Annotated in this window: 104 protein-coding genes, 1 pseudogene and 1 riboswitch (2 of these 106 cut by a window edge); of the genes and pseudogenes, 42 read left to right on the plus strand and 63 right to left on the minus strand. The window is 68.5% G+C overall.

Annotation, left to right across the window (positions count from 1 at the left end):
* The 5 genes in view from DI276_RS24995 to DI276_RS25015 are tightly spaced (at most 12 nt apart) and all read right to left on the minus strand, a layout consistent with a single transcriptional unit that may run on beyond the window.
* Nucleotides 1-1113 carry the 5' portion of an AbfB domain-containing protein gene (locus DI276_RS24995; RefSeq protein WP_112267369.1) on the minus strand. 1596 nt of this gene lie to the left of the window's left edge, so the window shows 1113 of its 2709 coding nt (coding positions 1-1113); the start codon lies at nucleotides 1111-1113; its stop codon lies off the left edge, out of view.
* Between the two features lie 12 nt (nucleotides 1114-1125).
* Entirely contained in the window at nucleotides 1126-2076 is a 951-nt protein-coding gene (locus tag DI276_RS25000; protein ID WP_408610575.1) for an ABC transporter permease, read from the minus strand.
* Nucleotides 2076-3008 (minus strand): ABC transporter permease, encoded by a 933-nt coding sequence (locus DI276_RS25005; RefSeq protein WP_112267373.1) that lies wholly within the window; start codon nucleotides 3006-3008, stop codon nucleotides 2076-2078. Before DI276_RS25005 ends, DI276_RS25000 begins: the two co-directional genes overlap by 1 nt.
* A complete protein-coding gene (locus tag DI276_RS25010) occupies nucleotides 2989-4479 on the minus strand; it encodes a sugar ABC transporter ATP-binding protein (protein WP_112267375.1) in 1491 nt (496 codons plus the stop codon). The genes DI276_RS25005 and DI276_RS25010 overlap by 20 nt, the downstream gene beginning before the upstream one ends.
* Nucleotides 4469-5506 (minus strand): ABC transporter substrate-binding protein, encoded by a 1038-nt coding sequence (locus DI276_RS25015; protein ID WP_112267377.1) that lies wholly within the window; start codon nucleotides 5504-5506, stop codon nucleotides 4469-4471. The genes DI276_RS25010 and DI276_RS25015 overlap by 11 nt, the downstream gene beginning before the upstream one ends.
* 127 nt (nucleotides 5507-5633) lie before the next feature.
* Between DI276_RS25015 and DI276_RS25020 the strand changes: the two genes are divergently transcribed.
* Both DI276_RS25020 and DI276_RS25025 read left to right on the plus strand, forming a co-directional pair.
* A complete protein-coding gene (locus DI276_RS25020) occupies nucleotides 5634-6626 on the plus strand; it encodes a LacI family DNA-binding transcriptional regulator (protein WP_112267379.1) in 993 nt (330 codons plus the stop codon).
* Nucleotides 6623-7174 carry a hypothetical protein gene (locus DI276_RS25025; protein ID WP_112267381.1) on the plus strand — a complete coding sequence of 184 codons (552 nt, stop codon included), beginning with the start codon at nucleotides 6623-6625 and terminating at the stop codon, nucleotides 7172-7174. The genes DI276_RS25020 and DI276_RS25025 overlap by 4 nt, the downstream gene beginning before the upstream one ends.
* Before the next feature lie 4 nt (nucleotides 7175-7178).
* Here the strand turns inward: DI276_RS25025 and DI276_RS25030 are convergent, their stop codons facing one another.
* From DI276_RS25030 to DI276_RS25045, 4 genes are all read right to left on the minus strand, one after another.
* On the minus strand, nucleotides 7179-7676 hold the full coding sequence (locus DI276_RS25030) for an O-acetyl-ADP-ribose deacetylase (protein ID WP_408610572.1): 498 nt from the start codon (nucleotides 7674-7676) through the stop codon (nucleotides 7179-7181).
* A gap of 13 nt (nucleotides 7677-7689) precedes the next feature.
* Nucleotides 7690-8958, minus strand: coding sequence for a prolyl oligopeptidase family serine peptidase (locus tag DI276_RS25035; protein ID WP_112267385.1), 1269 nt, complete (start codon nucleotides 8956-8958; stop codon nucleotides 7690-7692).
* An 11-nt stretch (nucleotides 8959-8969) separates the two neighbouring features.
* A complete protein-coding gene (locus DI276_RS25040) occupies nucleotides 8970-9338 on the minus strand; it encodes an STAS domain-containing protein (protein WP_112267387.1) in 369 nt (122 codons plus the stop codon).
* A gap of 97 nt (nucleotides 9339-9435) precedes the next feature.
* Nucleotides 9436-10341 carry a helix-turn-helix transcriptional regulator gene (locus DI276_RS25045; RefSeq protein ID WP_198680865.1) on the minus strand — a complete coding sequence of 302 codons (906 nt, stop codon included), beginning with the start codon at nucleotides 10339-10341 and terminating at the stop codon, nucleotides 9436-9438.
* A 156-nt stretch (nucleotides 10342-10497) separates the two neighbouring features.
* Here DI276_RS25045 and DI276_RS25050 point away from each other — a divergent pair, with 156 nt between their 5' ends.
* On the plus strand, nucleotides 10498-11808 hold the full coding sequence (locus DI276_RS25050) for an McrB family protein (RefSeq protein WP_232836883.1): 1311 nt from the start codon (nucleotides 10498-10500) through the stop codon (nucleotides 11806-11808).
* Nucleotides 11805-12968, plus strand: a complete 1164-nt coding sequence (locus tag DI276_RS25055; protein WP_112267393.1) for an McrC family protein — start codon at nucleotides 11805-11807, stop codon at nucleotides 12966-12968. Before DI276_RS25050 ends, DI276_RS25055 begins: the two co-directional genes overlap by 4 nt.
* On the opposite strand, the gene DI276_RS25060 is transcribed toward DI276_RS25055, so the two are convergent.
* Complete coding sequence (locus DI276_RS25060) at nucleotides 12965-13798, minus strand: SGNH/GDSL hydrolase family protein (protein ID WP_157984915.1); 834 nt, start codon at nucleotides 13796-13798, stop codon at nucleotides 12965-12967. The two genes, DI276_RS25055 and DI276_RS25060, sit on opposite strands and share 4 nt — an antisense overlap.
* A 63-nt stretch (nucleotides 13799-13861) precedes the next feature.
* On the opposite strand from DI276_RS25060, the gene DI276_RS25065 reads away from it, so the two are divergent.
* The gene (locus DI276_RS25065; protein WP_198680866.1) at nucleotides 13862-14383 is read left to right on the plus strand and encodes an isochorismatase family protein; all 522 of its coding nucleotides are present in this window, start codon (nucleotides 13862-13864) and stop codon (nucleotides 14381-14383) included.
* Here the strand turns inward: DI276_RS25065 and add are convergent.
* Complete coding sequence (add, locus tag DI276_RS25070) at nucleotides 14360-15373, minus strand: adenosine deaminase (RefSeq protein ID WP_112267398.1); 1014 nt, start codon at nucleotides 15371-15373, stop codon at nucleotides 14360-14362. The genes DI276_RS25065 and add overlap by 24 nt on opposite strands.
* A gap of 179 nt (nucleotides 15374-15552) precedes the next feature.
* Here add and DI276_RS25075 point away from each other — a divergent pair, with 179 nt between their 5' ends.
* A complete protein-coding gene (locus tag DI276_RS25075; protein WP_112267400.1) occupies nucleotides 15553-16020 on the plus strand; it encodes a nucleotidyltransferase domain-containing protein in 468 nt (155 codons plus the stop codon).
* A 308-nt stretch (nucleotides 16021-16328) separates the two neighbouring features.
* Nucleotides 16329-17579, plus strand: coding sequence for a cytochrome P450 (locus DI276_RS25080; protein WP_112267402.1), 1251 nt, complete (start codon nucleotides 16329-16331; stop codon nucleotides 17577-17579).
* Here the strand turns inward: DI276_RS25080 and DI276_RS25085 are convergent.
* Nucleotides 17560-18336: a DinB family protein gene (locus DI276_RS25085; protein WP_112267404.1), complete on the minus strand. Its 777-nt coding sequence runs from the start codon at nucleotides 18334-18336 to the stop codon at nucleotides 17560-17562. The two genes, DI276_RS25080 and DI276_RS25085, sit on opposite strands and share 20 nt — an antisense overlap.
* A 53-nt stretch (nucleotides 18337-18389) precedes the next feature.
* Here DI276_RS25085 and DI276_RS25090 point away from each other — a divergent pair, with 53 nt between their 5' ends.
* Nucleotides 18390-19112, plus strand: a complete 723-nt coding sequence (locus tag DI276_RS25090) for a class I SAM-dependent DNA methyltransferase (protein ID WP_112267406.1) — start codon at nucleotides 18390-18392, stop codon at nucleotides 19110-19112.
* Nucleotides 19109-19984: a class I SAM-dependent methyltransferase gene (locus tag DI276_RS25095; protein ID WP_112267408.1), complete on the plus strand. Its 876-nt coding sequence runs from the start codon at nucleotides 19109-19111 to the stop codon at nucleotides 19982-19984. The genes DI276_RS25090 and DI276_RS25095 overlap by 4 nt, the downstream gene beginning before the upstream one ends.
* Here the strand turns inward: DI276_RS25095 and DI276_RS25100 are convergent.
* The gene (locus DI276_RS25100) at nucleotides 19953-20345 is read right to left on the minus strand and encodes a nuclear transport factor 2 family protein (protein WP_112267410.1); all 393 of its coding nucleotides are present in this window, start codon (nucleotides 20343-20345) and stop codon (nucleotides 19953-19955) included. The genes DI276_RS25095 and DI276_RS25100 overlap by 32 nt on opposite strands.
* Before the next feature lie 58 nt (nucleotides 20346-20403).
* On the opposite strand from DI276_RS25100, the gene DI276_RS25105 reads away from it, so the two are divergent.
* Complete coding sequence (locus DI276_RS25105) at nucleotides 20404-20973, plus strand: PadR family transcriptional regulator (protein WP_112267412.1); 570 nt, start codon at nucleotides 20404-20406, stop codon at nucleotides 20971-20973.
* Nucleotides 20974-20988: 15 nt separating this feature from the next.
* Nucleotides 20989-21297, plus strand: coding sequence for a hypothetical protein (locus tag DI276_RS25110; RefSeq protein ID WP_112267414.1), 309 nt, complete (start codon nucleotides 20989-20991; stop codon nucleotides 21295-21297).
* A gap of 12 nt (nucleotides 21298-21309) precedes the next feature.
* On the opposite strand, the gene DI276_RS25115 is transcribed toward DI276_RS25110, so the two are convergent.
* Complete coding sequence (locus DI276_RS25115) at nucleotides 21310-21705, minus strand: GNAT family N-acetyltransferase (protein WP_112267416.1); 396 nt, start codon at nucleotides 21703-21705, stop codon at nucleotides 21310-21312.
* An 89-nt stretch (nucleotides 21706-21794) separates the two neighbouring features.
* Between DI276_RS25115 and DI276_RS25120 the strand changes: the two genes are divergently transcribed.
* From DI276_RS25120 to DI276_RS25135, 4 genes are all read left to right on the plus strand, one after another.
* Nucleotides 21795-22307, plus strand: a complete 513-nt coding sequence (locus tag DI276_RS25120; RefSeq protein ID WP_232836884.1) for a hypothetical protein — start codon at nucleotides 21795-21797, stop codon at nucleotides 22305-22307.
* Nucleotides 22308-22370: 63 nt separating this feature from the next.
* A complete protein-coding gene (locus DI276_RS25125; protein ID WP_112267418.1) occupies nucleotides 22371-23657 on the plus strand; it encodes a PepSY-associated TM helix domain-containing protein in 1287 nt (428 codons plus the stop codon).
* Between the two features lie 147 nt (nucleotides 23658-23804).
* Nucleotides 23805-24812: a YbaB/EbfC family nucleoid-associated protein gene (locus DI276_RS25130; RefSeq protein ID WP_112267420.1), complete on the plus strand. Its 1008-nt coding sequence runs from the start codon at nucleotides 23805-23807 to the stop codon at nucleotides 24810-24812.
* 63 nt (nucleotides 24813-24875) lie between these two features.
* Entirely contained in the window at nucleotides 24876-26192 is a 1317-nt protein-coding gene (locus tag DI276_RS25135; protein WP_112267723.1) for a M28 family peptidase, read from the plus strand.
* Here DI276_RS25135 and DI276_RS25140 read toward each other — a convergent pair.
* Nucleotides 26189-28168 (minus strand): putative bifunctional diguanylate cyclase/phosphodiesterase, encoded by a 1980-nt coding sequence (locus DI276_RS25140; RefSeq protein WP_112267422.1) that lies wholly within the window; start codon nucleotides 28166-28168, stop codon nucleotides 26189-26191. The two genes, DI276_RS25135 and DI276_RS25140, sit on opposite strands and share 4 nt — an antisense overlap.
* Before the next feature lie 283 nt (nucleotides 28169-28451).
* Here DI276_RS25140 and DI276_RS25145 point away from each other — a divergent pair, with 283 nt between their 5' ends.
* Together DI276_RS25145 and DI276_RS25150 are read left to right on the plus strand one after the other, a co-directional pair.
* Complete coding sequence (locus DI276_RS25145; protein WP_112267424.1) at nucleotides 28452-29507, plus strand: sugar ABC transporter substrate-binding protein; 1056 nt, start codon at nucleotides 28452-28454, stop codon at nucleotides 29505-29507.
* 86 nt (nucleotides 29508-29593) lie between these two features.
* The gene (locus DI276_RS25150) at nucleotides 29594-30970 is read left to right on the plus strand and encodes an amidohydrolase family protein (RefSeq protein ID WP_112267426.1); all 1377 of its coding nucleotides are present in this window, start codon (nucleotides 29594-29596) and stop codon (nucleotides 30968-30970) included.
* On the opposite strand, the gene DI276_RS25155 is transcribed toward DI276_RS25150, so the two are convergent.
* From DI276_RS25155 to DI276_RS25165, 3 genes are all read right to left on the minus strand, one after another.
* The gene (locus DI276_RS25155) at nucleotides 30967-31944 is read right to left on the minus strand and encodes an alpha/beta fold hydrolase (protein ID WP_112267428.1); all 978 of its coding nucleotides are present in this window, start codon (nucleotides 31942-31944) and stop codon (nucleotides 30967-30969) included. The two genes, DI276_RS25150 and DI276_RS25155, sit on opposite strands and share 4 nt — an antisense overlap.
* 41 nt (nucleotides 31945-31985) lie before the next feature.
* Nucleotides 31986-34433, minus strand: a complete 2448-nt coding sequence (locus DI276_RS25160) for a LuxR C-terminal-related transcriptional regulator (RefSeq protein ID WP_112267430.1) — start codon at nucleotides 34431-34433, stop codon at nucleotides 31986-31988.
* 91 nt (nucleotides 34434-34524) lie between these two features.
* On the minus strand, nucleotides 34525-35409 hold the full coding sequence (locus tag DI276_RS25165) for a DUF5829 family protein (protein ID WP_232836886.1): 885 nt from the start codon (nucleotides 35407-35409) through the stop codon (nucleotides 34525-34527).
* A 57-nt stretch (nucleotides 35410-35466) separates the two neighbouring features.
* Between DI276_RS25165 and DI276_RS25170 the strand changes: the two genes are divergently transcribed.
* Entirely contained in the window at nucleotides 35467-36528 is a 1062-nt protein-coding gene (locus DI276_RS25170; protein WP_112267434.1) for a methyltransferase domain-containing protein, read from the plus strand.
* Here the strand turns inward: DI276_RS25170 and DI276_RS25175 are convergent.
* From DI276_RS25175 to DI276_RS25190, 4 genes are all read right to left on the minus strand, one after another.
* Nucleotides 36525-37220, minus strand: coding sequence for a MerR family transcriptional regulator (locus DI276_RS25175; RefSeq protein ID WP_112267436.1), 696 nt, complete (start codon nucleotides 37218-37220; stop codon nucleotides 36525-36527). The genes DI276_RS25170 and DI276_RS25175 overlap by 4 nt on opposite strands.
* Before the next feature lie 7 nt (nucleotides 37221-37227).
* Entirely contained in the window at nucleotides 37228-38523 is a 1296-nt protein-coding gene (locus tag DI276_RS25180) for a serine hydrolase domain-containing protein (protein ID WP_112267438.1), read from the minus strand.
* A 66-nt stretch (nucleotides 38524-38589) separates the two neighbouring features.
* A complete protein-coding gene (locus tag DI276_RS25185; protein WP_112267725.1) occupies nucleotides 38590-40263 on the minus strand; it encodes a glycosyl hydrolase family 8 in 1674 nt (557 codons plus the stop codon).
* A gap of 147 nt (nucleotides 40264-40410) precedes the next feature.
* The gene (locus DI276_RS25190; protein ID WP_232836887.1) at nucleotides 40411-41241 is read right to left on the minus strand and encodes a patatin-like phospholipase family protein; all 831 of its coding nucleotides are present in this window, start codon (nucleotides 41239-41241) and stop codon (nucleotides 40411-40413) included.
* Between the two features lie 65 nt (nucleotides 41242-41306).
* Nucleotides 41307-41387, plus strand: a riboswitch (S-adenosyl-L-homocysteine riboswitch).
* Between the two features lie 13 nt (nucleotides 41388-41400).
* On the opposite strand from DI276_RS25190, the gene metH reads away from it, so the two are divergent.
* From metH to DI276_RS25205, 3 genes are all read left to right on the plus strand, one after another.
* Nucleotides 41401-44973 carry a methionine synthase gene (gene metH / locus DI276_RS25195; protein WP_112267442.1) on the plus strand — a complete coding sequence of 1191 codons (3573 nt, stop codon included), beginning with the start codon at nucleotides 41401-41403 and terminating at the stop codon, nucleotides 44971-44973.
* Nucleotides 44974-45098: 125 nt separating this feature from the next.
* Complete coding sequence (locus DI276_RS25200) at nucleotides 45099-46133, plus strand: sugar ABC transporter substrate-binding protein (protein WP_112267444.1); 1035 nt, start codon at nucleotides 45099-45101, stop codon at nucleotides 46131-46133.
* The gene (locus DI276_RS25205) at nucleotides 46130-48052 is read left to right on the plus strand and encodes a putative bifunctional diguanylate cyclase/phosphodiesterase (RefSeq protein ID WP_157984917.1); all 1923 of its coding nucleotides are present in this window, start codon (nucleotides 46130-46132) and stop codon (nucleotides 48050-48052) included. Before DI276_RS25200 ends, DI276_RS25205 begins: the two co-directional genes overlap by 4 nt.
* On the opposite strand, the gene DI276_RS25210 is transcribed toward DI276_RS25205, so the two are convergent.
* The 9 genes from DI276_RS25210 to DI276_RS25250 all read right to left on the minus strand — a co-directional run bounded on the left by DI276_RS25210 (nucleotide 48043) and on the right by DI276_RS25250 (nucleotide 59541).
* Complete coding sequence (locus DI276_RS25210) at nucleotides 48043-48978, minus strand: aminoglycoside phosphotransferase family protein (RefSeq protein WP_112267448.1); 936 nt, start codon at nucleotides 48976-48978, stop codon at nucleotides 48043-48045. The genes DI276_RS25205 and DI276_RS25210 overlap by 10 nt on opposite strands.
* A 12-nt stretch (nucleotides 48979-48990) precedes the next feature.
* Nucleotides 48991-49671 (minus strand): TetR/AcrR family transcriptional regulator, encoded by a 681-nt coding sequence (locus DI276_RS25215; protein ID WP_112267451.1) that lies wholly within the window; start codon nucleotides 49669-49671, stop codon nucleotides 48991-48993.
* The gene (gene atzF / locus DI276_RS25220) at nucleotides 49644-51317 is read right to left on the minus strand and encodes an allophanate hydrolase (protein WP_232836888.1); all 1674 of its coding nucleotides are present in this window, start codon (nucleotides 51315-51317) and stop codon (nucleotides 49644-49646) included. The genes DI276_RS25215 and atzF overlap by 28 nt, the downstream gene beginning before the upstream one ends.
* A complete protein-coding gene (gene uca / locus DI276_RS25225; protein ID WP_112267453.1) occupies nucleotides 51314-54907 on the minus strand; it encodes an urea carboxylase in 3594 nt (1197 codons plus the stop codon). The genes atzF and uca overlap by 4 nt, the downstream gene beginning before the upstream one ends.
* The gene (locus DI276_RS25230) at nucleotides 54904-55584 is read right to left on the minus strand and encodes an urea amidolyase associated protein UAAP2 (RefSeq protein ID WP_112267455.1); all 681 of its coding nucleotides are present in this window, start codon (nucleotides 55582-55584) and stop codon (nucleotides 54904-54906) included. The genes uca and DI276_RS25230 overlap by 4 nt, the downstream gene beginning before the upstream one ends.
* Nucleotides 55581-56405, minus strand: coding sequence for an urea amidolyase associated protein UAAP1 (locus DI276_RS25235; protein WP_112267457.1), 825 nt, complete (start codon nucleotides 56403-56405; stop codon nucleotides 55581-55583). Before DI276_RS25235 ends, DI276_RS25230 begins: the two co-directional genes overlap by 4 nt.
* On the minus strand, nucleotides 56405-57949 hold the full coding sequence (locus DI276_RS25240; RefSeq protein ID WP_112267459.1) for an amino acid permease: 1545 nt from the start codon (nucleotides 57947-57949) through the stop codon (nucleotides 56405-56407). The genes DI276_RS25235 and DI276_RS25240 overlap by 1 nt, the downstream gene beginning before the upstream one ends.
* A gap of 133 nt (nucleotides 57950-58082) precedes the next feature.
* Entirely contained in the window at nucleotides 58083-58676 is a 594-nt protein-coding gene (locus DI276_RS25245) for a hypothetical protein (RefSeq protein WP_112267461.1), read from the minus strand.
* Nucleotides 58654-59541, minus strand: coding sequence for a helix-turn-helix domain-containing protein (locus DI276_RS25250; RefSeq protein WP_112267463.1), 888 nt, complete (start codon nucleotides 59539-59541; stop codon nucleotides 58654-58656). Before DI276_RS25250 ends, DI276_RS25245 begins: the two co-directional genes overlap by 23 nt.
* A 131-nt stretch (nucleotides 59542-59672) precedes the next feature.
* Here DI276_RS25250 and DI276_RS25255 point away from each other — a divergent pair, with 131 nt between their 5' ends.
* Nucleotides 59673-60182, plus strand: a complete 510-nt coding sequence (locus tag DI276_RS25255; protein ID WP_112267465.1) for an SRPBCC family protein — start codon at nucleotides 59673-59675, stop codon at nucleotides 60180-60182.
* On the opposite strand, the gene DI276_RS25260 is transcribed toward DI276_RS25255, so the two are convergent.
* The 4 genes from DI276_RS25260 to DI276_RS25275 all read right to left on the minus strand — a co-directional run bounded on the left by DI276_RS25260 (nucleotide 60176) and on the right by DI276_RS25275 (nucleotide 64680).
* Nucleotides 60176-63169, minus strand: a complete 2994-nt coding sequence (locus DI276_RS25260; RefSeq protein ID WP_112267467.1) for an amidohydrolase family protein — start codon at nucleotides 63167-63169, stop codon at nucleotides 60176-60178. The two genes, DI276_RS25255 and DI276_RS25260, sit on opposite strands and share 7 nt — an antisense overlap.
* A gap of 93 nt (nucleotides 63170-63262) precedes the next feature.
* The gene (locus DI276_RS25265) at nucleotides 63263-63694 is read right to left on the minus strand and encodes an SRPBCC family protein (RefSeq protein WP_112267469.1); all 432 of its coding nucleotides are present in this window, start codon (nucleotides 63692-63694) and stop codon (nucleotides 63263-63265) included.
* Nucleotides 63691-64248 carry a YdeI/OmpD-associated family protein gene (locus DI276_RS25270; protein ID WP_112267471.1) on the minus strand — a complete coding sequence of 186 codons (558 nt, stop codon included), beginning with the start codon at nucleotides 64246-64248 and terminating at the stop codon, nucleotides 63691-63693. The genes DI276_RS25265 and DI276_RS25270 overlap by 4 nt, the downstream gene beginning before the upstream one ends.
* A gap of 42 nt (nucleotides 64249-64290) precedes the next feature.
* Complete coding sequence (locus tag DI276_RS25275) at nucleotides 64291-64680, minus strand: hypothetical protein (protein WP_112267473.1); 390 nt, start codon at nucleotides 64678-64680, stop codon at nucleotides 64291-64293.
* Between the two features lie 214 nt (nucleotides 64681-64894).
* Here DI276_RS25275 and DI276_RS25280 point away from each other — a divergent pair, with 214 nt between their 5' ends.
* From DI276_RS25280 to DI276_RS53060, 3 genes are all read left to right on the plus strand, one after another.
* Nucleotides 64895-67729: a S8 family serine peptidase gene (locus tag DI276_RS25280; protein WP_157984918.1), complete on the plus strand. Its 2835-nt coding sequence runs from the start codon at nucleotides 64895-64897 to the stop codon at nucleotides 67727-67729.
* Nucleotides 67730-67804: 75 nt separating this feature from the next.
* Nucleotides 67805-68917, plus strand: a complete 1113-nt coding sequence (locus tag DI276_RS25285; RefSeq protein ID WP_232836889.1) for a metallophosphoesterase — start codon at nucleotides 67805-67807, stop codon at nucleotides 68915-68917.
* Between the two features lies 1 nt (nucleotide 68918).
* Nucleotides 68919-69053 (plus strand): hypothetical protein, encoded by a 135-nt coding sequence (locus tag DI276_RS53060; RefSeq protein WP_269814299.1) that lies wholly within the window; start codon nucleotides 68919-68921, stop codon nucleotides 69051-69053.
* Nucleotides 69054-69369: 316 nt separating this feature from the next.
* Here DI276_RS53060 and DI276_RS25290 read toward each other — a convergent pair whose 3' ends face one another.
* The 3 genes from DI276_RS25290 to DI276_RS25300 form a co-directional block, all read right to left on the minus strand.
* The gene (locus tag DI276_RS25290) at nucleotides 69370-69900 is read right to left on the minus strand and encodes a histidine phosphatase family protein (protein ID WP_198680868.1); all 531 of its coding nucleotides are present in this window, start codon (nucleotides 69898-69900) and stop codon (nucleotides 69370-69372) included.
* A complete protein-coding gene (locus tag DI276_RS25295; protein ID WP_112267479.1) occupies nucleotides 69897-70808 on the minus strand; it encodes a hypothetical protein in 912 nt (303 codons plus the stop codon). The genes DI276_RS25290 and DI276_RS25295 overlap by 4 nt, the downstream gene beginning before the upstream one ends.
* A gap of 307 nt (nucleotides 70809-71115) precedes the next feature.
* Nucleotides 71116-71868 carry an FHA domain-containing protein gene (locus tag DI276_RS25300; protein ID WP_112267481.1) on the minus strand — a complete coding sequence of 251 codons (753 nt, stop codon included), beginning with the start codon at nucleotides 71866-71868 and terminating at the stop codon, nucleotides 71116-71118.
* Nucleotides 71869-71920: 52 nt separating this feature from the next.
* Between DI276_RS25300 and DI276_RS25305 the strand changes: the two genes are divergently transcribed.
* Entirely contained in the window at nucleotides 71921-73603 is a 1683-nt protein-coding gene (locus tag DI276_RS25305; protein ID WP_112267483.1) for a serine/threonine-protein kinase, read from the plus strand.
* Here DI276_RS25305 and DI276_RS25310 read toward each other — a convergent pair.
* The 3 genes from DI276_RS25310 to DI276_RS25320 form a co-directional block, all read right to left on the minus strand.
* Nucleotides 73533-74762, minus strand: a complete 1230-nt coding sequence (locus DI276_RS25310; protein WP_232836890.1) for a sugar efflux transporter — start codon at nucleotides 74760-74762, stop codon at nucleotides 73533-73535. The two genes, DI276_RS25305 and DI276_RS25310, sit on opposite strands and share 71 nt — an antisense overlap.
* A gap of 64 nt (nucleotides 74763-74826) precedes the next feature.
* Nucleotides 74827-76179: a gamma-glutamyltransferase gene (locus DI276_RS25315; RefSeq protein WP_198680869.1), complete on the minus strand. Its 1353-nt coding sequence runs from the start codon at nucleotides 76177-76179 to the stop codon at nucleotides 74827-74829.
* Nucleotides 76180-76254: 75 nt separating this feature from the next.
* Entirely contained in the window at nucleotides 76255-77052 is a 798-nt protein-coding gene (locus DI276_RS25320) for a hypothetical protein (protein WP_112267485.1), read from the minus strand.
* A 277-nt stretch (nucleotides 77053-77329) separates the two neighbouring features.
* On the opposite strand from DI276_RS25320, the gene DI276_RS25325 reads away from it, so the two are divergent.
* Complete coding sequence (locus DI276_RS25325) at nucleotides 77330-77590, plus strand: DUF6289 family protein (RefSeq protein WP_112267487.1); 261 nt, start codon at nucleotides 77330-77332, stop codon at nucleotides 77588-77590.
* 4 nt (nucleotides 77591-77594) lie between these two features.
* Here DI276_RS25325 and DI276_RS25330 read toward each other — a convergent pair whose 3' ends face one another.
* The 3 genes from DI276_RS25330 to DI276_RS25340 are packed head-to-tail and all read right to left on the minus strand — an operon-like array spanning nucleotide 77595 to nucleotide 79785.
* Nucleotides 77595-78221, minus strand: a complete 627-nt coding sequence (locus tag DI276_RS25330) for a response regulator (RefSeq protein ID WP_112267734.1) — start codon at nucleotides 78219-78221, stop codon at nucleotides 77595-77597.
* Nucleotides 78218-79267 (minus strand): sensor histidine kinase, encoded by a 1050-nt coding sequence (locus tag DI276_RS25335; RefSeq protein WP_112267489.1) that lies wholly within the window; start codon nucleotides 79265-79267, stop codon nucleotides 78218-78220. The genes DI276_RS25330 and DI276_RS25335 overlap by 4 nt, the downstream gene beginning before the upstream one ends.
* Entirely contained in the window at nucleotides 79264-79785 is a 522-nt protein-coding gene (locus DI276_RS25340; RefSeq protein ID WP_112267491.1) for a DUF1453 domain-containing protein, read from the minus strand. The genes DI276_RS25335 and DI276_RS25340 overlap by 4 nt, the downstream gene beginning before the upstream one ends.
* Before the next feature lie 122 nt (nucleotides 79786-79907).
* Here DI276_RS25340 and DI276_RS25345 point away from each other — a divergent pair, with 122 nt between their 5' ends.
* Entirely contained in the window at nucleotides 79908-80501 is a 594-nt protein-coding gene (locus tag DI276_RS25345; protein ID WP_112267493.1) for a DedA family protein, read from the plus strand.
* Here the strand turns inward: DI276_RS25345 and DI276_RS25350 are convergent.
* Entirely contained in the window at nucleotides 80408-81616 is a 1209-nt protein-coding gene (locus DI276_RS25350) for an MFS transporter (RefSeq protein ID WP_112267495.1), read from the minus strand. The genes DI276_RS25345 and DI276_RS25350 overlap by 94 nt on opposite strands.
* A 329-nt stretch (nucleotides 81617-81945) precedes the next feature.
* Nucleotides 81946-82644 carry a carbonic anhydrase family protein gene (locus DI276_RS25355; protein ID WP_157984919.1) on the minus strand — a complete coding sequence of 233 codons (699 nt, stop codon included), beginning with the start codon at nucleotides 82642-82644 and terminating at the stop codon, nucleotides 81946-81948.
* Between the two features lie 151 nt (nucleotides 82645-82795).
* Between DI276_RS25355 and DI276_RS25360 the strand changes: the two genes are divergently transcribed.
* From DI276_RS25360 to DI276_RS25370, 3 genes are read left to right on the plus strand one after another with little or no spacing between them, the layout of a single operon-like run.
* On the plus strand, nucleotides 82796-84055 hold the full coding sequence (locus DI276_RS25360) for a serine hydrolase domain-containing protein (RefSeq protein WP_198680870.1): 1260 nt from the start codon (nucleotides 82796-82798) through the stop codon (nucleotides 84053-84055).
* Complete coding sequence (locus tag DI276_RS25365) at nucleotides 84052-85272, plus strand: serine hydrolase domain-containing protein (RefSeq protein WP_112267499.1); 1221 nt, start codon at nucleotides 84052-84054, stop codon at nucleotides 85270-85272. Before DI276_RS25360 ends, DI276_RS25365 begins: the two co-directional genes overlap by 4 nt.
* Nucleotides 85272-85622, plus strand: coding sequence for an MmcQ/YjbR family DNA-binding protein (locus tag DI276_RS25370; RefSeq protein WP_112267502.1), 351 nt, complete (start codon nucleotides 85272-85274; stop codon nucleotides 85620-85622). The genes DI276_RS25365 and DI276_RS25370 overlap by 1 nt, the downstream gene beginning before the upstream one ends.
* A gap of 273 nt (nucleotides 85623-85895) precedes the next feature.
* Here the strand turns inward: DI276_RS25370 and DI276_RS25375 are convergent, their stop codons facing one another.
* Nucleotides 85896-86750, minus strand: a complete 855-nt coding sequence (locus DI276_RS25375) for an MBL fold metallo-hydrolase (protein WP_112267505.1) — start codon at nucleotides 86748-86750, stop codon at nucleotides 85896-85898.
* Nucleotides 86751-86832: 82 nt separating this feature from the next.
* Here DI276_RS25375 and DI276_RS25380 point away from each other — a divergent pair, with 82 nt between their 5' ends.
* The 3 genes from DI276_RS25380 (at nucleotide 86833) to DI276_RS25390 (ending at nucleotide 89667) form a co-directional block, all read left to right on the plus strand.
* Entirely contained in the window at nucleotides 86833-87633 is an 801-nt protein-coding gene (locus tag DI276_RS25380; protein WP_112267507.1) for a LysR family transcriptional regulator, read from the plus strand.
* Nucleotides 87634-87712: 79 nt separating this feature from the next.
* Complete coding sequence (locus tag DI276_RS25385; protein WP_112267509.1) at nucleotides 87713-89104, plus strand: fatty acid desaturase; 1392 nt, start codon at nucleotides 87713-87715, stop codon at nucleotides 89102-89104.
* Nucleotides 89101-89667, plus strand: coding sequence for a TetR/AcrR family transcriptional regulator (locus DI276_RS25390; protein ID WP_112267511.1), 567 nt, complete (start codon nucleotides 89101-89103; stop codon nucleotides 89665-89667). The genes DI276_RS25385 and DI276_RS25390 overlap by 4 nt, the downstream gene beginning before the upstream one ends.
* On the opposite strand, the gene DI276_RS25395 is transcribed toward DI276_RS25390, so the two are convergent.
* Nucleotides 89664-90071 carry a MarR family winged helix-turn-helix transcriptional regulator gene (locus tag DI276_RS25395; protein WP_112267513.1) on the minus strand — a complete coding sequence of 136 codons (408 nt, stop codon included), beginning with the start codon at nucleotides 90069-90071 and terminating at the stop codon, nucleotides 89664-89666. The genes DI276_RS25390 and DI276_RS25395 overlap by 4 nt on opposite strands.
* Before the next feature lie 55 nt (nucleotides 90072-90126).
* Here DI276_RS25395 and DI276_RS25400 point away from each other — a divergent pair, with 55 nt between their 5' ends.
* Entirely contained in the window at nucleotides 90127-90801 is a 675-nt protein-coding gene (locus tag DI276_RS25400; RefSeq protein ID WP_112267515.1) for an alpha/beta fold hydrolase, read from the plus strand.
* Here the strand turns inward: DI276_RS25400 and DI276_RS25405 are convergent.
* On the minus strand, nucleotides 90798-91190 hold the full coding sequence (locus DI276_RS25405; protein ID WP_112267738.1) for a hypothetical protein: 393 nt from the start codon (nucleotides 91188-91190) through the stop codon (nucleotides 90798-90800). The two genes, DI276_RS25400 and DI276_RS25405, sit on opposite strands and share 4 nt — an antisense overlap.
* A 162-nt stretch (nucleotides 91191-91352) precedes the next feature.
* On the opposite strand from DI276_RS25405, the gene DI276_RS25410 reads away from it, so the two are divergent.
* Entirely contained in the window at nucleotides 91353-92717 is a 1365-nt protein-coding gene (locus DI276_RS25410; RefSeq protein ID WP_112267517.1) for an alpha-amylase, read from the plus strand.
* Here DI276_RS25410 and DI276_RS25415 read toward each other — a convergent pair.
* Nucleotides 92701-94395 (minus strand): PPC domain-containing protein, encoded by a 1695-nt coding sequence (locus tag DI276_RS25415; protein ID WP_157984921.1) that lies wholly within the window; start codon nucleotides 94393-94395, stop codon nucleotides 92701-92703. The two genes, DI276_RS25410 and DI276_RS25415, sit on opposite strands and share 17 nt — an antisense overlap.
* Nucleotides 94396-94447: 52 nt before the next feature.
* The gene (locus tag DI276_RS25420; protein ID WP_232836891.1) at nucleotides 94448-94978 is read right to left on the minus strand and encodes a class I SAM-dependent methyltransferase; all 531 of its coding nucleotides are present in this window, start codon (nucleotides 94976-94978) and stop codon (nucleotides 94448-94450) included.
* A 67-nt stretch (nucleotides 94979-95045) separates the two neighbouring features.
* Between DI276_RS25420 and DI276_RS25425 the strand changes: the two genes are divergently transcribed.
* Both DI276_RS25425 and DI276_RS25430 read left to right on the plus strand, forming a co-directional pair.
* Nucleotides 95046-96221, plus strand: a complete 1176-nt coding sequence (locus DI276_RS25425) for an SGNH/GDSL hydrolase family protein (RefSeq protein WP_112267740.1) — start codon at nucleotides 95046-95048, stop codon at nucleotides 96219-96221.
* 15 nt (nucleotides 96222-96236) lie between these two features.
* Nucleotides 96237-98033 (plus strand): hypothetical protein, encoded by a 1797-nt coding sequence (locus DI276_RS25430; RefSeq protein ID WP_157984922.1) that lies wholly within the window; start codon nucleotides 96237-96239, stop codon nucleotides 98031-98033.
* On the opposite strand, the gene DI276_RS25435 is transcribed toward DI276_RS25430, so the two are convergent.
* The 12 genes from DI276_RS25435 to DI276_RS25490 all read right to left on the minus strand — a co-directional run bounded on the left by DI276_RS25435 (nucleotide 98030) and on the right by DI276_RS25490 (nucleotide 111673).
* Entirely contained in the window at nucleotides 98030-98959 is a 930-nt protein-coding gene (locus DI276_RS25435; RefSeq protein WP_112267525.1) for a hypothetical protein, read from the minus strand. The two genes, DI276_RS25430 and DI276_RS25435, sit on opposite strands and share 4 nt — an antisense overlap.
* On the minus strand, nucleotides 98959-100986 hold the full coding sequence (locus tag DI276_RS25440) for a PQQ-dependent sugar dehydrogenase (protein ID WP_232836892.1): 2028 nt from the start codon (nucleotides 100984-100986) through the stop codon (nucleotides 98959-98961). Before DI276_RS25440 ends, DI276_RS25435 begins: the two co-directional genes overlap by 1 nt.
* A 127-nt stretch (nucleotides 100987-101113) precedes the next feature.
* Complete coding sequence (locus DI276_RS25445; RefSeq protein ID WP_112267529.1) at nucleotides 101114-102052, minus strand: LamG-like jellyroll fold domain-containing protein; 939 nt, start codon at nucleotides 102050-102052, stop codon at nucleotides 101114-101116.
* Complete coding sequence (locus tag DI276_RS25450) at nucleotides 102052-104070, minus strand: PQQ-dependent sugar dehydrogenase (protein WP_112267531.1); 2019 nt, start codon at nucleotides 104068-104070, stop codon at nucleotides 102052-102054. Before DI276_RS25450 ends, DI276_RS25445 begins: the two co-directional genes overlap by 1 nt.
* A gap of 127 nt (nucleotides 104071-104197) precedes the next feature.
* Nucleotides 104198-104977: an ABC transporter ATP-binding protein gene (locus tag DI276_RS25455; protein WP_232836893.1), complete on the minus strand. Its 780-nt coding sequence runs from the start codon at nucleotides 104975-104977 to the stop codon at nucleotides 104198-104200.
* 8 nt (nucleotides 104978-104985) lie between these two features.
* Nucleotides 104986-105993 carry an ABC transporter substrate-binding protein gene (locus DI276_RS25460; protein WP_112267535.1) on the minus strand — a complete coding sequence of 336 codons (1008 nt, stop codon included), beginning with the start codon at nucleotides 105991-105993 and terminating at the stop codon, nucleotides 104986-104988.
* Nucleotides 105990-106811 carry an ABC transporter permease gene (locus DI276_RS25465; RefSeq protein ID WP_232836894.1) on the minus strand — a complete coding sequence of 274 codons (822 nt, stop codon included), beginning with the start codon at nucleotides 106809-106811 and terminating at the stop codon, nucleotides 105990-105992. The genes DI276_RS25460 and DI276_RS25465 overlap by 4 nt, the downstream gene beginning before the upstream one ends.
* A 127-nt stretch (nucleotides 106812-106938) precedes the next feature.
* Nucleotides 106939-107625 carry a phytanoyl-CoA dioxygenase family protein gene (locus DI276_RS25470; protein ID WP_157984923.1) on the minus strand — a complete coding sequence of 229 codons (687 nt, stop codon included), beginning with the start codon at nucleotides 107623-107625 and terminating at the stop codon, nucleotides 106939-106941.
* A gap of 5 nt (nucleotides 107626-107630) precedes the next feature.
* Nucleotides 107631-108614 carry an ABC transporter ATP-binding protein gene (locus DI276_RS25475; protein WP_112267541.1) on the minus strand — a complete coding sequence of 328 codons (984 nt, stop codon included), beginning with the start codon at nucleotides 108612-108614 and terminating at the stop codon, nucleotides 107631-107633.
* On the minus strand, nucleotides 108614-109435 hold the full coding sequence (locus DI276_RS25480) for a carbohydrate ABC transporter permease (protein ID WP_112267543.1): 822 nt from the start codon (nucleotides 109433-109435) through the stop codon (nucleotides 108614-108616). The genes DI276_RS25475 and DI276_RS25480 overlap by 1 nt, the downstream gene beginning before the upstream one ends.
* The gene (locus DI276_RS25485; RefSeq protein ID WP_112267545.1) at nucleotides 109432-110298 is read right to left on the minus strand and encodes a carbohydrate ABC transporter permease; all 867 of its coding nucleotides are present in this window, start codon (nucleotides 110296-110298) and stop codon (nucleotides 109432-109434) included. Before DI276_RS25485 ends, DI276_RS25480 begins: the two co-directional genes overlap by 4 nt.
* Nucleotides 110291-111673: an extracellular solute-binding protein gene (locus DI276_RS25490; RefSeq protein ID WP_112267547.1), complete on the minus strand. Its 1383-nt coding sequence runs from the start codon at nucleotides 111671-111673 to the stop codon at nucleotides 110291-110293. The genes DI276_RS25485 and DI276_RS25490 overlap by 8 nt, the downstream gene beginning before the upstream one ends.
* A 133-nt stretch (nucleotides 111674-111806) precedes the next feature.
* On the opposite strand from DI276_RS25490, the gene DI276_RS25495 reads away from it, so the two are divergent.
* The 4 genes and pseudogenes from DI276_RS25495 to DI276_RS25505 all read left to right on the plus strand — a co-directional run.
* Nucleotides 111807-112925: an alpha/beta hydrolase family protein gene (locus DI276_RS25495; protein ID WP_112267549.1), complete on the plus strand. Its 1119-nt coding sequence runs from the start codon at nucleotides 111807-111809 to the stop codon at nucleotides 112923-112925.
* Nucleotides 112926-113156: 231 nt separating this feature from the next.
* A pseudogene (locus DI276_RS53435) lies at nucleotides 113157-113600 on the plus strand (IS110 family transposase); the annotation flags it as partial.
* 52 nt (nucleotides 113601-113652) lie between these two features.
* Nucleotides 113653-114210, plus strand: coding sequence for a transposase (locus tag DI276_RS51225; RefSeq protein WP_232836895.1), 558 nt, complete (start codon nucleotides 113653-113655; stop codon nucleotides 114208-114210).
* A gap of 684 nt (nucleotides 114211-114894) precedes the next feature.
* The coding region annotated (locus DI276_RS25505) for a DUF222 domain-containing protein (protein WP_119724485.1) crosses the window boundary (this coding region is incomplete at its 3' end): on the plus strand, nucleotides 114895-115343 show 449 of its 798 nt. 349 nt of the annotated region lie beyond the right edge of the window.

Genomic DNA, 115343 nt, shown 5'->3' on the forward strand with positions numbered 1-115343 from the left:
TGGCTCGACCTTGATGTGCTTGCGCACCATGTTGAACCCCAACGCTTTCTGGCGTTCGAGGTCCCAGCGCAACGCCTCGTCGGTCGGCGCGGTGTAGATGCCGTCCGGCCAGTAACCCTGGTCGAGCGTGCCGATCTGGAAGACGAACTTCCCGTTCAGCAACGGCCGCATGACGCCGCCGACCATCGCCTTGCCGAGCGAGCGCATGCCGAAGTAGCCGGTCACGACGTCACCACTGGCCAGCGTCACGCGCAGGTCGTAGAGGAACGGGTCGTCGGGCGACCAGAGTCTGGCGTTCGGCACCGGAACTCGCAGCGAACTGCCGGTCGTGCCGGTCTGCCTGCCGACGACCTGCCCGCCACTGAGCACCTCGGCCGTGACGGATTGCCCGGCGGTGCCCTGCACGACCAGGTCGAGCGCACCGGCACCGACGTTCGGAGTGGTGTCGAGGCGCGTGATGTGAGCGTTGCGCACCGGCTCCAGCCACACCGTCTGCCAGATGCCGGACGCTGCGGTGTAGAAGATTCCGCTGGGATCGCGGCGTTGTTTGCCGATCGGATAGCGGCTGCCGTCGATCGGGCTGTGCACGCCCACAACGATCTCGTTGGCGCCGGTGGTCAGTGCCGCGGTGATGTCGAACGAGAACGCGTCGAAGCCACCCGTGTGCGTGCCGACCTGCCTGCCGTTGACCCAGACCCTCGTCTCCCAGGTCACCGCGCCGAAGTTGAGCTTGATCCGGCGTCCGTTCCAAGTGGACGGCACGGTGAACGTGCGGCGGTAGAACATGTTGTCCTCGTGCCGTTTGATGCCCGACAGCGCGGACTCGATCGGGTACGGCACGAGGACGCCTTCGGCCAGCGGCCTGCCGATCGGCGGACTGTTGAGGTTCGGGGCGCCCGCGAACTCCCAGACGCCGTTGAGGTTCTGCCACTCGGTGCGGACGAGCTGCGGTCGCGGATATTCCGGCAGGGCGTTGTTCGGCGACACCTGGCTGGTCCACGGTGTCGTGAGCGGAGGGGTCTTCGGGACCCACTCCACCGCGTGCGCGGCCGGTACGACCGTGGTGGCGGTGATCAGGACTCCGACCAATACGCCCAGGACGCGTCTGGTCATGGTGCTCCTCTCCTACCTCCGGAGTATTCGTTGCAGGACAACGACGACGAGCAGGAAGACGCCGCTGACGACGGACTGGTAGTTGCTGTCGAGCGTGCCTATCTGGTTGATGACGTTCTGGATGACCTTGATCAGGCCGACGCCGATCACCGTGCCGAGGACCGTGCCCATGCCGCCGGTCAGCAGGGTGCCGCCGATGACCACGACCGCGATGGCGTCGAGCTCGGTGCCGACACCGATGACCGTCACGCCGGACTGCAGGTAGGCGGCGGTCAGGGCGCCGGCGAGACCCGCCAGCGTGCCGCTCATCGTGTAGACGGTGATCTTGGTTCTGGCGACGGGAACGCCCATCAGGATCGCGGACTGTTCCGCGCCGCCGGTGGCGAACACGTTCTGGCCGAAGCCGGTGCGGTTCAGGAGCGCACCGCCCAGGACGCAGAGCGCGACCGCGATGAAGATCGGGTAGCCGAAGCCCGCGACGGTGCCTCGGCCGAGTTCGACGAACGCGCTGTCCGGGGCGATTTGGTAGGTGTTGGCGCCCTCATCGGTGATGGCCAGGAGAAGTCCGCGGGCGAACAGCAGGGACGCCAGGGTGACGATGAACGGCGCCATGTTCGTGCGGGCGATCAGCAGGCCGTTGATCAGCCCGATCGCACCGCAGACGAGCAGCGGCAAGGTGAGCGCTACCAGGAACCCGTGCTGCGAGCCCCAGGCCGCCAGAACGCCGCCGAGGGCGTACAGCGAGCCGACGGACAGGTCGATGCCGCCGGTGATGATCACGAACGTCATGCCGAGCGCGATCACGGCGAGGAACGAGCCCTGCAGGGCGAGGTCGCGCACGTTGTCGAGGCTGCCGAAGCGCGGGAAGACCAGCCACGACACCGCGACCATGAGCACCAGCGCGACTGCAGCACCTTGACGTTGCAGAACTTTTGCTCTCGTGGCTGCGGTCAAGGTCGTCATCATCGGCGCTCCCGTGCCACGTAGACGGCGGCGACGATGATCGCGGCCTGGATCATCTGCGCGATGGAGTCAGGCAGGTTGTGCTTGATCAGCGTGGCCCGGACGAGCTGCATCAGGACGACTCCCATGACCGTGCCGAGCACGCGCACCTTTCCGCCGGTGAGCGGGGTTCCGCCGACGACCACGGCGGTGATCGCGGACAGTTCCATGAGCAGGCCCATGTCAGCGGGGTCGCTCGCGGCGAGCCGGGACGTGGCCAGGACGCCGGACACCGCCGCGAGCACGCCGCAGATCGTGTAGACGCCGACCAGCACCCGGTTCACCGGCAGCCCGGCGAGCGTCGCCGCTCTGCGGTTGCCACCGATCGCGACCAGCTGGCGGCCGAACGTCGTGCGGTTCGTCAGCGCCGCGACTGTTAGCGCTAACAATCCTGCTGTCAGCACGCTTGTCGGAACTCCGAGGAGATCATCGGTGCCCAGCGCGAGGAACGCCGGGTCGTGCAGCTGGACCAGTTGGCCGTCCGCGATGACCAGTGCCAGACCACGTCCGCCTACTAGGAGAGCGAGCGTGGCGACGATCGGCTGGATGCCCACCTTCGCTATCAGGAAGCCGTTGAAGGCCCCTGCCACCAAGCCGACTGTCAGCGCCATCAGGATGGCCGGCAGCGGTCCGGCGCCCAGATAGAGCGGGATGATCGCGGCGGCCAGCGCCATGACCGCGCCGACGCTCAGATCGACGCCTTCGGTGCCGATCACCAACGCCATGCCGAGGGCCACGATCAGGACCGGCGCGGCCTGGATGAGCTGGGTGCGAAAGTTGCCGACAGACAGGAAGTTCGCCGTGAACAGGGCGTTGAACAGCAGCAGGGCGACCACGGCGACGTAGACACCGTTGTCCTGCAGCCAACGCGTCCTAGTGGCTGTCAGCGTCATCCATCACCTCCGCCGCGATCGCCGTGAGCACGTGCTCGCGGGTGAGCTGGGCTTCCTCCAGCTCACCCGCGACCTCCCCGTCCCGCAGCACCACGAGCCGGTCCGCGCCGTCGAGCAGTTCGTCCAGCTCGGAGCTGATCAGCAACACCGCCAGGCCTTCGCGCGCGAGCTCGTCGATCAACGCCTGCACCTCCGCTTTGGCACCGACGTCGATCCCGCGCGTGGGTTCGTCGAGGAGCAGGATCCTGGGTTCGGTGCACAACCACCTGGCCAGCAGGACCTTCTGCTGGTTGCCGCCGGACAGCTCGGCGACCTTCTGCTCCGGGCTGGACACCTTGATGCGCAAGCGTTTGACGAACGTGTCGACGATCCGGTCCTGCCTGATGCGGCTGGTCACGCCGAACCGGCTCAGCCTCGGCAGCGCGGCCAGCACGATGTTCTCGCGCACCGACAGGTTCGGGATGATCCCCTCGGTCTTGCGATCTTCGGCGAGCATGCTGATGCCCGCCTTGGTGGCCGCTTTCACGTTGTGCGGCACGGGTTTTCCCGCGACCAGCACCGTGCCGCGATCGAGCGGGAGCGCGCCGATGATCGCTTTGGCGGTCTCGGTGCGTCCTGATCCGAGCAGTCCGGCGAGACCCACCACCTCGCCCGGCCGGATCGCGACGTTGATGCCGTTGATGCGGGGTTTGCTGGTCAGGTCGAGTGCTTCGAGCACCGGTTGGGCATCGGCGTGGTGATCTTCACCGAACGCCGTGGTGCCGTGTTTCTGGATCTCGTTGACTGACCTGCCGAGCATCAGCGAGACGAGCTCGATGCGCGGAAGTTCTTTGAGGGGCCCGTTGTGAACGTTTCGCCCGTCCCTGAGGACCGTGACGGTGTCGCAGATCCGGTAGAGCTCGTCCATCCGGTGACTGACGTAGATGATCGCGATCCCCGCCTCGTGCAGCTTGTGGACCACTTCGAGCAACGTCTCGACCTCGCGCGGTTCCAATGACGACGTGGGTTCGTCCATGATCACGACCTCGGCGTCCGCCGCGACCGCCCTGGCGAGCGCGACCATCTGCTGCTCGCCGACCGCGAGTGTCCCGAGTGGACTGCGCACGTCGGCCGTGATGCCGTAGCTCGTCAGCAGTTCTGCGGCTTCGGCGTCGCGGCGGACACGGTCGATCAGGCCGAACCGGTTGCGCGGCTCCCTGCCCAGGAACAGGTTGGCGGCGACGCTCATCAGCGGGACGAGGTTGACCTCCTGGTAGATCGTGGAGATCCGGCCGTTCCTGCTGATCCGGCCGACGTCCGGGCTGTGGATGCCGGTCAGCACCTTGATCAGCGTCGACTTGCCGGCGCCGTTCTCGCCGACCAGCGCGTGGATCTCGCCGCGGTTGAGCGTGAAGTCCACGTCGTCCAGGGCCCGCACGCCGGCGAAGGTCTTCGTGACGTTCCTGACCTCGATGACCGGATCAGTAGGCATTGCCGAGCTTCTGCGCCGCGTTGGTGCTGTCGTACTCGTCGTCGGAGATCACGATGTTCTGCGGGATCTCGTCGCCCTTGGCGAACTTCTCCAGCGTCTCGAACGCGAGCGGCCCGAACCGCGGGTTGGACTCGATCACCGCGGTGTAGCTGCCGTCCGCGACGAGCTGCACGGCGTTGCGCGTGCCGTCGACCGACACGACCTTGACGTCCTTGCCGGGCGTCTTGCCCGCGGCCTTGAGAGCGATAACAGCGCCGAGCCCCATCTCGTCGTTCTCGGCGTAGACCGCGGTGATGTCGGGGTTGCTCTGGATGAGCTGTTCCATCACGGCCTGGCCCTTGGACCGGTCGAACTCGCCGGTCTGCTCCGCCACCACCTGGAGCCCGCTCTTAGCGATCCCATCCTTGAAACCCTTGGTGCGGTCGACCGTCACGTTGTTGCCCGAGGCGCCCAGCAAGATCGCCACCTTGCCGCTGCCACCGGTCGCCTTGATCATCTGCTGCGCGGCCCGCCTGCCCTGCTCGACGAAGTCGCTGCCGATGAACGTCAGGTAGTCCGTGCAGGGCTGCGACGTCACCTTGCGATCGATCGTGATCACCGGGACCTGCTTGGCCTTGGCCGCGTCGAACGCGGGCTGCAGCCCGTCGGAGTTGAGCGGCGCCACGATCAGCAGCTTGGCCCCGCGGTCCAGCAACGACTTGATGTCGCTGATCTGCTTGTTCAGGTCGCTCTGCGCGTTCGTGACGAGCAGGTCAACGCCCTTCTTCGCGGCCTCGTCCCTGATCGACTTCGTCTCGGCGGTGCGGAACGGGTTCGCCTCCTTCTCCGACTGGCTGAACCCGACCGTCGCGCCCTTGACGTCGACCTGCGGGTAGCCGGTCTTGCTGCGCGCGCAGCCGGGACCCCCGCTCTGCTTCTGCGCGGCACTGGCAGCAGGCCCGCCGCTGGTCGTGGTCTGTTGGCTCTCTCTGCTGGTGCAGCCGGTGACGAGCAGGGCGGAAACGGCGATGAGCAGGATGCGAGACATCGTTGGCTCCTACACGGGCTGTGCGTGGTCGCGCTCTCACAGCTAGATTTGCATCGTTGTTCCAACGATGTAAAGACCGCTGGTTCCCGGTACTTTTCCCGGTACGAGTTCCGGTTTCGAGGAGGCTGTGTTGGCCACGCTCAAGGACGTCGCCCGCCTGGCGGGTGTGTCGGTGAAGACCGTGTCGAACGTCGTCAACGGCTACTCGTTCGTCAAACCGGACAACCGCCGTCGCGTCGAGGAGGCGTTGGAGGCCACGGGCTACCGCCCCAACCTGGGCGCCCGCAACCTGCGCCGCGGCCGCACCGGCTTCATCGCCCTGGTCCTGCCAGAACTCTCGATCCCGTACTTCGCCGAACTGGCCGGTCTGATGATCGCCGCCGCCCAGGAACACGAGTGGAACGTGCTCATCGAGCAGACCTTCGGCACCCTGTCCGGCGAGCGCCTCGCGTTGTCCTCGCTGGGCCCGCACCTGGTCGACGCCGCGGTGCTGAGTCCGGAAGCCCTGCAGGTTGAGGACTTCCAGCTGTCCGTGCCGGCCGTCGTGCTGGGCGAGCACGCGGTGGACGTCCCGCTGTCCCGCGTGGGCATCGACAACGTCGCCGCCTCGACGGCTGCCGTCCGGCACCTGATCTCGTTGGGACGCCGCCGAATCGCGGCCATCGGCGCACACCCGCAGCGCGGCACCGCGGCCCTGCGCCTGGAGGGCTACCGCGCCGCGCTCGCCGAGGCTTCCCTGCCCTTCGACTCCTCGTTGGTAGTGCCCGCGCTGAACTACCATCGCGCGGATGGCGCGGCCGCGATGAAGTCCCTGCTGGACATGCGAAACCCGCCCGACGCGGTGTTCTGCTTCAACGACCTGCTGGCCGTCGGCGCGATGCGCACCGCCGCGGAACGTTTCGTACGCATCCCCCGCGACCTGGCCATCGTCGGCTTCGACGACAACGACGAAAGCGCCTACACCTCCCCGTCCCTGACGTCCGTCGCACCCGACAAGGCCGCCATCGCCCGCGCCGCCGTCGACCTGCTGCGCCAGCGCGTCGACTCGCCCGACCTCGTGCCGGACGATGTGCAGACGCCGTTCTCGTTGCAGGTCAGAGAAAGCACGGTGGCTCGATGAAGTTCGGCCCGGACCACATCGTGTTTTCTTCCTACCCGTTCCCGTGGGCGAGCATCTACCCACACGGAGTCCTGCCGGCTTCTACCGTTCGGGACGCCTACGTCGAGTCGGGCCCGCTCGAGATCCGGACCCGGTCGGGTGAGACGTTGTTCGCGTCGTGGGACGACAAGACCAAGCTGGAGGAGTTCTGCCGGCGGCACTCCATTCCGCTGGTTCGACGGCTGGACATCTGGGGGAACCTGCTCGAGCCGTTCCTGGACACCGAGTTCAGCCCGGCCGACGAGGCCGCCACCGACGCCCGGCTGCGGGGTTGTGGGCTGCCGCAGCCGGAGATCGATGCCATCCGGGCCCGACTTGCGCCGTTGATGCGGTCGTACAACCTCGACAGCGGGCTGTGGGAGTGGTGCGACCTCGGGCTCTACGACTTGTTGAAGGCCTTGTCCGGCACGCTGGTCGACCCTGCGCTGTTGCCGCCACTCGGGGATCTGGGTGAGGTCTACCGGTGGGCCATGGAGATCGCCGAGCGCGGCCGCGCGTACGCGTTCTGAGCCACTACGGTCGCACGTAAGCGTCGTAGGCAGCCCGGTCGAACAGCACGAACCGCACCACCTCCACCGGCGCATCCGCCACTGCAGCCCGCGCGATCTCCGCCGCCGATTCCACCGGCCACCGGTAGATGCCGGTGGAGATCGCCGGAAACGCCACGGTCTTCGCTCCAAGCTCGGCCGCCACGCGCAGGGAGTTGCGGTGGCAGTCGGCGAGGAGTTCCGAACGGTCCTCGGTGGCCGACCACACCGGTCCAACGGTGTGCACGACCCACCGCGCAGGCAGCCGGCCGGCGGTCGTGGCGACGGCCTGGCCGGTCTTGAGGCCGCCGCCGTAGTGCCCCGCCCTCAGCTTGCGGCACTCGGCAAGGATCTCCGGGCCGCCCTTGCGATGGATCGCGCCGTCGACACCACCGCCGCCGAGCAGCGAGGAGTTGGCGGCGTTCACGATCACGTCGACGTGCTGCTTCGTGATGTCGCCCAGGATGTACTCGATGGTGGCCACGTCCGAGATTGGATCACGACAGCGGGCAGGTGGCCACGTCATTCGGCCTGGGCAAGGTCGCGGACTTCGGAGGCGTCACCCCGTCCAGCCACCGCTCCAAAGCCACGAACGCCGCACGATGGCAAGGCGCGAGCGGCCTGAGCCGATCCGGGTGGGCGTCCACCAGCCCGTCCACGTGCGTGCCCTGCTCAACGCGGTAGTACCGATGCAGCCGATCAGGCGTCATGGCCGCGTACACGTCCGAATCCTGGCTGATCGGCAGCAGCACGTCGTACGTCCCGTGCACCGTCAGCAACGGCCGCTTCACCTTGCCCGTCAACGCGATCGGCGAGATCGAAGGGCCGGCGACGCGGCGGCGCGCGGCGTAGGAGTAGTCCGCATCGCAGGAAGGCGTTCCCGAGGAGCAGAACGGGATGCCGGCTTCCAGCGCGCCGTCGAAGCCCGGATCGAACTCCTCGCGGTAGATCCGTTGCGTCAGGTCCCAGTAGTAGCGGTAGTGGTAGTCCCACAGGAACTCCGTGCCCGCCGGGAAGCCTGCCGCGACCATGTCCGCGTGCGCCGCCGGGTCGCCAGCGACATGGCGTGGATATGCCCGCAGTGCGGGAGGTAGGAACGTCAACGGGTTCGGGCCGTCGACTGTCCACAGTGTCCCTTCCCAGTCCACGCCGCCGTCGTACAGGTGCGGACGGTTCTCCAGCTGCCAGCGCACCAGATAGCCGCCGTTGGAGATGCCGGTGGCGATGGTTCGGCGCGGGGCGTGGCCGTAGCGTCGGGCGACGGCGGCGCGGGCGGCGTTCGTGAGCTGGGTGAAGCGGTGGTTCCACTCCTCCATCGCGCGGCCGTCGCGGTAGAACTGCGCGCCGGTGTTGCCCTTGTCGGTGGACGCGAAGGCGTAGCCGCGGGAGAGGACCCAGTCGGAGATGGCGCGGTCGTTGGCGTACTGCTCGCGCACGCCCGGGGCGCCGGTGACGACGAGGCCGCCGTTCCAGCGGTCCGGCAGCCTCAGCACGAACTGGGAGTCGTGTTTCCAGCCGTGGTTGGTGTTGGTGGACGACGTGTCCGGGAAGTAGCCGTCGATCTGGATGCCGGGGACTGCGGCGGGCACGGGCAGTGCGGCGCTCGTCAGGCCTGCCCAGTCGGCCGGGTCGGTGTGGCCGGAGAGGGCGGTGCCGGTCGTGGTGAGGTCGGCCAGGCGGGCCAGTTGCTGATGTTCGGCGCCTGGAACGTGCACCGCGGCCGGCGGCGGGGTCAGCGCGAGTACGAGTACCAGCGGGAGCAACATAGCTGGTCAAGCTAGTGACGGCTGCCTTTCGGCGACATGGTTGCCTCCCACACAAGGCCCGCTTTGAAGGTGGTGAAGCCGAACAGGTCGAGCACGCGGCGCACTGTGGGCTGGACGTCGCACAGGTCGAACGACTTGCCGTTGTAGTGCGTTGCGCACAACACGAGCAGGAGGCTGCGCAGGCCGCTCGCGGACATGAACGTCACGTCGGCGAGGTCGATGGACACCCGCGTCGTCGCGGTGTCGGTGATGCCGGGCAGCACCGCGGCGAAGAACAACTCGCAGGTCGTCAGGTCCATCTCGCCGCTGCAGGCGGCCACGAACTGGGTGCCCGTGCGCTGCGTCCGCACGGCGAACGGGCTGGTCTCACAGGCGGTCATCGGATCTCACCTCGGAGCAAAGGGACTTCACTTCACCGCACCTCGGGACCGAGCGATAGCAGCGCAAACGAAGCCGCTGCCGGGAAAGCGAAGTACCTCAGCGTGACCGCAGGGTTCGCGACGGCGACACACCGTAGGCGGCGCGGTAGTGGGCGGCGAAGACACTCGGACGGGCGTAGCCCCACCGGGCGGCGATGGCCGTGACCGAGCCGTTTCCGACGCGCAGGTCGGCGTGCGCGCACGAGAGCCGCACGCGTCGTAGGTACGCCATCGGCGTCGTGTCGAGGTGGCGGCGGAAGGCGAGTTGTATCGCGCGGATGGACACACGTGCGGCGTGCGCGATGTCGGCGACGGAGATGTTCTTCGCGGCGTTGTCCTCGATAAACGCGATTGCGCGCCGCACCGTCAGTGGGTGTGCATCACGCCGATCTGCAGCCTGCTCCTCCGGTGTGCTGTGCGGGAAGGTGGCGAGAGTAGTGGCCACTAACAGACGCGTCGCATTGGCCACGACCAACGGCTCGTGGTGGAACACCGGGAGCACCTCGTCCCGCAGGTGAACACACATCGATCGCCAGGACGCCGCGGCACGGCGCGAGACGGCGTCGCAACCGGAGAAGCACACGCCGCCAACCACTCCGTCGACCACCGATTGATCCAACACGACCAGCATCGCCTGCGGATCGTCGATCGCCGCCCGGTACGGCAGACCTGGTTTCGCGGTCAGGAACGCCTCGCCTGGCGCGACCAGGTGTTCCTCGCCGTCCGCGCGATAGCGAACCCGGCCGTTGTCCAGGTGCCCGAAGATGTAGCTCGGCTGCGGCTCGCTGGTGACCTCCAGCTCGATGCTGCCGCTCACCTCGTCGAACCGGATCGGCCCAAGCAGCTGCGACGCCATCCGCATCCAGGACCGTTCACGGCCACCGTCGATGCGCATCGTGCCGTAGGCAGCACTTAGGACCTCCTGCGCCGCGTCCAGATCGGTCAACTCCACGACCTGCTCCACGTGCTGAACGATCCTCGCCCTCTCGCGCCGTGTCCATGGGCAGGACGACGGACAGGCGGAACGCGCCCTACCTCGGTCCTCTGTAAGAAAGGCGCACATACACACACGGCGCCGCCATAAGGTAACTCAATGATCCATAGCGCCGATGAACAACGCATGCGGGCAACAACCGACGCAGGCGACGTGCTCGACGCGGAGTTCGAGGTCGAGGCCGAAGGCGATCGACTCTCGTTGATCATGAGAAGCATGGGCGGCAAGTCGAGCAGCCGTCCCAACGGCACGAACCCCGACTACAACGCCACTCTCGAGCTGTTGCTCAGCCGTTTACGTGACCTCGGCGCGGTGCTGGAGAACGGCATCGTCGACTCCCTCAGGGTCCAGCACCTGCCAGAGGAGCAGCGCACCATCCTCGACGAGCCCGTTCGGCTGGCGGATGTGGAAGACGTTGACGCGCTTCGTCGACGACTCGGACGCGAACAACGGAAGTTCACGCCGTCGTCGGGTGGCAACAACACGAGGCAGATCCGGTTGCGACTGACGGTCCCCGGCTACTCCGCGAGCGACGCCAAACGCCTCGCCACCGACCTGGCACAGCCAGCCGCGCGTGCTTCGGGACCTGTTCAGCTGCAGGCTGATGTGCCAGCGCTCGCCAAGCTGCTGCACTACGACGAGGACGAGGTGCAGGAGATCATCACGCTCCTGCAGAGCCGCAAGCAGATCGTCTTCCACGGGCCACCCGGCACCGGCAAGACCTACCTGGCACAGGCGCTCGCCCACCACATCGCCGGGCGCACCGCGACCCGACTGGTGCAGTTCCACCCGTCCTACTCCTACGAGGACTTCTTCGAGGGCTTCCGGCCGCACGCCGAAGGTGGCACCGCGACCTTCAAGCTCAGGCGGGGCCCGCTGCGCAAGCTCGCGGACGAGGCCGACCAGAACCCCGACCGTCCGTACGTGCTGATCGTCGACGAGATCAACCGGGCGAATCTCTCGAAGGTGTTCGGCGAGCTGTACTTCCTGCTCGAGTACCGCGACGAACTGGTCGACCTCCAGTACTCCGACGTGCAGTTCCACTTACCCGAGAACGTGTTCATCATCGGCACGATGAACACGGCGGACCGTTCGATCGCGCTTGTGGACGCGGCGATGCGGCGGCGGTTCGCGTTCGTGGAACTGCATCCGACGATCCCACCAACCAGCAGAGTGCTCGAACGATGGGTCGCAGCCACCGAGAAGACCGACGGGCGAGCTGAACTGCTCGCGAAGCTGAACGAGCGCATCGGCGCCACCGACCGCGACTTCCAGATCGGGCCCTCGTACCTGATGAAGCCGGACGCCGACCACGACCTCGCCCTGGTCTGGAGGCACTCGATCCTCCCGTTGCTCGAAGAGCACTACTACGGGCGGATGGACCGGCAGCAGGTGCACAGCACTTTCGGGCTCGACGCCATCCGGAACGCCGAGTGATCGAGCTTCAGGAGAACTCCAAGGCTGGCCACACGCTGTCGCTCAAGCCGGTTCAGCTGGCTTTCCTGGAGAAGTGCGACCTCGTCGACGTGAAACCGGCGCGCGACGGATACCGGTTGGTGCCCAAGACAAAACGGGTGGGGGCCGTGCACGCGCACGGGCTCGACATCGTGGTGACGCCGAAGGTCAGCATTCCACGATTGCTGTTCATGATCGGATACGCCGTGAACCCCGGCTTCCAGCCTGAGAACATCGAGGGCGTCCAAGCGGACGGGCTGTGGGGCATCGTCGCGGAAACGCTGTGCCGGCACGCTGAGCGGGCACTCCTCAACGGTGTCCTGACGGGGTATGCCACCGAGCACTCCACGAGCACGGTGGTTCGCGGGCGCATCCGGGTCGGTGACCAGATCACGGCACGACCGGGACGACTGCTGCCGGTCGAGATCAGCCACGACGAGTACACCATGGACATTCCGGAGAACCAGATCCTCCGTGCCGCCACGAGAAGGATGCTCGGCGTGCCGAGGATCGACGAAACAGTCCGGCGACGGCTCGCACACGTGGAGGGCCAACTGCTGGCCATCTCACCACTGCGCCCAGGAACACCCGTCCCGACATGGCGGCCGAGCAGGCTCAACGCGCGGTACCAGCCCGCACTCAGGATCGCGGATCTGGTGCTCAACACGCTCTCCTTCGAGGTCGGTGAGGACGGGCTGTCGATCGCCACGTTCATCGTCAACATGGAGAAGGTGTTCGAGGACTTCGTGACCACGGCGCTCACCGAGGCGTGGAGCACGAGTCCTGGCTACACACGGGGCCAGTACGCGGCCAAGCTCGACACCGGCGGGGCGATCTCGACGAGGATCGACGTCGTGCACCTGGTCGAGGGCAGGCCGCGGTTCGTGGTCGACGCCAAGTACAAGCGGCCGAGCCCTCGCGGCAACTATCCCAACGCCGACCTCTACCAGGTCCTCGCCTACTGCACGTCGCTGCGGGTCGAGCGCGGTTGGCTGGTCTATCCGAGCGGCACTAGCGGCGTGCGGGCACGGCGAGTGCTGAACTCGCCGATCACGATCACGGAGTACCCGCTGAACCTGGACGTGCCACCGCGCGAGCTCCTCGGGCAGATCGAGGAGCTCGCGCGGTCGGCTTGGAGCTAGACCCGCACGAGCGTGGCCAGCGCGGCCTGCCCCTGCTGGTTCGGGTGGAACACCGCCTCCGGCCCCTCCTGACCAGGCGCCAACGCGTCGAACCCGCGCAGGAACGGCGCGCCAGCCTCACAGAGGGCGTGGCCGTTGAACCGCTCGGGGTAGTCGAACGGGCTGGCGAAGACGACGCCCCGGTGGGCAGCGGCTGAACGGAGAGTCGCGTCGAGCCGGTCCGCCACGACGTTGCCTTCTCGGCGTTCCGCGGTGGTGAGGATGCCTTCGCCGCAGATCGGGTCGAGCGTCGCGCCGGGCGGGTTGTCCGAAGTGGACACCTGGCGGCCGTAGCCGACGAGGACGACGCGGGCGTACGGGCTGCGCTTGCGGATCTCGGTCAGCAGGGCGCTGACGTTGCGGCCCATTTGCGGCAGCTTGGCCAGGATGGCTTCGGTCGGGGCGCCGGTGCAGTCCGCTTGGACGCAGGTGCCGCCGTAGGCGGCGTAGTCGATGTCGTTGGTGCCGATGGTGAGGAGCACCAGGTTGGTGTCGCGGCGCAACGCGTCCAGCTGGGCTGGGCGCTCCTTGAACGGGCGGGCCAGGTCGGCGGTGGCGGCGCCGCTGCAGCTGACGTTGGTGAACGAGCTCAGGCGGTTGGCGGCGCGCAGGCGGGCGGCCACCTGTTCGCCGTAGGAGTTGTTGCTGCGCCAGCAGTTGCCGGCGGTGCCGTCTTGGTAGGCGCCTGCGCCGGTGCCGGAGGCGTAGGAGTCGCCCAGCACCACAAGGGAAATCGGACGGGTGGCTTGGGCGGCGGGCGTGATCGCCAGTGCGGCCAGCGCGGCGGTCAAGGCAACGATCGTTCTTTTCACAGAACCCCCAATGTTCATGCCTGCCAAGCTAGCTTGGCAGGCATGAAGACGGCGTTGGTGATCGTCGACATGCAAGAGGTGCTGATCCCGGTCGTGTGGCAGGGGCCGGAACTGGCGGACCGGATCGCGGACCTCGCGGACCGGGCGCGCGCGAGAGGCGTACCGGTCATCGCGTTGCAGCAGGTTGGCGGCGCGATGTTCGAGCCCGGCGCAAAAGGCACCGAGCTCTCCCATCGCCTCAGGTTGCAGCCAATGGACACGGTGATCCAGAAGACCGCGACCGACGGCTTCTACCAAAGCGATCTCGAACAAGCCCTCGAAGGCGTCGACACGATCGTGCTCACCGGGGTGGGCACGGACTACTGCGTCGACGCGACCGTGCGGTCAGCCGTGAGCCACGGGTTCGACGTGGTGCTCGTCGAGGACGGGCATTCGACGGTCGCGGATCCGGAGGCCGGGCTGACCGCGGAGCAGATCATCGCGCGGCACAACCGGATCCTCAGCAACGCCGTGCACCCGGGCGGAACCGTCACACCGAAGCTAGCGGACCAGATCTTCGGCTGAGCCGACCACGGAGGCGATCTCCTCCAGCAACGCGGTCTTGCGCGGGTTTGGCAGGAACGAGGCCAGCACCGCGTTTTCGGCCAACCGCGCGACGTCAGCCGGGCCGAGGTCCAGCGAGGAAGCCACCGCCAGGTACTCGCCTTCCAGTGTGGCGCCGAAGAACGGCGGGTCGTCGGTGTTCAGCGTGACCACGAGGCCGGCGTCGAGCATCTGCCGGACCGGGTGCGCAGCGATGGAGGCGACCTGCTGGGTGCGCACGTTCGAGGTCGGGCACACCTCCAGCGGAATCCCCTTCAGCGCCAGGTGTTCCATCAGCGCGGGATCGAGCACGCAGCTCGTGCCGTGCCCGATCCGCTCGGCGCGCAGGTCGCGCAGCGCCGACCAGATCGTCTCCGGGCCGGTGGTCTCGCCGGCGTGCGGGACGCTGTGCAGGCCCGCTTCCCTTGCCGCGGCGAAGAAAGGCGCGAACTGGGCACGACCGACCTCTGGACCGCCGAGGCCGAAGGACACCAGGCCTTCCGGGCGTTCGGTCAGCGCGAACGCCAGCGTCTCGCGTGCGGCGGGCAGGCCCTTCTCGCCTGGGATGTCGAAGCACCAGGCCAACTCCACGCCCAACGCAAAGGCCTCGGCACGACCGGACGCGAGGCCGGCCACCAGCTCGTCTCCAGAAACCCCGTCGAGCAGGTGGTTGTACGGCGTCACGGTCACCTCGGCGTACCGGACGTTCTGGCGCGCCAGCTCACGCGCCAGGCCGACGACGAGGGTGTGGATGTCGGCGCGGCCCTTCAGCATCGACTGGACCGCCCAGTAGACCTTCAGGAAGTGGTCGAAGTCCCGGAACGTGTAGAAGCGCGCCAGCTCGGCGCGGTCGGTCGGCACGCCGGCCTCCGGGTGGCGGCGGGCGAGCTCGAGGACGGTGTCGACGCCGGCCGAGCCGACGAGGTGGACGTGCAGCTCCACTTTGGGCAGTGCGTGGATGAACGAGCGCATGGCAAAGCTCCCTGGGAAAGCAAGGTGAAGGGTGCCGGGAAGAACCGGGACGACTCAGGGAGCGAGGTCGCCGCGTTCGGTGTCAGCGCCGTAGAGCGGCAGCTTGAAGTCCGGCACGACCTGCAACGTAGCCCAAATCCGCATGCGCGGCCAGCGGTTTGATCGCTAGCGTCGAGCCCGTGACCGCCGAAGACGTCCTCGAGATCCTCACCGCGCTCCGGGACGCCGACATCTGGATCGGCGGTGGCTGGGGCATCGACGCGTTGGTGGGCAGGCAGACTCGCCCGCACGACGACCTGGACCTCATGCACCGCGAGGACCAGGAGCCCGAGGTTCTCGCCGCGCTCGCCGCGATCGGGTTCGTGGAGACGCTCTCGTGGCGGCCGGTGCGGTTCGTCGTCACCGACCCGGCCGGCCGCGAGATCGACCTGCACCCGCTCCGCTTCGCCGCGGACGGCAGCGCCGAGCAGTCCTCGCTGACGCCGGGCGAGCCGTTCCGCTACCCGGCGAACTGCTTCGTCACCGGCACGATCCTCGGCACCTCCGTCCCGTGCCTGTCGGCCGAGCAGCAGCTCCACTTCCACCAGGGTTACGAACCGCGCGAGCGCGACCTGCACGACTTGGCCCTGTTGCGCACCCTCGGATGACCTAGGCCAACCGCACGCAGGCGACTCCGCCATTTGCCTCCATCGGCGATTTGAAATGCCAATGGGCACCGGCGACAAAAAGGGCAAACTTTTGTTCCGGGCATTCCTGATGACAGGAGAAGACATTCTCTTGTCAACCTCATCGCCGCAGCTCAACCAGCCGGTCAGCCACAATCGGCTGGACACGAACCAGTTTTGGCCTTTCCGGAACGCGCCGAGGTTCAGTTCTTTCCCCAGTTTCGCGCGGCTTAAAACTCGCTCATCCCTCACATTGCCGACCGACCGAACATTCCACCGAAGAGGACGCCATGACGACAGCCTCTGAGCCGGACGCCGCACTGGACGCGATGAGACCCGTGTTGCCGGCCGACCTGATGGACCGCGCGAGCACGTTCGACCCGGCGCCGCGCCTGGCCCACCTCAGCAGCACCGGACCGATCCACAAGATCGAGCACCACGACGAGGAGCTCTGGCTGGTCACGAGCCAGGGCGCCGCCCGCACGCTGCTGTCCGACCCGCGGATGAGCGCGGACCGGTTCAAGGTCAAGCGGTTGCGGGACAAGCTCACTCCGGAGATGCGCGACAAGTTCGCCGACGCGGAAAGCCGCGCCGGCTCGTTCATCACCACCGACCCGCCGGAGCACACCCGGTACCGCAGGCTGCTCGCCCGGCAGTTCACGATGCGCCGGATGCGGGCGCTCACCACGCAGATCGAGGAGATCGTCAAGGGCCGCATCGACGCGATGATCGCTGCTGGCCCGCCGGCGGACCTCATCCGCGACTTCGCGCTACCGGTGCCGTCACTGGTGATCTGCGAGCTGCTCGGCGTGCCGGTGGCGGATCGCGGGCACTTTCAGGACGACACCATCGAGCTGCTGGACCTGGCCACCGACCTGGAGGGCCTGATCGAGGTCGGCACCCGCATGCACCGCTACATGTGGGGACTGGTGCAGGAAAAACGCGCCAACCGCGCGGACGACCTGCTGTCCGAACTGGCCCGCACCAGCGACATGTCCGACGACGAGATGGTCGGCCTGGCGAACCTGCTGCTCATCGCCGGCCACGAGACGACGACGAACATGCTGGGCCTGGGCGTCCTCGCGTTGCTGGACCACCCGGAGCAACTCGCCGCGCTGCGCGACGATCCCGCCGGACTGATGGAGACCGCGGTCGAGGAGATGCTGCGTTATCTGTCCATTGTAGACACCGGCATCGTGCGTTATGCGTTGGAGGACATGGAAATCGGCGACGTCACGATCCACGAGGGCGACACAGTCATGTGCTCGGTGATCGCCACCAACCGCGACCCGGCGGAGTGCCCGGAGCCGGAGGAGTTCCGCATCGACAGGCCGCGCAGCAGGCACCTGTCGTTCGGCCACGGCGTGCACCAGTGCCTGGGCAACGAGCTCGCGCGCATCGAGATGTCGGTCAGCTTCCGCGAACTCCTGCGGCGGCTGCCCGGAATCCGCCTTGCGGTACCTGAAAAGGACGTGCACGTGCGGACGACGTCCACGATCTTCGGCGTCAAGCACCTGCCGATCACGTGGGACGTGCCGTGAGCACGTCGAGGTCGCGTTCGGCGAACAGGCGGTGCTCCCACTCCTCGTTGAGAATGCACCGCAGGCACCTGGCCACCGGATAGCTCTTCGACTCCGGCCAGCCGACGGGCTCCAGCACCGCGACGGTGTCCGCGGCCAGCTGCTCCTCGGTCAGGTTCGCCAGCACCTCGCGCACCCCGGCCATCCGGTCGCGCCGCAGTTCGAGCACCTCGTCGAGCGACGGCCGGGCCGCGTGGTCTCGGGGGATGTTCGGGATGTCGTCCATCCCGTCGCACCCCAGGCCGAGCGGGTGCCACGGCGCCGGCTCACCGAGGACGGCCCGCCTGATCCACGAGTCCGTCGCGAACACCAAGTGCCGCAACGTTTCGATGAACGACCACTCACCGTTCACCGACTCGTGCAACAACCGGGGGTCCAGACCGCGGGCGCGTTCGACCGTGCCCGCCCACAACCGTTCGATGATCTCCCACGCCTCACGGTAGCCGGCCGGATCCGTGGGCCGCATCTTGGGCCGCTCCGGATACCGCCGGTCGAGCTCGGCCTCGACGTACGGCGCGACATCCACACCGTTGACCACCAACCGGCCGATGTAGCCGTCGATCTCGAGATCGGAGACTTCGATGCCGCGCATCAGGACACCGCGCATCCGCACCTCGCGGAACCGCGTGCCCTCCATGCTGACGTCGTGGAACTCGGCCTCGCTGAGATCGACACCGTCGAACCGCGAACCGCGCAGGTACTCCCCCGTCACGTCCATGCCCGCACCGTAGCGCCAAAACTCGGTGGCGGCCGGGTCTAGGGTGAAGCGACGTGAAGGATTTCAACCCGAGCTTCGGTCCAGAAATCGCCCGTACCTACGACAACTCGCTCCGCGGCGACGAGGCGGACACCGTGCGGTTCCTCGCGGGGTTCGGCAAGTCCGCACTGGAGCTCGCGATCGGCACCGGCCGGATCGCGTTGCCGCTCAAGGAATCCGGTGTCGCGGTGGACGGCGTCGAGCTGTCGCCGGACATGGTGGCGCGCATGCGGGAGAAGCCCGGCGGCGCCGACATCGACGTCACGATCGGCGACATGTCCCGCGTGGGCACCGACCGCACGTACGACCTGGTGTACCTGGTGTACAACACGATCTGCAACCTGCTCACCCAGGACGACCAGGTGCGCTGCTTCGAGAACGCGGCACGCCACCTCGCGTCCGACGGGGTGTTCGTGATCGAGTCCGGCCTGCCGACGTGGGCCGCGCGGCCACGCCACCAGTTCATCGACGTGGAGTCGCTGGAGGTCGACCGCGTCGGGTTCGACGTCAACCGCTACGACCCGGTCACGCAGATGCTCGACGAGAACCACGTGGAGATCAGCGCGGACGGCATCCGCTTCAGCCCGATTCGGCAACGGCTCACCTACCCGGCCGAGTTCGACCTCATGGCGCGCATCGCCGGACTGCGGCTGCGCGACCGCTGGGGCGGCTGGAACGGCGAACCGTTCACCGCGGACAGCAGGCGGCACATCAGCGTGTACGAGGTCGCCGCGTGATCCACGAAGACCCGCGGGCCTACCTGCTCGGACTCGAAGGCATCGCGTTGCTGCGTGCGTTCACCGGCGAGCACGACCGCGAGTTCGTGGAGGCTCGCATCGCGGAGATCCGCAGAGTGCTCGCCGACGATGCGCTGGCGAATGCGGCCGTGGAGGTCGAGCGGGTCGACACCGTCACCGGCTACGGACTGTGGTCGGCGACGTACGACCAGCCGAACTCGGCGTTCGACCTCGACGAGCCCGTGGTCAAGGAGATCGTGGACGCGCTGCCCGTTGGTGTGGCGCTGGACGCCGCGTGCGGGACCGGCCGCTACGCCGAGTTCCTGGCCGGGCGCGGCCATCGGGTCATCGGGGTGGACGGCTCGCCCGACATGCTCGCGCGGGCCCGCAGTCGGGTGCCGCAGGGCGAGTTCCTGCTCGGTGACCTGCACCGGCTTCCGGTGGACGACGCTGCCGTCGACCTGGTCGTTTGCGCTTTGGCGTTGACGCACGTCCCGTCGCTCGCTCCGGTGCTGGCGGAGTTCGCCAGGGTCTTGCGTCCTGGCGGCCATCTGGTGATCGCCGACATGCATCCGGAACGAGTCGCGCTGGGCTCGATCCCCGCCGTTCGCGTCGACGGCCGGCCTGGACGACTGAGCGCACACCGGCACCTGATCGGCGACTACCTGCGGGCCGCGCTGGCGGTGGGGCTGCAGGTGCGTCGCTGCGAGGAACCCGTGCTGCCGACCAGAGAGCGGCCCGCAGCGGAGACGCTGGGACCGTGGGAGCTGTGGCCGTGGTGTCTGGCCGACATGGTGCCCGAAGCGGCAGGTGCCGCCAGTGCCGGAGCGCCGGCACTGGTCATTTGGCACTTCCAAGCGCTTCGGCCTTGATCTGCTCGAACTGCGCGGCCATCGCCTCCGACAACGCCTGCGCGCCCGACAGCGGCCGCACCATGACGGTGAACTCGTCGATCAGGCCGTCCTCGTTGAGGTGCAGGAAGTCGCAGCCCTGGATCTCCTTGCCGTTGACCTCGGTGCGGAACACCAGCGCGTGGTTCTGGCCGTCGATGATCTCGCGCTCGTAGCGGAAGTTCTCGAACACCCGCATCACACCGCGCAGGATCGCGGCGGTCAGCGGCTTGCCGGGGTACGGGGCGAACGCGACCGGGCTGGTGAACACCACGTCGTCGGCGAGGCAGGCCTCCATCGCGACGGTGTCCTGTGCCTCGACTGCCTTGCGGAAAGCGTTCACGGCCTGGTCCTCACATACTCAACTTGTTGACTAGGTCGGTTGACCGTAACCTGCGGGTATGTCGCTGCGCAACGCCGTGCTGGCCGCTCTGCTCGACGGGGCGGCGTCCGGCTACGACCTGGCCAAGGCGTTCGACGCGTCCGTGGCCAACTTCTGGATGTGCACGCCGCAGCAGCTCTACCGCGAGCTGGACCGCATGGAGTCCGACGGGCTGATCACCGCACGAACGGTCGAGCAGGAGCGCCGGCCGAACAAGCGGTTGTTCTCGCTCACCCCGTCGGGCTTGGAAGCCTTGGCCCAGTTCACCGCGGCCGAGCACAAGCCCACCGCGATCCGGGACGAGCTGCTGGTCGCGGTGCTGGCCGCGGACACCAACGTGGAGGCGGTCAAAGCGTCGTTGCGCGAACGCAAGCAGTGGGCCGAAGCGAAGATCGCGCGGTACGAACGACTGCGCCTTCGGATGCTGGACGGCAGGACCGAAGAAGAGTTCTTGGTCGGCGCCGAACGCGTCGGGCCGTACCTGACGTTGTTGCGCGGATTGTCGTTCGAGCGGGACAACGTGCGGTGGTGTGCGCGGTGCCTCACGGTGCTGGAGCGGCGTGGTGCCCGGCTCGACGCGCCCACGTGAGGTTGAATCGGGCGCATGAACGGCATCTCGGTGTTGCAGGAGGCTCTCAGCGCGCCGGCGGAAGAGGCGCGGAACCGGTTCGCGGGGCGGCTCAACGGCTACCTCGAGGGGTCCGACATCGTGCACGCCGTGCGGCTGCAGGGATGGCTCGGGCTGGAGGTGCCCGGCCCCGGCTGTCACGTCGGCACGGGCAGCTGGGACTTCACCAGGTTCAAGGCGACGACGTCACCGGTCTCGTGCGGGCGGTGCCGGTCGGCGGGGCTGCTCACGAGCTCGTTCACGGGTGGCCCGCATCAGCAGACGCTCGACCTGGAAGGGATCTGACGGCCGAGGCGTTTACCCGCACGCGTTGCGGTTGCGCAGGATCATGCCGGTCAGCGCCGTCATGCCGATGCGTTCGTAGTAGGACCGCAGCGACTCGTCACACACGAGGTCGACCGAGTAGAAGTGCTGGGCTTCGGCCAGGATCCGGCCCATCAGGCCGGTGCCGATGCCCTGCCCCTGAAACGGCGGCAGCACCTCCAGCCACGGGATGAACGCGGTCAGCACGCCGTCGCTGATCATGTTGACGAACCCGACGACCTGGTCATCAGCGCGTGCGAGCACGACGCGGTAGCTCCCGCGCAACACGGCGAGGTGCTGCGCGGCCGACGGCGGCTTCGGCCACCCGACGAAGAACCCGGCCAGGTCGTCCTCGGTGAGGCCGCTCACGTCGGTGGAGTACGAGATCATCGCGGCAGCATCCCACCAGCTGAGTTGAACCCTCCACCGGGTTTTTCCGTGGGTGTCCTGAGCGCTCACCTGCCGGTTAAGCTCCGCTCGTGCCCCTGCCACCCGCTCCGCTGCGCCGTGCGCGCTGTGCGGCTGTTGGCGCGGTCACCGGTGCACTCGCCGTCCTCGCGCACTCGACCGCGGACGGCCATCTGCCCGATGCCGGTCTGGCGTTCTCGCTCGTCGCTCTGCTCACGTGGGCCTGTGCAGGTTTCGCGCGGCGTGAGCTGACGCCGGCGCGGATGCTCGTGCTGATCGGCGGCGGCCAGCTGGCGATGCACTTCATGATGTCGCTCGCCGCGTCCAAGCACGAGCAGCACGACGACCCGTCCCGCATGGTCGCCTCGCACGTCGTGGCCACCGTGCTGACTGTCGTCGTCCTCGCCGGTGCCGAACGCACGGTCCTCGCACTCGCACGCGCCGTCGCGTCGGTGCTCCCCCGCAGGCTCACCACTCTGCCCGCCACGGCGCCTCTGGTCGTGGCCACGCCGCGCATCGTTCCCGCAGTGGTCGTCTTCCTTGACGTGCTGTCGTGGCGCGGTCCTCCGGCTGAACAGGTCTGAAACCCCTTCACAGGACTGCCACACGGCGGTCCTGCACCTGTTCACGCCCATTGGAGCCGTGCCATGACCACCACAGCCGCTCCGTCACGCACTTCGTTCGCGTGGCGGGGTCTCTTCCTGCGCCTGCACTTCTACGCCGGCGTCCTCGTCGGTCCCTTCGTCCTGATCGCCGCGCTGACCGGCGTCCTCTACGCCCTCACTCCGCAGCTGGAGTCTTGGGTCTACTCCGATCAACTCCGCGTTCCCGTTTCCGCGCAACAACTTCCGCTCTCCCAGCAGGTCGACGCAGCACTCAGGACCTCGCCTCAGGGAACGTTGGTCGCCGTTCGACCGGCGCCCGAACCCGGTGACACGACGCGTGTGCTGTTCGCCGAGGAAAGTCTCGGCGAGTCCGAACGCCGTGCGGTCTTCGTCGATCCCGGCACCGGCCGCATCACCGGCGACCTCGTCGTCTACGGAACGAGCGGCGTGCTGCCGTTGCGGACGACGCTGGACCAGCTGCACCGCAACCTGATGCTCGGCGAACCCGGCCGCCTCTACAGCGAACTCGCCGCGTCGTGGCTGTGGGTCGTGGCGTTGGGCGGTCTCGTCCTGTGGATCACGAGGGCTCGCAACAGCAAGCGCGTCCGCACGCACGGTCTGATCGGCGTGTGGGTGTTGGTGGGCGCACTCTTCTTGTCGGCCACGGGCCTCACGTGGTCCGCCTACGCCGGTGAGAACATCTCGACACTCCGTCAGTCGCTCGGCTGGACGACGCCCCAGCTCAAGATGCCGGGAGCCGGCGAACACAGCGAGCACGGTTCGAGCACCTCAGCGGCCAGTGGCCACGACGGCATCGACAACGTCCTCGGCATCGCGCGGCTGTCCGGCATCGATGCCAAGCCTGTCGAGATCGGTCTGCCCACGACCCCGGACGGAGCGTGGAAGGTCGTCGAGATCGGCCGTGGCTGGCCGACCCAGGTCGACTCGGTCGCGGTGCACGGCGACGAGGTCGTCAGCAAGGTGAACTTCGCCGACTACCCGGTCGCCGCGAAGCTGACCAGGTGGGGCATCGACGCGCACATGGGCGTGCTGTTCGGGTGGCCCAACCAGCTGGTGTTGCTGCTGATCGGCGGCGGCCTCGTGGCGCTGGTCGTGCTCGGCTACCGGATGTGGTGGCGGCGCAGGCCGACCCGCGGCTTCGGCCGTCCGACACCGCGCGGCCAGTGGCGCAAGGCCCCGCCGGCCGCGTTGGTCGGCCTCGGCGTCGGCGCACTCGTGGTCGGCTGGTTCGTGCCGCTGCTCGGCATCAGTCTCGTGGTGTTCCTGGCGGTCGACGCCGTGCTCGGACGCCGCGCGAAGACGAGCTGACCGATTCGCAACCCCTCCGTCCACTGTGGACGGAGGGGTTGCGTGATCTGGACATTTACGGCATATTTACGCGCAGGTGCGCCGGGAAGTCTGGTCGGCCCGCACGTCACACCTGGTGACGGCGGAGAGCTGACGAGGGGCGCGCTGATGACACTCATTCCCCACGCCATTCCTCTGATCAACGATCCCGAGGTCGTGCACGCCCTGGCTTCGCGCTGGCGCCGCACCAGGACGTTGCTGCTGCTCTCCGCCGGCGTGCTGCCCGTCGCGATCGGCCTCGTCTGCATCGTGCTGGCCGGGATGACCTCCGCCGGGCAACGCGTGATGCCGTGGTGGTCGGCGATTCCGGCCGTCGCCGCGGCCGCGTGCGCGTGGGCGTTGCTGTCCTGGTTGCGCCGCAACGGGTTGAGCGACCCGCACTCGTGGTTGCCCGCGACCACGCTGATGACCGGCGTGCAGCTGGTGCTCGGCGTGCTGCCGGGCTCGGGCATCGCGCTGCGGCTCAGCCCCGGCGCTGCGCTGGCGGTGAAGGCGTTGTGCGCGGCCGGGGTGCTCGGCGCGGGCTCCGCGGGCGTGCTCGCGCGGCTGGCCAGGCGCTCGCTGCTCGGGGCTCCCGTGCTCGAACTGGGCTCCACGGCGTTCCCACTCGTCCTGGTCGGCCAGGGCTCACGGGTGGTGATCGGCACCGACCGCATCGACTGGACGACCCGGCACGGCGCTCGGGTCGACGCCGGGGTGTCGTTCGCGCGAATCGAGCGCGTGACCGCGGCAGCGAACGCTCTCGTGCTGCACACCGCGTCCGGTTCGTGGACGGTTCCGGTGCCCGATCCGTCGACCGCTCAGTCGTTGCTCCGCCGTCGGCTCGAGTGGTGGGAGGAGCGCCGCGTTGCCGCCGTCGAGCGCGAACGCCGCCGCTACCTCGACCTGGTCCGGTTGCTCGCGGCGGTCAGCGGCGAGGCGACCCGTGGCGGCGTCACCGTGACCGTGGACTCGAACGGCGTGACCACCGGCATCTCGCTCAGCCCGTCGGTGCGCGAGCTCGACCCGGACGTGCTGGCCGCGCGGCTGATGGCGTGCGTCGACAAGGCGCGCTCGGACGCCCGCAGGCAGGTGCAGGACCTCGTGCTGGAGCACGCCGAGAAAGCCAGCCACTAGTCGGTTGCCTCGCGCCTGCCCACCTGCCTACCTTCACCTGACCTTAGGCAGATGGGGGACGACATGCGCAGACGTGACTTCCTCGCCGCGGCGGCCGGGGTCGCCGCCGTGGTGGCCAATCCCGCGAGTGCGCTCGCGGCAACCGAACAACGGCCGGGCGCGGCCGGTCTGCCCGACCTGAACCTCGGCGATTTCCCCGTCGTGGCACGGGTTCGGGCGCGCAAGGCGCTGGAACACCTCAAGGTCCTCAGCGACAAGATCGGCCCGCGGATCGGCGGCACCGAGTCCGAGCACCGGGCCCGCGACTACCTCGTGCGGGAGCTCAAGTCGCTGCGGTACCAGGTGTCGGCGCAACCGTTCACCGTGCCGGACAAGTACCTCGCTCGAATCGGCCAGTGGCAGGCCGGTGCCTCGCGGTTCGGCTCGCTCGGCGTCACGGTCAAGGCGCCGTTCGTCGAGGTGGTGGACGGCCAGCTGCCGGACCTGACCGGCAAGATCGCCTTCTACGTCAACGCTCCCGTCGGCTCCGCGCACGTGCACGCGGCGATCGAACGCGGTGCCGTCGCGGTGATCCTCGGCCGGATTTCCACCACGGCCAACAAGTCCAGCGCGTTCTCACCCACGCTCGACCGCAACGTCACGGTGCCCGTGATCGGTCTCGCCCAGGTGCACACGGAGAAGCTGCGGGCGCAGGGTTCGGGTGAACTCACGATCACCACGACGCACTACCCGAACCTGACTTCGTACAACGTGATCGCCGAGCGTCCGGCGACGTTCCCGTGGCGGGACAACGGGGTCGTGATGGTCACCGCGCACTACGACAGCGTGCCGGGCTCGCCGGGCGCCAACGACGACGGCAGTGGAACCGTGCTGTGCCTGGAGTTGGCACGGGTGTTGCGTTATCTGCCGACGCACAAGGCTTTGCGATTCGCGTTGTGGGGATCGGAAGAGCAGGGCCTGCTCGGGTCACGGCACTACGTGTCCCAGTTGCCGCCTGAGGAAATCGCGCGGATCAAGGGCGTCTTCCAGAACGACATGGTCGCCACCAGCCACGACCCCGCGACCGCGTACTGGCTGTTGTCCGTGGACGGCGCGGACAACGCCACGACGCAGGAGGTTCGGGCGGCGGCGCAACGGCTCGGCTACGACCCGCGGGTGCACGGCCCGGTGGCGCGCGGGTCCAGCGACCACGTGCCGTTCCACGAGAAGGGCATGGCGTCGGCGAACTTCAGCTGGCGTGGTGAGGGCGGTCCGGCGCAGCTCGAACCGATCTACCACACACCGGAGGACACGATCCGCGACAACATCAGCCTGGAACGGCTGCAGGTGTCGCTGGAACTGATCGGCGCCGCCGCGTACCGGCTCGCCACTCAGCGCTAGGCCGTCGGCGCGGTCAGCTCGTTCAGCATCCGGTCCCTCAGCCAGGCGGCGAACTCGTCCGCCGGCAAGGGTTTGCTCAAGCAGTACCCCTGCACGATGTCGCAGCCGAGGGCGGCGAGGGCGGTCCACGTCTCCTCGTCCTCAACGCCCTCGGCCACGACCTCCAGCTCCAGGTTGTGCGCCAACCCGAGCAACGACCGCGTGATGGCCCCGCTCGACGAGTCCGACCGCATGTTCGTCGTGAACGACCGGTCGATCTTCATCTCGTGCACCGGCATGGTCCGCAGGTAGGCGATCGACGAGTACCCGGTGCCGAAGTCGTCGATCGACAGCCGCACGCCCAACTCCCGCAACCGCACCAGCACGTCGCTCGCCCGGTGCGGGTCCGCGATGATCGCCGACTCGGTGATCTCCAGCGTCAGCATCTCCGCGGGCCGCGAGTGCTCCTTCAGCAACCGCAGCACCTGTTCGGGGAACGTCGGGTCGTGCAGGCACTGGGCGCCGACGTTGACCGAGATCGGCACGTCCCAGCCGGCGACGTGCCAGGCACGGCACTGCGCCAGCGCATGATCCAGCACGTACCGGGTGAGCGGCTCGATCAGGCCGGTCTCCTCGGCGGCCGGGATGAACCGGTCCGGTCCGAGCAGGCCGAGGCGCGGGTGCTGCCAGCGGCACAACACCTCGGCGCCGCACACGGTTCCGCTGCGCAGGTCCGCCTTCGGCTGGTAGTGCAGCACCAGTTCGCCCTGCTCGATCGCCCGGCGCAGGTCGCTGACCACGGTCAGCTGCGCGACGTTGTGCTGGTCGAGTCCCGGCTCGTAGACCGACGTGCCGAGCCGCGCGCGCTTGGCCACGTACATCGCGATGTCCGCGTGCTTCAACAGCTCGTGGGCATCCGCGGAGTCCGTCGGATACATCGCCACGCCGATGCTGCACCCGATGTCGACCGACAGGCCGTCCAGCTCGACCGTCTCCTCCAACGCCCGGTGCACGCGTGCAGCCACGACCAGAGCGTTCGCCGCGGTGCCCACGGACGGCAGGAGGACCGCGAACTCGTCGCCGCCGAGCCGGGCCACGGTGTCGAGGTCGCGCACGGCACCGGTCAGGCGGTTCGCGACGTGCTGGAGCAGGCGGTCGCCGAACGCGTGGCCCAGCGTGTCGTTGATCGGCTTGAAGCGGTTGAGGTCGATCAGGAACAGGCCGAGCGGCTCACCGGACCGGTCAGCGCCCCGAATCGCCTCCTGCGTGCGCTGGGTCAGCAACGTGCGGTTGGCCAGGCCCGTCAACGCGTCGTGCATCGCCTCGTGCTCGCTCTTGGCGGCCTGGCGCAGGATCTTGCGGCGGTGGCCGAGCAGCACGACCCCGCAGAGGCCCACCAGGCCGAGGTCGATCACGAACGCGATGACCGCGGCGAGCCGCAACCGCCCGTTCTGCTGTTCGGCGGCACGCAGGTAGTCGGTCGTTTCCAGGCGTTTGAGCTGGACGACGGTGGAGAGCTGTTTGCGCAGCGAGACCAGGGTGAGCTCGGCCTGGTCGGCCTTCTGCTCGGCTGCTCTGGTGTCGCCGCGGTCGCCGGCCGCGACGGTTTCGCGCAGCAAGGTGCTGTAGTCGCCGTAGAGGTTGCCGACGATGGTGGCGGCGCGGACGTCGGCCGGTGCGCCGTTCTCGCGCAGCCAGCGGAGGCTCTCGTCGGCGGCGCCCGCGGCGTTGGCGACCGGCTGGCGCATGACGGACGTGCCGGAGCGCAGGTAGTCGACGAGGGCGTGGTCGGCCACGTCGACGTTCTGCACGACGAGACCCCAATGGTCGCTGACCTCGTTGAGCTCGTGCAGGTGCGTGGCGGCGCGTTGCATGCTCAGGCTGGTCCACAGCGCGAGGCCCGCCAACGCGGCGAGGCCGATCGTCAGGCTGACGACGGCCGTCTGCGCGGTGGTGCGGGCCTCGACCCAGTTGGACAGCATGTACGGCGCCCTCATGTCGCTTTCCGGCGAACTAGTGCCGCGACCGGCAGCCTTTGCCCCGTATTCGGTGCTCAGACGGGCGCGTCGCGGTGCCGGCCCCGCGTCCTCATCCTGGTTGGCTGTGGGCGTGGGGCCGGTGCCGCGAGGCGTCCTGCTGAGCGCTGAAGGCGCGGCGAAGGTTGCCGGTCGCGGCACTTGGCTATTGGTACGCAGCCAAAGGATGGCACGCAAGCCGACACATCGGGGCTCTGTGCGCTAGCCTCGTCGGCTTTGAGGGACCAAACGATTGGGTTTTCCCATGGTTCGCGGCGTTCGCACGGCCCTACCTGCGCTTTTGTTGGCCACAGCGGGGGTGAGCGGATGCGGAGTCGAGAAGACGTCCGATGACCCGCCCACGATCGGATTCGTCTCGCAGAACACCTCCAGGGACTTCTCCAAGGAGATGAGCGAGGGTTTCCGAGCTGGCGCGGCCATCTCCGGCGGCGTCAAGACCGAGGTGACCGGACCCGATACGCATGACGGGCTCAAACAGGCAGCACTGCTGCGCGATCTCGCGCAGAAGGCCAAGGGCGGCATCGGGTTGTCCGCTGTAGCGCCGGAACTGGTCGCCGAGCCGATGGCGCAGGTGACCGGCCAGGGCATCCCGATGATCGCGGTCGCGGGCGGCCAGATCGCGCCGGGTTCCGGGGTCAAGCTGCTGATCGAGAACGACAACTACGAGCTCGGCCGGATGCTCGCCGACGTCACGGCCGACAAGCTGCCGCCGGACAGCACCGGCAAGATCGTGATCGGCAGCAACTCCCCCGCGATGCCCGCGCTGGACCAGCGAGCACTGGGTCTGCGGGCGCGGCTGGTCGAACGGCTGCCGAAGCTGCAGGTGATCGGGCCGCTCGACACCGGACGCGACCTCACGGCGAACCTCGCGACGTGGCAACGGCTGGCCGACTCGAACCCGGACGCGCTCGCCCTGCTCGGGACCGGCGACGTCGACGCGATCAACCTCGCCGCCGTGCACGCCGCGACGAACGCGAAGTGGCTGGCCGGGGCGTTCAGCCTGGACCCCAAGGCGTTGCAGGGCGTCAAGGACGGCCACCTGTTCGCGTCGGTGTCCGCGGAGCACTTCCTCAAGGGCGCGGTCGCGGGGTGGTTGCTGGCCGAGCACGCCAAGAACGGCCGCAAGCTGCCGGAGGGCTGGTTCGTCGCACCTGGACTGACCGTGCAGGCGTCCAACGTGGACGAAATCATCGGCCGCCAATCCAACGAGGGCACCAGGTTGGCGGCTGCCCGGCCGCGGATCGACGCCCTCACCGCCGATCCGGCGCAGCACCTGCGTCCACTCGACCAGACGCGCTGACCCGTTTCGCGCATTGGATCTTCCACGACGGTGACAGGTTGCTGGTCCACCAGCGAGCATGCAGGCTCCCTGCCTTTGGAGGCCGCATGATCAACCGAAGGACACTCACGAAATCCCTTGGTGCCGCACTGGCGGTCTCGGCCACGACCACCCTTCCGGCCGGTGCCGACACCGACCACTCGCGCCGCGGCCGCTACCTGATCCGGGGCGGCGCCGTCGTCACCGTCGACCCGATGCTCGGGGTGCTGCCGCGCGCGGACGTCCTCGTCGACGACGGCAGGATCGAGGCGGTCGGGCGTGACCTGAACGCCCGCGGCGCGAAGATCGTCGACGCGACCGACATGATCGTGATGCCGGGTTTCGTCAACACGCACCACCACATGTGGAGCGCGATCGGCCGCAACTACGTGGCCGACGGATTTCCCTACTTCGCGGCGAAACGAGCCACGTCGACGTTGTACGACGCGAAGGACGTCTACCGCAGCGTACTTCTCGGGCTGGCCGAACTGGCGAACGCGGGCGTGACCACCGTGCACAACTGGTCGAACAACACCCGCTCCCCCGCGCACGCCGACGCCGAACTGCGAGCGCATCGCGAGGGGCTGTTGCGCGCACGGTTCTCGTACGGCCACGTAGACCAGATGCCACGTGACGTGCCGATGGACTTCACGGACGTGGACCGGGTGCGGCAGCAGTACTTCGCGGGCGGCACGGCGTTCGACGGGCTGGTGCACCTGGGCATCAACCTGCGCGGACTGTCGCAGAGCACCGAACCGGCGTTCTTCGCCGACATGGAGGCGGCACTGCGGCGCGGCCTGCCGATCGCGATCCACGCGGGCCAGGCACCACCGCGGATCGTCGACGCGGCGGACTACGAACGACGCGGCTGGCTCGGCCCCAAGACGTTGCTGACGCACTACGTCACGGCACTCGACAGCGACATGGAGATCATGGCCCGCACCGGCACGCCGTTGAGCTGGGCACCGCACTCGGAGTTTCGGCTCGCCACGGGCGATCCGCGGGAGGCGTTGGTGCGGTTCCGCAGGGCGGGCGTGACGGTGTCGATCTCGTCGGACGCCACGTCTCTCGCGCCGTCGGACATGTTCGAGACGATGCGGCTCATGCCGGAGGCCGGTTTCCGCGGCGTGCTGGAGATGGCGACGATCAACGGTGCCCGCGCGCTGGGGCTCGGCGACGTCACCGGGTCGATCACGGTGGGCAAGCGCGCGGACATCGTTTTGGTGCGCACCAACGACATCAACCTCGCGCCGGTCGGGTTGTTCGAGACGACGCTGGTGCAGGCGGCGACGCCCGCGAACGTCGACACGGTGTTCTCCGACGGCCGGATCGTCAAGCGTGGCGGCAAGCTGGTCGCCTACGAAGTCGAACGGATCGTGCGTGATGCGAAGACTTCCTCGCTTCGCATCCGCACGGCGGCCGGCGGAATCCTGACTCCGCCCTAACGGCTCACGTCGAGAACGGCGCGGGTGAACGCCTCCGGCGCCTCCTGCGGCACGTTGTGCCCGATGCCGTCGAGGATCCGGTGCTCGTAGCGGCCGGTGAACCGGTCGCGGTAGCCCGCGCCGCCGGAGTTCGGACCGTCGAAGTCGCTGGCGATCGTGATCGTCGGAACACTGATCATCGGTCGGGTCTGCAGCTTGCGCTCGAGCCCGTCGTAACGGTGCTCGCCCTGCGCGAGCTGCAGCCGCCAGCGGTAGTTGTGGATGACGATCGCGACGTGGTCGGGGTTCTGCCAGGCCGTGGCGCTCTGGGCGTAGGTGGCCTCGGCGAAGTTCCACTGCGGCGAGGCGAGCTTCCAGATGAGCTTGTTGAACTCGTAGGTGTTCTGCGTGTAGCCCTTCACGCCGCGTTCGGTCGTGAAGTAGTACTGGTACCACCAGCCGAGCTCGGCCTGCGGGCTCAGCGGCTCCTGGTTGGCGACGAGGTTGACGATCAGGTAACCGCTGACCGACACCAGCGCGGTGACCCGCTCCGGCCACAGCGCCGCGGTGATGCACGCCGTCCGCGCGCCCCAGTCGAAGCCGCCCAGCGTCGCCGTGCGGATCTTGAGGACGTCCATGAACGCGATGACGTCGGCGCCCAGCGCGGACTGCTGACCGTTGCGCTTGGTGTGCGCGTGCAGGAACCGGGTGGGTCCGTAGCCGCGCAGGTACGGGATGAGCACCCGGTGGCCCTTGGCGGCGAGGGCGGGCGCGACGTCGACGTAGCTGTGGATGTCGTACGGCCAGCCGTGCAGGAGGATCACGACCGGTCCGTCCGCGGGGCCGAGCTCGGCGTATCCGATGTTCAGCAGTCCGGCCCTCACCTGCTTGATCGGCCCCCACGCGGGCTTGCTCGGTGTCGCGGTCGCGGTCGCGGTTGCGGTCACGAGGGGTGCCACGGCCAGTGCCTGCGAGAACTGCCTCCTGCTGATCATGACTTCAGACCGTATTTGGGCCGTTCGGGAGTTCGCGAGCGTTACCTGACGGCGTCTCCGTACGTCATCAGTGCTGTCTTGAGCTCGGCCCGTGCCGTCACGCCCAGTTTCGGGAAGATCCGGTGCAGGTGGGTGCTGACCGTGCGGTGCGACAGGTGCAGTCGCTCGCCGATCTCCTTGTTCGTCAGGCCGTCCGCGGCCATGCGCGCGATGGTCAGCTCGTGCTCGGTCAGCTCACCGTTGCCGTTGCGCGACTCGCCGGACGCGCGCAGCTCCTCGCGGGCACGTTCCGCCCAGTCCTTGGTGCCGAACGCTTCGAACGCCTCTGCTGCCGCCTTGAGGTGGGGCCTTGCCTGGGTCGCCTTGCGCTGCCTTCTGAGCCAGGCGCCGAACGCGAGCTGGACCCTGGCGCGGTCCCAGGGCGAGTCCTTGGCTTCCAGTGCTTTGGTGAAGCAGGCTTCGGCTTCTGCTTCTGTGGCCAGCAGAGCGCGGGCGTACCGCAGACCGGCTGCCAGCGCTGGGGAACTGGTGGCGGCGTCCAGTTCTTCGACGATCTTGCCGGCCTCGTCGTGGTTGCCGCTGCGGGTGGCGGCTTCGACGAGTTCCGGGAGGACGTATCGCTTGAGCGCCAGCTGGTAGGCCGGGTCTGCCGGGTCGTGGATGCGGCGGACGGCGGCGAACGCGTCGGCGTACCTTCCTTCGCCCAGTGCGGCCAGGCTTCTGGCGAGCTGGACGGTGGCGAGGACCGGGCGGGCTCCTGCGGCCAGGCCGATTCGTTCGGCTTCCGCGGCCTTCTCGGCTGCCTCGGCGTAGTTGCCTTTGAGGGCGGCGATTTCGGCTTGGACCGCCGCGGCCAGGCCGCGCATGTAGGGCTGGTGGGTTTCTTCGGCCAGCTGGGCGGCTTCTGCGGCTGCGGGTTCGGCTGCGGTGATGTCGCCGAGACGGGTTCGGCTCCAGGCTTCGACGGCGAGGGCTCTGGCGAGGAGGCCGAACTGGCCTTGGGCGCGCAGACCTCGTTGTGCGGCAACCGAAAACCTAACGGAGTCCGCGAAGGCGCCTACCTGAAGAGCGGCACTGCCGAGGAGTCGGAGAGTCGCAGGATCCTCTGCGCGCGGTTTGCTCAGCGCAGCGATCACCGCATCACCCTGCTCCACCGGGCTCACGTACGCGGACATCGCCAACATCCGCGGATCCTGCGGGTCGATCGGCAGTCGGCGCGCCACCGCGGAAATCCGTTCCCGGACCGCCGTCCCCGGCTCGACCCAGAAGCACCGCATCGCGACGCTCCAGAAGATCCGCAGGCCGAGCTCGACATCGCTCTGGACCACTTCCTCGGCCAGCCCGGCCAGCTCACCGGGCCCGGCCGCGCCCTCCCCCACGCCGTCGTCGAACGCACTCGGCAGCCACGTCACCAACGCACGTTCCCGCAGCGACAGCTCCAGTCCGCGCACCTCCAGCAGGATCCGCTCGACGTCGTCGCGTCGTCCCGCCTCCGCCGCCAGCTCAGCGGCCCGGATCAGCCGCCGGGCCCGTTCTGGGCCGTCCCCCAGCCGCGCGGCCTTCTCCAACGCGCTGACCGCCGCTGCCGCGCCACCACGTCGAAGGGCGCGATCGGCGGTCTGTTCCAGGAGAGCTGCCACGTTCTCGTCCGGGCCCGTGGCAGCGTTCGCCAGGTGCCAGGCGCGCCGGTCGGGCTCCTCCGTGGCGGCCAGTTGCAGGTGAGCTTCCTGGCGTTCCCGGGCGGTGGCCGCGTGCACAATGGCCGACCTCAACAGCGGATGCCGGAACTCGCCGTTGCCACCGAGGGCCGCGGCCAGCAGCTCTTTTCGTTCTGCGGCAGGCAGCGCCGAGATGCGCGCGGCGAACGCTTCCTCCAGCGAGTTGCCGCCGAAGGGCAGTTCGGCGAGCGCCAACGGGTTCCCCGCTGCCTGGGCGAGGATCTGCTGCCGGCGTGCGGCATCCAGGTCAGGTGCGACCGCGCTCAGCAAAGCCTCGGCATCGTGCGGCGCCAACGGCTGCAACGAAAGCGTCGGCACGCCGGCGAACAGCGGGGTGCGGGAGGTCGCGACGAGCACGCCGGCGGACAACCGGCGGGCCACGAAGCCCAGGACGTCCAGGCTCGCCTGGTCCAGCCACTGTGCGTCGTCGACGAGGACTGTTGGCTTGGCCGCGCTCAACAACTCGAGCGCGGCCAGGCCGACGAGGTGGACGGGCGGCGCGGCACCGTCGGACAGTCCGAAGACGACTTCCAGGGCGGCTCGCCGGACACCGGGCAAAGTGGACAGATCGAGGAACGGGTGCAGGACCTGGTGCAGTCCGGCGTAGGGCAGGTCCTGCTCGGCCTCGACGCCGACGACCAAGTGGCCGTCGAGTGACTGCAGCAGCGCGGACTTGCCCACGCCGGGTTCGCCGACGATCAGCAACGACCCGCCGGAGACCATCAGCGCGGCCAGTTGTTCCTGTTCCCGCTCCCGCCCGACCAGCGACACGCGCCCGACACCCCGTTCGTTGATCCGTCTGGACCAAGAGTGTCAGAAACGCGCCCCCGCTCGCTGATCAGGCCTGCGACCAGTGCGAACGTCAGAAGGTCCACACCGCGCGCTTGCCCGGCCCCACGACCAGCGTCGATCCGCCCAGCCTCTCGACGTGCCGCGCAACCGCGCAGTTCAGCTCGAACTCCACCCGCTTGAGCCCGGTCTGCCCCATCGCCACCTCGTCGAACCGGATCGTCGTGCCGCCCTTCGACGCCGTGACGCCACCTGGATCGGTCCGCAGCGCGAACCCGCCGGCCCGCAGCAGCGGCGTGGTCGCGGCGAGATCGCGCGCCGTCACCGCGATTCGGACCAGGGTGATGTTGCGCATCAGCTTGTCCTTGTAGTTCTCCGGCAGGTACCGCTCGCGCGTGACGTCACCGGGGAACCGCGCGGGGCCCGTCTTGCTGCGCGGGTCGGCGAAGTACTCGTCGCGGTACTCCATCGCCCACGCGCCGAACCTGTCGTAGGAGCTCGTGAGGTACAGCGAGTCGAACCACGGCACCGGTTTGTGGTCGCCGAAGTCGCGGGTCTGCAGGAACTCGTGCGGCGTCACGCCGGCCGCGACCAGGCGGGACTTCAGCACCTCGATGTCACCGTCGCGTTCGGTCGAGAGCCCGAGGCCGGCCGCGCCGAGCTCGCCGTCCTGGCCGGGGACGTCACCGATGCCGAAGATCTCCAGGTAGGTCTCCTGGCCGCGCAGGTAGCGGCCGGTCCACACCTTGCCGCCGGCGCCGGTGGTCGTGCGGACCTCCACGTCCGCGAACTCCCTGAGGTAGGTGGAGTGCTCGACAGCGTCGGCAGTGGCGCGGTCGAGCGTGCCCCAAGCGTGGTTGTAGTACAGCAACTGCCTCTCCCCAGCGTGCGCCGAGCCAGTCCCTGCCAGGGCCAGGAAGACGGCCGAGATCATGCAGAACAAGCGTCGAAAACCCATGGAACGATCGTGGCCGGACGCGCTCAAGTCAGACTCAAGTCATCCACGGGGGACTTAGTGTTCGACACCGAACGATGGACGGTTCTCGCCCCGCTGTTGCAGGCCGCCACGGCCGGCCGCGACCTGCTCGACGACACGATCCGCAGGCTCACCCCCGAGGCCGTCACACAGGTGGTCCTCGACGAGATCGGCGCGCACGACGTGCGGCTCGACCTGCGATTCGACGGGCTCTCGACCAGCCACCTGAACACCGACGCGGAGCTCGTGGTCTCGCTTGAACTCACCGACGTCGTGCGCGGCCTCTACGGGACGGCGGAACGGCCGCCGAGCCTCGCGGTGCAGACCCCGCACGCCGAACTCGGTGAGGGCGGCCTGGTCGCGTGGTTCCGCAGCCGCAAGGACATCGCGCGCAACGTCCAGGGGCTGCTGTCCGCGCTCAGGCCCGACCGCCCGAGCCTGGACTCGCTGGCCGTGGCGTTCGAGTCGGACAAGTGGGGCGACCTGCACTGGTACACGCAGCACTACGAACGCCATTTCGCCCGGTTGCGCGACGAACCCGTGCGGGTGCTGGAGATCGGTATCGGCGGCTACGACGACCCGGACCGCGGCGGTGCCTCGTTGCGGATGTGGCAGCGGTACTTCCGGCGCGGCCTGATCCACGGCCTCGACATCGTGCCGAAGAACCTCACCGGGCCGCGGCTGATGGCGATCCAGGGCGACCAGGCCGACGCGGATTTCCTCGACCAGCTGGGCAAGTCGCTCGGCCCGTTCGACGTCGTCATCGACGACGGCAGCCACCTCAACGAGCACGTGCAGATCTCGTTCCACGCGCTGTTCCCGCACGTCCGGTCCGGCGGGCTCTACGTGGTCGAGGACCTGCAGACCGCGTACTGGCCGGGCTGGGGCGGTCACACCGAGGCAGGCCCCGGCACCTCGACGGGAATGCTCAAGTCCTTTGTGGATGGCCTGAACCAGGCGGAGGTCCGCGATCCGCGTGCCGAAGGTTCGTACCTGGAGCGCAACATCAGCGGAATCTCGTTCCACCACAACATCGCGTTCGTCGAGAAAGGACTCAACGCGGAGGAAGGCGGCCCGGAGTTCTTCCGCCGGCTCTACTAGAGCTTCGCCATCCGGTTCCACGCCGGCGACGACGCCCCGGCCGCCTCCATCGCCAGCGCGGTGATCTCCGGATCAGCCAGGGGAAGTTCCGTCCTGGTAGACATCCACGCGGCCGCCCGAGCAGCCAGCGCGGGCAGCCGCGGATCGTCCGGCGACCACCCGAACGCCTCGTCGTACTCGCGGTAGATCTGCTGGAACTCCTGGTCTTCAAGAGCTTCGGTCTTGTCCGCGAGCCACACCGCCGCCTCGTCCGGCGCCACGGTCTGCATGAGCACCCAGACGTCGCGTTCCATCTCGACACCGCGCTCGCTCACGCCGATCTCCTTGAGCCGCTTGAGCATCGCGGCCGCGTCAGAACTGAGGAAGAGGGAGTTCCCCGCCCTGAGCCGGCCGACCCGTTCGCGCGCCACCCGGATCTCTTCCTCCTTGCGGCGGAGCGCCTCGTCGATCTCGGTGATCGCCGAGGCGAACTCCTCCTCGTCCGCCGCCAGGAGCTCCTTCACGCGGGCGAGCGGCACCCCGGCCTCGGCGAGCGTGCGGATCTTGACCAGGTCGACCGCGTCCTGCGCGCGGTAGCGCCGGTAACCCGAGTGGTCGCGCGCGGGTTCCTCCAGCAGCCCCACCTTGTGGTAGTGCCGCACCGCTTTGATCGTCACGCCCGCGTACCGGGCGAGCTGGCCGATCGTGATCATTCGGCCATCATCGCACCCGGCCGAACATCCGACCGGCGAGATCGACGCCGACGATCACGCCGTCCGCGTCGCGCGTGAAGAACCCGCGCTGCCCGGTGAACGCGCCCTCGGTGAGGACGTACTCGTCCTTCGGCAGCAGCCCCATCGGGAACGGCGCGTGGTCGGCGGGCAGCTCCATCTCGGCTTCCTGCCGGATCTCCGGCCGGATCAGCACCTCCAGCACCAGCCCGGCGCCGGTGTCCTCGATCGTCATGACCATCGCGTCGTTGTCGTACTTGCCCGCGACCTCGCTCGCCTTGTTCGCGTCGTACGGCAACGGCTCCGGATCCAGGTCGTTGACACCGATGTAGTGCTTGAGCGCCTTGCGCACCACGGCCTGGTTGAACGGAATCCCGTCCGGCCCCTGGTTCGCGATCGACACCACCGCGAAGTTGCGCTCCGGCACGATCAGCAGCTCGGCGAACTGCCCGTTGGACGACCCGCCGTGCCCGATCGCCTGTACACCGTCGATCTCGCGCAGGAACCAGCCGACCCCGATGGCGTCACCGAGGTTGCTGCCGCGGAGGATCGCCGTCGGCCGGCGCATCTCGTGGAGATCGTCGCTGCTCAAGTGAAACTGCGCCCACTTGAGCAAATCCCTGACGGACGCGGCGATACCACCACCTGGATTGTTGGCCCGCCAATGCCGCCACGGCCGCGCGATCTCGCCCTTCTCGTGCCCGACAGCGAACCGGCGCGTCATCACCGCGTCCCGGTCGAAGTGCGTGTTGCCCAGCCCCAGCGGCTCCAGCAGCAACGCCACGATCGCCTGCTCATAGGTCTGCCCGGTGACGTTCTCGATGATCCGCCCGGCCAGGTTGTACCCGGACTGGCTGTAGGAAGGGCGTTCGCCGACCGCACCGATCAGCTTCAACGTCTTGAGCTCGGCGACGTGCCTCGCCAGCGCGTCGTCGCCCTCGCCGGTGTCGACCAACGTGCCCCAGTCGAGCCCGGACGTGTGGTTGAGCAGCTGCCGCACGGTGAACTCGCGGTCGTCGGCCAGCTCCAGCTCCGGCACGTACCGCCGGACCGGGGCGTCCAGCTCCACGCGCCCATCCCGCACGAGCCGCATGATCGCGGTCGCGGTGTAGGTCTTGGTGACCGAGCCCAGCAGGAACAGCGTGTCCTCGTTGACGGGCAACGGGCTCTCGAGGCTGGTCACGCCTTGGCAGAAGAAGTGCTCCCGGCCGTCGTGGAAGACGCCGACCGCGGCGCCGGGGATGTCGAAGTGGCGGGCGGTCTGTGCGATGAAGTCGTTGTCCATGCTGAGAACTCTCGAACCCTGCCCCTGGGTCAAGGTCAACCCAGGAGCAGGGCGGAGTGACTCAGGTCACGGCACCCAGTGGTTGCCGGTCACCGTGATCATCACCTGCAGCTGGATGCTCGCCGCGAAGTACTCCGAGCTGCCGAACGACGTCGAGAGCATCTTGTTCCACAACGCGTCCAGCCAGGCCTGGCTTCCGGAGTCGGTGGTCGCCGCCACCGCGAACGGCGCGGTGTACGCGGCCGAGACCTCGCTGGAGATCTGCGTGCCGTTCAAGTGGTACCCGACTCGGATGTTCCCCGGGTTCCCGCCGAACTTCGACTTGGCCCACGAGTTGAGCTTGCGGGCCGCGGCCAACGACTTCGCGTCGCCGCTCGTCACCGCGTCCGCACCGATCCGCCACGGCACCCGGCAGGCGTTCCACCAGTACTTGCCGTCACCCACCTCGTCCTCCAGCACCTTGCCGGCCGGCGGGCGCGGCGTCGAGTTCGTCCGCTCCACGAAGTCGGGCAGCAGGCCGGTGGACGGCGCGAAGTTCTGCTGCATGGTGGTCATCAGGTTCTGGTGGGCGTTGCGGATCGTGTCCCACGCCGGGTCGCCGGTGGCCTTGCGGAACGCGCGGAAGTGGTCGGCCATCCAGTCCGACGAGCGGGTCACGTAGTAGCGCGGGTCGGAGGTCGTGGCCCAGTCGCCGGGGCGCAACAACTGCGTCGACGGGTTGATCTCGCTGCGCTTGATCGCGTTGATGTGCCGGATCGCGAGCTGCTTGTAGTTGTAGGTGCCCGTACTGCCCCACTGCCGGTCGGCGAGCAGCAACGCGTAGGCGACGTCCAGGTCGCCGTCGGTCGCCGCGTCACCGCCGTTGACGCTGACGCACTGGTCGTTCTGCTCGGACGCCATCAGGTCCGGGTCGATCACCGAGGGGTGGTCGATCTTCCACTTCACGAAGCCGTCGAAGATCCTCCGCGCGTCCGGGTCGGCGCCGGCCATCGTGGCGACGATGACCATGCCGTAGCCCTGCGCCTCGGCGACGTAGGTGTGGTCGGCGTCCGCGGCCCACACCTGGGACCACGCGCTGTTGCAGTTGTGCCGCAGGAACGCGGACTTCCAGCGCTGGTAGTAGTCCACCACCGCGGCGTCCAAAGTGGACGTGCTGCCGGAGGGACGCAGCACGCCGGCCGTGTAGGGCTGCTGGCGGCTGCCGAACGGGTAGCCGAGGCCGGGCGGCGGTGGCGTTGTGGTCGTCGTCGGCGGGTTGCCGCCACCGAGGCCGTAGACCTCGAACTCCCACAGCGAGTAGCCCCACGCCGTTCCGCGCGCCGTGCCGTAGACCCGCACATACCGGCCCGAACCGGACAGCGTCAAGTCGTCAACGCCGCCGTCACCGGCGCTGGTCGAGTACACGTCGGTCCACGCCGACCCGTCGGCGGACGTCTGGACGCGGTACGACCGGGCGTACGCGGCCTCCCAGTTCAGCCGAACCCGGCTGATCGTGTGCGTCGAGCCGAGGTCGACCCGCAGCCACTCGGGGTCGTGCCCTTCCACCGAGGCCCAGCGGGTCGAGGTGCTGCCGTCGACCGCTTTGCCCGCCTCGAACCCGGAGCCCTCGATGGACGACGCCGTCGCCGCCTTGCCCTGCGAGACCAGTGGATCCGCCGCCGATGCACTGGTCACCCCCGCCACGAGGAGACCGAGCACGAGCCCGGCCGCCCCCAACGCCGTTGCTGTTCTGCCGCCCACGACCGCCTCCAGCAATTGGTTAACAAACCTGCCAATGCGAGTGGAGAGCGACCGTAAGCGCCGCGAACAGCGCAAACAAGAGGTATCGACCTTTTACGACCTGCGAAAACGGTTACAAGAACCGCACGTTGCGCGATCGGACAGTGATCAGTTCCAGACCTCGCGAACCGCGTCGGCCACCGACGCCGCCTGCGCCAGGCCCGCTTCCGCCGCGGGTCGCCGCCGAGCCGGGTCCAAAAGGTTCCTGCCGATCGCGGCCAGCGCCACCTTCGAGGGACTCACCACGATCGACGGCACACCCAGCCGCGCGGCTTGCGCCTGCGGAGTCGCCGCAGGGCTCGCCGCCCGCGTCAACGGCGCCACGACCACCACCCGCGAGTACCCGGCCGCCAGATCGACGTTGGCCACCGACCGCATCCCGCCGTCCATGTACCGGCGGCCGTCGATGGTCACGGGCGGCCACACCAGCGGCACCGCGCAGCTCGACGCCACCGCGCGCACCAGCGGCACCCCGCTGTCCCGGTCGAACGCCACGAACTTGCCGTCCGCGGTGTCGACCGCCGTCACCTTCAGCGGCCGCTCAGGCCAGTCCTGAATGGACAGACGGGAGGAGAACACCGCCAGCCGGGACTCCTCGGACGGCGTGCGCGCCTTCAGTGCCGCCCGTCCCAGCCGGGCCCGCTTCGCGGCGGCGTTTCCCGGCATCACGTAGGAGAGCACGTACCGGACCACCATCCAGTTGGTCAGTCGTGCCGGGATCTCCCCATCGGGCGGCAACAGCTGGTGCGCGTAGAGGTCGGCCAGCGGGGTACCGCCCGCCAACTCCGTGGCCACCACTGATCCAGCCGACGTCCCCACGAACAGGTCCGCATCTGTCAGATCGACGCCCGCTTCTGCAAGTCCGTGCAGAATCCCTGTCTCCCAAGCGATTCCGGTGACACCGCCGCCGCCCAGCACCAACGCCCGCTTACCAGTCACGAGGTCCATCCTAAGAAGTGGGAGTGCTCCCTGCCCCCTGGTCGTCCGCGCTATGCTGGTCAACCGAGGCCGAGAAGCGCTGCAACGGGCTCCACCACCCGCCACGCTCGGCCTTGCACGACCACGAACAAGGGCGCTTCCGACTTTTCGGGAGCGCGCGTGGATCGACTCAAGTCACTGCTGAACCAGCGCATCGCCGTGCTCGACGGCGCCTGGGGCACGATGTTCCAGCAGGCCAAGCTCGCCCCCGCCGACTACCACGGTGCCGAGTTCGCGAGCCACCACATGGACGTCGTCGGCGACCCGGACCTGCTCAACCTCACCCGGCCCGACCTGGTGCTCGACGTGCACCGGCAGTACCTCGCCGCGGGTGCGGACATCACGACCACCAACACGTTCACCGCCACGTCCATCGCCCAGGCCGACTACGGGCTGCAGGACCGCGTGCGCGACATGAACCTCGCCGGCGCCCGGATCGCCCGCCAGGCCGCGGACGAGTTCGGCGACAAGTTCGTGGCAGGCAGTGTCGGACCGCTCAACGTCACGCTCAGCCTGTCGCCCAAGGTCGAGGACCCCGCGTTCCGCACCGTCACGTTCGAGCAGGTCAAGGCCTCCTACGCCGAGCAGATCGCGGCGCTGCGCGACGGCGGCGTCGACCTGCTGCTGATCGAGACGATCTTCGACACCCTCAACGCGAAGGCCGCCATCACCGCCGCCCGCGAGGTCGCGCCCGACCTGCCGCTGTGGATCTCGGTCACGATCGTCGACCTGTCCGGCCGGACGCTGTCGGGCCAGACCGTCGAGGCCTTCTGGAACTCCGTCGAGCACGCGAAGCCGCTGGTCGTGGGCGTGAACTGCTCGCTGGGCGCCGAGGAGATGCGCCCACACGTCACGGAGCTGGCACGGCTCGCGGACACCTACGTCGCCTGCCACCCCAACGCCGGGCTGCCCAACGCGTTCGGCGGCTACGACCAGACGCCGGACGAGACCGCGGCCCTGCTGCAGGACTTCGCCGGCAACGGCATCGTCAACCTCGTGGGCGGCTGCTGCGGCACCTCCCCCGCGCACATCAAGGCCGTCGCGGAGGCCGTTCGCGAAACCGCCCCGCGCACCCTCGCCGATCCCCGCAACACCACCAGGTTCAGCGGCCTGGAGACGTTCGAGATCGGCGCGGACACCGGCTTCGTGATGATCGGCGAGCGCACCAACGTCACCGGCTCGGCCAAGTTCCGCCGGCTGATCGAGGCCGACGACCACCAAGCGGCCCTCGCGGTCGCGCTGGACCAGGTTCGCGGCGGTGCGAACCTGCTGGACGTCAACATGGACGCCGACCTGCTCGACGGCGAGCAGGCGATGACGACGTTCCTCAACCTGATCGCGACCGAGCCGGAGATCGCCCGCATCCCGGTGATGATCGACAGCTCCCGCTGGGGCGTGCTGCAGGCAGGCCTCAAGTGCGTGCAGGGCAAGGGCGTCGTCAACTCGATCAGCCTCAAGGAGGGCGAGGAGCCTTTCCTCGCCCAGGCCCGCACGATCCGCGACTACGGCGCCGGTGTCGTCGTGATGGCGTTCGACGAGCAGGGCCAGGCCGACACGACCGAGCGGAAGGTCGAGATCTGCGGCCGCGCGTACGACCTGCTGACGCAACGACTCGGCTTCCCCGCCGAGGACATCATCTTCGACCCGAACGTGCTCGCCGTCGCGACCGGCATCGAGGAGCACAACGGCTACGCCAAGGCGTTCATCGACGCGTTGCCGCTGATCAAGCAGCGCTGTCCGGGTGCACGCACCAGCGGCGGCATCTCGAACCTGTCGTTCTCCTTCCGCGGCAACGACGTCGTCCGCGAGGCCATGCACAGCGCGTTCCTGTTCCACGCGGTGCGCGCGGGCCTCGACATGGGCATCGTCAACGCCGGCCAGCTCGTCGTCTACCAGGACATCCAGCCCGAGCTGCTGGAACTGGTCGAGGACGTCATCTTCAACCGCCGCGAGGACGCCACCGACCGGCTCGTCGCGCACGCCGAGACCGTCAAGGGTCCCGGCCAGAAGCGCGTGGTGGACCTGTCGTGGCGCGAGGCCACGGTCGGCAAGCGCCTGGAGCACGCGATCCTGCACGGTGTCGTCGACTTCATCGAGGAGGACACCGAGGAAGCCCGCCGGGCCCTCCCGAGGCCGCTCGACGTGATCGAGGGCCCGCTGATGGACGGCATGAAGGTCGTCGGCGACCTGTTCGGCGCGGGCAAGATGTTCCTGCCCCAGGTGGTGAAGAGCGCCCGCGTGATGAAGCGCGCGGTCGCGTACCTGGAGCCGTTCATGGACGCCGAGCCCAAGGCGACGGCCGGCGGCAACGGCAAGGTCGTGCTCGCCACGGTCAAGGGCGACGTGCACGACATCGGCAAGAACATCGTCGGCGTCGTGCTGGGCTGCAACAACTACGAGGTGATCGACCTCGGCGTGATGGTCCCGGCCGCGAAGATCCTCGACACCGCGATCCGCGAGCACGCCGACGTCATCGGCCTGTCCGGCCTGATCACGCCGTCGTTGGACGAGATGGTCTCGGTCGCCGAGGAGATGCAGCGCCGCGGCATGAAGCTGCCGCTGCTGATCGGCGGCGCCACCACGTCCCGCCAGCACACCGCCGTCAAGATCGCCCCGGTCTACGACGAGCCCGTCATCCACGTGCTCGACGCGTCCCGGGTCGTCGGCGTGGTGTCGGACCTGCTCGACGACCGGCGCGCCCACGAGCTGAACCTCGCGAACCGGGCCGAGCAGGCCCGACTGCGCCATCAGCACGAAAACCGCAAGCAGCTGCCGTTGCTGAGCCTGGAAGACGCGCGCGCAAACGCGGAAAAGGTCGAATTCGCCGAATTGCCGACCCCGGCATTCACCGGCACCCGAGTGCTGACGCCCACGCTGAGCGAACTGCGCGAGTTCATCGACTGGACGTTCCTGTTCCTCGCCTGGGAGCTCAAAGGCAAGTTCCCGGCGATCCTCGAGCAGCCGGTGGCGCGCGAACTCTACGACGACGCGACGGCGTTGCTCGACGAAATCATCGCCAATGGTTCCTTCAGGGCAAAGGGCGTCTACGGCTTCTGGCCCGCGCATTCGGCAGGCGACGACATCCAGCTGGAGAACGGCACGCTGATCCCGATGCTGCGCCAGCAGACGCAGAAGCAGGTGTCGCGCCCGAACCGCTCGCTCTCGGACTACGTGGCACCGGAAGGCGACCACCTCGGTGGTTTCGCGGTCACCATCCTCGGCGCCGACGAACTGGCCGCGAAGTACGAGGCCAAGCACGACGACTACCGCGCCATCATGGTGAAGGCGCTGGCAGACCGGCTCGCCGAGGCGTTCGCCGAGTGGATCCACCTGCGCGCCCGCCGCGACTGGTTCGAGCCGGACGCGCAGCCGGAACTGGCCGACCTGCACGCCGAGAAGTTCCGCGGCATCCGGCCCGCTTTGGGCTACCCGGCCTGCCCGGACCACACGGTGAAGCGCGAGCTGTTCGACCTGCTGGGAGCGGAGGAGATCGGGGTCACTCTCACCGAGTCGTTCGCCATGAACCCGGCGGCCAGTGTGAGCGGCCTGATCTTCCAGCACCCGGACGCGAAGTACTTCACCGTGGGTCGGCTCGGCCGTGACCAGGTCGTGGACTACGCACGCCGGTACGGCAAGCCGCTGGCCGAAGTCGAGCAGTGGCTGCGCCCGAACCTGGGCTATGAACCCAGCTGACGGTTCTGCAACGTGAAAGCGCTTCCCGGTATTGGGAGGCGTTATCCCGATTTGGTGCCAAGCGATGTAGCATCGGGCCGCTCCGGAGATCAATCACCGTCAGTCGAGCGAGCCCGAGGTCATAGATGCGAGCTGCGGCGCTGGTGCTGGGTGTGTTGCTGTTATCCGGCTGCGGTGGCGCTGCGAAGTCCGACGCGCTGCCGCACGTGGGTTTCGTCGTCAAGCGCACCGGTGGCTCCTTCGCGCAGGAGATGACCAGCGGGTTCCACGAAGGCGTCGGCCGCATCGGCGGCGTCAGCGCCACCGTGACCGGTCCGTCCGGCCAGGACGGGCACAAGGAAGTCAAGTTGTTCGCCGATTTGACGCTCGCCGCGAAAGGCGGAATCGCGGTCGCCACGTCCGAGCCCGCGCTGATGGCACCGGCCATCGGGGACGCGCTGAACCAGCACGTCGCGGTGCTCGGCGTGGACATGCGACTCACCGCGAGTTCCGGGGTGAAACTGCACATCGGTAACGACAACTACGAACTCGGCGAAAAGCTGGCTGACGAGTTGATGCGCCGATTGCCCTCGGACGCGACCGGAACAGTGGTGCTGGGAAACACCTCACCGGGACTCGCCGGGTTCGACGATCGAGCCGACGGCATTCGGGGGCGGTTCGCCGAGAAGCTACCGGGAGTACTGGTGCTGGGGCCGTTCGACACGCAGCGCGACGACGAAGCCAACCGTGACGCCTGGCGTCGGCTCGTCACTGCGAACCCAGACGCCCTTGCGTTCGTTGGGACCGGTGACTGCGACGGCGTGAACCTCGCCGCGCTGAAGACCGAGAAGTCGGCGAGGTGGCTGGTGGGCGGGTTCGGGGTCGACCCGAGAACGTTGCAGGCGGTGCGGGACGGCGCGATGGTCGCGACGATCTCGCCGGAGCACTACCTCAAGGGCGCTGTGGCGGGCTGGTTGCTCGCTCGGCACGCCAAGCGCGCGGCACCGTTGCCCAAGGGCTGGATCGAGACACCGGGGCTCACGGTGACCACCGCGAACCTCGAGCAGATCCTGCACCGGCAGGAGTCCGAAAAGGCGCGCCGGGAGTTCTTCCAGCCGCAGATCGACAGCTTCGTCGAGGAACCGGCGATCTGGATGCGACCGTTGGAGCAGGCACGGTGAGGCTTTGGGAGGGCCGCGCCACCGCACGGGTGGCGACGGCGGGGCTGACGGCCGGGCTGCTGGTCCTGGCGGGACTGGCGCTGTGGAGCAGCGTCTCCGCGCAGGCCACGACCGCGCACGTGCGCGCCGTGAACGACTCCAGCGACCGGTGGAGCCGCGCGATCCAGCAGATCAACATCGCTGACAACGCGTTGCGCGACCTGCAGCTCAAGCGGACCGAGCAGACCATCGAGCCGCTGAGGAACTCGATCGGCTCCGCACGGGGCGAACTGGAGTGGCTGAGCGCCAACGGCCAGTCCGAGGACACCGCGGTGGCCACCCGCCTCCTGCCCCTGTACGACCAGACCTCGGACATGCTGCGCAAGGTGGTCGCCGACGAGGATCCGCCGCAGGCCGACCAGGCGAGCCTCGCGCACTCGTCGTTGCGCCGCCAGATCGCCGCGACGCTCGGCGCCAAGCGCCTCGACACCACCGAGTACCTGCGGGCCGCCGACGAGAAGAACTCCCGGCTGCGGATCGCCCAGATCATCGCGTTCGTGCTGGACGCGTTCCTGGTGGGCCTGTTCGGGATGGTGCTGCTCGGCGCACGGCGCAAGATACTGCGCCAGGCCGCCAAGAACGAGCACGAGGCTCACCACGACGCGCTGACGGGTCTGGCCAACCGGACCCTGCTCGCGCGCCGCATGGAGGTGGCCGTCGCCAAGGCGTGCAAGAAGAACGAGCCGCTGGCGTTGCTGATCGTGGATCTCGACCGGTTCAAGGAGGTCAACGACTCGCTCGGGCACCACTCCGGCGACCTGCTGCTGCGTCAGGTGGCCAACAGGTTGTCGTGGGCGGTCCGCGACACGGATCTGGTGGCCCGCCTGGGCGGCGACGAGTTCGCGGTGCTGCTGCCAGGCGTCGGTTCGGCCGAGAACGCCCGCATGGTGGCGGACAAGATCCTCACCGCGCTGGCCATGCCGGTCACGCTGGAGGGTCTGGAACTCGAGATCGCCGGCAGCGTCGGTGTGGCGTTGTGCCCGGTGGACTCAATGGACGGCCACGAGTTGTTGCGGCACGCGGACATCGCGATGTACGCGGCCAAGCGCGACAAGTCCGGTGTGGCCGTCTACGACGCACGCCTGCACGAACGCGGCGCGTCCCAGCTCACCGCGGTGACGGAACTGCGCCACGCGATCGACCGCGGCGAGCTGTTCCTGCACTACCAGCCGAAGGCCCTGGCCGACACGGGCGCCGTGTGCGGTGTCGAGGCGCTGGCCCGCTGGCAGCACCCGACGCGCGGCCTCGTCCGGCCCGACGAGTTCATCCCGGTCGCCGAAGAGAACGGCCTCATCGAGCCGCTGACCCGCTACGTCATCGACGCGGCGCTGCGCCAGTGCCGGGCGTGGCAGGACGCGGGCTGGGAGGTCCCGGTCTCGGTCAACGTGGGCGCGGCCTGCCTGCTGCACGCGGAGTTCCCCGGCGACGTCGCCGACCTGATCAAGCGGCACGGCCTGCCTGCCCGCCTGCTGACGCTGGAGATCACCGAGTCGGCGATCATCTCCGACCCGGACCGCGCGGTGGACGTGCTGCGCGGCCTGACCGAACTGGGCGTGCGTCTGTCCATAGACGACTTCGGCACCGGCTACTCGTCGATCTCCTACCTGCGCAGCATGCGCGTGCACGAGATGAAGCTCGACCGTTCGTTCGTCACGCACATGTGCACGGACGCGGGCGATTCCGCGATCGTGCACGCTCTTGTTGCCCTGGCCCGGAACTTCGGCCTGCAGGCCGTCGCCGAGGGTGTGGAGGACCAGGACACCTGGACGGCGCTCGCCGAGGCCGGTTGCGACGTGGTCCAGGGGTACTTCCTCAGCGAGCCGTTGCCCGCCGAGGAAGTCGTTGCCTGGCTGGGAGATCGCGCGGCGGCTCACGCATAGGGGTCAGTGTCCCGCCACTGGTTGATGAACGGCTTCATGAACTCGACCATGGCGGGCAACTGGTCCGCGCACGACAGGTACGCGATCACCCGGATCGCGCCGACCGCGTTGACGAACCGGAGCACGTCCTTGTCGAGTGTGCGCAGCCCGTTCTTCTCAGCGCCCCGGTTGTAGGCGGCTTCCAGCTCCGGGCCGAGGCCGCCCAGGTCCCACTCGACCGGCCCCTTCGTGATGAGCTCGAAGTCGGAGAACAACGGGCCGTTCGTGCTCGCGAAGATGTTCGCGGGCGGCGAGTCGCCGTGGATGGGCTGCAGGTCGATGCCCGGAAACGCCTTCTGGAACTCGGCTTCGTCGCTGACGAGCGGTTCCAGCACCTGCCACTCGCTCTTGGCCCTGGCGAGGTCGGCCGGGTCGACGAGGTCCTGACCTTCGAGCCTTTCCAGACCCTCACGGACGAACCGCGGGTCCGCCGACGACAGGAAGTCCAGCTCGCCGGGATAGTCGCGCAACGCCTTGTGCAGGTCCGCGGCGAGCTCGGAGTTCTTGACGTAGTCGGGTTCGCTGGACTTGTCCTCGTCCGTGAACGGCCAGAACGTGATCGACAAGCCGTCTTTCTGCACGGGCTTGCGCGGCACCAGCGGGCTCGGCGGGATCACCGGCGTGCCCTGGTCGTGCAGCCACTGCGCCACGTCCAGTTCCTGCTGCTGCCTGCGCGCCAGGTCTTCGAGCGTCGTGGTGTGCGGCAGGACGGTCGGGATGCGGGCCACGACCGGCGCCGGCGCCAGGTGCACCACGACGGAGAACAGCTCGTAGAGCACCTTGCCCTCGGTGATCTCCAGGCCGAGGTCGCGACCTGCTGCCACGGCGGCTTCCCTGACCGCGTTCGTGCGGTGGGCTGTTTGTTCAGGGGTCGCGAAGTCTGTCATGACACGATCGTGTCACGACCCGCCGATGAGCCGCAGATCATTTTCGCGGGCTGCGGCGATGGTCCGCTCGTCGGCGCCGCACACCCGCAGGCACGCCTCGGCGATGGCGTGGCAGTCGGCGGTGTCCGGCACGCGCTGCCGCCGTTGCTGGATCACGACTTCGACCAGCCCGATCAGCAGCTCTCCCCGCCGCGCACCCGCCGTCGACGCCGGGTCGTCTCCCGCGACCCGAGCCCCGATACGAGCGTAGGCGCGCTGGAGTTCCAAGCGGTCGTCGCGGAAGGCGTCGTACCGCTCCAGCTGCACTTCGGGCAGCAGGTAGAGCATGCCGATGTTGTGCGGTGCGGTCGCAAGCGTGTGCGCGTCGGCCATCGCGAGCGCGTAGAGCGCCGGTGCGGCCGGCAAAGCGCGGTTCTCCAGGGCTCGTGCGGTGTCCAGGCTGGGCCGCACGGAGATGCAGAGCAGTTCCAGGAGCATGTCGTCCTTGCCTGCGAAGTGGTAGTAGAGGGAGGCCTGCCGAATCCCCACCCGGTCGGCGATGGCGCGGGTGGAGGTCGCGGCGAACCCCTGACTGACGAAGAGCTCGGCCGCGGCTTCGAGGATCTGTTCCCGTGGCGAGCGGCCGTCGTCGGGCGCGTGCCGCGGACGACCGGGGCGGGGGCGGGTCACCTGCTCGCCAGGTAGTTGCGCCATCCCCCGAACGCGGTGATGTCCTCCGCGCCTTCCAACGCCCACGGTTCGGCCAGGAAACCGGGGACGCTGCCGCCGTCGGCGAGCTCGACCGTGCCGATGACCATCGGTGGCGGCACGGCGGCGACGAAGGTGCCGAACCCGGCTGCCGGGAGTCGCCAGACCTCGCCTTCCACCGACTCGCCGCCGGCCGGCACCCGGACGAGGCCGGGCTTGGGCGGAGTTGTGGCCAGTGCGCGCAAGCGGTACGCCGCGGCGGTGCGCGCCGGCCGGACCAGGGTGCCGCCGGCCCGCACCAGCTCCTTGTTCAGGGGCTGGCCGCTCAGGTGTGCGCCGACGACGAAGAGTTCGAGGGACGGCGCGAGCAGCCGCGACGCGAGTTCGGCCAGCGCGCGGTCGCTGAACGCGGGACCGGTGAACATCACCCCGAACGGCAGACCGTCGACGAACCCCGCCGGGACCGCGAGCGAGGCCAGGTCGAGCAGGTTGGCGAAGTTGGTGAAGCGCCCCAGCCGGCTGTTGACGCCGACCGGGTCGGCGGCCACCTCGTCCAGCGTGGGATGGCACGTGGTGGTCGGGGTCAGCAGCGCGTCGCACCCGTCGAGCAGGGTTCGTCCCGCCCCGCCGAGGCGGGCGAGCGTGGCGGTGTCGGCGGCCCACTGGGCGGCCGACGGCATCGCGCCCGCGAGGATGATCGCGGCGACGGTCGGGTCGAGTTCGGAGCCGATCAGGTCGCGGTGAGCCTCGATGTGGGCACCTACGGCAGCGTAGCGTTCGGCGACAAAAGCGCCGCCGTACAACATCTTCGCGGCCTCCAGCAGTGGCGCGATGTCGACCTCGACGATCTCCACTCCGCTGGCGGCCAGGCTCGCCGCCGCGGCCTCGAACGCCTCCCGCCAGCCCGGTGCCATGTCTGCCAGGTGCTCTGCCGTCGGAACGGCGACCCGCGGTCGTGGCGGAAGCACCATCTCCGCACCGGCCTTGCGGGACAACGGATCTGCAGCGTCCACACCGGACATGAGGTCCGCGACCAACCGGCCCAGCGCGAGGTCCCGGGCGAACACCGTGACGCAGTCCAAGGTGTAGCACGCGGGCACGACACCGGTGAGCGGGACGAGGCCCTTCGTCGGCTTCACCCCGACGATCCCGTTCAGGGCGGCCGGGACACGTCCGGAACCAGCGGTGTCGGTGCCCAGTGCGGCATCGGCGATGCCCAGCGCGACGGCCACCGCGGAGCCCGCCGACGAACCGCCGGAGATCCTGGCCGGGTCCCAGGCGTTGCGGACCGCGCCGTACGGGCTCCTGGTGCCCACCAGACCGGTCGCGAACTGGTCGAGGTTGGTCTTCCCGAGCACCACTGCACCGGCGGCCCGCAGCCGTGCGACGGCCGTGGCGTCCGACTCCGGCCGGTAGAGGTACGAGGGCGCGGCCGCGGTGGTCGGCAGTCCGGCCACGTCGATGTTGTCCTTGACCGCGATCACCCGGCCCGCCAGCGGCAGGTCCTCGCCCGCCGCGAGCCGCGCGGCGACGTCCTTCGCCTCGCACAGCGCCTCTTCGCGGAAACGCCGCGTCACCCAGATCTCGGGGCGGAAGACCGCGTCGATCCGGTCGAAGGCCAGCTCGACGGCGGCGATGGGGTCCGGCGTCACGGCTGCACCGCCGCGAGGATCTGGCCGGGGTCGACCTGGTCGCCGGGACGCACGTAGAGCTCGACCAGTTTGCCCTGGACGGGTGCGGTCACCTCTGCCTCCATCTTCATCGCTTCCAACGAGAGCACCGCATCTCCTTCAGCCACAACGGATCCGGGTTCGAGCGCGAGCCGCCAGACGGTCGCGGTGAAAGGTGCGGTCACGGCGATCGCTCCCTCGGGCAGCGTCACCGCGGGTGCGGCGGGCAGGTCCGGTTCGTCGTGCCGGTCGAACTCACCGGCGTGCCGCCACCGCTGTTTCTCCTCCTCGAAGGCTGCCGTCTGGCGCGTCCGGAAGGCCGCGATGTCGTCGGCGTTGTCCTGGAGGAACCGGAGGTGGTCGGCGATCGAGAACGTGCCGTCGACCGTTTCGAAGTCACCCCGGCCGGCGTCGGTCTCGGCGCGCAGTTCGAGGAGTTCCTCGGCTTGCACCGGATACCACTCGATCCGGTCGAAGAAGCGCAGCGCCCAGGGATGTTCGGTGAACAGCCCGCCCCGGCGGTAGCGGTTCCAGACCTGCACGGTGCGGCCGACGAACTGGTACCCGCCCGGTCCTTCCATGCCGTAGATGCACAGGTACGCGCCGCCGATGCCAACCGAGTTCTCGGCCGTCCACGTCCGCGCGGGGTTGTACTTCGTCGTCACCAGCCGGTGCCGGGGGTCGAGCGGCGTCGCCACCGGAGCGCCGAGGTAGACGTCACCGAGGCCGAGCACCAGGTAGGAAGCGTCGAAAACCGTGCGGTAGACGTCGTCCACGGATTCCAAACCGTTGATGCGGCGGATGAACTCGATGTTCCACGGCGTCCACGGCGCGTCGGAACGGACGCCGGCCATGTACCTCTCGATCGCCAGCCTCGTAGCGGGATCGTCCCAACTCAGCGGCAACCGCACCGTGCGGGACGGCACCACGAGGTCTTGCGTGGCAGGCACTTCGTCTTCGAGCTCTTGGAGCAGCCGCGCGACGTCGGAAGCTTTCAGTCGCGCGGGGTCCGTGTGAACCTGCAACGAGCGGATGCCCGGCGTGACGTCGAGAATTCCTTCCGGCGCGTGCTGCGCAAGCGTTTCCTGGAGCGCGTGCACCCGCATGCGCAGCGCGAGGTCGAGGGTCATCGGCCCGTACTCGACGAGCACGTTGCCGTCACCGTCACGGCGATAGGTGACGGACGGGCGGTCGCCGGTCTCCTCCAACCTGCCCAGCACGCCGTCATCATCGTCGCCGCCGTTTGAGACGACGTGCGGAGCAGCTCGCCGGTCGACCGCGGCATCGGTCTCGCGCACCCGCACGAACCGGACCGTGTCGCCGGGCCGCAACTGGCCGAGCTTCCACAGATCGCCGCTCGCGACCACGGCCGGGCAGACGAACCCGCCCAGCGACGGGCCGTCGGGACCGAGGATCACCGGGGTGTCGCCGGTGAAGTCGATGGCACCGATGGCATAGGGCGTGTCGTGGATGTTCGACGGGTGCAGTCCGGCGTCGCCGCCGTCGGGTCGCGCCCAGGCCGGTTTCGGGCCGATCAGCCGGATGCCGGTGCGCGCGGAGTTGTGGTGCACCTTGAAGTCGTTGGCGTAGAAGGTGTCCAGGTCGTCGCGGGTGAAGAACTCCGGTGCCCCGTGCGGCCCTTCGGTGACCGCGATCTGCCAGCCGCTCGTGATCGCGGGACGGCGGTGCGTCGGGGTGGGGCCACCGATCGTGGTCAGTCCCGGGTTCTCCGCGGCGTCCGGTGAGCACAGCCGCAGCACGTCACCGGCCAGCAGCGCGCGACCGGCGTGGCCGCCGAACCCGCCCAGGGTGAACGTCGAGGCGCTGCCCAGGTAGTCAGGCACGTCGATCCCACCGCGGACGGCCAGGTACGTGCGCAGTCCGGGACCGGCGGCCGTGCCGATGCTGAGCGTGCCACCGGCCGGGACGTCGACCGGTTCCCACTGCGGTACGGGCTCACCGTCCACATCGGACTCGACGGGAGCGCCGGTGAGGCAGATGACCGCGGGCACCGAGAACCGCAGCACCGGCCCGGTCGCGGTGATCTCCAGTGCAGGCGCCGTGCCGGGGTTGCCGACGGCGAGGTTCGCCTCGGTCAGCGAGACCGGGTCGAACGGGCCGCTGGGCGGGACGCCGACCTGCCAGTACCCGACCCGGCCCGGCAGGTCCTGCACGGTCGTCATCGTGCCGGGCACCAGGACGTCAACGCGGGGATAGGGATCGGTCGTGCGGTCGAGTGTCGAGGTCGAGTGCACCGCGGCCCGTACGTCGTCCTCGTCGGCAAGTGCGCGCAACAGCCCCAGGTTCGTGACGATGCCGTCGACGCGGGAGCCGTCGAGCGCCTCACCGAGGAGGTCGAGCGCGGCGTCCCTGGTGGGTGCGGCGGCGATCACCTTGGCCAGCAACGGGTCGTAGTGCGGCGAGACCTCCAGCCCGGTCTCGATCCAGCCGTCGACCCGGACGAGGTCTTCCGGGAAGACCGCCCTGGTCACGAGTCCCGCGGACGGCAACGACTCCTTCGCGGGATCCTCGGCGTAGACACGGGCCTCGACGGCGTGCCCGTCCGGGACCCACGGCGCGTCGAAGAGGCGATCGGGCAGGCCGTCCGCACCGTCGCGGGCCAGGCGCAGCATCAGCTCGACCAGGTCGACACCGAAGACCATCTCGGTGACGGGGTGCTCGACCTGGAGCCGCGTGTTGACCTCCAGGAACGACGGCTCCTGGCGGACCGGGTCGTAGAGGAACTCGACGGTGCCGGCGCTGCGGTAACCCACCGATGCGGCAAGGTCCCGTGCCGAGGCGTGCAGGACCTCGCGAACGTGCTCGGGCAGGGCCGGGGCAGGTGCCTCCTCGACGACCTTCTGGTTGCGGCGCTGCAGCGAGCAGTCCCGGTCGCCGAGCACGGCCACGCGGCCGATACCGTCCCCGAAGAGCTGCACCTCCACGTGCCTGGCCGGGCGCACCAACCGCTCCAGAAACACGCCGGCGGCACCGAAGTGCTGTTGTCCCAGCGAAGCAACGCGGTCGAACGCCGCCCGAACCTCGTCGCTCGTGGTGCAGGCCTGCATGCCGATTCCGCCGCCACCACCGGTCGCCTTGACCATCACGGGCAGCCCGATCCGTTCTGCGGCTTCGACGGCCTCGTCGGCGCTCGCCAGCAGACCGGTGCCGGCGAGCATGGGCACACCCGCACGCCGGGCGATCTCCCGAGCGGTGTGCTTCTCGCCGAACGCGGTGATCTGTTCGGAAGTCGGTCCAACGAACCGCAAACCCGCCGCCTCGACCGAATGCGCGAACGCGACGTTCTCGGACAGGAAGCCGTAGCCGGGGTGGATCAGCCCGGCACCGCTGGCGAGCGCGGCCTCGATGATCGCGTCGGCCCGCAGGTACGAGTCGCGCGCGGGGGCCGGACCGAGCCGGACCGCCGTGTCGGCCTCCCTGACGTGCGGCGCGGCGCGGTCGGCGTCGGAGTAGACCGCGACCGCCTTCATGCCCAGTGCCCGCGCGGTGCGGATGATTCGGCGCGCGATCTCGCCCCGGTTGGCGACCAGCACGACGTCGAACGACGTCATGGCTCCACCACGAGCATGCGCAACGGCGTCGGGTTGAAGTCGTTGCACGGGTTGTTCATCTGGGGACAGTTCGAGACCAGCACGAGCACGTCCATCTCGGCCCGCACCGCGACCCGCTTGCCTGGCGCCGACATCCCGTCGACGATGCCCAGCGCGCCGTCCTCCTCCACCGGGACGTTCATGAACCAGTTGAGGTTCGACACCAGGTCGCGCAGGCCGAGACCGTGCTTCTGGCCCTCCGACAGGAAGTTCTCGCGGCACCCGTGGTGGAACATGACGTGATGGCCGTACCGCAGCGTGTTGGACTCCTTGGAGCAGGCGCCGCCGATGGTGTCCTGCCGGTCGATCTCGTTGCCCACCACGGTCATGAGCGGGTTGCCCAGGTTGCTGCGCAGCACCGTGCCCGTGCGGACGTAGGCGTTGCCCTGCCAGGCCAGCGTGTCCGGCGCGCTGTAGCGCTCCTCGGTGTCGGCCGCGTTGTAGATCAGGCAGTCGCCCGACTGGTTGCCGCCAACGTCCACAATGGTCAGCACGTGACCTTTGCGAACCACGGCGGACCATGAGGCGTTGGGAGCGACCCGTTCGTCGAGCACGACCTCGCCCGGCACGAGCGGTTCCGACCAGTCGAGAGGTGAGTCGGGGGCGAACGTGGCCCCGACGGGGACGGAACTGGTCACAGCCCTCGCGCCTCCGCGTAGTCGATGGTGTTGAGGTAGGCCCGGTGCGCTTCCGGCGTGACCTGGAAGCGGTCGTCGTCGGGTCCGGTGGGCTTGGAGCGCCAGGCATGCACGCGCAACGGCCCGACCACGTAGTCCGCGCGAGGATCCAGCGGGTGCGGCACGTTGGCCACCAGCACCAGCAACGGCAGTTCAGCCAGCAGTTCTACGGATTTGCCCTCCCCCGCGGATCCCCGCCACTCGAAGGCGCCGTCCGCGTCGACCCGAACTCCTTGGAAGAACGAGACACTCGGCGGCAGGTCGCGCGGCGCGAGGCCGTGTTTGGCCGCGGCCTTGACGAACAGCGAGCGGCCCGCCGGGAACGGCCCCTCAGGTGCGGCATCCCCGTACTTCTGGAGGCACCACGCCTCGGTAGTGGTTCCGCAGAACGCGTCGTGGTGACCGGACGTGTCACCGACGATCGACGCGAGCACCCGGCCGTCGCCCGACAGCAACGGGTGCCCGGCATCGAGGTAGGCCTGCCACGGGATCTTGAGCGTGTCGGCGACGTTGAGCCGCTCGACCGGCTCCAGCGCGTTGTAGACGATCACGTGCGCACACGCGTCGCCCGTCGGGTCGTCGAACCGGATCCGGGTGCCCCTGGCCACCACCTTGTGCGTGTATCCGCCTGGGGCAACGGTTTCCGCCCAGGTGAGCGCCGACGGTTCCACACCGTCGGGGCAGTACGGGCTCGACGACGCCGGCAGGTAAGGCATCCACTCGCTCGTCTGCCCGCCCCGCGCGCGGGCGTCCTCCCTCGCGTTGAGCACGGTGTCGGTCATCAGGACTCCTGCGCGGTGTGCGAGACGTGCCGCAGCTCGATCCGGCCGTGGACCTTGTGCTTGAACAACAAGTACCCGGCGCCCGCAGCCAGGCTCAGCGCGACCACGAGCAGCGCGCTCCAGCGCAACCACCAGGTCTCGCCGGTGAGGTCGTAGATCTCCGGGCGGGGCCACAGCAGGTTGATCGCCATGCCGATCTGGTAGACGACGGCGAGCACGTTCAACGGGATTCCCCACGCGCCCAAGCTGAACGCGGGCCTGCCCTGCTCGTCGACACCTCGCGGCCAGCCGTCGGTGTTGCGGTGCCGGATCCGGACGATCAGCAGCGGCAGCGTCACCCCCAGGTACGCGAGGTAGAGCATCGCGATGCACAGACTCGACAGCGCGGTGAACAGCGCGGACTGCCCGATGTTGACCACCAGCGCGATCGCCGCCCCGACGCCGACCACGATCGAGGCGCCGATCGGCGTGCCGGTGCGCGGCGACACCTTGCTCAGCCCCCGGTGGAACGGGAACGCCTGGTCCCTGGCCATCGAGTAGATCATCCGGGCGCCCGCGGTCTGGATGGCCAGCGTGCAAGCGAACACGGCCACGGCGACACAACACAGGAACAGGCGGCCCAAAACGCCACCCAACCGCTCGGTGAGCACCCAGGAAAGCCCACCGGTGGCCAGGTTGCCGTCGGTGAGGCTGGGCGCGGCCAGCAACGCACCGATGATCAGCAACGCCCCACCGATGGCGGACGCGATGAGCGCGTGCAGGATCGTCCGCGGCGTCGTCCGGCGCGGCGAGTGCGTCTCCTCGGCCAGTTCGCCCGCGGAGTCGAATCCCACCATCACATACGCGGCCATCAACGCCGAAGCGAGGAACGCCGGAAGATAACTGCCCTCACCGCTCCAGCCTTCGGTGGTGAAGACGACCTGAGGGCCCCGCTCGGGCAGAACGAACAGCGCGAACACCAACGCAATGACCGCAACGATCTCAATCGTGACACCAACACTGGTGGCCGCGGCCATGTGCCGGATCCCGGCGATGTTCACGGCCGTCGTGATCACGAGCAGGATCACGCCGAGCAGCACGGCGTTCTGCGCACCGGTCGCCGACGTCACCGCAGGGTCCGCGCCGGGCCCACCGACGATCTGGAAGCCGGACCAGATGCGCGGCAGCACGACCTGGATGGCGATCGCGGCAGCGGCAACGGTGAGGATCTGACCGATGACCATGATCCACCCGGCGAACCAGCCCGCGGTAGTACCCGCCAACCGGCCGGACCACTGGAAGATCGCGCCCGAGACCGGCCACCGCGCCGCGAGCTCGGCGAAGCACAGCGCGACGAGCAGCTGCCCGACGAAAACCAGTGGCCAGGCCCAGAAGAACGACGCCCCACCGAGCCCGAAGCCCAGCCCGAAGAGCTGGAACACCGTCGTGAGAATCGAGACGAACGAGAACCCCGCCGCGAACGACGAGAACGTTCCCACTCCCCTGCGCAGCTCCTGGGCGTAACCGAAGCCAGGTGAACCTCTGTCGTTGAGCGACGTGCTCATGGGTCCTCCGCGAGGCCGGACGGAATATCTGTCGAGCGACAGGTATGACTGTTCAGCTCAGGTGTTTCACGTTCCGGTGACGCTGCGTAAATTAGCGGTTAAGCACCCGTGGTGGTATGCGCTTTCCGCAAACTCACTCGCACGCCACCAACACCAGGCAGAGCAGGTTTCGCTGGTCGTCGACGATCTCGTGGCCGGTGACGTACTCCGCTTCGCCCACGGGGAAGACGAAGGCGTTGGCGCCGGTTTCTCGGTCCAGCACCACGTTCGTCCAGCTGTCGCCCGGCGCGGTGCGGACGAAGGCGGGTGTGCCGTCCTCCTCGTGCGGGAGTGACGCGCGCATGGCCTCGTCGCCCCACAGGACGGCGTAGTCCTCGATGAAGTGGGCGTCGTGGTAACCGGGGACGTTCCAGTCCGCCGCCGCGATCGCGGAGGGCTCGGCCAACGGGATCACGACCACGGTGACCGTGTGCCAGGACGCGTCGGGATCCTCGCCGTCCGGGATGAAGGGGGTGGTGCCCACGTACACCGGGTGGCTGCCTGCGGGCAGGTGGTGGTTGAACCCGCCCTCGGTGCGCCACGGGGTTTCCCACGTGATCGGGCTGTCCAGCACGACGAGATCACCAGCGTGGCCGAACGACGCCGGACGGACGCGCGTGTACCTGTCAGCCAAGCGCCACAACAGTTTTTCGAGGTCCGCGGGATCAGGTCGCCTGTTGTTGGTCACGTTCCGCTCTTCCAGGTGAGGTTTCAGGTCGGGGCGCCGTGGCTTGAGCCAGCAGTGCCAGCGTGGTGTGCGACGGCGAGCCGGGTGGTGCGGTGGCGACCACGATGCTCGGACCCGTTCCGTTGCTGAGGGTTTGCTGCGTGACGGTGAGCGGGCCGACGAGGGGATGTCTCATCTCGTAGTCGGCGGTGCCACCGGCTTTGACGCGGTGGTCGGCCCACATCGAGGCGAACTCGTCGCTCTTCGCGCTCAGCTCCCCCACCAGTTCGTGCAGCGCGGCATCGTCGGGATGCTGTCCCACCGTCAGGCGCAGGTTTCCCACCACCGCCTTGGCTTTGCCCGGCCAGTCCGCGTACAGCTCGCGCGTGTGCGAGTCGAGGAACATGAGCCGGGCCATGTTCGGGCGGCGTGCCAGGTCGAAGTCCAAGTGTCCCGCGAACAACGCGTGCCCCAGCCTGTTCCAGGCCAGCACGTCGCTGCGGCGGCCGAGCACGATCGCGGGGACGGCGGCCAGTGCGTCGAGCAACTGACCGGTCGCTGTGCAGACGCGCTCGGGCGCCGGCCTGCGCGGTCGGCGGGCCTGCTTCGCCGGCCTGGCCAGGGCGTGCAGGTGTTGCCGTTCGGCTTCGTCGAGGTGCAGGGCGGTGGCGAGGGCGTCCAGGACCTCCGGTGAGGCGCTGGTCGAGTGCCCTTGTTCGAGCCTCGTGTAGTAGGACGTGCTGACTCCGGCCAGACGCGCCAGTTCTTCCCGTCGCAGACCCGGCACACGTCGACGATCGCCGTAGGTCGGTACGCCGATGTCATCGGGACGAAGCTGCGAGCGCCGCGTCTTGAGGAAGTCCCCCAACCGTGCCGTTCCGCTCATGGACCCGAGTATGGCTGGTGTCTGCGCCCGGAACCTGCCCCGGCCGGGGATACGCAGAGCCGGGAGTGGTGCGCCCGCCAGATCGCCGGTGGGATTCGGAGTTGCCGAGAAACGTCGAACAGGGGATCGCCATGAGCACCGCAGTTGAACCGCACAACCGCATCGAGACCGTTGCCCTGGCCGACTTCACCTTCACGCGTCGCGCGTGGGTCGATGCCACTCCTGCCGAGGTCTACCGACTGGTCAGCGATGTGTCCTCGATCAGTCGCTGGAGTCCCAACGCGAGCGAGGTCGCCTTCGACGAGGGTGCCGGCCCCGTCGCCGGGGCCTGGTTCAGCGGGCACAACCGCAGGGACGGCAAGGAGTGGATCACTCGTTCGCAGGTGGTGCGGGCCGAACCAGGTTCCGCCTTCGTCTTCGTGGTCGGTGGAGCCGAGAACGGCATCGTCGAGTGGAGCTGGACGTTCCAGGCGCGCGGCCGCGGATCCGTGGTGGAGCAGTCGTGGCGGTTGCTCCGCCTTGACCCGGTTCTCCCGAGCACTCGAGCGGAGTTGACCGCATTGCGCGACTACATGGCGGACAGCGCGGAAGCCACGCTCACCTCCCTCGCCGAATGGGTCACGAGCAACCCCCGTCAGTGATCGCAGCAGACGTGCTCGGCCCACTCCGGCTCGTGCCACCAGTGCTCGTTCTCCGCGGACGGCAACGGTTCGCGCGCACTCGTCGCCATGACCTGGGCCTGGTTCTGGTACGGCGCAAGCAGATCCGCGATCTGGTGGAGCCTGCCGCCCACCATGACCTGCTTGACGTCGGCCGCGGCCTTGATGTCGGCGAGCGGGTTTCCGTCGACGAACGAGATGTCGGCGGCCGCGCCCGGCTTGATCGCGCCGAGCGGGAGGCCCAGCCAGCGCGCCGGGTTTCGGGTGGCGGTGATCAGCGCTTCCCGTGGCGTGAAGCCGAACTTCACCATCGCGCGCAGGTTCATGTGGGTGGCGGTGGCCGGGGCGTCCAGGGGTGCGTCGGTGCCGCAGATGACCAGGCCGCCGCCGCGGTGCACCGCAAGAGCGAACTCGACCCAGTTGCGCAGGATGTGGGCGGACGAGGCGGCGCCTCCGCTGTTGGCGTCGGCGAGGTAGCGCTCGTACTCCCACGGCGGGAAGAGGATGCGGGTGCGTTCGTCGAGTGCCAAGGACTTGTCCTCGGCGAACAGGGCGCGGTTGTGGAACAGGGTCGGGGTCATCGACATGCCCGACCGCACGAACAACGACACCACGTCCTGGTACGCGCGGCCCTGGCGGGTGACGGTGTGGGAGTAGCCGAGGCGGTTGGTGGCGCCGACGTGTTCCATGCCGTCCATGCCCAGGTTGGCGGCCGGGTAGAGGTAGTGGGACGACAGCGGGATCTTGGCGCGCTGGACGGCCGCGCGCTGCAGTTCCACAGGAAGGCGGACGTAGGTTTTGATCATGTCGTACGCCAGCTCGTGGGCCCGGCGCAGTTCGAGGTCGAGCTGGGCGCGGGACAGCGTGGGGCGCATGAAGTTGTAGTAGACGCGCGAGCCGTCGATGGCTTCGCCGGTGGCGTAGAAACGTGGCCCGGTCAGGGTTCCCGCGGCCAGCGCTTCGCGCGTTTCGACCATTTGGTAGACCGGGTCGCCGGGCGAACGGACGGTGGTGATGCCGTAGGCGAGCCACACGTTGCCCTGGCGTGCTCCCCACTGGCGGCCGCGCAGGTGCCAGTGGTTGTGGGCGTCGATCAGGCCGGGAATGGCGGTCAGGCTGGACGCGTCGACGTCGGCGCGGCCCCGGTGCGGGCGGACTTCCTTGACACAGCCGCGTTCCACGACGATGTCGACGTTGTGGCGGAGGTCCTGCGCTTCGCCGTTCCAGTAGGCGCCGACGTGGACGACCTTGCGCTCGGGAGCTTTGGGCTTGGCCCAGTTCAGGTTCACCCGGATCGTGGACGTCCTGCCGTCCAGAGTGGACTTCCTGAGCCGGCCGTTGTTCAGATACACCAACGCCTCGTTGCCGTGCCATGCGAGCGAGTCGGTGACCTCGCGGGTGACCTGGCGCGGTTCACCCGTGAAGTTCCCCTTGGCGTCCACGGGAACGACCCAGGCAACGCTCTCCACGACGAACGCGATGTACTTGCCGTCCGGGGACCACACCGGGCCGTCGTCGCCGCGGGTGGCGATGGAGCGGAACGGCATGGGCTCGGTGTACCTGAGCTCACCCGAGCCCAGGTCCACGGACAGGACCTGGCTGGTGCCCTCGCGGAACCTGCGCGAGAACGGCTTCACCGCCGCGAGGGCGACGATCGTGCCGTCCGCGGACCACGTCGGGCGGCCCGGTTGGAAGAGCGTGGACGTGATCTGGCGGCGGCCGCCGGCGTCGGCGATCCAGACCTGGCCGTCCTGGTCCACGTACGCGACCTTGGTGCCGTCCGGGGAGAAACGTGGCGTGGTCTGCGCACCCGGCGCCGGCGCGAAGAGCTTGTCCTCACCTGTCGCGAGGTCGCGGACCCAGAGCTGCGCGACGCCGGAGCGGTCGCTGGCGTAGACCAACCGGGTGCCGTCGGGCGAGAAGTCCGGGTCGGAGTCGAAGTACTTGCCGTCGGTCAGCTTCGTGGTCTTGCCGCCGCTCACCAGGTAAAGCGCGTTCAACGCGCGGAACGCGATCTTCGAGCCGTCCCTGGACACGACCGGGCCCGCGATGCCCTTGACCGGTCCTGCGGTGAGGTTCTTGCCGCGATGGGGCTGCACGGTCCGGATCGGGACGGTGACCTCGAACGGGATGTCAGTGCTGGTACCTTCGACGTGCCAGCGGATCTTGCCGTCAGCGGTGTAGAGGACGCGGTCGCCGTCCCACACCGGGGCGAACCCGAAGATGTCCTGGCCGGTGACCACGGCCGTCGTGCCCAGCATCAGATCGGCCTGGCCGGGCCGCATCTGCGTGTAGCTCGGCTGGTCGCCAGGACCGAACGCGGCACCGAACAGCTGGAAGCCCGCCGGTGCCGTGACGAGGCGGGAGCGCCGACCGTCCAACGTGACCGTGTCGACGGTGGTGTTGCCGGTGATGAAGATGATCCGCTTGCCGTCCTTCGACCACTGCGGTGCGGCCGCCTCGTCCGGAGCGCCGGTCAGCTGCGTGATGGCGCCGGACGCGACGTCCAGGACGTGCACGCCGTAGCTGCCGGCGCGGTCGCTGACGAACGCGATCTTCGTGCCGTCCGGGGAGAACGCGGGCTCGCGGTGGTCGTACTTGCCCCGCGTGAGCTGCTTGAGGCCGGTGCCGTCGAACCCGACAACGCAGAGGTGGTAGTTGCCGTCTCGATAGGACTGGAACGCGATCTGGTTGCCCGGCCCGAACGACGGCAGCGTGGCGTCCTGCAGCTCGTCGGTCAGCTTCCGCGCCGTGCCACCGGTGGACGGCAGCACCCAGATCGCCGTGACGAGGTCGATCGCAAGCCACTTGCCGTCCGCGGAGCGGGAAACCGAGATGTTGGTGCCCTGCGTCAACCGGACCCCGGTCTCCCCGGCCTGAGCCGAACCGATGCTCAGCGTGGACGCGGCGGTGGCGACGGCGGCGGCCTGGCCGGTGCGGGTCAGCAGTTCGCGGCGCGACAGATCCATGACACTCCCCCAGAGTCGATCCCCTGCGAGATCCACCCTGCCACCGGCAAGCCCGTGCGCTATCGACCGTTCGGCGTAGTGCCGGTTGCGGCACTACCGCTCGACGTTCTCCTTGAGGCGCTTGAGATCCGCCGCGATGCTGCGCCGCACCTGCCAGCGCATCAACGGCTCGGCCACCGCGAAGAACCCGCCGGGCGAGCCGGCAGCCCGAATCGCGACGTTCGTCCCCTCCGGTGTGTCCGCCAGCTCGTACCGCACGGTCATCGGGAACGGTTTCTCGACCTTCATCTCGATGAGCCGATCGGGCTCGTGCGCGGTCACCACGTAGCCGTAGTCGAACGTGCGCCCCAGGAACTTCGCGGTGCGGACGACGGTCGCGCCCTCCACCAGCAGCCCGGGCTGGTTCGGCCGCGACGCGGTGATCCCGCCCGTCCACGCGAGGTCGTTGGCGGGGTCGAACATGTACGCCGCCACCTCGGCCCGCGGCTTGCGCACGACTACCTCCGGCCGCACATCCACGCTCATGGCCGGAGGCTAGTCCTGCCGTGATGTGCCCGCACGTTCAGCGCGGCCAGCTCGACGGTCTCGGCGATCCGCCGTTGCCGGGTCTCCGGTTTGCGCGCCTGCGTGACCCACTCCAGGATGAGCCTGCGCGACGACGGCGGGAACGCCTCGAAGTTCTTGCACGCCAAGGGATTCTCCGCGAGGGCCGCATCGAGGTCGGCCGCCTGGACCTCCCACCGGCCGGTGGCCTTGGCGTGGTCGATCAGCTCCTGACCGCGCGGGGTCATCAGGCCGGCCGTGCTCATCCGCGCGGCCCGTTCGCGGTTCAGGGCGCTCCAGCCGCTGCGGGACGTGCGCGGGCTGAACCGCAGCGCCGAGCTGTGCTGGTCCTGCTTGCGGTGGTGGCTGTCGATCCAGCCGAAGCACAGCGCGTGCTCGATCGCCTCCTCGTAGCGGATCGTGTGCACGGGGCTGTCCTTGTGGTGGATCAGCAGCCACACCTCCTTGGCGCTGCCGGAGTGCTGGGCGAGCCAGGAGCGCCAGTCGTCGGTCGTGGCGGCGAGGAACGTGTTCATGCACCCAGGATCACGCTCAAAGTGCTCATCAACTGAGCACTTTCAGATGACGAGCGCACCCTCGATGCGGGCCACCATGGCGTCCTCCGCGGACACGACCACGCCGTCGGCCTCGGCGACCTCGCGGCAGATCGCCAGCACGGCGCGCGGGAACGACGCGGCGTCCTCCGGCGAGCGGGCGGACAGGATCTTCATCGAGCGGCGCAGGGCCTCGAGGACGACCGGTTCGATCTCCTCGTCGGTACCGGCGGGGACGGACGGGCGTGCGGCACCCATCACCATGCGCAGGTCGGGGCCCAGGTTGGCCAGGGCGCGCAGGCCGGCGAACCGCTCCTCCAGCACGGGGCCGGGGTCGGCGTGGGAGACCAGCAGCATCGCGCCGTACACGGCGGTGCGCAGCGTGCGGCTCTCCTCGTCGGTGTAAAAGATCATGGGCCCTACTCTATGTCGGCTCGGCTGGACGTCGGTCAACGGTTGTGGCCGTTCCGGCACTTGTTCCGGAACGACCGCCGCCGGAAGCGTGACCTGCATGAAAACGTTATGCAGGTCGGCGCTGGCGGCCGCGGTCTTGCTATCAGGACTCGTGGTGCCGTCTGCGGTTGCCTCTCCAACGCAAACTGGGACCGTCCTCATCACCGGCGACCGGGTGAACGTCGTCACACAGCCCGGAAAGCCGCCCAACGTCGTCATCCAGCCCGCTCCCGGACGTGCGCGGATGCCGTTCCTGAAGACCGTCGACGAGGGCCGGGTGTCGGTCATCCCGTTCGACGCGCAGCAGCTCGTGCTCAACGGCGTGCTGGACGCGCAGCTGTTCGACGTCACCAAGCCGCCGCGCAAGGTCATCATCCGCTACACCGACGAACGCATCGCCTCTCATCAACTCACCCGAGATCTGTGGCGCCAGATCAACCCGCACGCGCCGAACCAGACCGACCGGCTGCCCGGCATCGCGAAGATCAGCCCTGACCGGATCCTCAAGCCGCTCGACCACGACAGCGTCCAGCAGATCAAAGCACCCAAGGCGTGGCAGCAGGGCCTCACCGCGAAGGGCGTGCAAGTCGCCGTGCTGGACACCGGCGTGGACCAGGAACATCCCGATGTGAAGGGCCGCATCAAGGCCACCAAGGACTTCACCGAAAGCAACGACGTCACCGACGCGCACGGCCACGGCACGCACGTCGCCGGCACCATCGCGGGTTCTGGGCCGGAACCGGGCACGGCACCGGACGCGGACCTGTTGATCGGCAAGGTCTGCGAGCCGCAGTACTGCGAGGAGTCCGCGGTGATCGCGGGCATGCGTTGGGCCGCGGAGCAGGGCGCCCGAGTCGTGAACCTCAGCCTCGGCGGCGACGCCACGGACGGCACCGACGAGCTCAGCCAGACGCTGAACTCGTTGAGCGCCAAGTACAACACGCTCTTCGTTGTCGCGGCGGGCAACGAAGGGCGGGCACAGTCCGTCAGCTCACCGGCAGCAGCGGACGCGGCGCTGGCGGTCGCGAGCGTCACGAAGCACAACCAGCTCAGCTACTTCTCCAGCCGCGGCCCGCGCATCGACGGCGCGGTCAAGCCGGAGATCAGCGCACCCGGATACGCCATCGCGGCGGCACGGGCGCAAGGCACGTCCATGGGCTATCCGATCAACGACCGGCACACCCTGGCCAGCGGCACGTCGATGGCGACGCCGCACGTCACCGGCGCGGCGGCGATCCTCGCCGGGCAGCATCCCGACTGGTCCGCCGCACGCCTCAAAGCCGCGCTGACCACCACCGCGGACCCGATCGGCGCCGTGGTGTTCGAGCAGGGCACGGGCGTCGTGAACCTCGACAGGGCAACGAAAACCCAGCTCACCGCGGAACCCGCAACCCTGCATGGCAGCGGCACCATCACCTATCGCAACGACGGCGCTCGCCCGGTCAAGCTCACGATCTCCAAGCCCGGCAACGTCGAAGCCGATCGGACGACCGTCGAAGTCCCGGCGCGCGGCACCGCAACGGCGACGTTCAAGACCACCAAGCCCGGTGCAGGCGACGTGATCATCGCGCGCGACCACGACAACGTCATTCGCACCGCCATCTCAACGCAGACGGGCACCGAAGCCACCGGGCAGATCAAGGTCCAGTCCGTCGCCAGGGACGGCGCCCAGAACGGCACCGGCGGCTACGGCTTCCTGGTCGCGATGGCCAACCACACCAACAAGAAGATGTACGCGGGCGGCATCGGCAACGGCCGCGCGCTGCAGGGCGAGATCCCGCAGGGCCGTTACACGATCTTCTCCTGGGTGCCGAGCCCGATCGAGGGCCGGCCGCCGTGGGAGCCGTCGCAGACCCTCGTGGCCCAGGACGTGACGGTCGGCCCTCATGGCGCCGAAGTCATCCTCGACGCACGGCCGGGCCAGAAGCTCCAGGCCACGGTCAACGGCGCCAAGGGCACCGGTCTGGTCGGCACGAGCCTGGGCACGGCGAACGGGTCGGCGTTCGCGAGCCAGGGCGACGAGGTCTACGTGGTTCCCGGCAGCGCGCACGGCATGATCTACACGGCCGTGCAGTACCTCCGGAACGTGCCGGGCAGCACGATCTGTGGCACCTGCGCGATCGCGGTCAGCCGGGAAAACGCTTTGACCGCAACGCTTCCGTCCCCGAAGGACGGCGACTTCGCCAAGGTGACGGCCAGGATCGCCGGGCCGGCGACGACCGGCATGTGGGTCACGTTCGCCGAGCACCCGCTCTCCACGCCGCCACCGGGAGACGCGGCCGAGAACCTCACGTTCCCCGGCACGCACACGACGTACTACCACTCGGCCGGCGACCTGGAGTGGTGGGCGGCGCAGGTCCGGACCGACCCGGACCAGCAGGTGATGCAGGCCCAGAACTGGCGCTCGTTCGCCAACGGCCAGGCGTACTTCGAGAAGTGGAGCCACGGCGTGCTCGGCCCGGCCGTCACGTCCACCACGATGCGCCGCAACGGCAACATCATCACGGCGAACACCGCGCTGCTGTCCGACCCGACGCACGGCCACTACGGTTTCGCGGGCGACCGGGAACTGGAGGGCCGCACCGAACTGCGCCGCAACGGCAAGCTCGTGGACGGGGTCCGGGATCCGGACGGCGGCACGTTCCAGGTGCCGCCCGGCAAGGCCAGGTACCGCCTCGAAGCCGCTTCGTCAGCGCGCCGTGCCGCCTGGGAGTTCGAGTCCGCGGAAAGCACCGGTCCGCTCCCCCTCACCGCGGTCCGGTTCGACGACCGCAACGGCTCCACCATCCCGTTCCGCCTCGACAAGACGACCACGGCCGGACGCACGAAGAAGCTGACCGTGGACGTCTCCTACGACGGCGGAACGACGTGGCAACCGGGGTCGTACGTGGTGTTTGGCGACCGCGGAGTTCTGCTCGAAGTGAAATCCGGCCCGGTCTCGCTCAAAACACGTGTGACGGACGTCTACGGCAACTCGGGCGAACAAACCATTGTCGGTGCGTTGACATAGATTGGAATTGACACCCCGGGAGGACGAGCGATGACGACCACCGCGGCCCGACGGCCCCGCATCACGGTACGGCGCGTGGTCTTCACGCTCGTCCTCCTGACGGTCACCACGCTGCTGTTCTGGGTGCCGTTCGAGGGCCTGTTCGCGGCGAGCGCCGAGTGGCCGGCCCCGGTCCGGCCGATCGCCGCGGTGGTGTTCGCCGGTGCGGCCATCGCGATGATCGTGCTTTTCACGCAGCGGAACTCAGACCGGGCCGCCCGGGTCTCCCAGTTCCTGCTCGGCTTCGTGTGGATCGCGTTCGTCTGGACGTTGCTCACCGACCTCCTGCGGCTGGCGTTGGCTGTCGGCGGCGTCGAGAACCCGTTGCGCTCCCGCCTGATCGCCGTGCTGCTCGCCGTACTCATCGTCACCATCACCGCGTATGGCGTCTACGAGGCCATGCGCGTGCCGCGGATCAAGCGACAGGCCGTCACCATCCCGCGCCTGGACCCGGCGTTCGACGGCCTGACCGTCGCCGTCATCACCGACACCCACTACGGCGCCATCAACCGCGCGAAGTGGTCACGCGGCATGGTCGACGCGGTCAACCAGCTGAACGCGGACGTCGCCGTGCACGTCGGCGACATCGCGGACGGCACCGCCGACCAGCGCCTGGAGCAGGCCACCCCGCTCGGCGACGTGAACACGCCGCACCGCTTCTACATCACCGGCAACCACGAGTACTACTCCAACGCGCAGGGCTGGATCGACCTGATGACCCGCCTGGGCTGGAAGGCGCTGCACAACGAGCACGTGGCCCTCGAACGCGGCGACGCTCGCCTGGTGTTCGCGGGCATCGACGACATCACCGCCGACCACTCCGGCGAGCCCGGCCACGCCGCCGACCTGGCGCTCGCCCTGCGCGGCACCCACGGCAGCGACCCGGTGGTGCTGCTCGCCCACCAGCCGTCGGAGATCCGCAAGGCCGTGGAGGCGGGCGTCGACCTGCAGCTGTCCGGACACACGCACGGCGGCCAGATCTGGCCGTTCCACTACCTCGTGCGGCTGCAGCAGCCGGTGGTCGCCGGCCTGAGCAGGCACAGCGACCGCACGCAGCTCTACACCAGCCGCGGTGCCGGGTTCTGGGGCCCGCCTATGCGCGTCTTCGCGCCCAGCGAGATCACCCTGCTGACGCTCAAAGCTGGGTGAGGTGACCGGCGCTGGCCTCACGCCCGCGTCGCGCAGCACCGAGTTCCGCACCAGCCGCGGCGCCGACGTCTGGGACCCGCCCATGCACGTCTTCGCGCCCAGCGAGACCACCCTGCTCACCCTCAAAGCTGCGTGAGGTGACCGGCGCCGACCTCGCACACGCGTCGCGCAGCACCCGGCTCGCACCAGCAGCAGCACCGACTTCCGGGGCCGCCGACGCGCACCTTCGCACCCAGCAAGATCACCTCGCTGCCGCTCAAAGCTGGGGTGAGGCGACCAGCGCCCGCCTCACGCTCACGTCGCGCAGCACCCCAGCTCTGCACCAGCCGCAGCGCCGGCTTCCGGGTCCGCCGCCGATGCGCGGCTTCGCGCCTGGCGAGGTGACCGGCGCCGCCCTCACGCGCGTTGCGCAGCACAGCGAGATCACCCCGCTCACCCTCACCGCGCCTTGGTCAAAGCCCACCGAGGTGGCCGCTGTCGTTGAACCGCACCAACGCCGGCGACCTGCCCGTCGTGTAGCGGATGACGGTCAACGCCGCGTTGTCGTGGTTGAGCGACAACCACCGCTCGGGCGGGGCGTCCAGCGCGTCCCGCACCAGCCAGCTGATCAGGAACGAGTGCGTCACGACCAGCACCGGGCCGTCGCCGGGCCGGGCGAACCGCGTCTCGGCCTCGTGCGCCAGGGCGGGGCCGCGGGTGCGTTCCGACTCCGGGAACTGGTCGAAGAACGCGTCGTGGTCGGGGACGAAGTGCGGCACGAAGTCGTCGGCCGCGGCCTCGACCCGGCAGGGCACCTTCAGCACCGAGGCGATGATCGACGCGGTTTCGGCTGCGCGCGGCGACGGGCCGTGGTGCACCGCCGCGAATCCCGTGCCCCGCAACCGTTCCGCTAGCAGCTCGGACTGCTTGCGGCCGCGTGCGGTCAGCCTCGATTCGTCCTTCGTCGCTTCGCCGTGCCGGACCAGGTGGAGATCTCGTGTCACACCGTGCAGTCTGCCTTGATGGCAGATGCGGCGTGATGGGCGTAGGTAGGTCCGGAGTTGTTCCAGTCCTGACCTCGGGTGAGCAGTTGCACGGTCAGGTTTCCGCTGGCCTTGAACTTCCCGGCCGAGACCCACTGGCCGCGCTTCTCGACCTGCTTGATCGCGAACGACGCCATCGGGATGCCGCCGACGCCGTTGCGGTCGAAGACGTAGTACACGGTCGGGTTACCCCCGACCTCCTCCAGGTTGCCGTTCGGGATGAACACCGAGACGTCGCACGAGCCGGTAGCCGCGAACGTCCACTGCCCGTAGGCGGAGCTGTCGTCGCGGCGCGCGTCGCCGGACATCGGGATCGACACGAACGTCGAGCCGCACTTGCCGTCGCCGTGGTCGACCCAGCCCTTGCGGCCGTCGCGGTAGGAGCCGACGTTGGTGTAGCCGCCGCAGCCGGGGCCCGTGGTCAGCGACTTCGCACCGCTCGGAGCTCGGTCTGCAGGAGGCGGCGCGGGTTGCGTGGTCGTCGGCGGGATCAGGCCGAGCGCCGACGAGGCGAGCGTCGGGTTCATGCTGTTCGCAGAGGACGACTCGTCCGGCAGCGCTTCCGGCGGCGTGATCAGGCCGGGCACGTAGCTGTGCGAGGGCTGCGCGATGTCCGTGTTGCCGTCGCCGGAGCCTCCGCTGGACGTCACGGCCACGATTCCGGCGAGGACCAGGAGTGCGGCCGCGGCGGCGATCACCGCGACGCGCGGCTTGAGCTTGAACTGCCGGCTCGGCGGCTTCTCCTCCGGCATCGGCAGATCGCCGGCGGCGGCCCAGCGTTCGCGGCCCCTGGCGCGGGCAGCCTCCATCAACGCTGGGTCCGGCGCGAGATGGCGCTCGGTCGGTCCGTCGGGGAACTCGGATTGCACGGAGCGCAGTGTGCCAGCACCTGAGGGTCACTCGAACGTGTGGCTCTTTCACGAACGTGTCGTTTGCAGCCAACTAACCGCACGCTGTGTCGACCGGCAGATCGTTTCGTCTACGTTGCGTCACAATGACCGGAGCAGACATGTCATCATTCCTGACTCGTGAGTCAAGCTAAGTACCGTCCCGCACCTGCGCACACCGATCAGCCGTGTGACAAAAGACCGGATCTTGTTCCGGTACCACGGTCACGGTCAGGAAACACCTGCAGCACACCTTGATCTCGTGGCGTTTCGGGGCAACAGAACCGGTTCAGGACAGCACGTCTATCAGTGCCAAATCCGGTGGCACCAACGTCGTCGACAACACCAGCTCGCGCATCAGGTTGTCGTTCAACGCGTTTCCAACCGGCTCACCCACCTCTTCGCGCACGAGCCCCACGACGCCCTCACGCGACAATCGAGCCCGCACGGCCGCGACCATGTGCTCGACCTTCTTGTGGCTCCACGCCTCGTCCGGACGCAGCTCGGCCATCACCTCGGCAACGTGCTGGCGTGCCAACGGCTGTGGGTTCGCCTCGTGCATGAGGTACCGCTGGCCGAGCACGACGAGCAGCAGCCGTTCGTCGTCGGTGAGCCGCCAACGGCGCGGAGGCTCGGTCACGGCACCATGCGGCACCACGGGCTGACCGCCGTCCGGACCGGCCACGTACAGCTCCAGCAGGTGCTCGCGGTCGCGCGTGCCGCGGATGAACAACGGCGTGTAGCCGTCGACGAGCGGCACCGGATCTTCCTCGGGGAACAGCCAGCGCGACTTGGGCAACCGGATCGGCAACCGGCCCAGGTTGCTCACCCACCACGCACCCTCACGGCACGTCAGCGCGCCATGCCGCCGTGACACCCGCAGATCGCTCTCGCCGACGCAGATGTCGACGTCGGGCCGGTTGCGGCCGAACACGACCGTGTGACCGTCAACGGGCGCGCTGTTCACACGGCCCGTGACCGCCAACGCGACGATCCCGCCAGGCACGGTCTGCGGCACTTGGCGCGCCAAGCTTTCGTACATTCTTCGCAGTCTGCACCCAAGACCTGGGGACCCGTCCCTAAGATCCAGGTTCGTGGTTGGACGCACCATCGCGGACCGGTACCGGCTCGAAGAGCACCTCGGCTCCGGCGGCATGGGCGAGGTGTGGCGCGCGACCGACCTGCAGTTGCAGGAAACGGTGGCGCTGAAGCGGCCCAGGGAGGGCGACGCAGGCCACGAGGCGCGCATCGGCGCCGAGCTCAGCCACCCCAACGTGATCACGGTGCACGGCACGGTGACCGACGGCGCCGAACAGTGGCTGGTGATGGAGTATCTGCCGTCCCGGTCGCTGGCGGAGATCCTCGAGGCGGACGGCCCGATCAGCCCGCAGCGGGCCGCGAGGATCGGCGCTCAGCTCGCGGACGCGTTGGCCGCCATGCACGCGAAGGGCATGGTCCACCGCGACGTGAAGCCCGGCAACGTGCTCGTCACCGAAAACGACGTCGCGAAGCTCAGCGACTTCGGCATCTCCCGCTGGGCCGAGCAGACCCTCATCGGCGGCGGTGACGTCGCGGGTACGGCCGCCTACCTGGCGCCGGAGGTCGCGGACGGGCACGAGGCACGGCCCGCGTCGGACGTCTTCGCGTTGGGCGCCACGCTGTTCGCGGCCGTGGAGGGCACCTCGCCGTGGGGATCCCCGGACGCGGGATCCGCCGAACAACTGCGACGCGCCAAGGCTTACGACATCACGCCGGCACAGCACGGCGGCCCGTTCAGCGACCTGCTCGCCCAGCTCCTGCAACGCAACCCGAATGACCGCCCGGCCACCGAGAACGTCGGCCCGCTGCTGGAGGGCGTCAAGCTTCCACGGCGACGCAACGCGATCATCATCGGCGCCGCCGCACTCGTCGCCGTCCTCGCGACCGGCGCGGTGCTGTACAGCCTGCCCACGCCGGGCACCGTCGGCGATCCCAGGACGATGGACGTCTGCGGTCTCACCGCGAGCAAGGACGACTTCCAGCGCTTCCAGCCGGACCGCGTCGACACCGGCGCTCTGAACTCCTACTGGTTCAACGGCTGCACGAGCTGGCTGGCCTTCGCCGAGAGCGGTGTGATCGTCGACTACTTCGTGAAGCAGTTCGTCCAGTACGGCGCCACGCAGCCGACCGGACAGCTCGGGGCGATCGCCCAGATCGGGTCCACCGAGAAGGTCTGCACGAAGTCGATCGTGCTGGTCGACGGCAACAGCCTGCAGATCGAGGCCAAAGGCGCCGGGCAGCCGTTGTGCGACATCGCCCAGGTGGCTGCCGAACGAGCACATGCCGTGCTCACCGAACGTCAGATCCCGCGCCGCACCGAGCCGTGGCCCGCGAACTCGCTCGCCGGCGTCGACGCGTGCAGCCTGCTCAAGCCGGAGAACCTGGTGCCGCAGCTGAGGTCGGCGGCGACCCCGTACCCGTGGAACGAGCTCGGTTTCTGGGGCTGTGGCTGGGACTACGACCAGCGGCAGGTGCAGATCGAGTTCAGCCGCCAGCGGCCGTTCGACTCCGACGACGGCACTGTCGTCGAGGTCGGGGGCGGGCGCCTCGCCTACCTGGAGCCGGAGTCCGACGAGGGCGAGTGCCAGGTGAAGATCCAGCAGCGCGTCGTCCGGGAGGAGGACAAGCGGATCGAGGTCGTCCGCGTGATCCTCAGCGAGGACAAGCTCACTGAGGGCATGCCACTGTGTGCTGGAGCGGTCGAACTGGCGAAAGCCGTCGTTCCGCGGCTGCCATGAGCCTGCCCGCCACCAGCAGCAGCGCGAGGCCGAGCACGCACATCGTCAGGCTGAACCCGTAGACCCAGCGGAACCCGAACTCCTGGGACACGCCGAGCAACGCGCCCGCGATCATGCCGCCGACGATCTGGGTGTTGCTGAACATCGTCGACGCGTGGCCGGGGCGACCGGGGTCGAGGCTCTGGAAGTAGGTGAGGCCCACGCCCATCACGAGTGAGATGACGGTGGCGTGCAACAGCTGCGCGGCCATCACCTGCCAGACGGCGTCGGTGAACAGCATCAGGCCGTGGTAGCCCAACGCGATCATCGCGCCGATGACCACGAGCTTGTGCTGCGACATCCGGTTGGCGAGGGACCCGAACCACAGGATCATCGGGATCTCCAGCGCCGCGCACAGGCCCATCGCGAGCCCGGCGTCTCCCGCCGTGCCGTGCAGCTCGGTCGTGACGAACAGCGGCAGGCCGCTCACCGCGAGCCCGACCGCGCCCTGCAGGAACACGAACGCCACGGCGACGACCGACATCCCGCCTCGCGACGGTCCGGCAGCCTCCTCCTCGACCTTCTCTTCCTCCGGTGCGGCAACCGGGATCGGGAGCGTGAAGGCGAGCACCGCGACACCGAGCTGCAGCAGCGCCGTCGCGGTGAAGAGGCCGACCCACCCGGTCTTGGCGACCATCAGCGCGGCCAGCGGCGGCCCGGCCACCCACGCGACGGACAGCAGCGTGCGCAGGACGCTGACCATCATCGACGGTCCCCGCGAGACCGCACGGCCGTAGGCGAAGATCTGCGGGAGCAGCGACGACGTGATCGCGACGAAGACCACGGACGTGCCGAGCAGGAACCAGTAGTCGCGCAGGACGGCGAACAGGCTGTAGCCGATCGCACCGGAGACACCACCCGCGACGAGCAGGTACCGGCGCTGGATCCGGCCGTCCGACAGCTTGCCCATGATCGTGCTGGCGACGACGGACGCGAGCGGGCTCGCGATCAGGAACACGCTGAGCTGGATCGGCGAGACCTTGACCTCGGTGGTCAGGAACAGCGAGCCGAAGGGCATCGCGAACGCCATCGACACGCCGCTGACGACGCTGATGGCGGAGAGTTGGAGGAACGTCCGGGACAGGAGCGGCGAGGAGGATTTCTCGCGAAGTGCCGTCACCGCTCCATCGTGCGTGCTGACTCGTGAATCAGAAAACCAATTATCCCATTATGCGGGCAATGTCTCACACGATGACCACAGCACCGTCTCGACGGTGATCCCCACCACCCCTGAGCAGGCCGGATCCGGTCATCTCGACCACCTGGCAGCCACCGAAGAACATGCTCGGCGCGCGGAAATACGTCACCGGGAGTTCGCTTTCCGGCCTAATTCCCGGTTCGACACAAAGATGATCTCCACCGAGGTGCAGGCGGGGTGCGTCGACGGCGTCCTGAGCGGGCATGCCGCGGTCGAGGACGTTCACGAGCACCTGCAGGATCGCGCCGCAGATCCGGCTCGACCCCGCGCTGCCGAGCACGAGCTCTGCTCCTCCGTGGTTGGTCACGACGGTCGGCGACATCATCGACGGCAGCCGGTCGCCGGGCGCGTGGCTGAAGAACCCGTCCGGCGAGAGGTCCTCCTCGCCCATCATGTTGTTCAGGTGCACACCCGCGATCGAGATGCCGGAGCCCGCGCCGTTCGTCGTGGTGACCGAGCAGGCCGTGCCGTCGGCGTCGAGCACGGAGATGTGCGTGGTGGAGCCGAGCCGGTTCAGGTGCGTCTTCGGGGCGGCCATCGCGCGGATGAGGTCTCGTTGCGACGGGTTGTCCGGCAACGCTTCCAGCATCTGCGTGAGCAACGCACCGCCCGCCGCGGGTGGTGGGTTCGTGTGGATGTCACGGCCGCGGTGGCGCACGTGCAGCGGTTCCCTGGTGGCGACCTCGTAGGCTGCGAGATCTTTTCGGCTCAGGTCGCCGCCGTTCGCGGTGATCTTGTCGGCGATCGCGGCCGCGATGTCGCCCGTGTAGAACGGTTCCGCGCCGTCCTCGCCGAGCCGTTCGAGGGCTTCGGCGACCTCCGGCTGGACCAGCAGCTCGCCTTCCTCGAACGCGGTGAGGCCCGCGCTGTGAGCGAGCGGCAGCAGCAACGAGGTGACGTAGGCCTGGTAGCGGTTGACGCGGTGGCCTTCGCGCGCGTGTTTCGCTGCCGTGGCCACGAGTTCGTCGAGCGGCGCCCGGCCGTACGTGACGGCTTTCGCGGCGCCGGCGGGCATTCCGTACGCGGCGACGGAGGACGGTCCCACGTGGAATTCCTGGGACGCGTCACCGAAGTGGACGATGATGGGGTCGAGCGGAGCCCGGTCGGCCTGGGGCTCGCGGCCGGGTGCCTCGGCCGAGAAGTCCAGCAGCACAGGGGGTTCGCCGGCCGGGGCGATCAGCATGTACCCGGCGGCGCCGAGCCCGGTCAGCAGCGGCTCGGTCACGCACGACGTGAGCATCGCCGCGACGGCCGCGTCGACCGCGTTTCCCCCGGCGCGCAGCATCGCCGCGCCCGCCTGTGCGGTGAGCGGGTGACCCGCAGCGATCGCGCCTCGCACCGTTGACCTCCACAAAAGAGAAGGCAGTCAACGGTAGACCTGTTGGCGATCAGCGGGCCACCCGACCCCGTGTGCCTACTTCTTGGTTGCGGTGTAGTTCCGGAAGTTGATGTAGGTGTCCAGGATGTCCGACGAGGCGCTCTCGACCGAGCGGTAGATGCCCCACTTCGGCCGGACGTAGTCGCCCTCGTCCGGGATCCGCACGCCGGAACGCTTGCCCTGCACCGCGATCGGCGCGCTCGCGCCCGTGCCGTTGCGCAGCACGAAGCCGACCGTGCCGCTGGAACCGGGCGTGATCGTCCACTCGACGGTGACCCACTTGTTGCGCAGCGGGGCGAGGTTGGTGGAGGCGATGTCCGGCGCACCTGACGTGGCGAACGCGCGCGCCCGGATCGTTTCGGTGCTACCGCTGCGGCTCAACGACAGGGTCGTCCACGGGCCGCCGTTGGTGCTGGGCGTCTTGGTCTGGAAGATGTGCGTGAACTTGCTCGTGCCGTGCAGTGATGACGGCATGTACATCTCGTACGAGATGACCCACGTCTCGCCGTTCTTCATCTTGATGGCACTGCCGTTGCTGACCATGCCCTTGGACTCGGTGCGCTGACGGTCACCGCCACCGGTCGTGTCGCGGTCGTTCTTCCAGATGTTGAACCGGTAGTGGTCGCCCTCGACGACGATGTACTTGCCCTTGCGCTCGGGGAACTTGTTGCCGCGGTCGACCTCGATGCCCTCGAACGCCTTCAGACCGTCGGTCGCGGGGTTCGGGCTCCACGCAGGAGCAAGTGCCTCCGCCGGGCCGACCGTGACGAGCATGAGGGCGGCCGCTGTCAGTGCCACTTTTCGGGTTGCCCTGCGGGTGATGCGCGATTCCATCGTTCGGTGCGTCCTTCCTGGCGGCGTACGACAGGGGGAGCACATCGGGCGGCGGAGCGATGTCCTTACCCAGACGAAGGTAGGAGGTCTCAGCCTGCGGTGTCAACGAAAGTGCCAGAAGTTGACTGCGCCTGACAAGATTCATCGGATTAGTCCGGCCGGAAACGCGATCTTTCCTCATAACTGGGTCCCGGTCCGATCCCGGCGCGGAACAGCGGTGGAACCGGGTGGAACGCCGTATCGAGTGGAACATCCTGATGCGAGAGGGGACACCCGAATGTTCAAGCGCGTCTTCACGGCGGCGCTCTTCACCGCCGCCATCGCGACCGCCACCGCCGCTCCTGCCTCCGCGATCCCGACGATCCCGGCCCCGACACCGGACCGCCTGGTCGTGATCAGCTACTACACCGACCACCAGCACCGCGACCTGGTGGGTCAGGTGTGGTTCGGCTGCGGCGCCCCGCGCGACAGCTGGGGAGTGCAGACCAACCAGGCCACCCTGCACACCGTGCTCTGCGGACCCGCACCGCGCACCTGACAGGTCAGCCCCTGAGCGCCAGGGCGAGCCGGACCGCGTCCGCGCGGGAGTGCAGGTCCGCCTTGGCGAACAGGTTGTTGATGTGCGTCTTCACGGTGGCCTCGCTGATGAACAGCCGCCGCGCGATCTCGCCGTTGCGCAGCCCTTCGCCGATCAGGTCGAGCACCTCGCGTTCTCGGGCGGTCAGGTCGACACCGGGCTGTTCGACGGGCCTGCGGCTGGCGAGGTCGAGCAACCGCAGCTGCACCGCGGGGTCGAGGATCGCGTTGCCGGCGTGGGCGGCCCGCACGGCCTGGATGATCGTGCCGCGGTCGGCGTCCTTGGTCAGGTAGCCGCGGGCGCCCGCGCGCAACGCCGCCAGGATCGACTCGTCGTCGTCGAAAGTGGTCAGCACGACGACCGGCAACTCGGGATTCGAGGCCCGCAACCGGCCGGTCGCCTCCGCGCCGCCCATGACCGGCATGTTGAGGTCCATCAGCACGACCTCCGGCTTCAGTTCCGCGACGGCCGCAAGGGCTTCCTGGCCGTTCGACGCGGTGCCGACGACGGTGACGTCCGGGTCGAGGTCGAGCATGACGGCGAGCCCGTCGCGGACCGCCGCCTGGTCGTCCACGATCAACAGCCTGATCATCGCGGCAGCTCCATCCGCACCGTCCACCCTGGACCTTCCCGGCCCGCGAACAGCTTTCCACCCAGCAAAGCAGCCCGTTCCCTCATGCCCACCAGGCCCATTCCGCCACCCGGCTGCCCGTCCCCCGCTGAGCCGCTGTCGCTCACGGTCAGCCTGACCACCAACGGCTCGTACTCCAGCAACAGTTCCACGCCCGCGCCAGGCGCGTGCTTGTGCGCGTTGGTCAAGGCTTCCTGTGCGGCGCGGATGACGGCCTGTGCGATCTCGACGCGCACCGAGCCCACCCCGTTGACGTGGAACGACGCGCCGTGGCTCTCGGCGAGCCGTGCGAGCGTCTCCGGCAGCGGCTTTGGGTCCTCCCGCAACGCGTGCACCGCGCGCCGGGTTTCCTTCAGCCCGGACACCGCCAGCGCGCGTGCGCGCCGCACGGCTTCGTTGGCCTCGTCGGACTTGCCCGCGGCGTGCAGGGCGTCGGCCATGTCGAGCTGCACGGCGATACCGGACAGCGAATGCCCGACCACGTCGTGGATCTCGCGGGCGATCCGGCCGCGTTCCTCCAGTGCCGCCGCGTATTCGGCGGCCGCGGCGCGTTCCCGCCGGATCAGGCCGAAGAACACCGGCAACCCGGCGGTGAGGCACAGCCACCACCGCGGCACGTCCGGCACGCCGAGCGCTTCCGCCAGCCACGCCGAGACCGTCGTGAGCAGCGAGCCCGTGACGGCCAGTGCGACGGAGATCCGCCTGGAGCCGAGCTGACGGCCGGCCGTGCTCGTCGCGAGGAACACGAACACCACCGCCGCGGTGTCCGGTGCCAGCGCGAACAACGGCGCGCTCGCCACCACGAACAACGTGACCAGCGCGACCTGTCCCGGTTGCGGCAGCCGGTCCAGCACGAACACGCACGCGACCGCCGCGGCGATCACCACGGCGGTCAGGGCCCAGGTCAGTTCCGGCAGGTGCGGCGGGCGCTCGGCCAGGTGCACGACGGTGATCGCGGCGAGCACCAGCGTCGCAAGCGGCCGGATCAGCTGGTCGGTGAACCTCATCGGGATGAATCATGCCCGTTCCCGTGCACCCTCTGCTGCCAGGAGTCGAGGAACGGTGACGTGCGGTGCGGTTCCCCGTTGCGGCCCTTCGACCACACGACCTGCCCACGCACCCGCACGGCCTTGGCCAGCACGACCAGCCCCTCGGCGAGCAGGCCCGCGCCGACCACGAGCATCAGGCCGTTGCTTCCGTTCGAGCTCGTCACGAACCCGAGGGCGAACCTCGCTCCGATGCTCGCTGCCCACACCGCGATCGTCATCGCCGTGTAGCGCAACATCACGATGCCGTCCTGCTCGTACGTGCGGATGGTCAGTCCGCGCAGCAGCCCGAACACCACGCTGAGCGCCGCGCTGACCGCGAGGGCCGCGGACAGCGAGGTCTGTGTCAGCCCGATCACGCCGAGCACGACCGGGAGCACCAGCAGCCGCTTCCCCTCTGCCGGCTCCCCCATCAGCCTGCGCGCCAGTACATAGCTGATCGCGGCGACGATCAGCACGATCTCAACAGTTCCGCTCATGGCCTCAACGCTAGGAATCCGGGCAGGTCAGCGCGTGGGCCCAGCGCCGTAGCCGGGGTGGAGATCCGTCTCCACCCGCTCGGCCGAGGTTGAGGGGCGGGGCGAAACGGGTAAATCCGGTTATGGAGTGGATCACTCGGCTGATGGAGGCGCTGGGCTCGCCCGGCGCCGGGCTCGCGGTCGCGCTGGAGAACGTGTTCCCGCCGGTGCCGAGCGAGGTGATCCTGCCGCTGGCCGGGTTCACCGCCGGCCAGGGCAAGATCTCGCTGTTCGCGGCGATCCTGTGGACCACCGCGGGTTCGGTCGTCGGCGCGCTGCTGTTGTACGGCCTGGGCCACTGGCTCGGGCTGGACCGGATGCGGCGGATCGCGGACAAGATGCCGTTCGTTTCGGTGTCCGATGTGGACAAAGCCGACGAGTGGTTCGACAAGCACGGCAACATGGCCGTGTTCGTCGGGCGGATGGTGCCGGTGGTGCGGAGCCTGATCTCCATCCCGGCCGGGGTGTCCGGGATGCCGATCGCCCGGTTCACCCTCTACACCGCGGCCGGCAGCCTGGTGTGGAACTCCGCGCTGATCCTCGCGGGCTACTTTCTCGGTGAGAACTACGAGCTGGTCGACCGCTACCTGGGCTGGGTCTCCACGGCGGTGCTGGCCGCGCTGGCCATCGCCATCGTCTGGTTCGTGGTCTCGCGTGTGAAGGCCCGTCGTTCGTAGATCACCGACGCCAGCGCGATCGCCAGTCCTGCCAACGAAAGCGCCACGCCGACCCAGGCCGTTGACGTGTAGCCCCAGCCCGCCGCGATCGCCAGCCCGCCGAGCCACGCACCCGCGCCGTTGGCGACGTTGAGCGACGAGTGGTTCGACGACGACGCGAGCGACGGCGCGTCCGGCGAGGCATCCATCAGCCGGATCTGCAGCGCGGCGGCCAGGATCTGCACCACGAACCCGAGCAGGAACAGGTTCGTGAACAGGAACGCGGGAATGGTCGCGGTCAGTCCGAAGAGGACCAGGATCAGGCAGACCGCGACCAGGCCGCCGAACACCGAGCCCAGCGCGGACCGGTCCACGAACCGGCCGCCGAACGTGGCGCCGAGCGTCATGCCGAGCCCGAACACCGCGAGCATCCACGGCACCGCCGACTGGGAGAGCCCGGCGACCTCGGTGGTCAACGGGGCGACGTAGGAGTAGACGGCGAACATGCCGCCGAAGCCGATCATGCCGGTGAAGATCGCGAACCACACCGTCGGCCGGCCGAACGCGCGGACCTCGCCCTTCATCGACGCGCCTTCGACCTTGGGCACCCTCGGCACCCACGCCGCGATCGCCGCCGCCGTGACCAACGCGATCACCGCCACCGCCAGGTACGCCGTACGCCACCCGATCTGCTGCCCCGCGGCCGTTGCCAGCGGTACGCCAACAAGGTTCGCCACAGTCAGTCCGACCATCACACGCGCAACAGCCGTGCCGCGCCGTTCGGGAGCCACGAGCGTCGCCGCCACCACCGCCGCGATGCCAAAGAACGCACCGTGCGGCAGCCCGGCGACAAACCGCGCCACGAGCAGCAACGTCTTGTCCTGCGCCGCAGCACTCAGGCCGTTGCCCAGCGCCACCGCGAGCATCAAACCGATGAGCATGCCCTTGCGCGACAACTTCGCCCCGAGCACCGCGATCAACGGCGCCCCCACCACAACCCCGGCGGCGTAGAGACTGATCGCGTGGCTCGCCTCGTAGTCGGGAATCCGGAACGTCTCCGCGATCTGCGGCAACAGCCCCATCGTCGCGAACTCGGTCGTACCGATGCCGAACCCGCCGAGCGCGAGCGCGGTCATGGCGCGAGTCGTGTTCAAAGCTCCCCCGAAGTTAGTTAGCTACCGGAACGATTTTACGGCCGTTCTGACGCGCTTCAGAAGCCTTACCGGCGGTGCCGCTGCTCACACGCTTCTCCGGCGCGACGGAGATCACCGGCACCGCAAGACCACCGCCGGCCAGCAGCGCGCCGCACCCCTGCCTACGCCGCACCCCACACCGCCCGCCATGCCCTCCACTCCTGGGCCCCACCGCCCCACGCCCCGCCGCACCAACCACCCCTCACCCCACCCCCATCACGCAAAGAAGGCCGGCCCCACAACGGGGACCGGCCTTCTCGGCTAGCGGTGGATCAGATGCGCGGAACCTCGACCAAGGTCCGCCCGTTGAGCGGCTGCGTAGCGCGAGCGTTGCCCGAGCTGAACAGCCCCTTGAAGCGCGCGATGGTCACGGCCGTCACGTGCTGCGGGCTGGTGAGGTACCACTCGACGCCCTCGGTGAACGGCGCCGTGGTGAGCGAGCCGGTGTAGTGCAGCGTCTGGTCGTTGTAGGCCGGAAGCAACCGGTTGAGGTTGATCGGCTCGATGTCGACCGGGTCGCCGCACTCCGGCGCGAGCTTCGCCAGGACGTCGTCCACCACCGAGTGCGGGCCGACGACCAGCGGGACGCCGACGACCAGCAGCTTGCCCTCCGCACTGCGGTGGACGAGATGCATCTCGAGCGGGGTGTTGCGGCCGCCGAACTTGTGCTCGGACGGCGTGTGGAAGTGGAACTGCACCAGGTCGTACCTGGTGCCGCCGACGGTGACGTGGCCGGCGCCTGGCTGGACCTCCGCCTCCTCGGTCTCCTCGTGGTCGCGGGTCGTGCAGCCGTTCGGCTTGTCCGCGTCCTTGCGGATGTACTTCAACTCCAGCGCGGAGGACCCGTACGTGACGTCGAGCTTGGGCGCGTGCGGGTCGAACCGGATCGCGTCGGCCGTGACGTTGACGGGGCTTTGCTTCGGTGTCCCCGACTCAGCCGTGCCGACCGCGAAGAAGGACGCGGAGAGCACCAGCGGAAGAAGAGCCGGAAGGGACCGTCTTAAGTTCATTGCCCCACTTTTCACCCGATCGAGTGAAAAGGGGAGACAAGTGTGGCCACGCTCTCACAGTTCCGAATTCGTTCCGGTCTCAATTGGCGGCCAACCCCTATAGGGTCTTTCCGTGGGGTGGAATCCGACTGAACTGATTCAGCGGCACAACGTGCCGGGCGCGCAGGTCGCGGTGCTGGTCAACGGCATGATCGAGGAGCACGCGGCGGGCGTGCTGAGCCTCCGGACGCGAATCGAGACGACGACCGACTCGGTGTTCCAGATCGGCTCGATCACGAAGATCTGGACGTCGACGTTGGCCCAGAAATTGGTGAACGAAGGCGTACTTGATCTCGATTGTCCGATTCGTCAGTATTTGCCAGAATTCAAAATGAGCGACGCCATCACGGCGCGGCACTTGCTCGCCCACACGAGCGGTATCGATGGCAACCACTTCACCGACACCGGCCTCGACGACGCCGCCATCGCGCGATTCGTCGCCACCCTGTCCCCCGCCGACCAGCTCTTCCCGCCCGGCACGATGTTCTCCTACAGCAACACCGGGTTCGCCGTGCTCGGCCGACTCATCGAAGTGCTGCACGACAAGCCGTTCCACGACGTCCTGCGCGAAGAGCTCGTCACGCCGCTAGGCCTGCAAACCGTCTCCACCAACGCCTACGAGGCGATCCTGCACCGCGCCGCCGTGGGCCACGAAGCCGTCAACGGCGCGCTCACCCCCGTCAAGACGTGGGCGCTCGCCTACTCCAACGCCCCCGGCGGCGCGCAACTCGCGATGAGCGCCCACGACCTGCTCGCGTTCATCCGCCTGCACCTCACCGACTTCGCCGAGCTGCGCGAACCCCAGGTGGACGTACCCCCGAACGTCGGCCCACCGCAGTGGGGACTCGGCTGGATGCTGTACGGCGACGGCGTCGTCGGCCACACCGGCACCACCATCGGCCAGAAGGCGTTCCTGCGGGTCGTCCCGGACAAGGGCGTCGCAGTCGCCGTCCTGACCAACGGCCTCGGCGGCGCCCCGCTGGCCCACGAGGTCATCACCGACACCCTGCGCGAGCTCGCCGGCGTCGAAACCCCGCCCCGCCACACCCCACCAGCCGACCCCGCCCCGGTCGAAGACTGGATGACCGGCACCTACCGCGGCACCACGGTCGACTACACCATCGCCAAGGAGAACGACCGGGCGTTCATCAGCTACACCTCGCGCGACGGCACCGAGCTCCACGACCGCGCCGAGATCGTCCGCTTCGACGACACCTCGATCATCACGCTGGAGCCGGACTTCGGCACCCACTACGTCCTCACGTTCGTCGGCCGCGACGACGAAGGCCGGGCGAAGTTCCTCCACAACACCAACGCCCTGCCCAGGACATGAACCTCCGCGAGCTCCTCGAGAAGCACGACGTGCCGGGCGCACAGGTCGCCGTGCTCGACAACGGCGAGATCCACGACGAGGCCGCCGGCGTGCTCAGCCGGCACACGCAGGTCGAGACCACGACCGATGCCATCTTCAAGATCGGCTCGATCACCAAGATCTGGACGGCCACCCTCGTCCAGCAACTGGCCGACGAAGGCGCGCTGGACCTCGACCGTCCACTCAGGACCTACCTGCCCGGCTTCCGGCTGAGCGACCCCGAAGCCACGGCCACCGTCACCGCCAGGCACCTGCTCACCCACACCAGCGGCATCGCCCCCAACCACTTCACCGACACGAGCAGCATCGAGGAGTTCGTCACCGCTCTCGCCGACGAAGAGCACCTCCTCCCGCCCGGCACCGTGCACTCCTACTCCAACAGCGGGTTCGTGGTGCTCGGCCGACTCATCGAAGTGCTGCGCGACAAGCCGTTCCACGACGTACTGCGCGACAACCTCGTCACGCCACTAGGCCTGAACGCGGTCGCCACCGACGTGTACGAAGCGATCCTGCACCGCGTCGCCGTAGGACATGTGCGGACGACACCCACGAAGAAGTGGGCGGTCTCGTACCAGACCGCGCCCAGCGGCTCTCACCTCGCGATGAGCGCCCACGACCTGCTCACCTTCGTCCGCCACCACCTCACCGACCCAGCCCTCGCTGCACTGCGCGAACCCCAGCTCGACGTCCCGGACTTCGGCGAAGGCGTCGTCGGCTGGGCACTCGCCTGGATGCGCTACCCCGGCGGCGTCCTCGGCCACACCGGCGTCTCCAAGGGACAGAAAGCTTTCCTGCGGGTGGTCCCGGCGACCGGACTGGCCGTGGCCGTGCTGACCAACAGCACCAACGGCGTCCCGCTCGCCTACGAGATCTTCAACGCGGCCGGCATCGAAACGCCACCCCTACCCGTGCCACCAAAGAACCCAGCCCCGATCGACGACTGGATGCGCGGCACCTACCGCAACCCGTTGTACGACATCACCCTCGACGGCACATCCCTGACCTACCGCGCGCGCACCGAGCTGTTCCCCGGCAAGCCAAGCGTCGAGGTCGTTCGCCTGGGCGAGCGCACGATCATCACCACGGGCAGCCACGAAGTCATGTCCCTGATCGGTTCCGACGAACACGGTCGCGCCAAGTACCTGCACAACGGCGCCGCGGCGTACAGGATTGCCTGATGGTCACCGTCGCCGACATCCGTGCCGTGGCGCTGTCGTTGCCGCGCACCACCGAACACCTGATCCGCGACCGGGTGAAGTTCCGCGTGGGCCAGATCGTCTACGCGGCCCTCTCCCGCGACGAAACCGTGCTCGGCTTCGGCTATCCGCGCGAGGAACGCGAGGCCCTGGTCGCGAGCGACCCGGTCAAGTTCGCGTTCCCGAGCCAGTCCGACATGCGGTTCCAGTGGGTGCACGCCTCGATGGCCGAGCTCGACGTCGAGGAGATGACCGAGCTCGTCGTCGGTGCTTGGACCATGTGCGTGCCCAAGAAGGTCATCCGCGCCCACCTCGGTGAGGACTACCTTTAGTCAACACTGAAGCTATAGAGCTGACCGTCACGCGTTCCTGGGTCCGTTGCAGCGCAACGACTCCAGGCGACAGCCAGGCAACCGGCTGATCCCACGGCCAGTCGCGGAACGCGAGGTGGACGCCCTCCGGCTCGCCGCCCGTCCGCAGCCACGAGTCGACGTCGACGAGGTCGCCGGGCAGGAACCCGATCGGGAACGGCGTCGTCGTCGCGGTGTGAACGTGGTCGCGGTCCAGGCTCAGCACCACCTCACCGGAGGCGGCCAAACGGACCCCTATTCAGCGCACAGGCACCCGACCCCGCGCTCGATCCACTCCTGCCCGGTCCACGCGGGGTACCGCTCGACCAGCACCGCCCGCACCTCGGCCACCACATCCGCGGAGTCCCGCCGCCGCCACGTCTCGTCGCGCAACTCGCACAGGTAGTCCCGCACGCCGGACAACACCTCCGAACCACCCGTGGCCCCGTGCCCAGGCACCACGATCCGGGGCTGCGCGGCGATCAACCGGTCCATCACACGAATCCACGCCACCCCGGAGACATCGGTGTCGTGGGGCGGGAACCACGGGAAGATCGCGAACTGGTCCGTCTCGGCGAGGTCGCCGGTGAACAGCACGCCCGCATCCGGCACCTCGATCACCTGGTCCCCCAACGTGTGCCCGCGCCCGGTGGGCCGCAGCACCACCGAACGACCGCCGAGGTCGAGCGTGTGCACCCCGTCGAACACGACGTCCGGCTCCGGCACCGAGGCCCCGGCCAACCGGTCGGCCACAACACCGCCGAACCCGCGGAACATCTCCAGGTAGCCGGCGCCCTTCCGCCTCAAGTCCGCAGCCTGAGCCCGATTCACGAGATACCGGTCGAACACCGAAGCCCCGAACGCGTGCTCGGGGTGGAAGTGCGTGGTGGTCAGGTAGATCCGCCGCCCGCGAGCCACCTCCGACGCAAACGAAAGCACTGCGGAAGCGTTGGCAACGCCGAGTCCGGTGTCCACAACGAGAACGGCATCAGTGCCACCGACAACACCGATGTTGGGCACGAGACCAACACCATCGTTCGGGATCACCACAACATCAGGAGCAACCGAGACTGCACCGGAAACGTCAACGACGGGGTCGGGAATGTTCATGCCCCAACTCCACCGCCTCCCGCCCGAGGCTGTCCAAGACCAAGAAAACACAGCCGATACCGCGCGAGTATCGTGCCTGATCATGGAGCTGCGGACACTGCGCTACTTCGTCGCCGTCGCCGAAGAACTCCACTTCGGGAGGGCGGCCCGACGGCTCCACATGAGCCAGCCACCACTGAGCCGGGCGATCAAGCACCTGGAAGCCGACCTCGGCACCACGCTGCTGCACCGCTCCCCCGCCGGCGTCGCGCTCACCGAGTCCGGTCGCACGCTGCTGCACGAGGCGAAAGCCCTGCTGGACCACGCCGACCGCATCAAAGCCAAGCTGGCCAGGACGATCACCATCGGCATCCTGGACGACCGCACCGCCGCCGCGCTCGCCGCCGGGTTCCGGCGGAAGCATCCCGACGTCGAGATCCGCATTCGCGAGGCCGACCTCACCGATCCCACCTGCGGCCTGCGCACCAACCAGGTCGACATCGCCCTCACGCGCGGTCCGTTCCACACAGAAGGCCTCAAAACCCTTGTCCTGCGCGAAGATCCGGTCGGCGCGGTGCTCAGGGCGGACGACCCGCTCGCAAGCAGACCCCACCTCACCACGAAGGACCTCGACGACCGCACCTGGTTCCAGTTCCCAGAAGGCACCGACGAGATCTGGCGGAACTACTGGAACGGCGGCAAACCCAGGCAGGGCCCCACGCTTCGCGCAGTGCAGGAGTGCATCCAGTCCGTGCTGTGGAACGGCACCGTCGGCCTGGCTCCACTGACAGACCTCGGCGCGGAGCTGAAGGTGGTGCCGCTCGCGGACATGCCGCCCAGCCCGGTCGTCCTCGCGTGGAAGAACGACGATCCGCTGATCAGGTCCTTTATCGAAACAGTCTGACTTTACATCTCGCCCTTACTTGTCAAACCGGTTTTACAACTCCTACGGTTTTGTAAAGCCCGCGACGGAGGAGCGACCGATGACAGGCACTGTCACGCCCGGCTCGACCGAGCAGTGGAAGGACCGCAAGCGCTACCTGTGGCTGATCGGTCTGGTGGTCCCGTCGCTCGCCTTCGTCGCACTGGGCCTGCACGCGCTGACCGGCTGGGACATCTGGCTGTGGACCGGCCCGGTCGTCGTGCTGCTGATCGTTCCGGCCATCGACCTGCTGGCCGGTCTCGACCGCTCCAACCCGCCGGACGAGCTGATCGAGGCGCTGGAGCAGGACCGCTACTACCGCTGGATCACGTTCCTGTTCCTGCCGATCCAGTACGCGGGCTTCGTCGTGGCCTTCTACGTGATCGCGACCGGCGATCTGTCCACAACCGACAAGATCGGGCTCGCGGTGTCCATCGGGTGCATCGGCGGCATCGGCATCAACACCGCGCACGAGTTGGGGCACAAGAAGGAGAGCCACGAGCGCTGGCTGTCCAAGATCGCGCTGGCGCAGAGCTTCTACGGCCACTTCTACATCGAGCACAACCGCGGTCACCACGTGCGCGTCGCGACGCCGGAGGACCCCGCCAGCGCGCGGGTCGGCGAGAGCTTCTACCGGTTCTGGCCGCGCACCGTCGCCGGGTCCGTGCGAAGCGCTTGGCGGCTGGAGAAGAAGCGGTACGCACGCCGCGACCGGCATCCGTGGCGCATCGGCAACGACGTGCTCAACGCGTGGCTGATGTCGGCGGTGCTGTGGGGCGCGATGATCTGGTGGCTCGGGGTGGGCATCCTGCCGTACCTGGTGCTGCAGGCCGTGGTCGGCTTCTCGTTGCTGGAAGTCGTGAACTACATGGAGCACTACGGCATGCTGCGGCAGAAAGTCGGGATCCCCGGCCGCGTGCGGTACGAGCGCGTGAACCCCAGCCACAGCTGGAACTCCAACAACATCGCCACCAACGTCCTGCTCTACCACCTGCAACGGCACAGCGACCACCACGCGAACCCGGTGCGGCGCTATCAAACGCTGCGGGACTTCGAGGAGTCGCCGGTGCTGCCCACCGGGTACGCGGGCATGATCCTGCTCGCGCTGGTGCCCCCGTTGTGGCGCCGCGTCATGGACCCGCGGGTGCTCGCCCACTTCAACGGCGACATGAGCCTCGCGAACATCCACCCGCCGAAACGGGAACGCGTCCTGGCCCGCTACCCGCAGGCGCCCGGCACCGCTCACCTCACGACCGACACCATCGCGACGCTCGACGGAGACGCCGCCGGTGGCCGCTGTCCCGGTTGCGGCTACGTTTACGACTCCGCGGTCGGTGCTCCCCGCGAGGGGTTCCCGGCGGGAACACCGTGGTCGGCCGTCCCCGACTCCTGGTGCTGTCCTGACTGCGGGGTCCGGGAAAAGGTCGACTTCGTCTCCATCGGGGCTTCATGACACCACTGCGCGACGCGATCCTGTCGGTCACCGCCAAGCTGATCACGGATCAGGGCTGGCAGGCGGTGACGATGTCGCGGCTGGCGGCCGAGCTGAACGTGAGCCGGCAGACCGTCTACAACGAGGTCGGCGCCAAACCCCAGCTGGCGGAGGCGGTCGTGCTCACCGAGCTCGGCCGCTTCCTCGCCGTTGTCACCACCGCCTTCGACGAGCACCCCGGCGACGTGCTGCCGGCGATCCACGCCGCCGTCCAGAGCGTGCTGGAGTTCGCGCAGGACAACGCCTTGCTGCACGCCGTTGTCTCCGCTACGCACGGGGCGAACACCGAACTGCTGCCGTTGCTCACCACGCACACCGACGGGCTGCTGGACGCGGCGAAGGCCGTGGTCATGCGCTGCTTGGCGACCTACGAGCTGCCACTGGAGAAGCACGAGCTCGACATCGCGGTCGACCTGATCGTCCGGCACGTGCTCAGCCACGTGATGCAGCCGTCGAACACCCCCGTCGACACGGCCGCCGCGGTGACTTGGGCAGCCGCCAAACTTCTGGGCGAACAGCGCTAGCCGAGCGCGGCGTCCAGCAGGTCGCCCAGCTGATCCAGCTGTGCGGCCGAGAGCGCGCCGAACGACGACTCGATGATCTCGTCGACCAGGTCCTGACCGGCGGCCCGCAACCGTGCGCCGTCTTCGGTGAGCCGGTGACGTACCGCCCGACCAGGCCCCGCGACCCGTTCGATGAGGCCGCGCTCGGCCATGCGCACCGCGAGCGAACCGAACGACTGGTCGGTCTGGAAGGTCAGCATCGCCAGGTCGTGCAGTGACGCGTCGGGCTGACGGTGCAGGTGGCGCAGGGTGTCCCACTGCACCAGCGACAGCCCGAGCGGGGCCAGCGCCTGGCTCAGCGCGCGGTGGTGGCGGTGTTGCAGGCGCTTCACGGCGAGCGCGACGTCAGCGGGACGGTGCTTCACACCGCAGATCTTAGCCATCTTGCTTAAATAAGGATCCTTATCTAAGGTTCCTTATATGACTACCACCCACTTGCTCCTCCACGGCGGAGGCGGCGTCCACACGATGACGAAGTTCGCTGATTTGCTGGCCGAACGCACCGGCTCCGAGGTGCTGTTACCCACCCATCCAGGCTTCGGCGGCACGCCGTGGCCCGCCGAACTGACCGGCGTCGCCGAGCTCGCCAGGCACTACGTGACGATGCTGGACGAGCTCGATCACACCGGCGTGACGGTGCTCGGCAACTCCTTCGGCGGCTGGCTGGCCGCCGAGATCGCCCTGCTGCACAGCCCCCGCGTCAGCGCGGCGGTGATCGTCAACGGGATCGGCGTCGAGGTCGACGGCCACCCCGCGACCGACATCAGCGGCTTCACCCTCGCCGAGATCCAGGCACACTCGTGGCACGACCCGGCCAAAGCACCCGCGCCGGCGAGCGACGGCCCGAGCCCGGACGTGCAGGCGCTCATCGGCTACACCGGCCCGTCGATGTCCGACCCCACGCTGCTCGACCGGCTCCGCGACGTGCAGATCCCTGTGCGCGTGCTGTGGGGCGAGAGCGACCGCATCGTCGACCCCGCGTACGGCAAGGCCTACGCCGCCGCGATCCCGGGGGCGACGTTCACGCTGCTCCCCCGCACCGGCCACCTGCCGCAGCTGGAGACGCCGGAGGAGCTGCTCGAGGCGTTGCGCTAGAAGTGGTCGCGGCTGGTCAGCTCGTGCTCCATGGCGTCGGCGCGCGCGACCAGCAGGGTGAGCGGGCGCTCGAACTCCTCGCGGATGCTCAGCTCCTCGAGCGGCGCCACGTGCTTGAGCAGCGCGATGCCGTCGACGATCCCGGCACCGCCGAGCTCCGGCGCGCCGGCCAGCTCGAGGAAGCGCAGCAGGTCGACCTCGTCGGCGCGGCCGACCGGCGAGGAGATCTCCACCCACGCCTTGCCGTCCAGGTCCGGCAGGTGGTGCACGGAGACCTGCTGGGTGCGTTCCCCGTCGGTGCCGAGCCGGAACCGCAGCCAGTCGTCGGTCTCCTCCAGCACCTCGTAGCGCACCCGGACAAAGTTGATCACTTCGATCCACGACGTCACGCCCACACCGTAGCGGTCGCGACCGCGCCGCCACCGGCATTCCACTGTGGACGCGCCCGTACGCCCGGCGGACGAACTCGGCGTGAAACTTCTTGCAACCCTTCCCGGTACGAGCGCCGGCTGGTACGAACGGGTGAAGAATCCCTGTTGCAAGGAGACACCGTGGTTTCCTCTGCTCTTCGTGTGGTGCTCATCGCCGCGCTGGCCGCGGCCGTGTGCACACCTGTGCAAGGTTTTGCAGCCCCTCCGGGCAACAAGGACGTCACCGTCACCCTGTTCCAGTGGCCGTTCGCCCGAGTGGCGGCGGAGTGCACCGGCGTGCTGGGCCCCAAGGGCTACGGCTACGTGGAGGTGTCCCCTGCGACCGAACACGTCCAGGGTCCCCAGTGGTGGACGTCCTACCAGCCGGTCAGCTACAAGATCGCCGGGCGGCTCGGTGACGAGACCGCCTTCCGAAACATGATCACGACCTGCCACAACGCGGGCGTCAAGGTGATCGCCGACGCCGTGATCAACCACATGAGCGCCGGCTCGGGCACCGGCACCGGCGGGTCCGGCTACTCGAAGTACAACTACCCCGGCGTGTACAGCGACTGGGACTTCCACTCCTGCCGCTCGCCGATCTCCAACTACGCCGACCGCGGCAACGTGCAGAACTGCGAGCTCGTCGGACTGTCCGATCTGGACACCGGCAGCGACTACGTGCGGGGCGCGATCGCCGGGTACCTGAACCGGCTCATCGCCATGGGCGTGGACGGGTTCCGCGTCGACGCCGCCAAGCACATGGCCGCCGCCGACCTCGCCGCGATCAAGGCCAAGCTGACCAACCCCGGCATCTTCTGGGTGCACGAGGTCATCTACGGCGCCGGCGAGGCGGTGCAGCCGGGCGAGTACACCGGTTCCGGCGACGTGGACGAGTTCCGCTACGCCTACGACCTCAAGCGGATCTTCCAGCACGAGAACCTGGCGTACCTGCGCACGTTCGGCCAGTCGTGGGGCTTCCTGCCGAGCGGGCAGGCCAGGCCGTTCGTGGACAACTGGGACACCGAGCGCAACGGTTCCACGTTGACCTACAAGGACAACTCCACCTACACGCTGGCCAACGTGTTCATGCTCGCCTGGCCCTACGGCTCGCCGCAGGTGTACTCCGGGTACGAGTTCAGCGACAAGGACGCGGGTCCGCCCGGCAACTCGGTGTGCTTCAGCGGCTGGAAGTGCCAGCACGTGTGGACCCAGATCGCGAACATGGTCGCCTTCCGCAACACCGTGGCCGGCACCGACGTGAGCAACTGGTGGGACAACGGTTACGACGCCGTCGCCTTCAGCCGCGGCAACAAGGGCTTCGTCGCGATCAACCGGGAGACGTTCGCGGTGACGAACACGTTCCAGACGTCACTGCCGGCCGGAACCTACTGCAACGTCCAGGAGAACGGCTGCGCCCGCGTCACCGTCGACTCCTCCGGCCGGTTCACCGCCACCCTGGGCGCGGGCACGGCGCTCGCCCTGCACGTCAACGCGCGGGGGTGAGGTAGCCCCAGCGAGTGCGGGCGGCGGCGTCCTCCAGTCCGGAGAAGCCCTCGTTCGACACGAAGTGGTCCTCTCCGAAGTCGATGTCGGTGTCGTCGGCGTTGCCGCCGACGCCATCGGCACCGACCGCGAACATCGCCCTGGGGTTGCCGCCCTGGTCCATCAACGTGTCGTGCTCGTTGAACTGGTGCTGGTGCCACGACCCGGACAGGTGCCCCAGTTCGTGCGCCGCGATGTTGCCCAGCGCCCGGCCGACGAACTTCGCCCGGTCGCTCTCCGGCCTGAGGTAGGTGTTGAGCGAGACCGACGAACCCGCTGGAGCGCTCAGCAGGTCGAGCTGCACCAGTGCGGTTTCCTCGTGCCCGAAGTTGCCGGGGTCGATGGTCTGCGCGATGGCCACGGTCTCGACCCCCGACTCGGCGATCGTGCCGCCGATCACCAGCCGGCTGACGTTGCGCTGTCCCCACGGATCCGCGTGGTCGCGGCTGTTGAGCAGCCGGACGCCGAACTTCCCGTGCAGCGCCAGGTTTTCCCGGATCGTGTCGACGGCTGCGGTGATGACCGCGTTCTCCTCGCCTTGCAGACCCCAGTTCTGCAGGAACCTCTTCAGCGGTGACAGCTGCTTCTCCCCCGGCGCGCCCCACACGCTCGTGTCCACCAACGCGCCGTTGAAGTCCACGAACACCGTCTGCAGTCCGGCTTTCTCGCTGCCGGGCCGGAACGCCTTGACCGTCAGCTCATAACGTCCGGCGCCGTCCTCGACCCCGACGTAGTACCGGCCGTCGCGGGGCGCCACGTGGTCCGCGACCGCGTTGCCGCCTCCGGGCAGCGGGCTTTCCTCCGGGTAGACGCCGGAGAAGTCCTGCTGCGACGCCATCACCTCACGGCCCCGGATGTCGTGCACGACGACCTTGCGCGCCGCACCCGTCACCGACGCGCCGATCACGTCGCCCGCCTTGAGGTCGATGGCGAAGAAGTCCTTGTCCCCCTTGCCTTCGCCGGCTGCGAGTGTCAACTCGTAGGAGCCGGACGTGTTCTGCGTGCCGGTGACGCGCACGAAGTAGTCCGCGCCTTTCGCCAGCTCGACCTCAAGCCGTGCGTCGGTGCTCACGCCGACCGTGTCGTTGGACGCGATCTCCTTGCCAGCGCTGTCGAACACCGTCAGCACGGTGTCGAGGTCGCTGCCGTCCGTGCGGGTGGTGAGCTTTGTACGTCCGGTGCCGCGCAACCGGTAGAAGTCCTGGTCGTGTTGTGCGATCTTGCCGGTCGTGCGGATCGCGCGGTGGGTCGTGCCGACGCCCGTGTCGCCAGCAGTTGCCTGCGTGTCGTTCGGTTCCGCGAACTCGTTGACGGTCGGCATCGTCGGGTCTGCGAGCAGTGAACCCGTGAACAAGGCGCTTCGCTTGAAGCCCGTGAGCTCGGCCGTCCACGGGCTGTCGTTGCGCCCACGGGCCGACGCCGGTTCTCGTTCCGCGTAGGTGTGGCCAGGTGCTTGGGAGGTGAGCACTCGCGCCCTGGTCTTGGCTTCCCGCGCTTTCGCCGCCTTGGCCAGGTCTGCTGTGCCTGGATCCTGCAGGAACGCCAGCAGCGGGTCCGGCTGGACCGGTGCCGGAGCCGCGACGGCGGTCTGCCCGCTCAGCACCAGCGCGGTGACGGCGACTACTCCCGAGAAACGCATGTCGTCCAGACCTACACCGTGCAGCGGACGCAAGACCAGGGTTCTGGCCCAATCAAGACAGGTGCACCGACACCGCGTAGTCGCCGTTGCGGAACTCCTGCCGGTCCCACGTCGCGAACCGCTCGACCAGCCGCAGCCCGGCCTGCGCGCAGTGCTCGTCGTACTCCTCGACCGTGTACCCGCGATCAAGGCTGAACCCGGCGATCAGCACTTTCCCGACGTGCCGTGCTACGCCGGCGACGAGCTCGTCCTGCGTGCCGGGCGCGGTGAACAGCGGCACGTTGCCCGCCATGACCACGACGTCGAACGTGCGCCCCAAATCGAGCTCGGCCAGGTCGGAGCGCACCCACGTGATGTCCGGCGCGTGCTCCCGCGCGTAGGCGAGCATCGACTCGTCCAGGTCCGCACCGACCACCTCGATGCCGTGCCTGGCCAGCTCGATCGCCACGCGCCCGGTGCCACACCCGGCGTCCAGCACGGTCTTCGGCGCGAACGCACGCACGAACGTCGCCTCGCCGTGCACGTCCATCCCCGACTCGGCGAGCGAGTCGAACCTTCGCTGGTACTCAGCTCCGTTCCACACGTTGCCCAGCATAGATCCGATGATCGGCGGATACCGTCCGTGCGAGAGCGCTGCCAAGGTCGAATGCATGACGCGCTTTCTGCTGGCAGTGGCGTTGTTGGTGGCGGCAGCCGCACCTGCGCAGGCCGCGCCGGCCAGATGGGTCGGCACGTGGGCGACCGCGCCGTCCGCGGCCGTCGCCGGCACCGAGAACGGCTACCCGAACTACTCGATGCGCAACATCGTCCACGTCAGCGCGGGCGGCCGCGAAATCCGTGTCCGCCTTTCCAACGCCTACGGCCGCACACCGGTCCAGTTCGGCGCCGTGACGGTGGCCCGCGCGGCCGGCCCGGACACGCCCACCGCGTTGCCCGGCACGATGCGCACCCTGACGTTCGGCGGTTCGGCTTCGATCACCGCCCCGCCCGGCGCCGACGTGGTGAGCGACGGCGTGGCGCTGAACGTCCCGGCCGACTCCGACCTCCTGGTCAGCGTCTTCACGCCCTCGCCAGGCGGTCCGGTCACCCACCACTCGCTGTCCATGCAGAACTCGTACTTCACCCGCGACGGCAACCACACGTCCGACGAGTCCGCCGCGGCCTTCCGCGAACGCACCACGGCCTGGCACTACGTCTCCGGCGTGGACGTCCGCTCGTCGACGTTGCAAGGCAGCGTCGTGGCCCTCGGCGACTCGATCACCGACGGCGCGAACTCGACGTGGGGCGCGAACCTCCGCTGGCCCGACCAGCTCGCCGACCGCGTCAACACCCGCATGGGCGTGCTGAACGCGGGCATCAGCGGCAACAGGCTCTTGCTGGACAGCGAATGGGCCGGCATCAACGCCGTGGCCCGCCTGAACCGCGACGTCCTGACCCAGCCCGGCGTGCGCTCGGTCATCGTCTTCGAGGGCATCAACGACATCCAGCAAACCCCGCACCAGACCGACCCGGCCAAAATCATCGCGGCGCTCAAGCAGATCGCGTCCCGCTCGCACGACCGCGGGTTGCGGGTGATCGGCGCGACCATCACGCCGTTCAAGGGCTGGCGCAGCTACACCGAGGAGCTGGAGTCGGTGCGCCAGGCCGTCAACGCGTTCATCCGAACCAGCTCCGACTTCGACGCCGTGGTGGACTTCGACGCGGTGATCCGGGATCCGGCCGACCCGCAGCGGATTCGGCCCGACTACGACCAGGGCGACCACCTGCACCCCGGCGACAAGGGGTTCGAGGCGATGGCGAAAGCGGTCCGGCTCGCCACGCTGTGACGCTAGGCTCGCCCCGTGATCACTCCTGGGGGTAGTGACCTGTGGGCGGACTTCGAAGCGGTGCGGGGCCTGCCGCACGGCGAGAAACGGACCGGACAGCTCGAGGAGATCGTGTGGCGCGCCGACGTGCACGACGTCCCGCGCCTCACGTTCCTGGGCCGGCAAGCGCTGGCTGAAGCACATCGGGCCGACGGGCGCTGGGACCTGATCTGGCCGTTGCTCACCACGTGCCTGGACGAGCACCGACACCGGCCGGAGCGGTTCGTCGAAGACGAGGCGAACCTGCTCGGCTGGTACGCCTGGCTGGTCTCCTGCATGGTCGACTTCCCGGACCGCTCGCTCGACGAGATCCACAGCGCGCTCGCCGACCTGGAACGGCGGACCGGGCGCACGGTGCACATGGTGCGACGAGAGATCGCGGTGCACGTCGGTGACTGGGCACAGGCCGAGGAAGAGCTGCGCCGCCAGGAGCGGGACGAGTGGTGGGACGTCTACCGCATCGAGATCCTGTTGGGTCGTGGCGACGACGAGGAGGCCGTGCGGGTCGCGGCGCCGTTGCTCGATGATCCAGACGTCTTCGACGAACGGCTGGTGCGGATGCGGAGCATGATGCTGCTTCCGTTGGCACGTCAGCAGAAGTGGGACGAGGCCGTCGTCACCTACCGGCGGCTCGTGCGCGGGCTCGCCGAGGTGGAGGGCTGGCTCGAGGACTTCGGCAGGATGGCCGGGTTCTGCGCCCTCACCGGCAACCTCAGCGAAGGCACACAGTGGTGGGTCGCGGAGTTCGAGGCGCGCAGACGTCCGTTCGCCACGATGGAGTACGCCGCGTCGGCCGCGGTTCTCGCGCGTCGGCTGGGGTGGGACGTCGAGCCGCAGCTACGTGCGCTGGCAACGGATCTGGCCGCGCGGTTCGACGCCCGCAACGGCACCAGCACGTGCGGCGACCGGATCAGGGCCACGCTGAACACCGAACCGCTCAGCGACTTCCTGCCGATCTACCCGTGGAACCTGCCGTCGATCCCAACGCCACCACCAGGACTCGGCGACGAGGAGTTGCTGGATCGCGTCGAGCTGCACGACCTGCGCTGCGAACCCCACGAAGCGCACGCCTGCCTCGCCCAGGTCCAGGACGACCTGCCACAACCGCTGCAGGCGCGCAGAGACGAGATGAGGGCCAGGTTCTTCCAGACCGACGAGACACCGGACGTCATCCGGCGCGCGATCCGCACGTATCTGCAGCACGGAGACCGCAGACGGGCCGAGCTGAGCCGGTGCTGGCTGGGGTTGTGGGTCGCGCACGACGACGCCGACGAGGGCGTCGAGACCGTGGAGCAAGCCGTGCGGGCACTGCACACGATCGGCGAAGGTCAGGCGTGGGGCGAGTACTGGCTTGCGTACACGTTGAACAGCCTGGGACGACGCCTCGAGGCGGTGCACGCCGTCGCGCGGGGCAAACGCCACGCGGATGATCCGTTGGTGCTGGGTTCCTTGCAGATGCTGGAAGCAACGCTCACGGGCGCGGCGCCGTACGAGGCCTACGAGACGTTCACCCGCGGCGGCATCCCGGAGAAGGCACGGGAAGCCCTGTACCAGCTGCCGGAAGCCGCCGAGCTCGACCTGAACGACGTCGTCGGCCACGCACAGCTGCGCGGCACCGTCACCGGCGAGCACTGGTACCGGCTGATGGAGGTCAACTTCGCCGCGGAACGGTACGAGGACGCCATCGACGCCGGACTGCGCGCGGCGCCCTGGCTTGAGGAGGCCTGGCACCTGATCGCCGAGTGCTACCGGCGATCAGGTGCCCAGAACTAACCCTTCATCCAGCGATACTGCAGGTGGACCTCCCACGGCTTGGCCACCCGGTCGAGGAACATCAGGCTGTCCATCCGGCAGTTGCAGGCGTTGCCCTCGCGGTTGTTCTGCGGGTAGCTGCCGCCGATCTTGATCCCGCGCGGGTCGGTGGCCGAGGCCAGGTCGGGTTCCGGCTCGCCTTCGAGCTTCCACGGATCCCCGGCGACGACGTACTTGCCGTCCAGGGCCTTCCCGTTGCGGTACAACACCATCGCACCGGAGTCGAAGTCGAACGTGGCCGCGAGGAACACCCATTCGTTCTGCGGCAACAACTTCTGCCAGGGCTCGGCAGCCGCGAACGTTTGCGAGTCACCACCGTCGACCCGCCGCGCCAAGGCGACGAGCTTCAGCTCGCCGTCGACCTGGATGAGCTCCAGCAGCGCTCGAACCGCATGGCCGTTGGAGTCACCGGAAAGCACGCCCGCGAGACCGATCGCGCCGTAGAAGTCGTTCGGGTTGGCCGAGTTCGAGTTCGGGGCCGGGTTCTGGCCCGTCATCTTCACCCAGCCCATGATCGACGCCTGGCGCGTGCCGTTGAACGCCCGTAGCGAAGGCACACCGGTTTCGCGGTACAGACCTGCCTTCCAATCGTCGTTGCCGACGACCGCGGGGTTGATCTGCTGGAGCTGCAACGAGTTGCGGCTGCGCCAGAACGCGCCGTCCCGCACCCGCATGTCGGCGCCGCCGTTGACCAGCGACAGAGCTGTGCCTGACCGGCCGCGGTCCTGTTCCAACGCCTTGTTGCCGCGCACCGGGTGTTCGAAGTCGTAGTACGACACCAGGTTGCGGGACAGGGTGGGCAGGACCGTGCCGAACGTGGCCTGCGCCGGCGCGGCCAGACCGACGCAGAACACCCCGGCCAGGCCGAGCACGAACAGTCGTCTCATCACCGCACTCCCTTGCCGCGCACGTGCAGGTCGCGCAGTCTGCCGATGTTGTCGAACGAACCGAACCCGACGCGGCCGGACGAGAACGTCTTGTCCACGGCGGTCATCAACGGGTACGGCGAACCGTCCACGTACACCGCGATCTCACCGGTATCAACACACTGCTTCACTCGCACGCGATGCCACGCGGTATCGCTGACAGCAGGAGCAGCGCCGACGGAACGCGCGGCATCCCACTGGTGATCCAGACGCAGCCGATCGGCGTTGTTCACGACGAAGATCCCGTTGTGCGGGTAGATCTTGTTGTCCGACGACAGATGTGCGTAGTAGAACTCGGTGTCGGACCGGTAGCCGAACACGATGATCACGTCCCGGTTGGACTCGGCCACCGGAGTGTCGAGCCGCACCTGGGCGTCGACGGTCACGTTGCCGAACGCCGGACCCTTCTTCAGCACGGCGTACTCGAACGGACGGCGCGGCCCGGGCCTGGCAACACCGGGTTGTGCCAGCACGACCTCACGGCCGGGGAACTGCCAGAGCGTCGGCGTCACCGGCTCCCACCACCGCGCCGACGAGGCACCGGCGACGAAATCGTGGCCAGACCGGCAGGAGGCGAAGGTGCGCGCACCCGTCACCTTCCAGATCTTGCCGTTCGCCTTGGCCAGCACGTAGAGCTCGCCATCTGCGTCCTGCCCGAACCGCAGATCGACTCGATTGGGGTCGTTGACCAGTGCCTTGAGCGTGGTCAGCTGACCACCCGCGTAGACCATCATCTCGCGCGTCGAAGCCATCGGCTTCCCGGCGCGCATCTCGCGTTCCTCGGCGTAGTAGATGAGACCCTTGACGCCCTCGCCGTAGATGTACTTGCCGCGCAACGACGGGATCTTCGAGCCGCGGTAGACAAAGCCGCCCATCAACGCGTTGCCGCTGTCCGCGCACGGCCGCGAGCCTGCGATCCGGTTGTGGTCGAACGCGGTCACGGGATAGGTGTAGCCGTACTTCGCGTCGTCCGCGGGCAGCGGGAACACGCCGCACGACGGGTCACCCTTGCGGTACGCCCACAGGCCCTCGCGCTCGCTCCAACCGAGGTTGGCTCCCTTGCGCACCTCGTACACGGAGTCGACGGCCTTCTCGCCGATGTGGCCGAGGAACATCCTGCCGCGGTCCCAGCTGAACCGGTACGGGTCGCGCATGCCGTACGCGTAGATCTCGCCGAGCTTGCCGTCCTGCCCGACGAACGGGTTCGACCGCGGGACTCCCCAGCGGCCGTTGGCTCCGTTGGTGCCGAAGGGGTCGACGCGCAGGATCTTGCCCTGCGGCAACGAGAGGTCCTGCGGCAGCGTCGTCGTGAGGCCGATGCCGCCGTCCCCGGACGCGATGTAGAGCAGGCCGTAGTCCTCGTCCCACCAGTGCGCTTCCGGGTTGAACCCGATCTCCTGGAAGCCGTGGATGAACGACGCGTAGCCGACGCGCATGACCTCGCGGTGCGTGCCGTAGAAGACGTCGGCGCGCGGATCGCTCGCCGTCCACTCGGTGATCACGCCGTGCACCACCGAGTTGGCGGACGGCAGGTCCGGCACCTTGTCCGTCAGCGCCGACCCGGTCTCGGTGTGCACGGTGTAGAACTTGCCGTTGCGCGCGAACTTCGGGTGGAACGCGGTGAACCCGAAACCGCTGCCGAGGCCGCGGTGGTTGTGGAAGTCGGGCCCCACCACGGCACCGAGGTCCAGGTACGCGTGCTGAACCCCGTTCTCCAGCAGGTAGAGCTTGCCGTTCATGTCCGGCACGAACAGCCGGCCGGAGCCGTCCGGCACCTCGCCGAGGTAGTTGATCCGGTTGTGGCGGCGCAGGCGGGCGTCGGTCGGCGGCGGTACCGGTTTCGACTCCGGCAGCTGCGCCACCTCGGTCAGTTCCAGGCCGATGCCGGAGGCGCCGGGCGTGGGCAACGGGTCGGCGACCGGCGCATCCGGTTGAGCCGACGCAATGGGCGAGAACAACGCTGAGAGCACGAATGTTGTGACAGCCAAACAAGACAACCGTCTGTACATCCCCACCACCCTGTGGGCCAGGCCGTGGCAGCAGCACGGCAGCGGAAAGCGCTTTCCATCGCGGCGGCCACCGGAATCTACCCAGCTAATAAGGTGGTTACAACCCTCAGCTCCGCGGTTTGGTCACCCACTCGTACTGCGCCCGCACCTCCTCCGCGGTCAGCGCACGATCCAGGAACATCAACCCGTCCATCCGGCAGTTGCAGGCGTTGGTCTCCCGGCTGTTCTGCGGGTTGCTGCCTCCGATCTTGATCCCGCGCGGGTTCGTCGCCGACGAGAAGTCCGGCTCAGGAGGTCCCACCACCTTCCACGGATCACCCTTCACCGCGTACGAGCCCTCCACGGGCTTCCCGTCCACGTAGAGCCCGATCGCGTTGTTGTCGAAGTCGAACGTGCCGGCCAGGAACACCCACTTCCCCGGCGGCACCAGCGTCTTCCACTCGGCCTTGGACACCCAGAACTGCTTGTCGCTGCCGTCCACCCGGCGGGCGAGCGCGATCAGCTTCATCGAACCGCCGTGGTTCTCCGTCTCCAGCAACGCCCGCGCGGCGTGCCCGTCCGAGTTGCCGGTCAGCACACCGGCGAACCCGATGGCGCCGTAGAAGTCGCCGGTGCCGGACGAGTTCGAGTTGCGCGCGGGCGCCTCCCCGGTGATCTTCACCCAGGTCATGATCGACAAAGCGCGCACCTTGTTGAACGCCTTCATCGACGCGACACCGGAAGAGCTGTAGACGCCCGCCTTCCAGTCGTCGTTGCCCGCCTTGTTCGGCTGCACCTGCTTGAGCTGCATCGACGTCTTGGAGCCCGGGAACGCGCCGTCCGCGACCCGCATCGCCGCACCGCCGTTGATCAACGAGATCGGCGTGCGCGAGTCGGTCCGGCCGATGTCGTCCTCCTTCTTCGCGTCACCGGTCAGCGGGTGCTCGAAGTCGTAGTGGTGCACGACCGCGGAGGCGATGCCGGGGAACACCTCGGAAGGCGGCTGGGCCTGCGCCGGTGCGGCACAGGCGAGCACCAGAACGAGTCCCGGCAGAGCTTTCCTCATCACACGCCCTTCCCGCTGATCCGGAGGTCGGCCACGCGGCCGATGTTGTCGAACGAGCCGAACCCGACACGGCCGGACGAGAGCGTCCGGTCCACAGCGGTCATCAACGGCTGCGACTGCCCGTCGACGAACACCGCGATCGAGCCCGTGTCCGCGCAGTGCGTGATGCGGACCTTGTGCCACTTCATGTCCGTCACGGCGGGCGGTGCGCCGACCGAGCCGTTCCACTGGTCGTCGATGCGCAGCCGGTCGGCGTTGTCGACGAGGAAGATCCCGTTGTGCGGGTAGATCTTGTTGTCCGACGAGAGATGCGCGTAGTAGAAGCGCGTGTCCGACTGGTACCCGAACACGATCACGACGTCGCGGTCCTTCTGCGAGACCGGGGTGTCGAGCCGCACCTGGGCGTCGACGGTGACGTTGCCGAACGCCGGACCCTTGGTGACGACGGCGTACTCGTTGGGGCGCCGCGGACCTGGCCTCGTAGCACCAGCTTTCGACAGCACGACCTCGTTGCCGGGGAAGCGCCAGCGCGATGTGGTGACGGGCTTCCAGTCCCGTGCGGAGGTGACACCGCTGACGACGTCGCTGCCCGGATCACAGGCTTCCAGCGTCTGGATCGTGCCCGTGACCTTCCAGACCTTGCCGTTCGCCTTGGCCAGCACGTAGAGATCTCCGGCGGCGTCCGTGCCGAACCGCAGATCGACGCGGCTCTTGCCGGCCAGCGTGCGCATCGTCGTGCGCTTGCCCGCCGAGTCGTACACCGCGAGCTCGAACGTCTTCGCGATCGGCGCGCCGGCCCGCATGTCCTTCTCGTCGGCGTAGTACAGCAGGCCCTTCACGCCCTCGCCGTAGACGTACTTGCCCTGCAACGCCGGAATCGCCGTGCCGCGGTAGACGAACCCGCCGATCAGCGCGTTGCCGCTGTCCCCGCAGCCGCCATTGGGCCGGTTGTGGTCGAAGCCCGCGACGGGATAGGTGTAGCCGAACTTCGCGTCGTCGGCGGGCAACGGGTAGAGCTGGCACTTGGGATCGTTGCGGCGGTAGGTGAGGTGGCCTTCCCGTTGCCCCCAGCCGAGGTTCGCACCCGGCTTGACCTCGTACACCGACTCGACGACCTTCTCGCCGATGTGGCCGAGGAACATCCTGCCGTTGTGCCAGCTGAAGCGGTACGGGTCGCGCATGCCGATCGCGTACAGCTCGGCCAGCGCACCGGGCTTGCCCAGGTAGGGGTTCGACGGCGGGATGCCGTACTTCTTGTTGCCGCTGTTGGATCCCGCTGGATCGATGCGCAGGATCTTGCCCTGCGGCACCTTCACGTCCTGCGGCACGTCCGAGCGGTAGCCGATGCCGCCGTCGCCCACGGCCAGGTACAGCAGGCCGTCCGGGCCGAAGCCGATCTCCTGGAACCCGTGCAGGTACATGGCAAACCCGATGCGCAGCAGTTCCCGCCTGCTGCCCGCGAACGTGGCCGCGCGAGGATTCGTGGCGGTCCACTCGGTGATCACGCCGTGCACCACCGCGTTCGACGGTGACGGAAGATCCGGCTTGCGGTTCTTCAACGCGTCTTTCGCTTCGGTGTGTGCGGTGTAGAACTTGCCGTTCGTCGCGAACTGCGGGTGGAACGCCACGAACCCGAACCCGCTGCCGAGCCCCTGGTGGTTGTGGAAGGTCGCGCCGATCGTGGCGCGGACGTCGAGGTACGTGCGCTGCCCGCTGCCGTCGCGGTTCAGCGCGTACATCTTGCCGTTCATGTCCGGCACGAAGAACCGGCCGGAGCCGTCCGGGATCTCGCCGAGGTAGTTGACCCTGTTGTACTGCTTCAACCGGCTGTCACCGGCCGCGGGCGTGGTCGACGACTGCGGCAGCCGTGCGATCTCCTGCAGCTTGACGCCGATGCCGGACGGTGCGGGCGTCGGGAGCGGGTCGGAGACGGGACCGGGTTGCGCAGCGGCCTGCGGTACCAACGTGGCCGCGGCAAGGGCCAGCGCGGCAAGGACCGAGAGCGATCGAACGGACATCGCACCACCTCGTGGATCGCTGGAAAGCGCTTACCACGCGGCGGCTTGCCAGACTTTACCCACGGCCGACCCAGGTCACAAGGGGACCGGTCAAGCGCTGTCACGCGATGAAACCGTTCGACCCCGATCAATCGTGCCCTGTCACGGCTCCGAGCAGGTCCCGGATGTGCGCGGTCGCCGCGGCGAACTCCGGACGGGCCATCGTCGCGGAGTAGTCCCGCTCGCTCGGCAGGTCGACCTCGATGACTTCCTTGACAACCGCCGGCCGTTGCGTCAGCACGATCACCCGGTTCGCCAGGTACACCGACTCCGCGATCGAGTGCGTCACGAGCAGCACCGTCGTGCCGGTCTCCCGCCACACCCGGTGCAGCTCGACGTTCATCTGCTCGCGCGTCAACGCGTCCAGCGCGCCGAACGGTTCGTCCATCAACAGCACGCGCGGCTGGTGCAGCAGCGCGCGGCACAACGCCACGCGCTGCTGCATGCCACCGGACAACTCGTGCGGCAGGGCGTTCTCGAACCCCGAAAGCCCGGTCATCTCGATGAGCTCGTCGGCGCGCTTCCCGGCCTCGGCCGAGTTCATGCCGCGCATCTCGGCCTGCAGCAGGATGTTCTTCCTGGCCGAACGCCACTCGAGCAACGCCGCCCGCTGGAACACGAACCCGATGTCGTGCCGGGGCCCGCGCACCTCCTCGCCCAGCAGCGTCACCGAGCCCGACGACGGTTTCAGCAGCCCGGACACCAACTTGAGCAGTGTCGACTTGCCGCAGCCGGACGGCCCGACGATCGACACGAACTCGCCAGGCGCGACGTCGAGCGAGACCTGCTGAATCGCGGTGACCTCCGTGCGCTTCGAGTGGAAGCGCACGGAGACGTCGTTGATCGCGACGGCGGAAGTGGTTCCCAAAGTAATGCTCATCCCTTCGGAGCCACGCTTTCTTCCCAGTAGGCCGACGGCTCGGAAGCCTGCTTGATGATGCCGGTCTTCTGGAACGTGTCGATGGTCTTCTTCCAGTCGTCCGCGGTGTTGACGCCCGGTTGCTTGCCCTTCGTGGCATCGGTGTGCAGCAACGTGAGCGTGGTCTTGAACTGCTCCAGCACCACCGTCGGCGACGGCAGCTGCTCGGCCGCGCCCTTCATCGACTCGGCCGCGGCGTCCGGCGCCTTCTCGGCCGCCGTCCACGCCTCCTGCGTGGCCGCGACCATCTTCTTCACCAGCTCGGGATCCTTCTGCAGCACGGTCTTGCCGGTGAGCAGCCCGTTGCTGAAGTAGTTCAACCCGAACTCGGAGAACCGCAGGTACCCGACGTCCTTGCCGGACTTCTCCTTGATCGTCGGCCCCTGGTCGGACGCGAAGCCCAGCAACACGTCCGTGCGCCCGGAGATGACGGCGGCCATCTTGCCCGCCGGGTCGATGTTCTGGATCGAGACGTCGGACTCCTGCATGCCGTTCTGCTTGAGGAACGCGGGGAACGTCTTGGTCAGCGCGTCACCCGCCGTCGTGGCGACCGACTTGCCCTTGAGGTCCTCCGGCTTCTTGATGTTCTTGTCGGCGAAGAACTGCACGGACGCCGGCGTCGTCTGCAGGAACACGCCCACGCTCTTCACCGGCACGCCCTGCTCAACGGCGGTGGCGAGCGCGGACGTGTCGGCCCAGCCGAAGTCGGTCTGGCCGGCGCCCGTCGCCTGGACGGTCTTGCCGGACCCCTGGCCCGCCTGGATCTTCAGCTTGATGCCGTGCTTCTCGAAGATGCCCTGCTTGACCCCGTAGTAGAAGGGCGCGTGCTCGCCGTACGGGTACCAGTTGAGCGTGAGGGTGACGTCCTTGACCTCACCGCTCTGTCCTGTTGTCGTGCCGCCACCACCACCGCAGGCGGCAACCACCAGCATCGCGGGAAGCAGGCCTGCGAGCACTCTCTTCATGATCCGCCCTTCGCTAGGAGTGTTGTGACGGCGGCGCCACGCCTGCTGGAGTGCCACGGCAGCATCAGCTGTTCGGCGAGGTCGAGCAGGAGGAAGAGGAGGATGCCGACGACCGAGATGACGATCAGGCCGGCGAACAGCATCGGGGTGTCCATGTTCCCGTTGGCCTGCAGGATCACGTATCCGAGGCCTTCGTTGGAGCCGACGAACTCACCGACCACGGCACCGGTGACGGCCAGCGTGACCGCGACCTTGAGACCGGCGAACAGGTGCGGCAGCGCGGCCGGAAACCGGATCTTCACGAACGTCTTGACCGGCCCGCCGCCCATCGTGGCCGCGAGCTCCAGCATCTCGGCGTCGACCGACTTGAGACCGGTGACGGTGGAGATGACGACCGGGAAGAACGCCATCAGCACGGCCACGATGACCTTGGGCTCGAAGCCGAAGCCGAGCCACACGACGAACAGCGGTGCGATGGCGATCTTGGGGATGACCTGCGCGAACAGCAGGATCGGGTACGCCGTGCTCTCGATCGTCCGCGAGTAGACCATCGCGACGGCCATGAGGACGCCGAGGATGCCCGCGATGACGAAGCCGAGCAGCGTCTCGTAGGTGGTCACCCACGTGTGGCCCCAGAGGTAGGACCACTTGTCCACGAGCAGGTCGAAGGTCTTGCCCGGCGACGGCACGAGGTAGGCCTCGACCAGGCCGGTGACGGTGATGAGATGCCAGATCGCGAGGCAGGCGAGGAGCAGCGCGGCCGGACGCCACGATCGCTCGGCCACGCCACGCCAGCGGTCCCCCGAAACCGGTTTCACGTAGCTCCCTTGGTCGGAAAGCGCTTTCCCGTACGCTATGTCCGGCTCAGGGAGCGGTCAAGGTGGAGGATCGATCAAGCTGGACCAGACCACTGACGAAGCGCCGTTTTGTTGTCCATTCAAGAACTCACGGCACCGGCGCGTAGGAGTTGCCCGCGTGGTCGCGACCGCGGGCGAGGTAGATCCCACGATCGTCCGACTTGAGATACCGAACAGTTGTCGGCATGTACCGCATGGTGTACCCGCACCGCCGCATCGTGCTGCGGTTCGGCGGACTCCCGTGCACCAACATGGCCGAGTGGACGCTGCATGCCCCGCGCTCCAGTTCCACGTCGACCGCAGAAGACTCGTCCACCACCGTCTCCTGGTTGAAGAACGAGTCGGAGCTCCCGACGTGCGAAACAGGCGCCAGGTGACTGCCCGGAATCACCCGCAGACAGCCGTTCTCCACCGTGGACGGGTCGATGGCCAGCCAAACCGTGATCGCATCACCCGCGGGCGAGATGCTGTCGCGCCAGAAGTGCGCGTCCTGGTGCCACGGCACGGGCTTGCCGTCGCCGGCCGGCTTGCAGATGAAGTGCGACGAGAACAGCGCGATGTCCGGGCCGATCAGCGACTCGACGAGGTCCAGCACGTCCGGGTCGAGCAGCCACCCGAACAGCGCCGGGTCGGTCAGGTGCGGCACGTCCATGTGCTCGGGCCGCTCGCCGGGAGGCAACGCGGCGAGCTTCGCCTCGAAGTGCGCCGCCAGCGCCTCGAACTTCGCAGGGGCCAGCAAACGGCCGAAAGTCTCGTAGCCGTCGGTCTGGAACATCGGGGTCACCTCACGAGTAGGCCGGTCTCCTTGTCATAGCGCAGAACGCGGGCGGCTGGCGCACCGACGGTCACCACGGCGCCGATCGAGGGCTCGGAGTCCTCTGGCACGATGTAGCCGATCTGGTCCTCGCCGCAGTCCAGCGTCACCAGGGACGTCACGCCGAGGTTCTCCACAATGGACACAGACCCGGTGAACAGGCCCTCAGCAGCAGGCGCCAGGTACTCCGGCCGAACACCAAGAACGACGTCATCGCGCGGCACCAGGTTCATGGGCGTGGAGCCGATGAAGTTCGCGACGAACGTGTCCGCGGGCCGTTGGAACACCTCGCGCGGCGTGCCGAGCTGGCGGATCCGGCCGGCGTCCATGACCGCGATCCGGTCGGCCAACGCCAGCGCCTCGGCCTGGTCGTGCGTCACGAACACGGTCGTCAACTCCAGCTCGCGCTGCAGCTTCTTCAAGAACGTCCGCGCTTCCAACCGGAGTCGAGCGTCCAGATTGGACAGCGGCTCGTCGAGCAGCAGCACCTCGGCCGACGCCGCGACCGCACGGGCCAGCGCCGCTCGTTGCTGCTGGCCGCCGGAAAGCTGGCCCGGCCGCCGGTCCAGCAACGCCCCCAGGCTCAAGCCTTCCGCCGTGCGCACCGCCGTCTCCTGCTGCACGGACTTCGCGACGCCCCGCACGCGCAACGGATAGGCGATGTTCTCGGCCACGGTCATGTGCGGGAACAACGCGTAGTCCTGGAACACCATCGCGACCCGGCGCTCGCCGGGCTGCAGCCGCGTGACGTCGCGCGAGCCTATCGAAACCACGCCTTCCGAAGCCCCTTCCAGGCCCGCGATGGTCCGCAGCAACGTGGTTTTGCCACAGCCCGACGGGCCGAGCAGGGCGAACAGCTCGCCGTCGGCAACTTCCAGGTCAAGCGAGTCCACCGCCCGCACCCCGTTGGGGTAGACGGTGGACAACGCGGCGATCGTGATGCCCGCCATCAGCTCTTGATGCCTCCGTGGAATCGGAACCCGTACCGCTTGCTCACGAACAGGTACAGCACGACCACCGGGATCGAGTACAGCAGCGAGAACACCGGGATCACCGTCAGGTTGGCGCTGCCGCCCTCGTCGTACAGGGTGCGCAGCAGCACCGCCGCCGGTTGCTGGCCGACGTCGCGCAGCAGCAGGAACGGCAGCAGGAAGTTGCCCCAGGCGTTGACGAACGCCCACACGAAGATCGTTGCGACCCCAGGCCGCGCGACCGGCAGCACGACGTGGCTCAGCACCTGGCGCGGCGAGGCGCCGAACACGCACGCCGACTCCTCGTACGAGCGCGGCACGGCGTCCACGAAATCCTTCAGGATGAAGATGGCCGCGGGCAGCATGCCGCCCGCGATCACCAGCGCCGTGCCGAACTGCGAGTTGATCAGCCCCAGCTGCAGCATCATCACGAAGATCGGCACCATCGCGGCCGTCCCGGTCACCACCGACGACAACAGCAACAGCAGGTACAACAACAGATCCCGTCCGGGAATCCGCACCCGTGACAAGGCATAGGCCGCCAACGCCGCCAGCACCGTCGTGACCACCGTGGCGATCGCGCACAGGATCAACGAGTTCACCAGCGAGGACAACGTGAACGGATGATCGAACGTCGCCGAGACGTTCGCGAAAGTCCAGTCCGGCCACCGCAACCCGAGACCGGGCTTCGTGTCGAACGGCGCCGAGGCCAGCCACAGCATCGGCACCGCGAAGAACGCCAGCACCACCGTGATCAGCACGTAGAAGCCGATCCGGCGCACGATCCACAGAGGACTCATGCCCGCCTCCGCAGCAACCGCAGGTAAATCAGGGCGATCACGAGGTTGCCGACCAGCAGCAGCAACGACATCGCCGACGCGTACCCGAGCTGCCCGCCCTCCAGCGCCTGCCGGTAGATCAGCACCGGCAGCACCTCGGACTGGTGGTTCGGCCCGCCGGACGTGAGCAGGAACGGCGTGAAGTCGTTGGCCGTCCACAGGCTGATCAGCAGCGTGTTGGTCAGCACGTGCCCACGGATGTGCGGGAACACCACGTCCCGCACGGTCTGCCAGCCCGACGCGCCCACCAGCCGCGCCGTTTCGAGCTGCGACGGCGGCACCGCGGCCAGCGCGGAGGTGTAGAGCAGCATCGAGAACGCCGTGCCGCGCCAGATGTTGAAGATGATCAGGCTGGTCATCGGGTACTGCACCAGCCACGACGTCTCCGGCGAGCCGAGCAGCAGCCCCAGCGTGCCCGTGTCGCGGCTCAGCACCGCGAACCACAGGAACGCCACGACCGTGCTGGGCAGGATCCACGAGAGCAGGACCAGGCCCTCGATCGTCCGCCGCAGCCACGGGCTCACCGACCGCAGCAGCCACGCCAGCGCGAAGCCGAGCACGTTCTGCCCGATGACCGCCGAGAACAGCACGAACAACGCGGTCAGCCACACCGAGTTGGTGAACAGCGGGTCGCGGACGGCCTCCAGCACGTTGTCCAGCCCGACCACCTGCGGGTTCGCCGCCGCCGGCCCGGTGAGCTGGTAGTTCGTGATGCCGATGTACAGCGTCCACAGCGCGGGGAAGACCAGGAAGATCCCGATCAGCACCAGCGCCGGGGCGACGAACGCAACCGCCCGCCGGACACCCAGGCCTGAGCTATCCAACGTTCTCCTCGCCGACCGCCTTCACCAACGCCGTCCGGTAGGACTTCGCCACCTCGTCCGGGCTCTTGCCGGACACGACGTCCGCGGTGGCCTGCTGCAAAGCCGCCGACACCTTGGGGTAGTCGGCGAGACCCGGCCGGTACCGGGTGATCGGCAGGACCTTCTCCGCGATGAACGTCAGCATCGGGTCGCCCTTGAGCACCTCGTCGTTGACGTCCTGGCGCTGAGTGAGCTGCGCCGTGCCCGCCAGCGACTCCTTGACGGCCTCGGCGGAGTTGAGGAACTGCATGAACTCCCACGCCTGCCTGGGGTACTCGGTGTTCGGGTTGATCACCCGCACGCCACCGCCGGACATGCTCACGAAGTCCTGCCCTGCGACGCCCGCCTTCGCCTGACGTGCCGGCACCAGCGCCCACCCCACGGCCGCGTCGCGATCCGCCATCTTGGCCACGCCGTTCTTGGGCTCCACGACCGAACGCCAGAAGTAGTCGCTCTCCAGCAGGACGCCGATCTTGTTCTCGCTGAACAGCTGGAACGACCGCTGCCTGCCGTTGGCCTCCTGCTGCAGCACGGGATCGCCGAGCCCACCGCCGTAGACCTTCTGGTACAGCCCGAGAACGTCCTTCAGCTGGGCCGAGTCCCCTTGCCACTTCCCGTTGTCGTAGATGGGCTTGCCGGTGCCCACCAGCGCGAGCAGCACGCCCTGCATCGTCGTCGCCTCGCCCATCGCGGTGCCGGCGTTGAGCTGGATCGGCGTGACACCCGGCAGCGACTTCAACCGAGCGCCCGCGTCGAGCACGTCCTGCCACGACCTGGGCTGCCAGTCCGCGGGCAACCCGGCCTGCGCGAACAGCTTCTTGTTGAAGAACAGCACGCGTCCGTCCGTGCCCATCGGCACCCCGTACCGCTTGCCGTCGAACTCGCCGAGTCCCTGCACGGCCTTGGGGATCTGGTTCCAGCCGTCCCAGTTCGTGCCCTGTCCGACCACGTCGTCAAGTGGCTTGATCTGCCCGGCCTGCGCGAACTCGCCGAGCCAGATGCCGTCGATCTCGATGATGTCACCACCACCGCCGGTCTTCAGGTCCAGCGCGACCTTGGTCTTGTAGTCCTCGTCGCCGGTGCCGTTCTGCTCGAACTTGATCGTCGCGGTGACGCCCTTCGCCTTCTGCTGCTCGGTGAACCTCGGGATCACCCAGTTCTGCAGCCAGTTGGCGCCGCGGGCGTTCTTCCCGCCCTGCGCCGCGTTGGCGACGATCGTCAGCGTGATCTCCTTGGCGTCGGCGTTGCGCGCCTGATCGCCCTCCCGCGTCTGCCCCAGACATCCCGCCAGCAGCCCGCACACCGCCAGCAGCCCGAACACCTTTGTTCGCCGCATCCGTGATCTCCCCACCCAGAGGACCAGCTGGTACGTCAACCTCCAACCTGGCACCGGATCACTCCCGCCACAAGCTCTCAGCCCCCTCTCAGCGCGCGCCTGGGAGGCTCACGCGCGAAGGGGGAGATCAACTGTGCAGCTACTGCTGGCAGCCGCCCTGGCCGCCACCACGCTGGTGTCGCCGCAGCTCAGCGGGCCTTTCCCGGTCGGCACGTTCGACGCCCACCTCACCGATTCCACGCGAGCCGACCCGTTCCAACCGGCGAAGAACCGGGAACTGATGGTCACCGTCAGCTATCCGGCCCAGCACCGCGGACCACGAGCACCGTGGCTGAGCGAGGGCTTCGCGACGGCCATCGACCCGATCATCTCGAGCCCGGCCTACCTCGGCATTCCGGCCGGGACGGTCGACTGGTCGGACACGCGGCGACAGGCACGGGTGGACGCTCCACCGATCCGGAACAAGTGGCCGGTCGTGCTGTTCTCACCCGGCCTGCAGACGCCACGCGAGTTCTACGCCGGCGCCGCCGACGATCTGGCCAGCCGCGGCTACGTCGTGGTGACGGTGAGCCACACCTACGAGTCGGCGGCGGTGGAGTTCCCCGGCCGGCGGCTCGAGTGGGGCATGCTGCAGGACGGCAAGCCAGAGACGATGAAGAAGGCCATCGACGCACGGGTGGCCGACATGCGGTTCGTGCTGACACAACTCCCGCGTCTGCACAAGTGGATCGACAACTCGCGTGTGGGCATCGCCGGGCATTCCTACGGCGGCTACACGGCCGGCGAGACCATGGCGCACGACCGCAGGTTCGACGCGGGCATCAACATCGACGGCGCGATGGAACACACCGGAGACGGCGGCACCTACGCGCCCGGCCGAGTCGTGACGCAAGGCCTGGACCGGCCGTTCCTGCTGTTCGGCGGCGACACCGGCGAACGCGAACTCTCGCACGTCGACACCAGCCTGACCAGGACGTGGGCCGACTTCTGGCCCAACCAGCGCGGGTGGAAGCGCGATGTGCACCTGGACAACGGTGCACACCTCGGGTTCAGCGACATGCAGTGGTCGGTGCCGCAGATCGCGCAGATCGCACCGGAACGCCGCAAGAGTCTCATTGGGACGATCGACCCGCGGGACGCGCTCAAGGCCCAGCACGACTACGTGGCCGCGTTCTTCGACCTCCACCTCAAGCACCGCAGCACGAAGCTGTTCGACCGGCCACGTCATGAGGGCATCCGCCTGGTGGAGTGACGGTATGGTCCAAGCCAGTCCAGGGCAGAAAGTCGCGGTTCTCCGGGACGCACTGGCGTTGTGGCGTGGCCCGTGCTCGCGGACCTGGTGGCCGGACGGGGGCTGGTTGCGTCATCGCCGCTTCGCGACGATTGCGTTGGGGCTTGATGCGATGAAGGAGCGGGGCCTCGCTCCTGGTGGGTCCCGAGCGGACACTCGGGTTGCTCACATCAACCCTCAAGGGAGGCCCCTGTGTCTGAGTATGACGGGAAACAGTTCGTCGGGATTGATTTGCACCGGTCTCGTTCGGTGATCGTGCGGATGACCGCGTTGGGTGAGCGGCTGGACGCGGTGCGGATCGTGAACGATCCGATGCGGCTGCTGGCGGAGATCGCCAAGGCTGGTGATCAGCCGGAGGTGGTGCTGGAGGCCACGTATGGCTGGTACTGGGCCGCGGATGTGCTGGCCGGGGCCGGTGCCCGTGTGCATCTGGCGCACCCTTTGGGGATCAAGGGATTCACGACCCGGCGGGTGAAGAACGACTACCGGGACGCCGCGGATCTGGCGGACCTGCTGCGGATGGGCCGGCTGCCCGAGGCGTGGATCGCCCCGGTGGCAGTGCGGGAGTTACGGGAACTGGTGCGGCACCGGTGCCGGCTGGTCGACCGGCGGTCCGGGTTGAAAGCGAGCGTGCACGCGGTACTGGCCAAGCAGGGCCTGCGCCTGCCGGTCACCGACCTGTTCGGGGGTGCGGGGACGCGCCCTGCTCGCGGAGGCCCCGCTGGACCCGGTGTTCCGGGCCAGGGTGAACTCGTTGTGTCGGCTGGTCGACGAGTTCGGCTTCGAGATCGACACCGTCACTGGCCTGGTCCTGCGCCGGGCCGCCGCGGACCCCGGCTGGACGGTGATCCAGCAGATCCCCGGTATCGGACCGATCCTCGCGGCGGTGATCCTCGCCGAGATCGGTGACATCCGGCGTTTCCGCGGCCCGCGGCAGCTGTGCAGCTGGGCCGGGCTGACCCCTAAGCATCACGAGTCCGACCGCACCGTGCGTCGTGGTCACATCACCAAGCAGGGCTCGAGGCTGCTGCGCTGGGCGGTGGTCGAGGCTGCCCAGAAAGTCCCCGCCGACGCCGGATGGCCGGCTGCCACCCGTGACGGCATCCGCCAGCGCCGCGGTCGTGGCATCGCCACCGTCGCGGTCGCCCGCCGCCTGCTCACCCTGATCTACTTCGGCCTGCGCGACGGGCACATCCGTGCCCTGGCCCCGCAGGCCACCACCGGTTCACCGGACACCGCGGCATGAACCGCGGACCTGGTCGTGACCGGGCGCGGATCGTCCGAAGTCTGACCCCTGACCCCGGTGACCTCACTGGGACAGCGTGGTCGTGGTCTTGATTGACCCCGCCCGGTCACGGTCGCACCCCACCACGCGGACACGCGAATAGATGACCGGCAACCAGCCCCCGCTGGTCTGTCACCGGGAACAAGACCCGGCACGGTGAACGCGACCAACACTCGAACTTTCAGCACCAACAACAAGAAACGAGGGGTTCCCGGAATCCGGAACAGCGTGACGCACCACTGATCGCGGCATCAAGGCCCATGCCTCCCGCGGAGGTGGCCTCCGGCCAGCCCTGACCCCGCGACCAGCCGGCACATCTATGCCAGGACCACCGCAAACCCCCCGAAAACACGGTCACACAAGCACTTGACCGGCCCCGCTCCTTCATAGATGACTTCGGGGCCCTTGCGAGGCGCTGGTCGGGCGGAAAAGGTCGGATGCTTCGCACCCGCCCGATCCGAAAAAGGTAGCACCTCGCACCCAAAGTCAAGCCCCAATCGCAAGCGTGCGTGGTTGGGTTGGTTGGGTTGGTTGGCTTGCGTCATTACCGGTTTGCCGCGTTGGGATTGGTGTTCGGCTCGGTTCACTCGATTGTGTTCACCTTGTGCCGTTATTGTTTTGTGATCTTGCGCTATAGTGGAACACGTGAGCGAAACCCGACTTCTGTCCACCGACGAGCTGCTTAGCAGTGTCGTCGCGGAGGTGATGGAAATCCGGGTTCGCGAATCTGCTGTGATGCAGAAAATCGCCGAGTTGGATCGGCGTGGGGCCGCATCGGAGCTGGGTTACAAGAATTTGGTTCAGGTGCTGCGGCATGCGGTGCGCTGGGATGCGAACACGGCCAAGAAATGGGTCGCGCACGCGGGTCTGTTGAGTCGGGAGATCACGCCGACCGGCAGCGAACTCGACGCCGAGCTGCCCGTCACCGCCGAGGCGGTGGCCGAGGGCGCGCTGTCGCTGGAGCATGTCGCGGTGGTCGCCCAGGTCATGCAGGACCTGCCCGCCGAGGTCGAAGGCCTGGTCGTGGACTACGCCCGCGACTACGAGCCGATGGCGGTGCGCAAGTTCGGCAAGGACCTGGCCTACGGCCTCTA

Origin of the sequence: Lentzea terrae (assembly GCF_003265345.1) — a bacterium.
GTDB classification, from domain to species: Bacteria; Actinomycetota; Actinomycetes; order Mycobacteriales; family Pseudonocardiaceae; genus Lentzea; species Lentzea terrae.

Bases quoted from the DNA above. Each gene is read 5' to 3' on its own strand.
- DI276_RS25000 (WP_408610575.1), bottom strand. From the start codon at position 2,076: ATGACGACCTTGACCGCAGCCACGAGAGCAAAAGTTCTGCAACGTCAA.
- DI276_RS25005 (WP_112267373.1), bottom strand. From the start codon at position 3,008: ATGACGCTGACAGCCACTAGGACGCGTTGGCTGCAGGACAACGGTGTC.
- DI276_RS25010 (WP_112267375.1), bottom strand. From the start codon at position 4,479: ATGCCTACTGATCCGGTCATCGAGGTCAGGAACGTCACGAAGACCTTC.
- DI276_RS25015 (WP_112267377.1), bottom strand. From the start codon at position 5,506: ATGTCTCGCATCCTGCTCATCGCCGTTTCCGCCCTGCTCGTCACCGGC.
- DI276_RS25025 (WP_112267381.1), top strand. From the start codon at position 6,623: ATGAAGTTCGGCCCGGACCACATCGTGTTTTCTTCCTACCCGTTCCCG.
- DI276_RS25035 (WP_112267385.1), bottom strand. From the start codon at position 8,958: ATGTTGCTCCCGCTGGTACTCGTACTCGCGCTGACCCCGCCGCCGGCC.
- DI276_RS25040 (WP_112267387.1), bottom strand. From the start codon at position 9,338: ATGACCGCCTGTGAGACCAGCCCGTTCGCCGTGCGGACGCAGCGCACG.
- DI276_RS25050 (WP_232836883.1), top strand. From the start codon at position 10,498: ATGCGGGCAACAACCGACGCAGGCGACGTGCTCGACGCGGAGTTCGAG.
- DI276_RS25065 (WP_198680866.1), top strand. From the start codon at position 13,862: ATGAAGACGGCGTTGGTGATCGTCGACATGCAAGAGGTGCTGATCCCG.
- add (WP_112267398.1), bottom strand. From the start codon at position 15,373: ATGCGCTCGTTCATCCACGCACTGCCCAAAGTGGAGCTGCACGTCCAC.
- DI276_RS25080 (WP_112267402.1), top strand. From the start codon at position 16,329: ATGACGACAGCCTCTGAGCCGGACGCCGCACTGGACGCGATGAGACCC.
- DI276_RS25085 (WP_112267404.1), bottom strand. From the start codon at position 18,336: ATGGACGTGACGGGGGAGTACCTGCGCGGTTCGCGGTTCGACGGTGTC.
- DI276_RS25105 (WP_112267412.1), top strand. From the start codon at position 20,404: ATGTCGCTGCGCAACGCCGTGCTGGCCGCTCTGCTCGACGGGGCGGCG.
- DI276_RS25110 (WP_112267414.1), top strand. From the start codon at position 20,989: ATGAACGGCATCTCGGTGTTGCAGGAGGCTCTCAGCGCGCCGGCGGAA.
- DI276_RS25115 (WP_112267416.1), bottom strand. From the start codon at position 21,705: ATGATCTCGTACTCCACCGACGTGAGCGGCCTCACCGAGGACGACCTG.
- DI276_RS25125 (WP_112267418.1), top strand. From the start codon at position 22,371: ATGACCACCACAGCCGCTCCGTCACGCACTTCGTTCGCGTGGCGGGGT.
- DI276_RS25130 (WP_112267420.1), top strand. From the start codon at position 23,805: ATGACACTCATTCCCCACGCCATTCCTCTGATCAACGATCCCGAGGTC.
- DI276_RS25135 (WP_112267723.1), top strand. From the start codon at position 24,876: ATGCGCAGACGTGACTTCCTCGCCGCGGCGGCCGGGGTCGCCGCCGTG.
- DI276_RS25140 (WP_112267422.1), bottom strand. From the start codon at position 28,168: ATGAGGGCGCCGTACATGCTGTCCAACTGGGTCGAGGCCCGCACCACC.
- DI276_RS25145 (WP_112267424.1), top strand. From the start codon at position 28,452: ATGGTTCGCGGCGTTCGCACGGCCCTACCTGCGCTTTTGTTGGCCACA.
- DI276_RS25150 (WP_112267426.1), top strand. From the start codon at position 29,594: ATGATCAACCGAAGGACACTCACGAAATCCCTTGGTGCCGCACTGGCG.
- DI276_RS25155 (WP_112267428.1), bottom strand. From the start codon at position 31,944: ATGATCAGCAGGAGGCAGTTCTCGCAGGCACTGGCCGTGGCACCCCTC.
- DI276_RS25165 (WP_232836886.1), bottom strand. From the start codon at position 35,409: ATGGGTTTTCGACGCTTGTTCTGCATGATCTCGGCCGTCTTCCTGGCC.
- DI276_RS25175 (WP_112267436.1), bottom strand. From the start codon at position 37,220: ATGATCACGATCGGCCAGCTCGCCCGGTACGCGGGCGTGACGATCAAA.
- DI276_RS25180 (WP_112267438.1), bottom strand. From the start codon at position 38,523: ATGGACAACGACTTCATCGCACAGACCGCCCGCCACTTCGACATCCCC.
- DI276_RS25200 (WP_112267444.1), top strand. From the start codon at position 45,099: ATGCGAGCTGCGGCGCTGGTGCTGGGTGTGTTGCTGTTATCCGGCTGC.
- DI276_RS25210 (WP_112267448.1), bottom strand. From the start codon at position 48,978: ATGACAGACTTCGCGACCCCTGAACAAACAGCCCACCGCACGAACGCG.
- DI276_RS25215 (WP_112267451.1), bottom strand. From the start codon at position 49,671: ATGGCGCAACTACCTGGCGAGCAGGTGACCCGCCCCCGCCCCGGTCGT.
- uca (WP_112267453.1), bottom strand. From the start codon at position 54,907: ATGACGTCGTTCGACGTCGTGCTGGTCGCCAACCGGGGCGAGATCGCG.
- DI276_RS25235 (WP_112267457.1), bottom strand. From the start codon at position 56,405: ATGACCGACACCGTGCTCAACGCGAGGGAGGACGCCCGCGCGCGGGGC.
- DI276_RS25240 (WP_112267459.1), bottom strand. From the start codon at position 57,949: ATGAGCACGTCGCTCAACGACAGAGGTTCACCTGGCTTCGGTTACGCC.
- DI276_RS25250 (WP_112267463.1), bottom strand. From the start codon at position 59,541: ATGAGCGGAACGGCACGGTTGGGGGACTTCCTCAAGACGCGGCGCTCG.
- DI276_RS25255 (WP_112267465.1), top strand. From the start codon at position 59,673: ATGAGCACCGCAGTTGAACCGCACAACCGCATCGAGACCGTTGCCCTG.
- DI276_RS25260 (WP_112267467.1), bottom strand. From the start codon at position 63,169: ATGGATCTGTCGCGCCGCGAACTGCTGACCCGCACCGGCCAGGCCGCC.
- DI276_RS25265 (WP_112267469.1), bottom strand. From the start codon at position 63,694: ATGAGCGTGGATGTGCGGCCGGAGGTAGTCGTGCGCAAGCCGCGGGCC.
- DI276_RS25270 (WP_112267471.1), bottom strand. From the start codon at position 64,248: ATGAACACGTTCCTCGCCGCCACGACCGACGACTGGCGCTCCTGGCTC.
- DI276_RS25275 (WP_112267473.1), bottom strand. From the start codon at position 64,680: ATGATCTTTTACACCGACGAGGAGAGCCGCACGCTGCGCACCGCCGTG.
- DI276_RS25300 (WP_112267481.1), bottom strand. From the start codon at position 71,868: ATGTACGAAAGCTTGGCGCGCCAAGTGCCGCAGACCGTGCCTGGCGGG.
- DI276_RS25320 (WP_112267485.1), bottom strand. From the start codon at position 77,052: ATGGAATCGCGCATCACCCGCAGGGCAACCCGAAAAGTGGCACTGACA.
- DI276_RS25325 (WP_112267487.1), top strand. From the start codon at position 77,330: ATGTTCAAGCGCGTCTTCACGGCGGCGCTCTTCACCGCCGCCATCGCG.
- DI276_RS25330 (WP_112267734.1), bottom strand. From the start codon at position 78,221: ATGATCAGGCTGTTGATCGTGGACGACCAGGCGGCGGTCCGCGACGGG.
- DI276_RS25335 (WP_112267489.1), bottom strand. From the start codon at position 79,267: ATGAGGTTCACCGACCAGCTGATCCGGCCGCTTGCGACGCTGGTGCTC.
- DI276_RS25340 (WP_112267491.1), bottom strand. From the start codon at position 79,785: ATGAGCGGAACTGTTGAGATCGTGCTGATCGTCGCCGCGATCAGCTAT.
- DI276_RS25345 (WP_112267493.1), top strand. From the start codon at position 79,908: ATGGAGTGGATCACTCGGCTGATGGAGGCGCTGGGCTCGCCCGGCGCC.
- DI276_RS25350 (WP_112267495.1), bottom strand. From the start codon at position 81,616: ATGACCGCGCTCGCGCTCGGCGGGTTCGGCATCGGTACGACCGAGTTC.
- DI276_RS25365 (WP_112267499.1), top strand. From the start codon at position 84,052: ATGAACCTCCGCGAGCTCCTCGAGAAGCACGACGTGCCGGGCGCACAG.
- DI276_RS25370 (WP_112267502.1), top strand. From the start codon at position 85,272: ATGGTCACCGTCGCCGACATCCGTGCCGTGGCGCTGTCGTTGCCGCGC.
- DI276_RS25375 (WP_112267505.1), bottom strand. From the start codon at position 86,750: ATGAACATTCCCGACCCCGTCGTTGACGTTTCCGGTGCAGTCTCGGTT.
- DI276_RS25380 (WP_112267507.1), top strand. From the start codon at position 86,833: ATGGAGCTGCGGACACTGCGCTACTTCGTCGCCGTCGCCGAAGAACTC.
- DI276_RS25385 (WP_112267509.1), top strand. From the start codon at position 87,713: ATGACAGGCACTGTCACGCCCGGCTCGACCGAGCAGTGGAAGGACCGC.
- DI276_RS25390 (WP_112267511.1), top strand. From the start codon at position 89,101: ATGACACCACTGCGCGACGCGATCCTGTCGGTCACCGCCAAGCTGATC.
- DI276_RS25400 (WP_112267515.1), top strand. From the start codon at position 90,127: ATGACTACCACCCACTTGCTCCTCCACGGCGGAGGCGGCGTCCACACG.
- DI276_RS25415 (WP_157984921.1), bottom strand. From the start codon at position 94,395: ATGCGTTTCTCGGGAGTAGTCGCCGTCACCGCGCTGGTGCTGAGCGGG.
- DI276_RS25425 (WP_112267740.1), top strand. From the start codon at position 95,046: ATGACGCGCTTTCTGCTGGCAGTGGCGTTGTTGGTGGCGGCAGCCGCA.
- DI276_RS25435 (WP_112267525.1), bottom strand. From the start codon at position 98,959: ATGAGACGACTGTTCGTGCTCGGCCTGGCCGGGGTGTTCTGCGTCGGT.
- DI276_RS25445 (WP_112267529.1), bottom strand. From the start codon at position 102,052: ATGAGGAAAGCTCTGCCGGGACTCGTTCTGGTGCTCGCCTGTGCCGCA.
- DI276_RS25450 (WP_112267531.1), bottom strand. From the start codon at position 104,070: ATGTCCGTTCGATCGCTCTCGGTCCTTGCCGCGCTGGCCCTTGCCGCG.
- DI276_RS25460 (WP_112267535.1), bottom strand. From the start codon at position 105,993: ATGAAGAGAGTGCTCGCAGGCCTGCTTCCCGCGATGCTGGTGGTTGCC.
- DI276_RS25470 (WP_157984923.1), bottom strand. From the start codon at position 107,625: ATGTTCCAGACCGACGGCTACGAGACTTTCGGCCGTTTGCTGGCCCCT.
- DI276_RS25475 (WP_112267541.1), bottom strand. From the start codon at position 108,614: ATGGCGGGCATCACGATCGCCGCGTTGTCCACCGTCTACCCCAACGGG.
- DI276_RS25480 (WP_112267543.1), bottom strand. From the start codon at position 109,435: ATGAGTCCTCTGTGGATCGTGCGCCGGATCGGCTTCTACGTGCTGATC.
- DI276_RS25490 (WP_112267547.1), bottom strand. From the start codon at position 111,673: ATGCGGCGAACAAAGGTGTTCGGGCTGCTGGCGGTGTGCGGGCTGCTG.